Below are 115,343 nucleotides of genomic sequence, written 5' to 3'. Positions count from 1 at the left end.
TGTGTGCCTGCCGGTCGCGGCGAAGAATGGAATAACCCGGATCTTTCTGCGCTGCGGCAAGTTCTTCGGCAGTGGGCCGGATAAGAACGCTGTAAGCATAAGTAGCGTCTTTGGGAGCCAGACCATGCACAATGTACGCACTGGCAAATGTACCCTTCGTAGGAGATTTATCCGTATCTTTGGCACTCTGCTGCTCGGCTATCTGCACACGTACAAGGCCTTCCAAAACCAGATAATGATTGCCGTATCCGTCGCGCAACCAGCAGTTGGGATTACCCGCCAGCTTTGCGCCGAATGCAGGTTTGTCTATCTCCTTGCCCATCATGGAAATGGCAGCCTTGCCCGGACGATACTCGCTTTGGAAAATAGTAGTCTCCGTGGGGTACTGCGCATTGCTGTTGCTGATACCCGTTCCCAGACAGATTATACGGTTGTCGAAACAGAAAGCGGACTTGCGCGCTACAAAGTCGGGAGTGAAATTCTTGTAATCGGCCTCTTTCAGCTTCATGGCAAGCATACCGTTGCGGCCTTCCAGTGAGGAAGTTCCGGCAAAATTCTCGGTGGAACGCGCCATCAAAGTACCGGCACGCGGGTTGTCCAGCAGTTCCAAAGGCAGATGGATGGTGGTCGTGCCCGGCAGGCGGTTCCAGTCCCAGCCCTCTTCCACATATCCGCTCGCCTTGCGTGAGGGATAGCCCATTATCTGGACAGAGCCGTAGCTTTGGTAACGTCCGTAGCGGTTGTCCTTGGCATAAATCTCCGAACCCCATACATTGGTGTTGAATGTTTTGAGCGTCACCATCCAGTTGTCACGACGGTGAATGCCGGCAGCGCCATAATTGTAGACGAAGAAACCTTGCGGAGCCTCGGCAGGATGAACACCTTTCTCCTTAAAGAGACGGGCTTCGGGACTGTTCTTGCCGTTCATCAGGCGAAGATAGTCGGCAGCCAGCAAGCGGTCGAAGTCACCGCCCTGTCCGGACAAGTCGCCGGAGAGCGCCAGTTGTGCGAATGCTTTGATGTCCGCCCCACCCATTTTACCACCAAAGGGATGACGTCCGCCAAGTCCGGTGCTCCACTCTATGAGGTTGGAGTAATTGCGCATGGCAGTGAATGCACTTGCCAAAAGGCGACGGGCTTCGAGCGAAGGAACAAATTCCGTTCCGCTGGTCATAGCCACATAATCGCCCACCGTAGCGAGTGCGCCGGTGGTATAGGCGGGGTAGAAACCGCCATGATGGAAGGTTGTGCCGTCTACTTTGATACCGCCAATCGTACCCGGCGTACAGTTGACCGAACCGGATACCCAACGGGATAAGCCTTGCAATGCCTGCACACGCCCACATTCGTCGGGAATCATCATGGCAGCTATCAGCTTGGGTTGCAACAGGGTATTCCAAGAGTCGAGCATCTCATCGCGTATCTCTGCGCAAGGGCGTCTCGTTTCCTGCAAGGCAGACCAGAAGAGCAATGTCTTGAGGATGTCATCTCGACGTGAAGATTTCAGAATGGCTTTACGCATCAGCCAAGCCGTGGTATATATCTTACGTATCTGGTAGCCGTAGTGGTGGTTAGTACCCATGCCGCTGCCATAGGCAAAGCCTTGGTCTATGGCATAGTCCCATACGGCGAAGTAGTTGCCCTCGGCTTCATAGGATTTGTTGCAATAGGCGTCGTAGGCAAATCCGGTAAGCATGGCTTCGAGGTCGTTCCATGATAGCTCGCCTTTATCACGATGCAACTCGTCCGGAGCAAGCAGGGGCGCACCGGTAAAGCCCGAACCCGACGGATAGATGTCGGCTTTAGTGTAGGTTGCCGTAGCCTTCTTCACTGCGGCTGCCACGGTTGAAGCGGCAGGCGGTGTCAGGGCATCGCTCAAACGGTCTTCTATCATCTTGAGTTCCTGACGCTGTTTCTCCGTGAGTTTGGCAGGACGGGGAATGTCGTATTCATACTGTTCCCATTCCCACACACGGCACCAGTGCCAAAGGTCGCGCCCCACAGCAAGGCTGTTGTAGTCTATCTGCATATCGGGGGTGGTACGCAGATTCATCGCCTTTTCGGGGAACTTCCAACGGTCAAAGAATACACGGCCTTTACGGTCGGGAGCCACTACCCGGTAAGAGGCTATCGTCTTGTCTGCCTTATCACCGCGCATACTCTTGAAGCCAATCCAGCAGGCACGCCACCCGGGCGATTGCAACCGGTAGGTGAACCAATAGGACACCTTACCCTCTGCATTGAGAAACTCAAAACGCAACGAATCGGGCTGTGACTTTTCATTATATATCCACAGCGTGATGCCATGCGTGTTCTCTGTCTTGTTGTTCAACGCCAACGGGGCGTCTAACGCAACATTCATTACTGAACCGGGACGGAAATCCCATTCAAGACTCTTCTTGCCTTCTTTATAGTAACGGTTTGACAAGGACAGGGATTTCTTGTCGGGAGAAGTGAAGCCCGCCGGAACCTGCTCCTCAAAACCAATGACCTGCTGCGCACTCAAAGGGAGCGCGCAGAGGAAGGCGAGGGATAGTAGGAGATGTTTCATATGATAAATGGTTGATTGCGAGTAAAGATACAAAAATATGCGAATATTTAATTATAGCTTGACTAATTTGATGTCTTTGATATATAAGGTAGTACCCTTCTTATTATTGTAAAAATATATATTTATCCCTTGTACATCAGCATCAAGCGTTCCTTCAAACAGACCTTTGTCATCAGAAATATTAACTCCTGCCGTTCCATGAGTCTGAGTAAAGTCAAACTGAATAGATATTTCATTATATAGGTCCTTTGAAACATTAGAAGTAAGGATTGTTGCCTTTTTATCTGTATTCGCAACTTTAAATGCTCTTTTATCATCACATGTTCTAATCATAGCACCAATAGAACCGGCTACTGAAGCTTTTACATTAAACGTAAGTACATAAGTAGCTGTTTTATCAAATACTCCTGTTTTATGATAACCAAAGGCTGTAAGATTCCAACCTACATTTCCATCACCAATAATAGCCTTCACAGCCAAATCTGTAACATCCACTTCATAGGAAGAATATGCCCCTTCTACATCAAACCGGGTAAACCAGTAATCCCCTTCATCATTAGGTAAAAGATTTTTAGAATTATATTTACCTTTAGCTGTTAAAGATGTAGTTGCCGTCAACGGAACGACTAATTCTGTTAATATTCCCGGAACAGGTGTCGGTTCATCCCCTCCTCCCGTCTCTACCTCAATCAGATTCACCTGCATCTTGGCAAGCGTAGCGAAGGTTCCTTTGAAAGCAAGGATAGAAATATCTCTTGTATTATCAGCCACCGCACGAGTAACAACCTTTCCTTTCGGGGCAATCACCGTAAGTTCCGCTATATTCTGTGCATTAGGAGTCCCCAATGTTGCTTTCCATCCCATAGGAGCAGTAATGATTGTTTTGTCCGCACCTTTAATATATACCTCAAACTTCTTAGTCTCATCCGGATTGATTTTCTGTTCACCGGCAATATCCTTAAAATAACATTCAAAGTCAGGGACAACAGGAACTTCTACCACTTTATTACTACCATCAAAAGTTATTTTTAAAACTCCATTTTCTTCCGTAACCGATTGAAACAGGTTGACAGATGAAGAACTTGCATCATACACAGCTGCTACCGGATTACCATTCTCATCCTTTACTACAGTATAATTCGAATCGCCGGTAGTAGATACTTCCCAATTTCCTTCGGCATTAATCCGAAACTCCGGAGTATACCCGTCCTTACCAACTGCATTTATCGGAGTATCTCCATGCAAGATAGTTACATAAGTCTGCCCATTGTTATAGCTGACCTGCCAATAACCTTCACTGCTAATATTAACCAACGGTACATTTGCAAAGCTATCGGTTCTTTCCGCCAGCTTCAATTTGGTTCCATCACTGAGCGTAAGCGTATAAACACTTTGTTCTGCATCATGCTCCACTTTAGAGATAATCATGCCATCCTGGCACAGGATATTCAAAGCTTTTATATTGCCATTCAGCATCTCTACTTTACTTTCCAATGCAGCCACACGCTCCTTAAGAGAATTAATATCAGCTTCCAATTTATCTGTATCTTCACATCCTGCCATAAACAGAGCAAATAAGATAAATGTATAGTACCAAATCTTTTTCATAATCGTATATAGTTTTAAAGTTATTATTTTAATGCATTTAACCAAGAGGGCACTTCACCCAAACGTTTCTTCAACTGTGCCTCGTAAAGAGAATTGGGGGTAACAGCTGTGCCATTACTTTCCAAACGCTTCACTTGTTTTGAATTATCCGCAAATTGTACTTGTGCTCCATGGAAACCTACGATAACAGGCGGCAAATTCTTCCACCAAATATTATTCTCATCCCACCATACAAAAGGATTATTATCTGATGCTTTTGTCTTTGTGGCATTCATGTTCCAAATAACCAAATCATCCAAGTGATTAGGAAGTTGAGTCAAGTCTCCACCTTCGCGCCATTGCATGAATCCACCGGTACAACAATCTATCAGTGTGGCACGCGGTTGCGAAGCATGGGACTCGAAACATGAATCGTCTCCCCAATGTACATTCCAGATTACAGCACCTAAACTCTGCTTAGACACACCGCAAGCATGGTACTGTCCGGCATTTTTCATAAAGTTCCCCAATTCATGTCCACCGCTATCTTTCAATTCTTTACCATCACTTCTATCCCTAACCTTGCCTATAAACACACGAGAAGAGCCTTGTGAACGAACTGCTGAATGCCCCCGCTTGCCACTAATATCTATATCGTAAACAGATACATTCGCACTATTGACAACAGACAGAGCCTCACTGACACTTATAAAATTAACTCGGCGCATCCAAGAATTTGTGAGCCGTCCGAAGTCTATCAATTTAAAACCACTATCATCAGCTGCTGATGCGTGATGTTTAAAGTCTTCTTTGGCATCACCTTGAAAAGTTATGTCTTCTACTCCTACATTTTCGTAATGTGGATATTTTTGTATTTTCCACTCATATTTAGCTTCCACTGAGTGCATAAGCGGCTCGTAGAATGTAATGGTATTGCCGCTGACCGACTTCACTTGATGATAATCCAATACTTCCACCCCATTGGCGACAATGGACGGCACATCATTCTGGGTACTCAAATCAGTAGCCGCATATGGCGACAATTCCTTGCCTACCAATTCCGTGTTATTGTTTTTTAAATAAAGTCGCACCCAGCTTCCGGCAGTAATACCGGTGGCAGCCCCTACCTTTACAGAAAAAGTCCCCTTTGCGGCATCTTCCGTTACCGGTGTCATGTCTGATGCGTCTGTATAATGCTTTATTTCAATCAAGGTAGGAGTAGTCCACATTCCGGCACCAGCCGGTTCATTCTGCTTATTCATTCGGATAACCGTTTTATTTCTTCCCGCACCTTTAATTACAAAATTTCCCATAGTAAGATGTATACATTCATTCACCTTATCTTCTACACCCTGCAAAACGAACTCTCCTTCGGGGAAATAGATAATGGCATTTGCCTTATCTTTACTAACACGAATATTATTATCTTTAGTTATCGAACGAGTAACTCCGGTAGCCGCTTCCAATGTCTTGACAAATGCTTCACGATCTGATAGTCCATCATTGGGAACAGCCCCATAATCTACCACATTATATATCTTATAGCCTTGTGCTTGCAAGGTTTCCACACTTGGCGGTTCTTTTTCGCCATGTTCATATCCTGCATACGAGAAATCAAGCAACACATTATTACCTGTATTACCTTCAAAATCCAACCAAGTTTGGCTTGTACCGTAAGAATTCAGTAATTTAGCCTTAATCGTAACTACACGTATGAAGTTTTTAGGAGACGTAATGATTATATTTATCTCTTCCGTTTTCTCCACATCTGTTACTTTAGGAGAAGTGATAGATAATTTAGCCTCTTCAAGAATCACATCCCAACCTTCCGGTGCTTTAATCACTGCCTCTTCCACATCCCCCTGCTCCACGGTATAAACACGCTTCTCAGCTAAAGGAAAAATTTGTTCATCGGCTTCGGTTATTTCACTGCCGTCATCCGCCAACACTTTTAAATAAAAGGTACTGATTACCGGAAAAGTAAATTCCTTTCCGTCAGCTGCTAATCTGAGAGTGATTTCCGGTTTACCTTTTTCATCATAATGCACACGGTCGAAAATAGAATTCGAACTGGTAACTTCAACCAACGCTGATACCTTACGCCCATCACTTCCTACTAAGGTTTCATACGTTTCTCCACCGTCATAACTCACCTGCCAGTACCCGTCGGACGAAACCCGCATCTGAGGCGATACGATACGACCGCCATCCTCATTGACAGGATAAACGCTCAACGGCTTGCCACTTCCGTCAGTCATAGGGGTATAGTTGGTTCCGTCCACACTATACATCCAGTAACCTTCATCACTGATTTTAATTAATGGAAGTAATCCGTCCACATTCTCACCGGTTACAATATTAAACGACTGCCCGTCGGCAAGTTCCAGTTTATATCCTTTATCAATAGCCGTAACTCCCACTACCGATGTACCCGACAATAAATACTGTAAACCGTTTACGGATTCATTTATGTGCTCAACCGCCTTTTCAAGTGTGGCGACACGTTCTTTCAGAAGATTTGCCTGAGCCTGCAAATCATCTACATCATTACAAGAATGTAACGGAAATAACAAACAGCAAATACACCACAGAAACAGGTGTCTAATGTTCTTGTTCCTCATAAGATTATTATTTCAGGTTATTCATATTTTAATATGACAAAAGTAACCGAAATAGAAAAAAGGGGTTGGAAAGAATAGTTCATGAATAGGCAAAAATCATACATTTACATAAATCTGCAGCACGTTTGTCTAAATTATTTATGAGATTTTTGTTTTATCAAGTATTTTATAATATTTTTGCTACACATTCAAACAAATCATTATATCACAATAGTATGACATTGATTGTTTACATTCTTATCGCAATCCCGGTATGCCTGTTGGCTATCGCTTTATGGACTTATTTGGATTTTAGGAAATACAAGAAAAAGAATTCCTGTATTCTTCTGCTATTTCTTTTCTATCCGTTTCTGTCGTATGCGCAGTACACGGACAACGAGCACTGCAACATCTCATTTACTTCATACGAAAATCAGCCGGGAAAATTGGAACACACCAAAGACAATATGATTTTTCAATTCGTTCCGGCCGATGATGCGTGGCAAATAATCATCAAGAACAACGCAGATGAAGATATACGGGTAAATTGGGAAAAAGCCAGTTTCATCATCAACGGGAGAGCATCCGGCGTCAGTTTCCATCCTTTCACAACCGATGAGACTCCTACAGACATTATTAAAAATAATTCTGAAATAGCCCGAACCGTTACCGCATCCAATCTGATTGTAGAGAAGAAAGTCAATAAAATATATAATAAGCTGAATTTAAGAAAAGGCGGAAGGACCTCTGTCAATATCATTCTTCCGGTAGGCATAGGTAATAAGCCCCAATTCTTTCATATATTCAACTTTATAGTAACACACGTTGACTAACTATGACTTCACAATATATCATCGACCACTTGGATAAACCACATACCTGGTATGTCGTACTAACCGGACCGCATGGCGAACTGACTATCAAACAGAAGTTGGAACAACAAGGTCTTATCACCTACGTTCCATTGAATTCAGTGCGGCGGCATTGGGCCGGACGTATAAAAGAAATACACATCCCGGCAGTAGCGAGATGTGTATTTGTATATGCAACCGATAATGATATTCAAAAAGTACAAAGGGAATATACCGTCCTGCCGTTTCAAACCATCAAAGCTCTGTATCAGAAACAATAGCTACCGGATTGGAAGGCTATGGATTATTTCAGCACATCGGTAATTCTTTTTTTCAGATTCAGCCTTGCCAAATCTTCCGGCTTTAATTCCAACTCCACCAATATCTTAGCTGTAGCCACATTATATGCGGCTTCTTTCATATCACAATTTGTCTGCCCTTCACGTAAAGAGTATAGCATGGCAAAATCATAATTCAGTGCTCGCGAAACATTATACAAAGTATCAGTATCAATACTTTTCCGTGTCAACATATAATCGACACTTTGAGGCCTAACACCCAGTCTCCTTGCGAGTTCAGCCTTAGTAACCTGATTATCAGCCATGACATTCCTGATAATCTCGCCAATATATATATTACTCTTTTCCATTTCTATGAAGGTACGAATTAATTAGCCATACTAAAACTACTTGAATAATAATTTATCTGATTATTTGTTTGATTTAATTCATAATTTATTTGTTTTATCAATTAATTTATGATATTTTTGCCACGTATTCATATTAATAAAAAGATAATACATATAATGTTATGACATTAACAGGTTATATTCTCATTGCAATTCCTATCTGTATACTGACTATCCTTATATGGACTTACTTTGACTATAAAAAATATAAACGGGAACACCATCTCATCATTATATTTTCACTTTTGTTTCCTACCTTATCTCATGCACAATATATTGACAATGAAAACTGCCGCATTACATTCAGATCGCATGAAAATCATCAAGGAAAATTAGAACATATCAAAAATAATGTGCTTTACCGTTTTATACCGAGCAGTAGTGCATGGAAACTTATAGTCAGGAACAATAGCAATGAAGTAGTACAGTTGAACTGGGAAAAAGCCAACTTCATTATCAATGGAAGAGCATCAAGCGTCAGCCTCTCCCCCTTTACAACCGATAAAGTTCCGATGGAAATCATTAAAGACAATCATGAAATAAACCGGACCATTACTGCATCCAATTTGATTACAGAAAAAGGCATCAATAAAATATACAATAAAAGAAATATTAGAAAAGGAGAAAGAACTTACGTCAGCATCGTTCTTCCGATAACTATCGGAAACAAGCCGCAATTCTTCCACACTTTCAATTTCACAGTAACACAAGCTAACTAAATATGACTTTTCAATATATTATCAGTCAATTAGATAAACCGCATATGTGGTATATCGTACTGACCGGTCCGCACGCCGAGCTGAATACCAAAAAGAAACTGGAACGACAAGGGTTTATCACCTACGTTCCATCTGATTCAGTTCGGCGAAGTTGGGCGGGGCACATAAAAGAAATACACACCCCGATAATAGCGAGATGTGTATTTGTATATGCAACCAATGAAGAGATTCAGGGGATACGGAAAGAATATGCCATCCTGTCCCCTCAAACCATAACAGCTTTATATCAGAGCCAATAGATATAAGCCAACGTACTGAAACTGATAACCACCCACAGCAGTATACCTTGTACAAGCGGCTTGACTCCTACAGCTTTCAAAACGTCACGTGACAAGGAAGCTCCGATAAAGAACAGAGTTATTGTCAAGGTCTTACGAGCAATACTGTTGATTCCCGCACCAATCAAAGCACCGGTTTCTGAAAGGCTCAGCACGTAGGTGTTGACAATCATTGCCAAAACAAAAAAGAAGATGAACCAAGGAATACTAATCTTCTGCCCTTTGCTTTTGAAAATAAATGAAGTAGCAATTGCCAACGGAATAATCCAAAGGGCGCGTGTCAGTTTAATAGTAGTGGCAACTTTCAACGCTTCTTCACCATAGGCGGCTCCTGCACCCACTACCGAGCTGGTGTCGTGGATAGCAATGGCAGCCCACGTACCAAACTCATGCTGGCTCATGTTCAACGCATGGCCAATCATAGGAAATATAAACAAAGCTATCGCATTCAAAATGAAGATTGTACCCAATGCCACAGACATTTCACTATCTTTCGCCTTCAAAACAGGACCTACCGCCGCAATAGCACTGCCACCGCAAATAGCCGTACCGGAACTAATCAAATAAGAAGTGTCGCGGTCTACTTTAAGAAACTTACGACCGATAACCCAACCGATGAGCAATGTGCCCACCACGGAGATAATCGTAAACTCCATACCTTCTTTGCCGGAAGCAAGCGAGGCCTGCAAATTCATACCAAACCCCAGACCTACTACCGAGTATTGCAACAGGTATTTAGAAGTCTTTTTATTAAACTTAGGATGAGCCTGCCCACACAGCAACGCAAACGCCAATCCGAGGAATAAAGCTACCGGAGGAGTGACCCATGCAGAATAAACGTGCATTCCCGGAATATAATCGAGAAATAGGAAGAAAGAAAGAATAACAAGAAGGGAAACGTAAATAATTTTGTTGTTGTTCTGTAAGAAAGACATATTAATGCTTTTCGCAGATGCTTGAGTTGAAGCCATACCTTTTTATTTTTATTAATTTGTTTTCGGGCGCAAAGGTAGGCTTCTTTTCCCAATCACGCCAATCGTTTCTGCTTATGCACTATAACTTATTGTTATTATGTATGGCAAACTGCATGAATACTTGGGCCAAACCGCTTTCTTGCCCCTGAGGCTGTGCAAAACTGAAATCACGCAACATAGGCATTCCCTTTATTTCAACAACACGCAACTGTCCTGAATATAATTCACGCGTAATAGAACGAACGGAAACAATACCTAAACAATCCGTATGTTCCAAAAACAATTTGATGCTCTCCGTACTCCCCAAATACATCAGAACCTGCAAAGAGGATAACTTTATATTATGTTGCTGCAAGGCACGTTCAAAAACATCCAACGTACCCGAACCTCTTTCACGAAGCACCAAAGGCAGGTGCAACAGTTCTTCCGGGGTTATCTCCTCCCCTACGGCAAGTTTGCTGCCTGTACGAACCACCGCTACCAATTCATCTTCCAGAAAAGTGGTATATTTTATATTAGGTAAACGAAATACTCCTTCCACAAACCCCAAATCAATACGATGCTCTTGCAGAGCGGCTTCTATCTCTCTGGAATTACCATTCAACAACGACAAATTAACTTGTGGAAATTTGCCTATGAAACTGGCAAGCAAAGGCGGCAGTACATATTGGGCAATAGTGGTACTGGCACCCAACTTCAAACCACCGGTGTACTCATTGTGCAACAAGTGCATTTCGTACTCCAGTCGTTTATAATCTTCCAAAATCCGCTCGCAATGCTCCAAAAGCAATTTACCGGATTCCGTCAATGAAATCCTACTCCCCTGACGGTCGAACAGACGCGTCTGATAAGCGGCTTCCAACTCTTGTATATGCTTGGTAATGGCAGGCTGGCTGACAAACAACTCTTGCGAAGCCTTCGTAAAACTCAGGTTCTTCGCAACAGCCTGGAACACTTTTAAACGAAAATCACTCACGGCATAATGAATTAAAACGATTAATTATCCTGCAAATCTTCGCTCCTGATACCTAATGCCGACATCAACGGATAACCCAACATCTCCCAATGACAAACAGCAGGTACAGCCGGTTCTTCCATACGGAAATAAATAAATTCCTTTGCATCTCCCGGCTTGCCGGCATTTTCCGCAACAGACTCTTTCAGCACCTCTTCAACTTCCTCACCATATTCTTCGCTAAAAGGTACAACAATCAATTTCTTCACATCGGCTGAGTTCAGGACTATATGTAGCAAATCAAGATACAATTCTCCACGGGACACAAAGCCCTCCGAAGGTACAGCCATAAAACTAAACTCCCCCAAAGGCCCTTTAAAAGCCACCCCATCCAGTTCACTCTTCAAATCGGAAGGCAGGCAGTGTTCCAACTTTCCGGATTGTTCATCATACACCAAAAGTATCTGTACATTATTCTCTCCCTCTTTCATTCCGGCATCCATTGCCAAATACATAGTAAAAAGTCCCAAGTCTACTGTCTGTAAAGAACGTCCCAGCAACGGTTCAAAATACTTCTTTAAATCATTGATAACAAAATTCAAGTAGGCAACGTCTATCACCATTACCGTTTCGGAAAGTTTTATTTGGGTATTTTCCATAATTATATATTAATTGAGGGGGTAAAGGTACAAAAAGTTTTGCAGATAAAAACGATTTGTCGCAAATCAGCCATTTTGACATTCATTCTCTTCTATTAACTGAAATTTTGTCTCATTTCTGCCGCTGGCAAATCTTTTGCGCCCTTTGAAGTGTTATGAATCTGATAAAAATAGAAAGGAGAACAAGATATGAACTTTAACAATTTTACCATCAAAGCGCAGGAAGCCGTACAAGAAGCCGTGAACCTGACGCAAGCACGGGGGCAACAAGCCATTGAACCCGTACACTTGCTTCAAAGCGTGATGAAGGTGGGCGAAAACGTTACCAACTTCATTTTCCAAAAGCTGGGTATGAACGGGCAGCAAATCGCACTTGTGCTAGACAAGCAGATTGATTCATTGCCGAAAGTATCAGGCGGTGAGCCTTATCTGAGTCGTGAAACGAATGAAATTTTTCAGAAGGCCACCCAGTACTCCAAAGAAATGGGAGATGAATTCGTTTCATTGGAACCGATTCTGTTGGCTTTGTTAAACGTAAAAAGCACTGCCTCCACCATCTTGAAAGATGCCGGAATGACGGAGAAAGAATTGCGCAACGCTATCAATGAATTACGAAAAGGCGAAAAGGTAACCTCACAATCCAGTGAAGACACTTATCAGTCATTGGAAAAGTACGCTATCAACCTGAATGAAGCAGCCCGAAGCGGCAAATTGGACCCTGTCATCGGACGTGACGAAGAAATCCGCCGGGTACTGCAGATTCTGAGCCGCCGTACAAAAAACAACCCTATATTAATAGGTGAGCCGGGTACAGGTAAAACAGCCATCGTAGAAGGTCTTGCCCATCGTATATTGCGAGGTGACGTTCCTGAGAACCTGAAAAACAAACAGGTTTACTCCTTGGATATGGGTGCATTGGTTGCAGGAGCCAAATACAAGGGTGAATTTGAAGAACGTCTGAAAGCCGTTATCAACGAAGTGAAGAAGTCGGAAGGAGACATCATTTTGTTTATCGACGAGATTCACACGTTGGTAGGAGCCGGTAAGGGTGAAGGCGCCATGGATGCCGCCAACATCCTGAAACCCGCCTTGGCACGTGGTGAGCTGAGAAGTATCGGGGCTACCACCCTCGACGAGTATCAAAAGTACTTTGAAAAGGACAAAGCTCTGGAACGTCGTTTCCAGATAGTCATGGTGAATGAACCGGATACGTTAAGCACCATTTCCATTCTTCGCGGTTTGAAGGAACGTTACGAAAATCATCACCACGTACGGATTAAAGACGATGCCATCATTGCCGCCGTAGAGCTGAGCAACCGCTACATCACCGACCGTTTTCTGCCGGACAAGGCTATCGACTTGATGGACGAAGCCGCAGCCAAACTCCGTATGGAAGTGGACTCCGTACCGGAAGAGTTGGACGAGATTTCACGTAAAATCAAGCAGTTGGAGATTGAGCGTGAAGCCATAAAACGCGAAAACGACCGTCCCAAACTGGAACAAATCGGTAAAGAACTTGCCGAACTGAAAGAACAGGAAAAGTCGTATAAAGCAAAGTGGCAAAGCGAAAAAACGCTGGTGAACAAGATTCAGCAAAACAAGGTCGAAATAGAGAACTTGAAGTTTGAAGCCGATAAAGCGGAACGTGAAGGTGACTACGGAAAGGTTGCCGAAATACGCTATGGCAAACTCCAGGCGCTGAATCAGGAGATTGAAGAAACGCAGCAAAAACTGCACGAAATGCAAGGTGACAGCGCAATGATTAAAGAAGAAGTCGATGCCGAAGACATTGCTGATGTAGTTTCTCGCTGGACGGGTATACCGGTAAGCAAGATGCTGCAAAGCGAAAAGGATAAATTGCTGCATCTGGAAGACGAACTGCACCAACGCGTAATCGGTCAGGATGAAGCCATCGAAGCCGTTGCTGATGCCGTACGCCGGAGCCGTGCAGGATTGCAAGACCCGAAACGCCCTATCGGCTCGTTCCTCTTCCTCGGTACTACCGGTGTGGGTAAAACAGAACTTGCCAAAGCACTCGCCGAATATCTGTTTGATGACGAAACGATGATGACACGTATCGACATGAGCGAATACCAAGAGAAACACAGTGTTTCCCGCCTGGTCGGAGCGCCTCCGGGATACGTAGGCTATGATGAGGGTGGCCAGTTGACGGAAGCCGTACGCCGGAAGCCGTACTCAGTCGTACTGTTCGATGAAATAGAGAAGGCACATCCGGATGTATTCAACATCTTACTGCAGGTATTGGACGACGGACGTTTGACGGATAATAAAGGCCGTACCGTAAACTTCAAGAATACCATTATCATTATGACTTCCAATATGGGTAGCGGATACATTCAAAGCCAAATGGAAAAACTGAACAGTTCCAACAAGGAGGAGATTGTAGAAGAAACCAAGAAAGAAGTAATGAATATGCTGAAAAAAACAATCCGTCCGGAATTCCTGAACCGTATCGATGAAACAATCATGTTCTTGCCACTGACGGAAAAGGAAATCAAACAGATTGTTGTACTCCAAATCAAAAGCGTACAAAAGATGTTGTACGGAAATGGAGTGGAACTGGTATTGACCGATGCTGCCATAGACTTCCTTGCCAATGCAGGGTACGACCCTGAGTTTGGCGCCCGTCCTGTAAAGCGTGCCATCCAGCACTACTTACTGAACGATTTATCAAAGAAGCTATTAGCCCAAGAAGTAGACCGTAGCAAGCCAATCACAGTGGATGCCGATACAACGAAAGACGGATTGGTATTCAGAAACTAAAAACAAGACCTTTTCAGGAAGTTAATATCGTAACTGCAAGAAGTTAACTTTATAGACAACACGAAGTTAACTTTGTAAGAAATAATAAGTTAACTTCATAAGAAACAAGATATTAACTTAGTAAATGGGGTTGTGTCAAAATGTAAAAGTCCTATCATTCTGTCATTCTGAACGCAGTGAAGAATCTCTTCTCTGCATACATAAGAGAGGAGATTCTTCGTCGCAAGCTCCTCTGAATGACAGAATGATAGGACTTTTACATTTCGACACGCCTCTACCTTAAAAAGGGAGTATAATTACTCTGCAGTTTCTTCTTTCACTTCTTCGGCAACGGTTTCGGCCTCTTCTTCAAAGTCCGTCATGCCGCTTGCAACCAACAGGTTATACCAAGAAATCAGCTTCTTAATATCCGATACATATACGCGGTCACGGTCAAAGTTCGGTAACACTTCCGCCAAATAAGCCTGAAGTTCTTTTGCAGAAGCCTTTTTCACATCCAATGTCACAGCCGCGCCGTTCTCTTTTTTCTTCATTGAAAGAAGCACATCCTTCAAAGGTACTTCTTCTTCGTCCGTATACATGGCAATATCGCCTAAAGAAATAATCTTTTCATTACCGTAAGCGGGGAAACGCTTCTTATCAACCAGTGACTCTACAATCAGCATATTCTTTCCCTGAGAAATGAGTTTATACAATCCCGGCTTGCCGGAAATAGACAAAATAGTCTTCAACATAGTATATTCTGTTTTGTAATTAGTAGTTATTTTTTCGGTGGGCAAAGATAGGTATTATTTTGAGACAGGAAAGTGATTAAAGCTAAAACCTGTGGAATTAACGGTGTTTCACCATCATTCACTATTACAAAATCCGCCCGACCGCGCTTTTCCTCATCACTCATTTGGCTGCGGATGCGTTTTTCTATCAATTCGCGCGAGGAAACATCCCGCTTCATAGCGCGTTGTACCCGCACTTCTTCGGGAGCATAGACCATAACAATTACATCCACTTCGCCCGCAAAACCTGCCTCTATCAGAATAGCCGATTCGATGCCTGCTATCGGACAAACCGCATGATGCCGAAGCCATTGTCTGAAATCTTCTTTTACTCGCGGATGAATAATACCGTTCACCTGCAGAGCATGTTCGGGGTTGCCAAAAAGATAAGAAGCAAGCAAAGGCTTATTCAGCACTCCACCGGCATAGACTTCATCACCCAACAAAGCAACCAACTCCCTGCGAATGTCAGAGTCTGCCAGCATAAGCCGCTTGGTTTCCACATCAGAAATATAGACAGGAATCCCCATCGCTTCCAACAGTCGGGACACAACACTTTTTCCACTGCCAATACCTCCGGTTATGCCTATCCTGACGGTCATAATGAAGAAGGAATTTGTTCTATAAGGAAATCAACCTGTTCGGGATTAAAACGCACTTGAGTCACTCCTTCCGGAATATTCCTTAGCTTTACAGTGTACTTGTCCGAACCCAACCGCAGCAGTTCCTCATAGGAAACATTGATATGAAAATCATCCGCGGTTATTTGACGGAAACGGCTAAGTCCTACTTGAAAAGTCACTTGAACTTTAGACGGGAAAGCACGCAGTACTTTATTAGCCGGGAAGTTTACTCCATGTAATGGTACTTCTACTGTCTTTTCCGTATAAATATCCACAGGAAGCATCATTTCAATAGAAGCCGGTACGAACTTCACCCCTTTCTGAGTGACCAAAGCCACCTGCCGCCTCAATGTATCAGAAATATTCTCCAGCTTAATATGTTGCGTATAGGCAGCGGTTATTGTATCCAGTACCCCTTCCGGTGCATAGGCCAAAACTGAATCCGGACTAAAAACCGTATCCGACAAATAATATTGCCGTCCGGCACTGACCGTGCCCGATAGTTTTACAGGGACCAACTTAGACAATCCCGTCGCATAAATATATTCCAGTGTATCCGGCTTTATGGATAGCAGGCGCGTAGAAACGTTCAACTGACTAAGAACCTTCTTCTCGAATTGAGAAGCATACACACGTACATGATTGTTGACACCTCGATAATCAGAAAAGTCAAGTGTAATCGGATAGAAACTTTTTCCCAACATATAATTGAGCAAGACAGTTCCTTTATCCTTCACCTTGATGCGAAGTTCGGAAGCAGGCTCTGAAGTAATCATTGTATTATTGGGCACACCGCGCAGACGCACCGGAACAGAGAACTCCGCTTCATAATCGTTGTTCAACGTCTGTAACAGCCAGAAACCGCCGGCTATAAAGAAGAAAAACAAAAAAACAAAGAACTCCCTGCTCTTATCGCTAAGCAGAAAGTCCTTTGCTTTTCCGGTTATATTTAAATAAATACGTCTTATGTTCCTACGATTCAACATAGGCTCACATCTACTTATTTAGAAGCCTGGCTACTGTTTGCATCAGCAGCTGCGGCAAAAATAGAATTCTTATCAATATGGATTTTAACGTTAGAAGCAATTTCAAGTACTACATCATTATCGTTAATTTCCTTGATGATACCGTGAATACCACCGGCAGTGATAACCTTTTGGTTCACTTGAAGAGACTTACGAAAGTTCGCAATTTCTTTTTGTTTCTTGTTTTGAGGACGAATCATAAAAAAGTACATGATGGCAAACATAGCTATCAGCATAATCCACATCATGCTTCCGTCCGGGCCTGCGGCAGGAGCTTGCAGGAAGAATACAGTCATTAAATTCATAAATATTCCGTTTTAATTTTTATTATTCAACAAAGGTATCAGTTTTTCGACAACTTCCCTTCTTTTTTTAATTCCTTAACTATTCCATCTAATGTGCCATTTACAAAGCTACCGCTTTTAGCAGTGCTGTATACTTTGGCTATGTCTACATACTCATTTAACGAAACACTAACGGGAATATTCGGAAAGCTCAATATTTCCGCCAACGCACACTGCATAATAACCACATCCATGAATGCGACACGATCCAAATCCCAATTACGCGTATTTTCGCTGATAAGATGACGATAGTAATCGCAATTCAATATCGTGCGACGGAACAAACGGCGAGCAAACTCCTGATCCTCGTCATCCTTAAATTCGGGTAGCAAAGACTGATTGGCACCATTCTTCTCTTCAAAACGTTTAATTGTTTTCAGAACGAATGTGTCAACTATTTCTTTATCATCATTCCAATAGAGACTTTGATCCTCAAGCAATACATCAAGATCCTCATTGTTGAAAATAAATGTTTTATAAAGCTTTCGCCATAATTCGCGGTCTTCCTCATAAGTCTTTTCAGAAGAAGCCATATATTCTTTATATATATCGGAAGCGATAATCTTTTCAAACAATCCTTTGACAAAATCCTCGTCATTCGCCCAAGTGCGCTTCTGATTGGAGATAAAATCCATCAACTGCTTGTTTACTTCTAACTGGGAAATGAATTTGTTTTCTACGAATTTCATGTTCGGATACAACTCTTCGGCCGTGGGAGCCAATTTTGCTTTTGCCGCATCAAGGCGCTTTTGTGCGTAGTTCGTCAATGCTATCATCAGCATGAGCAGGTAGTTGTAGAGATCATATGCTTTGGAAAGGCTGAAGAACAATTCCTTCTCTGCAGCATCTAAATTTTTACTACCATTCTGATAATAAGCGTATACTATTTGTATAATCTTAAGACGAATAAGAACTCTGTTTATCATAACTAAAGTAAATACTGGTGTTTTAATGAGGGGCAAAAGTAGATATTTTTAATGAGTTTACATAAATAAATCACATTTTTTAATGCAGATAATCATTATCCGGGCTTTTTCTTTTGACAGTTTAAAAAAAATCGTCAATTTTGAGCCCGATTACAACAAGATAGCTAAAATATGGAAGACTTTAAAAAGAAAAGTGGACTGGACGTGAACGACAAAGAAATTGTATTCTCCCAATCCATTAAAGCAGGCAAGCGCATCTACTATTTAGACGTTAAGAAAAACAGAAAGGACGAAATGTTTTTGGCCATTACTGAAAGTAAGAAAGTAGTAATGGGCGAAGGGGATGACTCGCAAGTGAGTTTTGAGAAACACAAAATCTTCTTGTATAAAGAAGACTTTGAAAAGTTTATGAATGGCCTGCAACAAGCGATTGGCTTTATTCAAGAGCAACAAGGGGCTTATGTGCGTCACAACGACAACGAAGAATTACCCTGTAACGAACAGCCAACGGCAGAACAAGAAGAGAAAGAGTCTCCACTGGATGGGGAAATAAAAATAGATATTGATTTTTAAAGGACAACCTTTTGATAATTCAAAAAGAAGCTGTACTTTTGCACCGCTTTTTGCAACATCGTGTGGTGAACCACATCGTGTGATGGTGAATTAAGCAATAATCTACTTAATTTAGAGTAACACAAAATTAAAAAAAAATGAAATCAATTGAAGTAAAAGGAACTGCAAGAACTATTGCAGAACGTTCTTCGGAACAAGCAAGAGCTTTGAAAGCTATTCGTAAAGACAACGGTGTACCTTGCGTACTCTACGGAGCAGGTGAAAACGTTCATTTCACTGTACCGGCAGAAGGTCTGCGCAACTTGGTTTATACTCCGCACATCTACGTGGTTGACCTGATTATCGATGGCAAGAAAGTAAACGCTATCTTGAAAGATATTCAATTCCACCCGGTAAAGGACACTATCCTGCACGTTGACTTCTATCAAATTGACGAAGCTAAGCCTATCGTTATGGAAGTTCCCGTACAAATGGAAGGTTTGGCAGAAGGTGTGAAAGCCGGTGGTAAGCTGACTCTGCAAATGCGTAAACTGAAAGTTAGAGCTTTGTACAACGTTATTCCTGAAAAGCTGATTGTCAACGTATCTCACTTGGGATTGGGCAAGACAGTAAAAGTAGGTGAATTGAGCTACGAAGGTTTGGAACTGTTGAATGCAAAAGAAGCCGTTGTATGTGCTGTTAAGCTGACTCGTGCTGCAAGAGGTGCTGCGGCAGCTGCTGCAAACAACTAATCAGTGCTTTCTTAGTAAGAAAACAAGATATTCCGGAACGCGGATTAACGCAGACAACGCAGATTTCATATCCGCGGACAGCTGCGATAATCCGCGTTCCTCTTTTATCCGAATTATCATCATAGTAAGAATATAAACAATGAAATATCTAATTGTCGGTTTAGGCAATATCGGTCCCGAGTATCACGAAACGCGCCACAACATAGGTTTCATGGTAGTAGACGCCTTAGCAAAAGCTACCGGAGCGACCTTTAACGACGGACGTTACGGTTTCACCGCCACGTTGTCAATCAAAGGCAGGCAGATAATGTTACTGAAGCCGTCTACCTTTATGAACCTGAGCGGAAACGCCGTACGCTACTGGATGCAGAAAGAGAACATTCCATTGGAGAATGTATTAATAGTGGTAGATGACTTGGCGTTGCCTTTTGGCACTCTGCGGCTGAAAGGAAAAGGAAGTGATGCGGGACACAACGGTCTGAAACATATCGCAGCAACATTGGGTACTCAAAATTATGCCCGTCTGCGTTTTGGCATCGGCAATGATTTCCCCCGCGGCGGACAGATAGATTTTGTATTGGGACATTTTACAGACGAGGATTGGAAAACAATGGACGAGCGTCTGGAAACAGCCGGCGAAATCATCAAAAGTTTTTGCCTTGCCGGTATCAACATTACAATGAATCAGTTTAATAAGAAATGAGCGAAGCAAGAATAGACAAATGGATGTGGGCTGTACGTATATTCAAAACACGTACCATTGCAGCCGAAGCCTGCAAAAAAGGACGCATCAGTATTAACGGTGCACTGGCAAAGGCTGCCCGAACGGTAAAGCCGGGAGATGTCATACAAGTACGCAAGCCGCCCGTCACCTATTCTTTCAAAGTACTACAAACAATAGAAAAGCGCGTAGGGGCCAAGCTCGTTCCCGAAATGATGGAGAACGTAACCACTCCCGACCAATATGAGTTATTGGAAATGAGTAAGGTTAGCGGTTTTATCGACCGCGCCAAAGGGACCGGACGTCCCACCAAAAAAGACCGCCGTGAACTGGAAGACTTCACTGCTCCGGAATTCATGGATGACTTTGATTTTGATTTCGACTTTGAAGAATAATTATATATAAGTATGAGCGAGAAAATAATAAAATGGGGCTTCATTGGCTGCGGAGAAGTAACCAAATACAAAAGCGGACCTGCTTTCCAGAAGATTGACCACTCCGAAGTAGTGGCTGTAATGAGCCGGGATATTGCCAAAGCCAAAGCTTATGCTAAAGAAAGAGGCATTGCCAAATGGTACAACGATGCACAAGAATTGATTAACGATGAAGAGGTAAATGCCGTGTATATCGCTACCCCACCCTCCTCCCACGCCACGTATGCCATAATGTCCATGAAGGCCGGCAAGCCTGTCTATATAGAGAAACCAATGGCAGTGACCTATGAAGAGTGTTGCCGCATCAACCGTATCTCTCAGGAGACCGGCATTCCCTGTTTCGTTGCCTATTACCGCCGCTATCTTCCTTACTTTCTGAAAGTAAAATCATTAGTGGAAGAAGGAGCTATCGGAAACATAATCAATATACAAATCCGTTTTGCCCAACCTCCCCGCGACTTGGATTATAATAAGGAAAACTTGCCTTGGCGTGTACAGCCCGACATTGCAGGTGGCGGTTATTTTTACGACTTAGCCCCGCATCAGATAGACATATTGCAAGATATGTTCGGCTATATTCTTGAAGCTAACGGATATAAGAGCAACCGTGGCGGCCTATACCCGGCAGAAGATACCCTCAGCGCCTGTTTCCAGTTTGATAGCGGACTGGTAGGCAGTGGTTCGTGGTGTTTCGTTGCCCATGAATCCGCACGGGAAGACCGTATAGAAATCATCGGAGATAGAGGTATGATATGTTTCTCCGTATTTACCTATGACCCCATAGCCCTACATACCGAAAGAGGAAGGGAAGAAATTCCGGTTGAAAATCCAATCTATGTTCAGCAACCGCTCATCCAAGCTGTTGTAGACCATCTGCTTGGCAAATCTACCTGTAGCTGTGACGGCGAAAGCGCAACACTGACAAACTGGGTGATGGATAAGATACTAAATAAAATATAATTTATAAAAAATGAAGAATGAGGAATGAAGAATGAAGAATTACCTTGCGGCATAATAGCGCAGCTAATTCTTCATTCTTCATTCTTCATTGCTTTTAAAGGTTCTTTTTCACTGCCTCAATCAGCTCCTGGTATTCAGCATCTGTCAGGTACACTTTTCCCGGATTCATTTGGAAAGTACCGCCATAATCCGGACCATCTACATATTTCGGTGCTAAATGGAAGTGAAGATGAGACAATTTATCTGAGTATGCACCATAATTAATCTTTTCAGGGTTAAAGGCTTTCTGCATGGCGCGAGTCACACGGGCCACGTCTGCCATAAAAGCATTACGTTCTTCGTCAGTCAACTCGTTCAAGTCATTCACATGGTCTTTGTAAGCCACAAGGCAACGTCCACGATAAGTCTGCTCCTTAAAAAGGAAAACACGGGACACACTAAGCTGTGCAATCTCAATCATCAGATTATGCAACGTCTCATTATTCTGGCAATACAGACATTCTTTCGGATCACTTTTCATGATATTCTTTTTTTAGTTTATATTTACAAAGCAAAGATAATTGTTCTCTTAACATTATAGGTCGATATTTTCATCATTTTCGCCAACCAATTTATACACATCCACATTTTCACCGACAATCCACACCACATCCCCCTCGGCAAATGGTTCATGTACATCGGGAGCATGCAACGCTTCCTCCCCCCGTTCTACTCCGGCAATCAGACAATGATATTTCTCCCGGATACCCGCTTCCTTCAAAGTCTTGCCCAGAAAAGGAGAAGTGGCATCTATACGCAGTTGGCGCAGTATCATTTCACTCTTTTCCACCGCATCCGTGGCTATTGCAGAAAACTTGTCCATTTCTTCGCCAAACGCATTCAGTTCTTCATCGGTGGCAATGACCTGTATCTTATCCTGAGGGAAAAGACGTACCGAAGCGCCGGGAATATTTATCCGCTTGCGTCCACGAAGAATGGAAACGACATGTACCCCATAGCGCTTGCCAAAGTTTAACTCCGCCAATGTCTTTCCCGCCCATGCCGATTCACCGGGAATCTCATAATCCGTCAGATGCAAATCGCGGGAAAGCAAACGACCGGCATACTCAGGCTTCTTCTCACCCAAATATTCCGCCCTCATCTCCCGCGAACGTAGATTCTGAAAGAAAGTACGCTCAATCATTATAGACTGACGTTTCAGCTGCCGGGAGAGTATCATCACTATAACCAGCAAAACCGCAACGCCGAAAACCAGCCCGACCGACAACTTAAACAGCCCGGCAATGACAAACATCACGAAAGAAACCGCCAACAAAATCCGCAGTACGATAGTGGCCACCAACGGAGCACGATTGCCACGGCTATCACGCCACAACGTAACGAACTCTACCGAATGGTTCTTCTTAATCATAATAGCCCGCAAAAAAGGAGATATGAACAGGATAATGACCAACGCAGACAACAAAGCCCCCCAAATACCCGGTAGGCTTTCTTTAAAAAACGGTACAAGAAAACGGAATGCAATAGCTACCACCGCAGCACTCACAATGGAATAAACCACTGTAATACGCAGCAGGGCAAATATCAATTTCTTCCATAAACTTTCATGATTCACTGTTTGAGAACCGGAAGCGTAATGCAGCAAAAACTTCTGCCACCTCTCCGGCAGGTGCGTATCGACGAAGTTGGAGGCCGGTTCGGCAAAACGAATCATATAAGGAGTAAGGAAAGTGGTAATAACAGATACTGCCACCACTATAGGATACAGAAAATGACTTGTCACGTGCAGGGACACTCCCAAAGAAGCGATGATAAAGGCAAACTCACCAATCTGTGTCAAACTGAAACCACATTGCATGGCCGTTTTCAACGGTTGCCCCGCAAGCAATACTCCCAACGTACCGAACAAAGACTGTCCGATGATAACCGCCAGAGTGATTACAATAATAGGTCCGGCATATTCCACTATCATCAAAGGGTCTACCATCATACCTACGGAAACAAAAAATATGGCGCCAAACAAATCTTTCACCGGCTTAACCAGACGTTCAATACTCTCCGCTTCTACCGTCTCAGCAAGGATAGATCCCATGATAAACGCACCGAATGCAGCCGAGAAGCCGGTATGGGCGGCAAGGACAACCATGCCGAAACAAAGTCCGAGCGATACAATCAGCAAAGTCTCCTCACTCATCAATTTGCGGCATTTCTTCAGCAAAACAGGAATCAGATAAATACCGACAACAAACCATAATATGAGAAAGAAAAGCAACTTCGCTATACTGCCCAGCATTTCCGTTCCTTCAAAATTATGACTGACCGCCATAGTGGACAGCATAACCATCAGGACAATAGCTAGAATATCTTCCAGAATCAACACGCTAAGCACCAAGCCTGTAAATTGTTTCTTGCGCATCCCCAAATCATCAAAAGCCTTATATATAATAGTAGTGGAGGACATGGCAATCATACCGCCCAGAAAGATGCAGTCCATCCGCTTCCATCCGAAAGCCGTACCGACCGCTACACCTAATAATATCATACAAAATATAATAGTGCAAGCTGCAATAATAGCGGCGCCTCCCACCTTTACAATTTTCTTAAAACTAAACTCCAGCCCCAAGGCAAACAACAAGAAAATAACGCCAATATCCGCCCAAGTCTGTATATTTGCCGTATCCATTACCGAAGGTGTATAAGCCATATGAGGACTTGCCAGAAACCCTGCCACAACATATCCCAAGACCAACGGTTGCTTCAGTTTTTTAAATAATAGCGTCATTACTCCGGCGCAAATCAGTATCAATGCCAAATCGGCAATCAAAGGAGCTAAATGTGACATAATATTTGTCCGATTGTATTTCTACTGACAAAGATATAACAAAAATTACAGCGGTCAACAGCAATCATAAAATCATTTTAAGAAGAAATACCATTATAATTAATTGGCGAAAAATTTCTTTATTCAAGTAGAAATATCTTTCTTTGTACTGCTTATTTTAAAAATTAGGAATTGAATACCAACATTAATAAAAACTGTTATGAAGATTTCACACATTGAACATTTGGGTATTGCCGTAAAAAGCATAGAAGAAGCCCTTCCGTACTACGAAAATGTATTAGGTTTAAAATGCTACAACATTGAGACCGTAGAGGATCAAAAGGTAAGAACCGCTTTCTTGAAAGTCGGTGACGTGAAAATTGAATTGCTGGAACCGACTTCCCCCGAAAGTACCATCGCCAAATTCATCGAAAAGAATAACGGTAACGGCGGTATGCACCATTTAGCATTTGCTGTGGAAGACGGAGTAGCTAACGCACTCGCTGAAGTTGAAGAAAAAGGTATCCGCCTTATTGATAAAGCTCCCCGCAAAGGTGCTGAAGGTTTGAATATTGCATTCCTGCACCCGAAATCCACACTCGGTGTGCTGACAGAACTCTGCGAAAAAGGAGAATAAGCTTTGTGATTTAATAAATCATAAATAGGCAAACATAATTCTGAAATCATAAATCATAAATAAAGAATATGAGTAATCAACTTGAGAAAATTAAAGAGCTTATTGACCGCCGTGCAGCTGCACGCCTTGGCGGTGGTGAAAAGGCGATTGCAAAGCAACATGAGAAAGGTAAATATACAGCTCGCGAGCGTATAACTATGTTACTCGACGAAGGAAGTTTCGAAGAAATGGATATGTTCGTTGAGCACAGATGTACAAACTTCGGTATGGAAAAAAAACATTACCCCGGTGACGGTGTAGTTACAGGATGCGGTACTATCGGAGGTCGTCTGGTTTATATCTTTGCACAAGATTTCACTGTTTCTGCAGGTTCTTTGTCAGAAACCATGTCTCTGAAGATTTGCAAAATCATGGATCAGGCTATGAAAATGGGTGCTCCCTGTATCGGTATCAATGACTCCGGCGGTGCACGTATCCAAGAGGGTATCAACGCCCTGGCCGGTTATGCCGAGATTTTCCAACGTAATATTCTTGCTTCCGGCGTTATCCCGCAGATTTCCGGTATCTTTGGTCCTTGTGCCGGTGGCGCCGTATATTCTCCTGCTCTGACAGACTTTACGCTGATGATGGAAGGAACTTCCTATATGTTCCTTACCGGTCCGAAAGTTGTGAAAACTGTAACAGGTGAAGATGTCAGCCAAGAAAACCTGGGTGGCGCCAGTGTACACTCCACCAAATCAGGTGTAACTCATTTCACTGCACAAACCGAAGAAGAAGGTTTGGCCTTAATCCGCAAACTTTTGAGCTACATTCCGCAGAATAATCTGGAGGAAGCTCCGTATGTAGATTGTACAGACCCAATCGACCGCCTGGAAGATTCTTTGAACGACATTATCCCCGACAATCCGAACAAGCCTTACGATATGTATGAAGTAATCGGCGCTATTGTCGATAACGGTGAGTTCCTCGAAATCCAGAAAGATTATTCCAAAAATATCATTATCGGTTTTGCCCGCTTCAACGGACAATCGGTGGGTATCGTAGCCAACCAGCCTAAATACTTGGCGGGTGTACTCGACAGCAACGCTTCTCGCAAGGGTGCACGTTTCGTTCGTTTCTGCGACGCTTTCAATATTCCTATCGTATCTTTGGTAGACGTACCGGGCTTCCTTCCCGGAACAGGTCAGGAATACAACGGTGTCATCCTGCATGGCGCTAAACTGCTGTATGCTTACGGTGAGGCTACCGTTCCTAAGGTTACTATCACGTTGCGTAAGTCTTACGGCGGTTCACACATCGTGATGAGCTGTAAGCAGCTCCGCGGCGATATGAACTATGCATGGCCTACTGCAGAAATCGCCGTAATGGGTGGTGCAGGCGCTGTAGAAGTTCTGTATGCACGCGAAGCTAAAGAACAGGAAAACCCGGCTCAGTTCCTGGCAGAAAAAGAAGCAGAATACACCAAGTTATTTGCCAATCCTTACAATGCAGCCAAGTATGGTTATATCGATGATGTTATCGAACCGCGTAATACACGTTTCCGCATTATCCGTGCCCTGCAACAACTGCAAACCAAGAAATTGACCAACCCGGCCAAGAAGCATGGTAATATTCCTCTTTAAAAATTGAGAATTGAAAGTTGAGAATTAAAACATTAAAACTCAAATTTATGAATAAAACAAAAATCGGAATATTCCTTTCATTGATGCTGGTGCTGGGGTTCTGTTCTTCTTGCGGAGAGAAGAAGTCAAACTCTAAACTGCTGCTGAATGAAGTGCTTATCAACAACGAAAGCAATTTTCAGGATGACTACGGCGTACACAGCGCATGGATTGAAATATTCAACAAATCATACGGCAGTGCCGACCTTGCCGGTTGCTATCTGAAATTCAGCAGCCAGCCGGGCGATACCGCCACATATTTTATCCCGAAAGGTGATGTACTGACTTTGGTGAAACCTCGTCAGCACGCATTGTTCTGGGCAGACGGAGAACCTAATCGCGGAACGTTCCATACCAACTTCAAGCTGGACAGCGTGAATGCCAACTGGATAGGTTTGTATGACTCCGGAAAGAAATTGCTCGACCAGATTGTAGTACCTGCCGGCATATTAAAAGCCAACCAGTCCTACGCACGCGTCAGTGATGCCACTCCGGAATGGGAAGTAAAGGGTGGAAGCGATGACCAATACGTAACTCCAAGCACCAACAACAAGACCATTGACAGCAACGCTAAAATGGAAAAGTTCGAGGAACACGACAGCGTAGGTATCGGTATGGCCATTTCCGCCATGAGCGTAGTATTCTGCGGATTGATACTTCTCTATATTTCTTTCAAGATTGTAGGCAAGATTTCCGTCAACCTCAGCAAGCGCAATGCTATGCGGGTTAAGGGCATTACCGACAAAAAGGAAGCTAAAGAGAAGCAACTCGGAGAAGCTCCCGGTGAGATATTCGCCGCTATTTCTCTGGCCATGCACGAAATGCAAAGTGACGTACACGATGTGGAAGACACCGTACTTACTATTACTCGTGTAAAACGCAGCTACTCACCATGGAGTTCCAAGATTTATACACTGCGTGAAACTCCGAACAGAAAGTAAAGTTACCTTTTAATAAAGATAAAACGATGAAAGAATATAAATACAAAATCAACGGTAATGTATATAAAGTTACCATTGGAGATATCGAAGATAATATCGCTCATGTAGAAGTGAACGGCACTCCCTATAATGTTGAAATGGAGAAAGCTCCGAAAGTAGCGGTAAAACCGGTAGTGCGTCCTGTAAGCACAGCTCCGGCTGCTCCGGCTACTCCGGTAGTAAAACCGGCTGCCACCTCAACAGGCAAGTCAGGTGTAAAATCTCCGCTACCCGGTGTTATCCTTGACATCAAAGTCAACGTTGGTGATACAGTGAAGAAAGGCCAGGTTATCATCATCTTGGAAGCCATGAAGATGGAGAACAACATCAATGCCGACAAAGACGGTAAGATTACCGCTATTAATGTTAGTAAAGGAGAATCCGTACTCGAAGGTACTGACCTTGTAATTATTGAATAATATGGGAGAATTTATCACATTTTTAGGAAACAACCTTGCCGATTTCTGGACTTATACGGGTTTTGCCAATGCAACGGCAGGCCACGTGGTCATGATTCTGGTAGGTCTGTTCTTCATATACTTGGCTGTAGCCAAGGAATTTGAGCCGATGCTGCTGATTCCTATCGGTTTCGGTATGCTGATCGGTAATATTCCTTTCAACATGGAAGCCGGATTGAAAGTCGGTATCTATGAAGAAGGATCTGTACTTAACATTCTGTATCAAGGAGTGACTTCCGGTTGGTATCCGCCACTCATCTTCTTGGGCATCGGCGCTATGACGGACTTTTCCGCCCTAATCTCGAACCCCAAACTGATGTTGGTAGGTGCGGCCGCACAGTTCGGTATCTTCGGCGCATACATGACAGCTTTGGCTATCGGATTCGATCCGATGCAAGCCGGTGCTATCGGTATCATCGGTGGTGCTGACGGCCCGACAGCTATCTTCCTTTCGTCCAAACTGGCTCCTAACCTGATGGGTGCCATTGCGGTATCGGCTTATTCTTACATGGCATTGGTACCGGTAATCCAGCCGCCTATCATGCGTTTGTTGACCAACAAGCACGAACGTCTTATCCGTATGAAACCGCCGCGCGTTGTTTCACACACGGAAAAAGTAATGTTCCCTATTATCGGTCTGTTGCTTACTTGCTTCCTTGTTCCGTCCGGTCTGCCTTTGCTGGGTATGCTGTTTTTCGGTAACTTGCTAAAAGAAAGTGGAGTAACCCGTCGTTTGGCCAACACAGCCAGCGGTCCGCTGATTGATACTATCACTATCCTGCTCGGTCTGACTGTAGGTGCTTCCACACAAGCATCCGAATTCTTGACTACAGACTCATTATGGATTTTCGGTCTGGGTGCATTCTCATTTATCGTTGCAACAGCTTCCGGTGTAATCTTCGTGAAGATATTTAACATCTTCCTGAAGAAGGGCAATAAGATTAATCCGCTGATTGGTAATGCAGGTGTATCTGCAGTACCCGACTCTGCACGTATCTCACAGATAGTAGGTTTGGAATACGATCCGACAAACTATTTGCTGATGCATGCCATGGGTCCGAATGTAGCGGGCGTTATCGGTTCGGCAGTAGCTGCCGGTATATTGCTGGGATTCCTTATGTAAGCAGTGAAAACGTTTGCATAACCTGCATAAAGGATAATAGCGGAGAGGCGGCAGCCTTCTCCGCTATTTTTTTTAATTTAGCGCAGAAAATAACGAAAAACTAATATCATGAAAAAAGTATTCTTCATTTTGGGAACACTCCTACTATCCCTTAGCACGTATGCAGCCATGAACGTAAACAAAATCGATCCTCCGTTTTGGTATGCCGGAATGCAAAATCCCGAGCTTCAGCTAATGGTATATGGCGAAGGCATTGGCAATGCAGCGGTATCCGTCAATTATCCCGGTGTCTCACTGAGTAGCACAGTAAAGCTGGAAAGTAATAATTACTTGTTAGTCTATCTCAAACTGGATAAAGACGTGAAGCCCGGCAAAATGGCTCTGACCTTTACACAAGGCAAGAAAAAACTTATCAAGGAATATGAATTAAAGGCACGTGCCAAGAAAGGCTATGAACACAAAGGCTTCGATGCGTCCGATGCCCTTTACCTGCTGATGCCCGACCGCTTTGCCAACGGCAATCCGGAGAATGACCGGATTGCAGGTATGTCAGAGTACAAGGTAGACCGCAATGACCCGAACGCCCGTCATGGCGGCGACCTTGCCGGAATCGAACAAAACTTGGATTACTTTTCCGACTTGGGCGTAACCGCCCTCTGGTTCACTCCGGTATTGGAGAACAACATGGCAGGCGGTTCTTATCACGGCTATGCCACTACCGACTATTATAAGGTAGATCCTCGCTTCGGCACTAACGAAGAGTATAAGCAGCTCATTGAAAAGTCTCACGCGCGCGGCATAAAAATCGTAATGGACATGATTTTTAACCACTGCGGCGTAGAACATATATGGATAAAGGATATGCCCGGCAAAGACTGGTTCAACAATCCCGACCACGAAAACAACTTTGTACAGACCTCCTTCAAACTCACTCCCCACGTAGACCCGTACGCATCGAAATATGATTTCAGCCAAATGAACGACGGTTGGTTCGTGACCGCCATGCCCGACCTCAACCAGAAGAATCCGCATGTGTACCGTTATCTCGTCCAGAACAGTTTCTGGTGGATTGAGTATGCCAATATAGACGGTATCCGCATGGACACTTATCCGTATGCCGACTATGATGCCATGAGCAATTGGATGAAAGAGCTGAATGAAGAATACCCCAACTATAACACTGTAGGCGAGACATGGGTTACCGAACCTGCATATACCGCTTGGTGGCAGAAAGACTCCAAGTTATCCGCTCCCAGAAACAGTAACCTGAAAACTGTAATGGATTTCAGCTTCTTCGATAAAATCAATATCGCCAAAACGGAAGAGACGGAAACTTGGTTCAAAGGGCTGGATCGTGTGTATAACAGTTTCGTATACGACTTCCTATACCCGAATCCGGAATCGGTACTTGCTTTCATCGAGAATCACGACACCGACCGCTTCTTGGGTGAAGGCAATGACTTACCGATGCTGAAGCAAGCCTCTACCCTGCTGCTTACCACCCGCCGCATTCCACAATTATACTATGGAACGGAGATTATGATGAATGGTATAAAGAGCAAGAGTGACGGTTATGTTCGCAAAGACTTCCCCGGAGGCTGGGCCGATGATAAGGAAACCGCACTTACAGCCGCAGGCCGTAGTAAAGTTCAAAACGATTGCTACAACTTCTACAAAACAATACTGAACTGGCGCAAAGGAAACGACGTTATCGCCAAAGGCAGCATGACCCAGTTTATGGTACAGAACGGCGTATATGCCTATGCCCGCCAATACGAAGGCAAAACTGTTTTCGTGATGCTGAACGGTACAAATGCCGCAACGAGCGTGCCTTTGAAGTTCTATAAAGAGATACTGAAAGATGCCAAACAAGGAAAAGATATTCTAAGTGGCAGAACAATCGCCTTTGGAGAAGAGCTGAAGATGGAACCACGTGAATCGCTGGTTATCGAGTTGTAAGCACGGATAAATTGAAAGAAAGCCATAAACTTTCGTAAAGTTTGTGCAAAAAAAATAGGGAGTGCATATGAAGTGCACTCCCCTTTTTATAATCAGATAACTCTATTAGTCTAATTGAGCCAATTTGTTTTCTGAACCAAGCACGCTGATGATTTTGTGCTTGTAAAGTTTCTCCATGTTGTCGCGAGCCGGGCCCAGGTATTTACGCGGGTCAAATTCAGCCGGTTTTTCAGCGAACACCTTACGAACAGCTGCAGTCATAGCCAGACGAGAGTCTGAGTCGATGTTGATTTTGCAAACAGCAGACTTGGCAGCTTTACGCAATTGGTCTTCAGGAATACCGATAGCGGCTTCCAGCTTACCACCGAATTGATTGATAGTATCAACTTCTTCCTGAGGAACTGAAGAAGAACCGTGGAGTACGATAGGGAATCCCGGAAGTTTCTCCATTACAGCGTCCAATACGGCAAATTCCAAAGGAGGAGGAACCAGACGACCTGTAGCGGGATCTATGTGACATTGTTCGGGTTTGAACTTGTATGCACCGTGAGAAGTACCGATAGAGATAGCCAAAGAATCGCAACCTGTACGAGTAGCGAAATCAATAACTTCCTCAGGGTTAGTATATGTGTGGTGTTCGGCAGAAACTTCGTCTTCCACACCTGCCAATACGCCAAGTTCGCCTTCTACTGTAACATCGAATTGGTGAGCGTACTCAACAACTTTCTTTGTCAGAGCAACATTTTCTTCGTATGGAAGATGTGAACCGTCAATCATTACTGAGGAGAAACCGGAATCGATACAGCTCTTGCAAGTCTCGAAAGTATCTCCATGGTCAAGGTGAAGAACAATTTCAGGATGTTTACAGCCCAATTCCTTGGCATATTCTACAGCACCCTGAGCCATGTAACGCAACAAAGTAGCGTTAGCATACTGGCGGGCACCCTTAGAAACCTGAAGGATAACCGGAGACTTAGTCTCAACTGCAGCCTTGATGATAGCCTGCATCTGTTCCATGTTATTGAAGTTGAATGCAGGGATTGCATATCCACCCTTGATAGCGCGAGCAAACATTTCTTTTGTGTTTACAAGGCCTAAATCTTTGTAATTAACCATTTTGTTTAAAGTTTATTGTTAGTGAATCAAAATTCTACGCAAAAGTAAGCATTATCCTTTAAATAGAAGAACGAGAGAAGAATAAAATATCTCTATTTATCTGTCAAATCTATTCTATTTTAAAGCTATTGGCTTGAATTAACAGAAGATTGTAATCTCCATATTACAAAGTTTTTGCATCTGTCTGTTTATTCCTGCCTTTTGCGTTCTTACCTTCATAAACAAACGGGTCGGAAAGCAAGTTTGCTTTCCGACCCGTTATTTACACATTATTATATATTATTTCTTCAGATAGATAATCGTAGGCAGATGGTCGCTATAACCGTTCAGCCATGTACGCCCGCCATGAGTACGCAGGGGTGAACCTTTGTATTTGCCGTCTTGCCGGATTAAGTAGTCACGGATAAAGACTTCGTTATGATCGTAGCGTAATCCTTTTTTTGCCTTCACCAATGGCTTTGACAGTACAATCTGGTCGAATAAGTTCCATTTGCCGCGATAAAGCAACGTGCCCACTCCCTTATCTTCCAGTGTTTCCCACCACGGGTTATAGAACTGGTTGGACTTCATGCCCGATATGTACTTACGAGCCCCCAAAGTCCGCATACTCTCATCCATCGGGTCATCGTTCATATCTCCCATCACAAAGAGTTTCAGCTTCTTGTCCTCACGCAGCAAGGAGTCCGTCAAAGCCTTCACCTGCTTGGCGGCGTGCACACGTACCGGTGATTTCGCTCCGCGGGAAGGCCAGTGATTCACTATGAAACAGACGCGCTCACCCGCCATCCGGCCGTCTACAATCAGGAAGCCACGCGTCAGATGCACCGTATCCCCCTCGAAAGGAGTAGAAAGCACCAACTTGGAGTTGGTAACCGTAAACTGCTGCGGATCGTACAACAACGCACAATCGATGCCGCGTCTGTCGGGACCTTCATAATGAACAAACTTATAGTTGGATATGGCCGGCCGGCTGACGAGGTCCATCAGCGCCCTGCGGTTCTCAACTTCTGCCACACCAATTACCGCCGGACCTTCGGGAACCAGATTTCGCGACAACGAACTCAGTACTTTCGACAGATTATGCAACTTGGATTCGTATTTCTTGGCCGTCCACCGATAGCTGCCATCGGGCAAGAACTCACGGTCATTCTTACCTGCGTCATGGATAGTGTCAAACAGATTCTCAAGATTATAAAACGCTACACTGTACAGTTTGCGTTCTGTGTTCTGAGCTGCAAGTGTTGCAACGCAGAAGCAAAAAGAAAAGAATATAATCAGTTTTCTCATAGGTGATATGATATTAATCTCCTGCAAAAATCTAAAATAAAAAGCTATAAACCTATCAATTACCCGATTTTTTTTGCAAAAAACCTTTTTTCATTTCATAGAAAAGCATTATCTTTGCGCACTGAAAAAGACCATTACACTATTTATTACCAAAATAGTAACAGAATATAAATTAAAAAACAAATATTAAAATGAAAAAAGGTATTCATCCTGAAAATTACCGTCCGGTAGTATTTAAAGATATGTCAAACGGTGACGTGTTCTTGTCTCGTTCTACAGTAAATACCAAAGAGACTATCGAGTTCGAAGGCGAAACTTATCCGTTGGTAAAATTGGAAATCTCCAGCACTTCTCACCCGTTCTACACAGGTAAGTCTAAGTTGGTTGACACAGCCGGTCGCGTTGATAAGTTCATGAGCCGCTACGGTAACCGCAAGAAATAATCTGTTTTTTAAGAAACAGCAAAAAAGGGAGTCTGATACAGATTCCCTTTTTTATTATGCCGTTTAGTAAAACTCCGCCGACTATTTAGTAAATCATTGGCGGAGTTTTACTAAATCGTTGGTGGAGTTTTAGTAAATCGCCGGCAGAGTTTTACTAAAACGTCGGTAGGGTTTTAGTAATGCTATCAGACAAGGAGGATATATCAACTTCCTATACTTTTCCCCGGAACGGCGGACGTACCACCACCGCTTTCAGCTTGCGTCCGCGCATATCAATACAAATCTCCGTACCGACCTTGCTATATTCAGGCTTCACATACCCCATACCGATACCGATTTTACGGGTAGGCGACATTGTGCCCGAAGTAACCACGCCAATGGGAGCGCCTTCCGGGCTCTGCAACTCATAGCCATGACGGGGAATACCGCGGTCTACCATTTCAAAACCTACCAACTTGCGTACCGTACCCTCCGCTTTCTGTTTCTCCAGCACCGGACGATTAGTGAAATTCTTGCCTTCTACAAACTTGGTAATCCATCCCAGTCCGGCTTCGATAGGCGACGTGGTATCGTCCAAATCATTTCCATACAGGCAGAAGCCCATTTCAAGACGAAGCGTATCGCGGGCACCGAGTCCGATAGGCTTGATGCCAAATTCCGCGCCTGCCTCGAACACGGCATTCCATATCTTCATCGCCGCTTCCGGATAGAAGTAGAGTTCAAAACCACCTGCACCGGTATAGCCGGTATTGGAAATAATGACATCCGGTTCGCCTGCAAACTCACCGTGCGTAAAGGTATAATACGGGAGTTCGGAAAGGTTGACGGGAGTCAGTTTCTGCAATGCCTCGATAGCCTTCGGACCTTGTACGGCAAGCTGTGCCATGCGGTCGGAAGCATTCTCCAGTTCGGCGCCCTCCGTATTATGAGACACACACCAGTTCCAGTCCTTCTCTATATTGGAAGCATTGACAACCAACAGATACTTCTCCGGCTCATACTGATAGACGAGCAAGTCGTCCACAATACCGCCATCCTCATTGGGAAAGCAAGTGTACTGCACTTTACCGGGAGTAAGGGCTGCCACATTATTAGAAGTAACTTTCTGCAAAAAGTCCAAAGCGTGCGGACCCTTCACCCAAAATTCTCCCATATGGGAGACATCGAACACGCCTACACCTTGGCAAACGGTGAGATGCTCATCGATGATACCGGAATATTCGATAGGCATATTGTATCCCGCAAATTCGTGCATCTTAGCACCCAGCGAGATGTGTGTTTCTGTAAACGGAGTGGTTTTCATGGTAGGATTTATGATTTATAAATTATGATTGATGAGCAACGAGTTCGGCTATCTTGACGATAACCTTCATGGCTTTCTCCATATTCTGAACAGGCACGAACTCGTAGCGTCCGTGGAAATTCAGGCCACCGGCAAAGATATTGGGACAAGGCAGACCCTTGAACGAGAGTTGCGCACCGTCCGTACCGCCTCGAATGGCTTTTACACGAGGCTCTACGCCGACGGCTTCCATAGCTTTGAAAGCGGTGTCGATGATGTGCATTACCGGCTCAATCTTCTCGCGCATATTATAGTACTGGTCGTGCAGTTCGAGCACGGCTGTGCCTTCACCGTATTCGGCATTAATTTTGCGTACAAGATGTTCAAATTCCTTCTTGCGGCTCTCAAAACGGAGACGGTCGTGGTCGCGGATGATATAGGCTACAGTAGTCTGTTCCACTTCGCCCGTGATGCTGATGAGGTGGTAGAATCCCTCGTACCCCTCTGTATGCTCCGGCGTTTCGTGGCTGGGAAGCATGGAGATAAAACGGTTGGCAACACGAATAGAATTTATCATCTTATTCTTGGCATATCCCGGATGCACATTACGTCCCTTGAAAACAATCTTGGCAGAGGCGGCATTGAAGTTTTCAAACTCCAGCTCGCCCAGTTCACCGCCGTCCATGGTATAAGCCCATTCACAATCGAATTGCTCAACGTTGAACTTATGCGCTCCCAAACCGATTTCCTCATCGGGATTGAAACCTATGCGAATCTTACCATGCTTGATTTCAGGATGTTCTTTCAGGTAGGCCATTGCCGAAACAATCTCCGCAATACCGGCTTTATCATCGGCACCCAACAAAGTCTTTCCGTTGGTTACAATCAGGTCCTCTCCCTTATGGTCGAGCAACTCGGGGAAACGGGCAGTAGAAAGGACCACCTTCTCGTCCGCGCAAAGAACAATGTCCTTGCCATCGTAATTCTCTACAATACGCGGAGAAACATCCTTGCCACTCATATCGGGACTTGTATCCATGTGGGCTATGAAACCTACAACAGGCACAGCCTTATCTATATTGGCAGGAAGGGTGGCAAACAGATAACCGTTCTCATCCAGCGTAATCTCTTCCAGACCCAAAGTTTCCAATTCTTCTTTCAGGAACTTGGCAAATACCATTTGCCCCGGAGTACTTGGAGTTACCCCGCTCTCCTCATTCGATTGAGTATCGAAACTTACATACTTTAAAAAACGTTCTACTAAAGTCATATTAATAATGTGTTAAGGTGATGAGATGGCAGAGTGATAACGGGATATTACTTCATTATATAATGTAACTCACTTTATCGCCCTATCCCCTATCGTTTTTTTAATTGCCGTAAAGTTAAAAAAAGGGGCGTGAACTGCCAAGCAATTCACGCCCCTTTTTTATTCCTTAATAGCTGATTTGTCAATCAAAAGTGGCTGCTTCCGTCAAAACAATGGGTACAGAGTTTACATTTAGGCAGCCCGATAGCCTCAACCAACGTTTCCAGTGTATTGAACTTTAATGATGAAAGTCCGAAACGCTCGCGGATTACCTCCACCATTCTCTCATACTCCGGCGAACCGGTAGTGGCATATTTCTCAAGGTTTTTGTTTTCATCACCTTCCAACTCTTTGATGACACGACGGGTAATCAGTTCCAAATCTCCTTTGGATGCCGTGAAACCCACAAACGGACAACTATATATCAGCGGCGGACAGGCAATACGGATGTGAACTTCCTTAGCGCCATACTCGTAGAGCACCTTTACATTATCGCGCAACTGGGTTCCGCGCACTATGGAGTCGTCACAGAACAGAAGACGTTTGCCTTCCAGCATGGCACGGTTAGGAATAAGTTTCATCTTTGCCACCAACGAACGCATTTCTTGTCGGCTGGGAGTGAAGCTGCGCGGCCATGTCGGTGTATATTTTGAGATGGCACGATGATAGGGCACCCCTTTTCCTTCGGCATATCCCAACGCCATGCCCACACCAGAATCGGGAATACCGCAAGTGCAATCTACCTCCGAAGTATCGGTCTGTCCCATTTTCAACCCGGACGAGAAGCGTACATCTTCCACATTCTTTCCCTCATAACACGAAGTGGGGAAGCCGTAATAAACCCATAGGAAAGAACATATCTGCATCTCCTCATTGGGTTTGCGCATCTGCTCTATTCCATCGGCACGCAGGCGGACAATTTCGCCCGGTCCCAAATAGCGGTCTACCTCGTAACCCAAATTCGGGAAGCTGCTCGACTCACTGGTTGCAGCATAAGCCCCGTCTTTCTTGCCTATAACGACAGGAGTACGTCCCCAACGGTCGCGGGCAGCGATAATGCCGTCTTCCGTAAGAAGCAGCATGGAGCACGAACCTTTGATATGCTTGTATACATTTTCTATTCCTTCCACAAAGGTTTTTCCTTGTATCAGGAGCAGGGCTATAAGTTCTGTTTGATTGGTCTTGCCGGAGCTTAATTCGGCAAAGTGCATATTTTGTTCCAAGAGTTCGGCTTCCAATTCTTGCAGGTTCACAATCTTGGCAACCGTTACAATGGCAAAACGACCGAGATGGGAGTTCAATATAAGAGGCTGGGGATCTGTATCGCTGATGATTCCGATGCCAGAGTTCCCTTTGAATTTATCCAGCTCATCTTCAAATTTCGTACGGAAGTAGGTACTCTCCAAATTGTGGATAGAACGCTTAAACACCGCTTCTTCCTGATCGTAAGTAGCCATACCGCCACGCTTTGTCCCTAAGTGCGAATTATAATCTGTGCCGTAAAACAAATCTGCCACGCAACTTGCTTTGGCGACTGTTCCGAAAAAACCTCCCATAAGTTCCTTGTGTTATTAGTTATTTTATTAACGGGCGCAAAGGTACGAAGAAGTTTCCTTGTTAACGCCATTTTCTACCTCTAAAAATAATAAAAAGACTCCCCGCAGAACCAAAGTCCTGCGGGGAGCCAACCAATACCTAATCAGAAACTCTTTTTACCCTAACTATTTCCATTTCTTCACAACCTTTTTATCCGCTGGAGTAGCCTCAATCAGGCTCAGCGCAAAACCACCGCTGCGCGCTTCCTTAACGGACATTTTGGTTTTATTGGTCACAATACCTTTCTTTATCAGGTAAGAAGTAGGGTTTTCCTTGTAATCGGCATCCTTACCGTCAGCATACAGAATGGCCACATACTGCTTGCCCGGCGTCAAGAAATCGAGGGTAAAGTTTGCTGTACGGGCATTCTCATCTGTAATACCGCCTACAAACCAATTGTCAGTGCCTTTTGCCTTACGCGCTACGGTAATATAATCTCCCGGTTCCGCTTCAATATACTTGCTGTCATCCCAATCTACGGCTACATCCTTGATGAACTGGAATGCATCCATATGCTTCTCATAGTTCTCAACCAAGTCGGCAGCCATTTGCAACGGACTGTAAAGGGTGACATAAAGAGCCAGCTGCTTGGCAAGCGTTGTTTGTACTTGTCCATGAGGCAGGTCGCCCATAAAGTCCAACTTCGTATCGAAAATACCCGGAGTATAATCCATCGGGCCACCGATAAGGCGGTTGAACGGAAGTAATGTGGTGTGGAACGGTTTGCTGCCGCCAAAGGCTTCGTACTCAGTGCCGCGGGCAGATTCATTGCCAATCAGGTTTGGATAAGTACGGCACAAACCGGTAGGACGTACGGCTTCATGACCGTTGACGCAAATCTTATAGTCGGCAGCTTTCTTCACGGCGTAGAGATAGTGATTGTTCATCCACTGTCCGTAATGATGTTCGCCGCGCGGGATGATATCGCCTACATAACCGCTCTTCACAGCATTATAGCCATTGTCTACCATAAACTGGTACGCTTTGTCCATATGGCGTTCGTAGTTGCGAACGGAAGAAGAAGTTTCGTGGTGCATCATCAGCTTAACGCCTTTGCTTTTGGCATAAGCATTCAGCATCTTCACGTCAAAATCGGGATATGGAGTCACAAAGTCAAAAACATAATCTTTGGATTGTCCGAACCAGTCTTCCCAGCCTTCGTTCCAGCCTTCTACCAAAACCTGATCGAAACCGTTTGCGGCTGCAAAGTCTATGTATCTCTTCACATTCTCATTGTTGGCGCCATGACGTCCGTTGGGTTTTGTTTTGGAATAGTTCGTTTCGCCCAACTTAACGGAAGGAAGGTCGTCTGTATATGCCCAAGTGCTTTTACCGGCAATCATTTCCCACCATACACCTACATACTTCACCGGTTTAATCCAAGAAACATCTTCATAAGCGCAAGGCTCATTCAGGTTCAAAGTCAACTTGGAAGCAAGAATATCGCGCGCATCATCACTGACAATCACCGTACGCCACGGAGATTTACAGGGAGCTTGCATATAGCCCTTGTCACCTACTGCATCAGGAGTCAGCCAAGATTCAAAAATCAAGTTTTTATCATCCAGATTCAGATGCATACAAGAATAATCCACCAAGGCAGCTTCATGCAGGTTGATATACAGGCCGTCCTCAGTCTTCATTTGGAGGGAAGTCTGCACACCTGTCGGAGAAAACTGGGTTTGTGACGCATTGCCGGTAATCGCTTCCTTCATCAGTCCTCGAATCTCGGAAAGTTTGGACTCTGTAAAGTCATATTCCTGCGTATCATAATCACCCGGAATCCAGAATGCTTTATGGTCGCCCGCCATGGCAAACTGTGTCCGCTCTTCTTTAATCACAAAGTAATTCAGATTCTTCTGCAAAGGGAACTCATAACGGAAACCGAGGCCGTCATCAAACAAGCGGAAACGGATAATGATGTTACGGTTCTGCGCTTTCTGATTCAGTGTTACCGCCATTTCATTATAATGGTTGCGGATTTGTCTCACTTCACCCCACACAGGTTCCCATGTTTCATCGAAGGTAGACGTCCGGGTATCAGCCAAAGTGAATCCGTTCATCAGTCCCGGATCATTCTTCAGTTCCAAGCCCAATTTTGAAGGTTTAATAACGGCTTTTCCCTTATAAAAAAGCTCATAAACCGGTTCACCTTGAGGATTCACGGAAAAGTTCAATTGAAGTTGGCCGTTGGGAGAAGTGATGCCCTCGGCCATTGCTGCGCTACCCATGAAAAGGACTAGCAGGAAGCAGGTTAGTTTGATACAAATTGCTTTCATGTTTCTCATACTATGGTATTTTAATTAGTTATCGTACCGCAAATATAAGCAGGATAAGGATTTCTATCGGAAACAATCGGATAAAAATCGAATAATTCGCCAGAAAACGTTTGCATAAGAATGAAGGGTAATGCTACCCTTCATTCTTATTTCTATCCTTCTGTATCCTCAGAAAGTTGCCATGTTATCCCAAAGGATCTTCTTTCTCACCTTCATCGGGGATACCCGAATTGTCAGGTTCGCCGCTACCTCCATTGGTATAATCCGTATCGGGCACCGCCATTCTGGTAACGCTCATATTACCCAGCATCGTACTGAAAGCCTTTCCCGGAAAAAAGAGAATACGCTTACGAACGATATTACTTGCCGTAACACCCTCTTCCGTATCCGCGCTTTTTCCTGTAAAAGAAGGGCGGAAGAGTCCGAATTCGCCTAAGCGGACAGTCTTTCCATCGTCAATCTCTTCCGACATGATGTCTACAAGGCCGGTAGCCACCAAGTCCACCGTTTTTCTATGAATGCCGAGAATACGGCTCACTTTGGCACACAACTTACCAAAGTCCAACTCGCCCGACCCTACGGATTTGGCAACATACTTTACGTTTTTATCCTTGTCGAAACCGAATACACGTTTAGCTACTACATACTGAAGTCCCATAATTTTTAATATTTTAAAAGGTTTATATAATATAATAATGTAACAGGCCTGAGCCTTTATCTTTTTCAAGAAGCAGAAGTTTGCTGCGAGGCCTCAACAGTTCAGCATCTGTTTCTCAAATTCGATGTTGCAAAGTTAGGGCGAGAATGAAGGGAATACAAGAAAACGGCATCTACAACCGTTTTGGCTAAACACTTAAAACATAGAGAATTAAAAAGAAGGTATCTCTACAGGGCAAAAGAAACGTGAGTAAGGTTAAGGAAAGGGAAAGAAACGAATTCTACAATTTCAGCCTGAAAACTACTGATTATCAGCACAAGTTCTGAATGCAATCTCTACAATCGAGCATTGAAATTACTTAAAGGGGAATGCGTCAAAATGATGATTAACATATCATTCTATCATTCAGAAGGAAGCGAAGAAACCCTTCTCTTCATGCACACAAAAAAGGGAGTAGATTCTTCGCTACGCTCTGAATGACAGAATGGTATAAACTAATTATGCGTATTTACTTAATTGGTAAGTTTATATTTACAATACATTGAATTTATCGGGCACTTGAAACATCTGTTCTTACTACCCTGAAGCCGACATTGGCGTAGCCCTGCGTGCCCGTTCTTACAACATCCGATTTCTCGCTACGGCAATCATCACGGCTGGAGTCCCAACTGCCTCCTTTTATAATGTACGAACCGGCTGCATCTGTTGATGAAGTCCATTCCCAGCAATTGCCCCAAAAATCTATACCGCCACAAGCACCGGTTGTCTGATTGTAAGCATCCACTGCTGTCAGTCCGGATTCCACACGGTCAGCGTTCATAGTGACATCTTTAGGCATATGACCGGCGCCGAGTATCCACTCTTCATCGGTCGGAAGACGATATATATGGGCGTTGTCTTGAGTGGTAAGCCAGTCGCAATAAGCCGTGGCTTCGGCAATCGTAATGTTCACTACCGGATAGTTCTCCTCTCCTGCATTATAAACGAATCCGCCTTTGAAGGCTGCGTATTCGGCATTTGTCACAGGTGCATAACCTATGTAGGCATTCGGAGCCGATGCACCGCGCAGTACCATCCAAGCATCATTCGGGTCTTCGTCATTTCGAGGGTCGATGAGACGCAGAAACTGTTGCTCCAATCGAGTATCTCGATTTTCGACCATCTCATCCACAATACCCTGCATTTCTTCTACGAGGTCAGGAGTCTTAGCCTCCCTCTCCAATTCGCGAAGTTTGGCTTTCTTTCGCGCAACGACTTTATCATACCGTAATCCCATTTGATTCAAAAGAGCCTGCTTATTGTCCTCTGTCGGGCTCTGTTGGTACTGGCGGAGAAGTGCTGTGGTCGTGGCATCCAGTTCCGGACGTTCTTCTTCTACAAGCGGAGCATCCGGGTCGTCAAACTCCAACTCGCTTTCCAGCAAATCGTTCGGGGTTATATAAGCGGTTCGCTCTATCGTTTGATGCACACTGAAATAATGGGCCACCAAACCATCCTTGTAAATAGACAGCCTATAACCTCCATAAACGTCACAAGGCAAGGTCGATATATAATAATCCTTTCCGGGAGTAAAACCTGATTTATCCGAAGCACTGAAAGTTATGATGGAATTGGCGTTTTCTATCTTATCGGCTATCGGTTTTCCATGTTCATCCCATTTTATCCTGACCGTACCGGAAAGTGCATAACCATCAACGCTTTCAAGTTCAATGCCCGTTACACCCGACATTTGGAAGTTAAGCTTGATGCCACCGCAAACAGTCTGAAAATTCAGAGAGTTGGATGTGCTACGAGCCACTGCCACTACCGACTTTTCATCATATCCACTCTCATTTCCGGTTTGAGTGGCAGGTATGGTTACAGTTAAACTTTCATTATCCGAGGACACCTTGTTATCTGCCGGATATATACCAAACAAAGGATTATCATCAGTAAAAGTTCCTTCAATAGTACCTGACAGAATAGATGAACTACCGGCTTCCTGTGCCTGTACAGTAATAGTCTGTTCGTCATGAACCAGCATTATGGGGTCGCCTTCGTTCCAACTGCCATGAAGCCCGTCGGAAATAATGGCAGTAATACTCTCAGGATTTGAATCTTGTTCTTGTTCCTGTTCTTCTTCATCAGGAAATGCCGTATCATCATTCTGGCATGCATTCATTGCAGCCAAGAAGAGGAATGAAAGGCAATACAAATTAAAAGTTTTCAAAATCGTCTTCATAATTATTTATCGTTTTTGAGTTTTTGCCTTTTGAGAACGATGATACAGACGATCCATCATCTTTTTTTCCAATTCATATACACGCACAATCTGTTGTTGTGATAAGAACTTGCTATATTCCTCATAATACTTGTGCCGCAAGTCCAATATCTTTTGGCTATGGGCAAACCGCTCTTTAATGGCTTGTTCTGTTTCCGCATCCGTCCTGCCCGAGACCTCTCTCTTAGGCCGGGGGCCAAGTGCCCAAATCTCTTTTTGAAACCGGCAAAAGGTCTCAACAAACTTTTCTGAGGTAGTGCCGTCCATTGCCATTTCCTGTGCAATGTATTTAGCCTGTGTTTCGGCCAATTGTTCACGGGTCATACGTTGTCTGCTATCTTTTTGGGCGTAAGCACTTGCGCAAAAAGCGGTCATTGCCATAGCAAACAGAAGGATTCTAAAAATACTTTTCATGATTGATTTTTATTCGTTTATAAATAAGTCGTCCTGATAGACGGTAAACAGATAATTCTGGTCGGCTCTGCTCAATTGAGAGAATGCTTGTTCAAACGACTTAAAGTCAGTTGCCTTATGGCTATCCGGCAGAATATTGAAGACCAGTAACAACGCGATGCTTGCCGCCACAAGTCCGCCGGATATGGTGTACCACAGGCGATAGTTCCGTTGGGGCTTGGGTGGTGTCATTTCGTCTTTTATAGCCTCCCATACATTATTTTCAATATCGTCCAAGAAGTTTTCGGGCGCGGTATAGGGCATTCGTTTGCCTATGCGGTTGAAATCAAAATCTTTATTCATACGACTAACTGTTTAAATTCATATACTTGATAATCTTTTCTTTTGCAATATGGTAGTTTGATTTAGCACCATCTGCTGTTGAACCGATGATTCCGGCAATCTCATCATATCCCAAACCGTTATAGTATCGTAAGTTGAAAACCATTTGTTGTTTGGTTGGCAATGCCAGAATAGCCTGTTGCAACCTGACTGTTTCCAAATCACTGTAGTCTACATACTCATCAGCCAACAAACCATTAAGTTCAACCGGAGAATCATCCAATGACATCCGGTCATCACGTCGCCGGTCCAAAATACGCAGGGCCTCGTTGGTGGCAATTCTGTAAAGCCACGACCGAAAAGAGCATTCGCCTTTGAAACCGGACAGCGACCGGAATACCCGTACAAAATTTTCTTGTGTAGCATCCTGCGCATCTTCGTGAGCCACAACCAATCGCCGAATGTACCAATAGACCTCCTCCTTGTATTTCGCCATCAGACATCGGAATCCTGTTCCGGGGTCTTTGATTACCCTCGCGACCAATTCCCTATCATCCATTATTCCCATATACAACAAGCTCAAAGGTTACCGGATAATCAGCGGATGCACGGTTACGCATGATTGCAACAAGAACATGGCCGTAATACCTAAAGCTAAGAATCTCCAAATAGGTTTCATATACTATCCTTTTGTTATACATTATATATTGCACGTCCCCTTTTCGTGAAATCATCCGAATGGACGCTCTATATAAAAGACCTTGCAAAGAAATGAAAGTAAAATTGAATCAACGTTTTTTTGTATTTTTCTTGATGCCCTATAAGATTCTCCTGTTTTACTAAAACATCCCCGACGATTTACTAAATCTCCGGCAACGATTTACTAAATCTTCCCCATCGTTTTAGTAAATCTCTATTTGCTTCATAAAACCCGCCCGAAGATTGATTAAAATTCCCCTGCCTTCACTACCTTTGCAACCCGAAACATTCCTATAACAATCATTATGACTAAAATCCTGATAGCCATATTTCTTGGCGGCGGCACGGGCAGCGTATTGCGCTATTGCGTGCAAATGGCACTACACGAGCGGATAGTACCCTACTCCTTTCCTTGGGCTACGTTCGCCGTAAACATCATCGGAAGTTTTCTGATAGGATTGTTCTATGCCTTGTCCGCACGCTTCAACTTGTCTGCGGAAATGCGGATGTTGCTGACTACCGGTTTATGCGGCGGCTTCACCACCTTTTCCACATTCTCCAACGACGGATTGATTCTGATAAGACAAGGATTCTACGGACTGTTTGCCCTATATACCTTATTAAGTATTCTGTTGGGAATATTTGCGGCATTGGGCGGGAGTGTTTTAGGAAAAACCTTATAGAAAGACAGTTATGAGACCAAGTAAACCTTTCTGTATGCCGCCTGTACGGGTTGTTTCGCCCAGTCTCGAAAAACAGACCGAAAGTCCCAAATCACTCAAAGAGTGGTTTGGGACAGAAGAAACCGTCAGAGGATTATATTTTAACAAACAGGTAGAAGAATCAATCAATTGCTCTTATAAAAGTATCACCAATTGTACTTTCAGTCATGTACTATTCAACAATTGCCGGCTGAAAGCAACCCACTTTACAGATGTCCGTTTCGAGCATTGCGATTTATCCAATATATCATTTGCGGAAAGCTCCCTTTTTCGGGTAGAATTCATTTCTTGCAAACTGGTCGGAACGAATCTGCCCGAAACGATTCTGAATCATTGCAGGATGCAGGATTGCAATGCAAGATACCTCAATCTATCCATGAGTAAAATTAATCAGGCGGAATTTTCCACATGCGATTTGCGCAACAGCGACCTCAACGACTGCAAACTAACCTCCATCGCCTTTACCAACTGCGAGCTGGTGGAAGCTGAATTTTCACATACTCCGCTAAAGGGCATTGATTTGAGCGATTCGCATATCGAAGGCATACATCTCAATCTGCCGGACATACGGGGAGCCATCGTCAGTACCCACCAAGCCATGGACTTGACAAGTCTGTTGGGGCTTGTAATTAAAGACTGAGAACCTGAACAATTCTCTATTTTCACTTGTTATAGTTCGTAGAATTTATATTAAAAACAGAATAAGATGAAAATAGAAAAGATTATCGGACGTGAGATTCTCGATTCAAGAGGAAACCCTACAGTAGAAGTTGATGTCATATTGGAGTCAGGCTTTATCGGCCGCGCTTCAGTGCCTTCCGGTGCATCCACCGGCGAGCACGAAGCTTTGGAGCTGCGTGACGGTGACAAAAAACGCTACGGCGGCAAAGGTGTGCTGAAAGCCGTTGACAATATCAACAACATCATTGCTCCCAAATTAATCGGTATGTCGGCTTTGGAACAAATGAGTATCGACCATGCCATGCTGGCACTGGACGGCACGAAGACAAAATCCAATCTGGGCGCCAACGCCATTCTGGGCGTGTCACTTGCCGTAGCCAAAGCGGCGGCGGCCTACCTTGACGTTCCTCTTTATCGTTATATCGGCGGAACAAATACATATGTAATGCCTGTTCCGATGATGAATATCATCAACGGAGGTTCGCACAGCGACGCCCCTATTGCCTTCCAAGAGTTCATGATACGCCCGGTAGGAGCAACTTCCTTCCGCGAAGGTCTGCGCATGGGCGCCGAAGTATTCCATGCTTTGAAGAAAGTGTTGCACGACCGTGGTCTTAGCACCGCCGTCGGCGATGAAGGAGGTTTTGCTCCCGGCTTGGCAGGAACAGAAGATGCTTTGGACTCGATTATTGCCGCCATCAAGGCTGCCGGCTACGAACCGGGCAAGGATGTAATGATTGCCATGGACTGTGCTTCCTCCGAGTTCTACCACGACGGTATTTACGACTACAGCAAATTTGAAGGTGAGAAAGGTAAGAAACGTACTGCCAACGAACAGGTTGATTATCTGGAAGAGCTGATTAACAAATACCCCATCGACTCCATCGAGGACGGCATGAGCGAAAACGACTGGGAAGGCTGGAAAAAACTGACCGACCGTATCGGGAACCGTTGCCAGTTGGTAGGCGATGATTTATTTGTTACCAACGTAGATTTCCTTGCCATGGGCATCGAGAAGGGTTGCGCAAACTCCATACTGATTAAAGTAAATCAAATCGGTTCTTTGACGGAAACACTGAATGCCATCGAAATGGCACACCGCCATGGATACACCACCGTTACTTCCCATCGCTCAGGCGAAACCGAAGATTCCACAATTGCCGACATTGCCGTAGCCACCAACAGCGGACAAATCAAGACCGGTTCTTTAAGCCGTTCGGACCGTATGGCTAAATACAACCAGCTGTTGCGCATCGAAGAAGAATTAGGCAATAACGCTGTGTACGGATACAGAAGAATAAGATAAATGTAGTAAATATGCCATAAAAAAAGAGACATATCTTTGCGGATATGTCTCTTTTTTTGAGCCTCTTGTCGGATTCGAACCAACGACCCCGAGATTACAAATCACGTGCTCTGGCCAACTGAGCTAAAGAGGCAGGCGGGTAAGCTTTCTATATCGCGCCGCTACAACCAACTACCTTTGCTGCGATCAAGCCCTGGAGGATTCGAAGGGAGCTGGCCGTATAGGACTTACCCATGTTTGCGGGTGCAAAGGTAGATAAAAATTTTAAATCTGCAATACCTTACCCCAACTTTTTTCAACTTTAACAAGAATACAGGGTCTACAACCAATATTATTTATAACTTTGCGCCATATTTCTAAGAAAAATGGCAGAAAATAAAGGTTACATGCAATATGCAATGTTGTTCGGCACTTATCTGGGCGGGTATTGGATTTTAAAGTTCATCCTCTTCCCTCTGGGGCTGACAATCCCGTTTTTATCTTTCCTTTTCGTAGGGCTCACGCTATGCGTCCCTTTTATGGGATATTATTATGTGCGGATGTATCGAAATACAGTATGCGGCGGCAGCATCAGCTTCTTGCACGCATGGGTATTTACAGTCTTTATGTATATGTTCGCCGCGCTGCTGACGGCAGTGGCGCACTACATTTATTTCCGCTTCATAGACCACGGTTTTGTTATCAACGCCTATGAATCGCAAATCAATATTCTGAAACAAAGCGGCGTACCGGGCATAGAAGCCTATACAAATATATTTCAAGAAACACTGGACACTGTGAAATCGCTCACTTCCATAGACATCACCATGCAATTGGTGTCATGGAATGTGTTTTGCGGTTCGTTGCTTGCCCTTCCTACCGCCCTGTTTGCTATGAGGCGCAAAAAAGGATGACGGGAAACGGCAGATTCCAGATAAATTCAGGTATAAAGTAAACAGTAAAATCGTAAATAAGCAAATGGATATTTCAGTCGTTGTTCCTTTATATAATGAAGAGGAGTCTCTTCCAGAGTTGTTTGCATGGATTGAACGGGTAATGAAAACCCATAACTTTTCCTACGAGGTTATTTTCGTCAACGACGGAAGTACCGACCGTTCATGGCAAATAATAGAACAATTACAAGCAAAGTCGGACAAAGTGCGGGGGATAAAATTCCGCCGTAATTATGGCAAGTCTCCGGCACTCTATTGCGGGTTTGAACAGGCGCAGGGAGATGTCGTGATAACAATGGACGCCGACCTGCAGGACAGCCCGGATGAGATACCCGAACTGTACCGCATGATTACGGAAGAGGGTTACGACTTGGTATCCGGCTGGAAACAAAAAAGATATGACCCGCTGTCCAAAACCATACCGACAAAACTGTTCAACGCTACGGCACGCAAGGTTTCCGGCATAAAGAACCTGCATGACTTTAATTGCGGACTGAAAGCCTATCGCAAAGACGTCATCAAGAACATAGAGGTATATGGTGAAATGCACCGTTATATTCCTTACCTTGCAAAGAATGCCGGTTTCAAGAAGATTGGCGAGAAAGTGGTACATCATCAGGCACGGAAATTCGGCAAGACTAAGTTCGGCGGATGGAACCGCTTCTTCAACGGATATTTGGATTTGATATCCCTCTGGTTTCTGTCTACTTTCGGCATCAAACCCATGCACTTTTTCGGCATATTGGGTTCACTGATGTTCTTTATCGGATTCGTAGCGGTAGTAATTGTGGGTGCAAGCAAGTTGTATTACATGAATCAGGGTATGCCGTACCGCCTTGTGACAGATTCTCCCTACTTCTACCTGTCACTCACGTCTATGATTATCGGCACACAGCTGTTTGTGGCCGGTTTCCTCGGCGAACTGATATCCCGCAATGCACCGGAACGCAACAAGTATCAAATTGAAAAAATGATTTAACCATGAAAGCATTAGTCAAATTTATCATATTCGGGGCTGTTCTTCTCCCTGTCTTCAGTGTAGTAATGTCCTGTTCGGAAGAAGCCGACTGTTCGATGGCAACACGAGCCATGATGCAATGCTACCTCTATACGCTGGACCCCGAAACCAAGGTCGTGTCCAAAGATACGTTAGACTCGCTGACGGTCACTGCTTTCGGTACGGACTCCATTATCATCAACAACCAGAAGAAGGTGCACGACCTTTCGCTTCCGCTGAGATATACCGAAAATTCCACTGTACTCGTATTTCATTACAGCAAAACCCTGACAGACACTCTTGTAATCCATCAGACCAACACCCCCTACTTCCTGTCGATGGACTGCGGTTATCAAATGAAACAGGCTATAACAGGAGTGGATTACAGCCGTCACAGCCTCGATTCTATTCGCATTGCAAATAAAGAAGCCGGAATTTATGGAACAGAGAATCTTAAACTATTCTATTAGCCTGGCGCTTTGCTTACTGTTGTCCCTTCCGTTACAAGCGCAAAACAGTAACATTTCCGCTCCACCGGCAAACACTCCGCCCAAGACGGAGAAAAAAGAAGCCAAAGAGGAAGTGTACTATCCGCTGTACAACGGTATCTCCGTCAGTGTAGACCTGTGGGGTCCCGGAAGCAAGCTACTCGGAAGTGATTTCTTCAGTAGCGAAGTGGCGGTTGATGTAAATCTCAAGAACCGTTTCTTCCCAATCGTAGAATTAGGATATGGTAATACCGACACTTGGAGCGAGAAAGGCATACATTATAAAACCGGTGCGCCCTATTTCCGTATCGGCATGGACTACAACGCGCTATACAACAAGAAACACGGCCATATGATACTCGTCGGTCTGCGTTATGCGGCAACCGGCTTCAAATACGATGTAGAATCATTGCCAGTGAGCGACCCCGAATACGGAGGCAGCTTAGGCAACCCCAATCTGATAGACGGCATCTGGGGAAACAGCCTGCCCTTCAACTATAAAGGGATGAAGGGCTCGATGCAATGGGCGGAGTTTTGCGTCGGTATACGGGCGCATGTATGGAAAGACCTGTACATGGGCTGGGCATTACGCTTCAAGTTCCGTCTGAGCTCTTCCGTTGCCGAGAATGGCGACCCGTGGTATGTACCGGGCTACGGCAAGTATAACGGAAACACAACGGGTGTCACCTATACAATAACTTATAAACTTCCATTCTAAGACAATGACAGGATTAGAAATCTGGCTACTTGCTATAGGGCTTGCAATGGATTGTTTTGCTGTATCTATAGCCAGCGGCATCATATTGAAACGTGTCCGGCTGCGTCCGATGCTGATAATGGCGCTGGCTTTCGGCTTTTTCCAAGCGCTCATGCCATTGCTTGGCTGGATAGGCGCCAGTTTTTTCAGCCACCTCATCGAGAGTATAGACCATTGGATTGCCTTTGCCATTCTGGCATTTTTGGGCGGGCGCATGGTTAGGGAGTCTTTCAAAGACGAAGAATGCAGACACGAGTTCGACCCTACCAGTTTGAAAGTAGTCGCCGCATTGGCGGTAGCCACCAGTATCGACGCTTTGGCGGTAGGTGTTTCGTTTGCCTTTCTGGGCGTACGCAACTACTCTTCCCTTATGCCCTCCATCGGCATCATAGGATTCGTATCATTTGTCCTGTCGTTTGTAGGGCTGATGTTCGGCATCCGCTTTGGGTGCGGCATTGCCCGCAAGCTGCGTGCAGAGCTTTGGGGCGGCATTATCCTTATCATTATCGGCACGAAGATATTGATAGAACATCTTTGTTTTAGTTGAGAGTTGGAGAGAGGAAAGATTTAAACCGATTTTAATCATTTACTTAGCACTATAATACATTATGGATAAGAAAGCACAACGGAATTTTTTATGGATTGCCTTGCTTGTGTTAGGCACTATCGGAATACTGGCGCGCCACAATCGCACCGCCCCCTACCAAACTACCAGCGGACTGATTTTCGGAACAGTCTACAACATCACCTATCAGTACGACGGTGACTTGAAGGCAGAGATAGAGGCGGAACTCAAGCGGTTCGACGGTTCGTTGTCTCCGTTTAACGATACAGCCACCATTACACGCATCAACCGTAATGAGGACATCGTACCCGACACCTTCTTTACCAACGTATTCCGTCGCAGCATGGAGGTTTCCCAAGAAACCGGAGGCGCATTTGACATCACGGTAGCCCCCTTGGCTAATGCTTGGGGATTCGGCTTCAAGAAAGGAGCGTTTCCCGACTCTGCCATGATAGACAGTTTATTAGACATTACAGGCTATTCGAAAGTTTCATTATCCACCGAAGGAAAAGTTCTTAAACAAGACCCTCGCGTCATGCTTTCGTGCAGTGCAGTAGCCAAAGGATATGCGGTAGATGTCATTGCACAATTGCTGGAAAAGAAAGGAGTTGGCAACTTTATGGTAGATATAGGCGGAGAAGTAGTAGTCCGCGGAGAGAATCCGAAAAAAAGCCTGTGGAGAATCGGCATTAACAAGCCGATAGACGATTCACTTGCAGTAAATCAAGAATTACAGACTGTATTGCAAGTCACTAACGTAGGCATAGCCACCTCCGGTAACTATCGGAACTATTACTACAAAGACGGTAAGAAATATGCCCATACCATAGATCCGCGCACAGGATACCCGGTACAGCACAACATACTGTCGGCAACAGTAGTTGCCCCCGATTGTATGAGTGCCGACGCTTACGCCACTGCCTTCATGGTTATGGGATTGGAGGAAGCCGAACGTTTCGCTGATGCCCACCCCGACCTTGACGCATGTTTTATATATACTGACGAAAAAGGAAAGTTCCAGACGTTCTACACAAAAGGAATGGAAAAATATATGGCAGGAAAATAAAGAGATGAATGTCAAAATGTAAAAGCCCTATCACTCTGTCATTCTGAACATAGTGAAGAATCTCTTCTCTGCATACATAAGAGAGGAGATTCTTCGTCGCAAGCTCCTCTGAATGACAGACTATACCTTAGCGTAAAAATCAAAAGATGTTTTGAGCGAAGCTAATGATAGGGCTTTTACATTTTGACAACCCCCTTTATTTATAAAAGACGAAATACACAGCCAGCACCAAGCAAACAAATGCTGCAAAATGATTCCAGTGCAAACTCTCGCCTTTGAACAGTACCGTGGTAAATATCGTAAAGATAATAAGCGTCACCACCTCCTGAATAACCTTCAGCTGCATCAATGAGAACGGGCCGCCATTGCCGATGAATCCGATGCGGTTGGCGGGAATCTGGAAAGAATACTCCGCAAGCGCAATTCCCCACGAAAAGAGGATAACGGCATAAAGCGGCCAACTGGATATAACTTTCATTTCCTGCAACTTTAAATGCCCGTACCAAGCAAATGTCATAAAGACGTTGGACACAATCAATAGTAAAATGGTATAAAAAGCTTTCATATAGTGGTTAATGATTAGTTATTAGCGATTGGTGATTAAGGACGGTTAAATCTTTCGGGGCAACAACTCTTCCTGTACATTAGTCATGCTTCCCCACAGGCTATACCTCGCCTCCGGATTCATTTCCTCCAACTGATGCAAAACTCCTTTCATCGTGCTCCGGCTCGATTGTGATTCATAAGGGCAATTCTTCTTTTGCTTCCGATAAGCCCTTATCTCCGCCAGTTCCGTCAAGTCCGCTTCGTGCACAAGGCACATCGGCCGGATAATCGTCATGTCGAACTTCTTCATCACCAGTCGCGGCGGCATCGAACTGAATGCGCCCTGATAAGTAATGTTCATCAGCAATGTCTCCAGAATATCATCCATATGATGTCCCAAAGCTATCTTGTTGCATCCTTGTTCCTTGGCTACGGTAAACAGCGCCTTACGCCGATTCCAAGAACACAGGAAGCAAGGTGACTTACGCGTGTCCGTACTTGCGTCAAACTCCGTTTCGTACAGCACAAAAGGCACTCCCCACGATTCGGCATAGTCTCTAAGATAATCCGTATCGCTCTGATAGGGAATATTCCGCATCACCACATGGACAGCGACCACCGAAAATTTCGGTTTAAAAACCCGGGCGCGACGAGCCAATAACTCAACCAATGCCAAGGAATCCTTTCCGCCCGAAAGCCCAATAAGAATCTTGTCACCGTCTTCTATCAGCCCGTATTCCACCACCCCTTTACTGAACCGCTTGTCAATACGCCGCAATGTCTTCTCTTCCTCTGTAAATTGTGCCATAAAAATCAGTTAAAAGTCGGCTGCAAAAGTAACTGAAAAGAATCATTTAAAGAAGAATTAACATAATAGAATTACGGAAGACGGCTTTATTCCCGATAAATTTGTATTTTTGAACTCATTAAAAAGATTTTTAGTATGAAGAATAGATATATACTGTTTTTATTGTTCGGTTTCTTTGGCATACACGCTTCAGCGCAAACCCTTGCACAAGCGAAAGCACTCTATGAAAAAGGGCAATATGAACAAGCGAAGCCCGCTTTTAAGAAATTCGTAAAATCACAGCCTAATAATGGAAGTTATAATCTGTGGTATGGCGTGTGCTGCCTGAATACGGGAGAAGCGGAAGAAGCCATAAAATATTTGGAAACAGCCGTAAAGCGTCGCGCCACCGGCGGACAACTCTATTTGGGGCAGGCCTACAATGACACCTACCGTTTTGAAGAGGCCGTCAATACTTTTGAAGACTACATTGCCGAACTGGAAAAGCGGAAACGCTCCACCACCGAAGCGGAAAAACTTCTGGAAAAGAGCAAGGCAAATCTCCGTATGCTGAAAGGTGTGGAAGAAGTATGCTTCATCGACAGTTTCGTGGTGGACAAGAAAGACTTCCTCAAAGCATACAGAATCAGTCCCGAATCCGGCAAGTTGTTTATGTACGATGTTTACTTTGAAAATTCCAACAGCAAGGGCGGTACTGTGTACGAAACGGAATTAGGAAACAAGATTTATTACAGCGAACTGCAAAAAGACAGTACGTTCAACATCCTGTCGCGCAATAAAATGCTTGATGAATGGGGTAAAGGCAATATGCTGCCGGGCAGTATCAACGAATCCATGAACGCCGGTTATCCGTATGTATTGGCAGACGGCATCACTATCTACTACGCCGCCGACGGTCCGGCATCAATGGGAGGCTACGATATTTTCGTAACGCGCTACAACATGAATACTGACACCTACCTCACTCCGGAGAACGTAGGTATGCCTTTCAACTCTCCCTACAACGACTATATGTATGTCATAGACGAATTCAACAACCTCGGTTGGTTTGCCTCCGACCGTTATCAGCCGGAAGGCAAAGTTTGCATATATGTGTTCGTTCCGACCTCATCCAAACAGGTGTACAACTATGAAAACATGGATAAACCCAAACTGATAAAGCTTGCCCAACTTCATTCCATTAAAGACACTTGGACCGATGAAAACTTAGTAGCCGATGCCCAAAAACGTCTGCAAGAAGTGATGCAAGAAAAGCCGGAAACCAAGAAACGTCATGAGTTTGAATTTGTAATTGACGACAGGCATATTTATCATTATGCCGCCGACTTCCGTTCTCCACAGGCGAAAGCGCAATTCAAAAAGTATCTTCAATTGGAAGAAAGCTACAATCAGCAGCAAAGCAAACTGGAGAATATGCGCGCCCAATATTCGCGTGCCAATCAAAATGAAAAAAGCAAAATGGCTCCGGCCATACTTGATTTAGAGAAACGAGTGCAACAGTTAGCCACCGAAACAGACCGTGCAGCTATCCAAGTACGCAAATTAGAAAAGCAAACCATTAAATAAAATAGCTATGGACATCTTCATTATCGTAGTATTGGTCGTTGCGGCAGTCATACTGTTCCTCGTAGAATTATTCATAGTACCGGGTATCAGCATTGCAGGTTTTCTGGCAGGTGGTTGCATCATTTATGCCAATTACTATGCTTTCGCCAATTTAGGGACAACAGCCGGGGTCATCACACTTGCCATATCCGCCATAGCTTGTGTAGGCTCATTGGTATGGTTTATGCGTTCTAAAACCCTGGATAAGATAGCTTTGAAGAAAAATATCACTTCAAAAGTAGACCGCAGCGCCGAAGAGAGAGTGAAGATAGGTGATACCGGTATTACCACCACCCGTCTCGCCCTCATCGGATATGCCGAAATAAACGGAGACATCGTAGAAGTAAAATCCACAGACGGCTTTCTGAATGAGAAAACTCCTATCATAGTAAATCGCATTACGGACGGAGTAATCCTCGTAGAGAAAGCAGGCAAGTCATAATCATAAATTGATATTCAATAATAGTAACCATTAATAACTAAAAATCATGGATCCAAGCACAATGTATCTCACTGCCTTCATTATTGTAGGCGGTATCATTTTTCTGGTACTGTTTTTCCACTACGTACCATTTTTCCTATGGCTGTCCGCCAAAGTTTCAGGAGTAAACATATCACTGGTCCAGCTATTCCTGATGCGCATCCGTAACGTACCGCCTTACATCATTGTGCCGGGCTTGATTGAAGCGCATAAAGCCGGCCTGAGCAACATCACCCGCGATGAATTGGAAGCACACTACCTTGCCGGCGGACACGTCGAGAAAGTAGTACATGCGTTGGTATCCGCTTCCAAGGCCAATATAGAATTACCTTTCCAAATGGCAACCGCCATTGACCTTGCCGGACGTGATGTGTTCGAGGCAGTCCAGATGTCGGTAAACCCGAAGGTTATTGACACTCCTCCTGTCACTGCAGTGGCAAAAGACGGTATCCAGCTAATTGCCAAAGCCCGTGTCACTGTACGCGCCAATATCCGTCAACTGGTAGGTGGCGCAGGAGAAGACACAATCCTTGCCCGTGTAGGTGAAGGTATCGTATCATCCATCGGTTCTTCCGAGAATCATAAATCTGTTCTGGAAAATCCGGACTCTATCTCGAAACTGGTGCTCCGCAAAGGACTGGATGCCGGTACGGCTTTTGAAATCCTGTCCATTGATATTGCCGACATCGATATAGGTAAGAACATCGGTGCAGCTTTACAGATAGACCAAGCAAATGCCGACAAGAACATCGCTCAGGCAAAAGCGGAAGAACGCCGTGCCATGGCCGTTGCCAGCGAACAGGAAATGAAAGCCAAAGCACAGGAAGCACGTGCCAAAGTAATTGAAGCCGAGGCGGAAGTGCCTAAGGCTATGGCTGAAGCATTCCGTAGCGGCAACTTGGGCATAATGGATTATTATCGCATGAAGAACATCGAGGCCGATACTTCGATGCGCGAAAACATTGCCAAACCGACAACCGGCACATCCAGTCAGCCGTTGAGCAAGTAAACCGGTAAATTCATCAATATAAACGTCGGAACCGGTGAACAGAAACCGGTTACCGGCGTTTTCTCTTTATAAACGAACTTATAATATCCTGTAACATGAAAAAGTATTTTGCATCTTCCGAACTGATAATCAATGAAGACGGTTCCGTTTTCCATTTACATGTAAAGCCCGAATGGCTGGCAGATAAAGTAATCCTTGTGGGTGACCCCGGACGAGTGGCACTGGTTGCCTCCCATTTTGAGAGTAAAGAATGTGAAGTGGAGAGCCGCGAGTTCAAAACGATTACAGGTACATATAAAGGTAAGCGCATTACCGTCGTTTCTACCGGTATCGGTTGTGACAATATCGATATTGTAATGAACGAATTGGATGCCCTTGCCAATATCGACTTCCAAACCCGGGAAGAAAAGTCTCAGTTACGTCAGCTGGAATTGGTGCGTATCGGCACTTGCGGCGGTCTGCAACCTTATACTCCTGTGGGAACTTTTGTTTGCTCCGCCAAATCTATCGGTTTTGACGGCTTGCTGAACTTCTATGCCGGACGTAATTCTGTTTGCGACTTACCTTTCGAACGCGCTTTCCTCAACCACATGGGCTGGACGGGAAATATGTGCGCACCGGCTCCTTACGTGATTGATGCAGATACCGAATTGATAAACCGCATAGCCGGAGATGATATGGTGCGAGGTGTAACCATCGCCGCAGGTGGCTTTTTCGGCCCGCAAGGACGCGAACTTCGTGTACCTCTGGCAGATCCGCATCAAAATGAGAAGATTGAAAAATTCGAATATAACGGCTATAAGGTTACCAATTTTGAAATGGAAAGTTCCGCATTGGCCGGTCTTAGCCGCCTAATGGGACACAAGGCTATGACAGTTTGTATGGTAATAGCCAACCGCTTGATTAAGGAAGCCAATACAGGATATAAAAATACCATTGACCACCTTATCCTTAAAGTGCTCGAACGTATTTAAGCGTCTTGCAGTAAAATCCTGACCGTCTCTTTCAAGCGGTCTAATGAATAAGGTTTTACTACAACCTTATCACATCCCGCCTGATATGCCTGTTGTTTTGCTGTATAGCATGAGTGTTCCGCTATAGCAACAACGGGTATAGCAGCGGAAACTTGTTTCATCTTCTCTATCACTTGCACACCATCCAATTTGGCAAGTTTCAGATTGATTAATACAAAATCAGGCTTGTCATTAAGGAAGCACTCTATGGCCTTCTCCCCATCCCTTGCCCACAACATCTCATAACCTTTTTTAAACAAGCCATCTATCTCATTCCATTTCAACAACACACCCTAATACAATACGCCCCTCTGAGGTATTTTTAATGGCATTGGACATAAAGTTAGAAAGTACCTGGGTCAATCGGTTTCGGTCGGTATTGATAGTGATATCCTCCTTAGGCAGTATTACTTCCAATTGTATCGCATGGGGTATTTTAAGACGATGTACCTTTGCCACCTCCGTCAGTAAAGCCGACAAAGACACCGGACCGAAATGCATCTCAGACCGTCCTGATTCAATGCGGGATAAATCCAATATATCATTGATAAGTTGCAGTAACAAGCCGCTATTTTTCTGAATAATCTCCAAATACTCCTTCTTTTCATTCTCATCTTCAGTCAGAGACACAATTTCAGAGAAACCGACTATTGCATTCAACGGAGTACGGATTTCATGGCTCATATTAGCCAAAAAGAGTGTTTTCATACTATCAGCTTCTTCCGCCTTCCGCTTAGCCTCAATCAGCTCATTCGAACGGCGTACACGATCACTAATATCATGAATCAACGCCAAGACCTTATTGCCTTCAAAGGGTACAATGCGAGCCTGGAAGTAGTAACGTCTCCCGTCCACATCCAACGGATATTCAATCTCCCGCAGTTGATTATCCTCCAAACATTCATGAATATTCTTCAAGAAAAGTTCACTTACCTGTAGAGAATAGATAGAACGAACATCCGCTCCTTTCAGAACTTCCACCGGGTAAAGCAATACTGTACCCGGAGCCATCATCACGTCAATAAGAAAGAATTTGTCATCAAATATAAATATGAATTCGGGGAGCGCCTCTATTATTTTCCGGTTATGTTCGGCAAGACGGGCTATCTCCAACTCTTTTTCGCGTTTGGCAGTCACATTCACTGTATACACCACCAACTTCTGCGGATGTCCATAGTCATTCCGCTGATAAGACAGAAAATGGTCTTCCACCCAAACCACCTCTCCCCGGCTTCCGACAAAACGATATGGAATCTATGCGGTTTTTGTCTCCGACTTCAACATTTTTTCAAACTCCTCCTGATAGGACGGCAAATCATCCGGATGAATAAAATGATAGGATTCCATCATATCCTTAAAATGTATATTCAGTTTATCCAAACCTAATATCAGAAAATAATCATCCGAAAAACTACATCTTCCCGTAGGGATATCATATTCCCACAAAGCTATTTGATGTGCAGTCAGAACAGAAACAATCTTCTGAAAATCTTCCTGTATTGTTTCTCTTTCGTCACTTCTCCAATAGGAGTTATATTCGGCCTCCATAGATGTTTTGTTTGTAGTCATTAATTCATACGAAGTTACGATAAAAGCTAAGAACTTGCATCATTGTAGCTGTTTTTTTATGAAGAAAGCATTATCTTTGCCAAATAAAACAAGCTGGAAATCATGAACCAAGATACTATCTGCGCTATAGCTACCGCCCAGGGAGGGGCTATCGGATGTATTCGTGTCTCCGGACCGGAAGCTATCGAAATCACATCCCGTATTTTTATCCCTGCCGCTACCGATAAAAAGTTAGAGGACAACAAACCTTATACACTCACTTTCGGACGAATTTATGACGATTCTGAAGTTATAGATGAAGTGCTCGTCAGCTTGTTTCGTGCCCCTCATTCCTATACAGGTGAGAATAGTACGGAGATTACTTGTCATGGTTCCGCCTACATTCTGCAGAAAGTATTGCAACTACTAATCAAGAACGGCTGCCGCATGGCCGGTCCGGGTGAATATACCCAACGCGCATTCCTTAATGGCAAAATGGATTTAAGTCAGGCAGAGGCTGTTGCAGACCTAATCGCTTCCTCTTCTGCAGCTACTCACCGTCTCGCCATGAGCCAGATGCGAGGCGGTTTCAGTAAAGAACTTGCCACCCTACGCGATCAACTACTCTATTTCACCTCACTCATCGAACTGGAATTAGACTTTAGCGATCACGAGGAACTGGAATTTGCCGACCGCTCCGAACTTTGTCAGTTAGCGGATAACATCGAAAAAGTGATAACCCGCTTGGTGAACTCCTTCAGTGTAGGTAATGCCATAAAGAATGGGGTTCCGGTAGCCATCATCGGAGAAACAAACGCAGGAAAATCCACGTTACTCAATGTTTTGCTTAATGAAGAAAAAGCTATTGTCAGCGACATTCATGGTACTACGCGCGATGTGATAGAAGATACGGTCAATATCGGTGGCATCACTTTCCGCTTTATTGATACGGCAGGTATTCGGGAGACCAACGATACCATCGAAAATCTTGGTATAGAACGCACTTTTCAAAAGCTGAATCAGGCGGAAATTGTTCTTTGGATGATTGATGCTACGGATGCCCAAGCTCAAATTACACAGTTGTCCAATCAACTCCTTCCCCGCTGTGAAGGGAAACAACTTATCCTCGTTTACAATAAAGTGGATTTAGTGAATAATATGCAGAATACTATTCCTGCCTACTTTCCTGATAGTGTAAAATCAATCACCCTATCTGCAAAAAAAAGAGAACATATAGAAGAACTTCAACAGATGCTAATAACATCCGCCCATCTCCCTGCAATTACTCAAAATGATGTCATAGTAACAAATGTCCGTCACTATGAAGCATTAAACAATGCACTGGAAGCCATTCATCGAGTTCAAAAAGGTCTGGCAAATAATATTTCCGGAGATTTCGTATCACAAGATATTCGGGAGTGTATTTTTCATTTGAGTGATATTGCGGGAGAGGTAACGAATGATATGGTATTACAAAATATATTTCAGCATTTCTGCATTGGAAAATAACACATTACACCAACTACATTAGCAAACAGTCCATCAAACATAGAGGTTAGAAAAGCATATATATGCTTTTCTAACCTCTATGTTATCTCCGATATTTCACCGATAATGAAACTTTTACAATAGATTCAAGTAATTATAATTAAGTTACAGCTATTTTGTCTCATTCCGAACTCTTTCCATAAACAAAAAAACATGAGGAAGAACAACTGGTATCATTTCTCCATGCCCTTTATTTACCTCCATATACTCCACCTCATAGTTCTTTTCAGACATATATTTATAAATCAACCGGCTACTTTTACTTGCCGACTTAGAGCCTTCAGATATAAAGACCGGTATATTGCTAATACTATCCCAAGGATATCCATGCTCAAGCACAAAAGGACCAGACATCGGAGCTAATCCTTTCCAATAATTAGAGTATTTTGCACCTAAATACCAAGTACCTCCAGCTCCCATAGAGTGTCCTGTTAAAAACATATTTTTTTTATCTATTGGATATTCGGCAAGAATCAATTCCAACACATTAATAATATCTTTCTCACTTAATATTTGTTCTTCCTTAGAATACATTTTATTTCTCCCTGCAGCAATTATCTTAGAGCTTTCTTCTGTTTCACCAAATACAGCTGGTAACAACAGATTATTGCCATAAGCTGCATGACAACCCAATGGAGAAACCAATAAGTATCCATATTTTTCGGCTAACTTGATGAGTTGTCTATCATTAGCATCTACATATGAATTTTCATCATTCCACCCACCATGCAAAAACATTACTAACGGTAAATCACTTTTGCCATCCCAATTTTGAGGCACATATAACCTATATGGCATATTTTCATTGGCCTCTTTAAAAAAATAATTTCGATGTTGGTCTCCTTTTGCTCTCCAATATCTAACCTGTGGGTCTATTATGGACAGAGCATTTTTCCGAGCGGCTTCAATTTGAGACTTTGCATCCAGCGCTGTCCCAAAAGAAATTAAAGGAGTACACTCTTCTTGGGCTAAACAATAATTAGCTCCTATGATAGCAATTAGCAATTGTACAAATATCTTCTTCATTTTTTAATACCTTTATTTATTCATCTCATTTCCTTGCAAATTCTTATTATTATTTAGCTCTTGTTGTGGAAATGGATAGTACATAGCTTTTTCTGTCCAACCCAAATCTTTTATAGATTCCAGCCATTTCTCATCTGCCATTCCCCACCTCAACAGATCAAAATAACGTAAATACTCACCACAAAATTCAACATATCTTTCGTGCACAATCAAATTTTTGACATTATTCATTGGAACTCCATTTATTACACTTCCTGAAGCTAAAAGAGTTTCAACGTCCGGAATAGTTCCAGGAGAGTGTTGATACCACAAATGTGGCTGTTCAGAGGGTACTATATTATTTGCACGTGATCGTACAACTTGAATCCAATATTTAGGGCCATTTGGATCTGTTATCGCCAGATTATCATGCCCTGCCTCATGTAAGCATTCTGCATACATAAGCAATATATCTGCATAACGCATCAACCTTTCATTATGCTCATTTGCAATATTCCCAATTTGATAATCTAAACAATACTTACGTGTACCATAAAGTGAAACTTCCACCGGGTAATGTCCATACATATATTCCCAATCAGCTACATTACCATTTAGTTCTGTATAATAAGCACCTTCAGGGCACCATAGGGTCATAAATTTTCTCGGGTCACCTTCCTCAAATTCGTTGTAAGTACGCTGATTCGGAGCTAATTGCCACCAAGCACTCCCTGTTCCGCTAGGAACACCTATCATTTGCCACCGTAAGGAATAGGATTGTTCAAAAAAATCTGCTCCTAATAACATTTGCACTTCAAATATTGATTCTTTATTATTTTCATTATTTCCTACTGAATTATCCCGGAAATTGTCCACAAGCTCGTATTCATTACTATCAATTATTTCCTTCAACACTTTTTCTGCTTTACTAAATTCGGCAGTGGAGCCTTTCTCTAATAAAGGACGATACAGATATGCCCTAGCTAAGTATCCTTGTGCAGCTCCCTTAGTTGCCCTACCAATATATGACTCATTTTCATATAACTTACTACGAACCGGCAAAAGTTCAGCCGCTTTAGAGAAATTATCTATGATAAATGCATATATTTCACCCCGTTGGGCATTTCCTTTGTAATAGTCACTGGCATCAGTTACCGAATGATCATACAGGGGAACCGTTTCTCCAAACAACATACACAGATGCATATAATGTAATCCTCTCAGAAAATAGGCTTCACCCAACATTCTATCCCTAATACTCTCCTGAATATCACCAGTATAATTTTCTATTTTCTCTATTGCCAAATTTGCAGCATATACTCCTGAAAAGAAATCTTTCCATGAATTTAAAATAGTAGCATCATACGCAGGAGTAGTATATGTATCTTGAAAAATAGTATTAGATGGTGTTGCATCAAAATCATCACCCGGAGCCAACTGATTATTGAATGCGCCTACAGCATAGCCTCCCTGTGACACTCCGAACAAAGCCTGATAGGCAGGTATAATAGCTGCTTCTAATTGTTCTATTTTTGTATAATATGTCTCCGTCGATACTTCTTCAGGATTATTCAAATCCATATTTGGCACACATGCAGTTGCCCCAACCATTGTAGTTACTAACAAAGTATATATTTTAAGAAATTGTTTCATATCGAATAAGTTTTTTAATTAAAATACAAGTTCAAGTCCCATGTAATATTCTCTTATGTTAGGAAATGTAGAGCCCCATGTAGATGAAGCATCAATTCCCCTAGTAAGATTGTTCTCTGTATTTTGATCTCCTACTTCAGGGTCAAAGCCTGAATAACCTGTAAATATCAAAAGATTCTTACCGCCAATAAAGAATTTCATTTTCTCTATATTCAATTTCTTTATTAAATTAGTTGGTAAGGAGTACGATAATACCAAAGATTTCAAACGTAAATATTTTCCGTCTTCCACAAACCTATCAGATTTCCTAGAGTTTTGATTCGGATCTCCAAAAACAGCTCTTGGAATATCGGTGTCTGTATTCTTTGGATATATTGTAGTAATGCCTGATACCGGATTGGTAAATGACAACTCTTCTGCACGATACCGTTTTTTTGTACTGGCAAAGCAATTAGTATATCCAAACATTCCTTCACCATAATATCTGGTATTATTATATATATCATTACCATAAGTTCCCTGCCATATCATTGATAAATCAAAAACACCTACATTGGTACGGTAGCTCAAATTTGAACTTAGTCCAAAGTTCAGTTTCGGAATTGGATTTCCTATAAAATCCTGATCATCAGCATTTAGTTTACCATCATTATTCAAATCCTTGAAACGTACATCTCCTAATTGTGCATTAGGTGCAAATGCCTTATCTTCATTAAGTTGATCAACAGAGGTATAAAGTCCATCAGTAACATATCCCCAAAACATTCCTATTGGTTTGCCAACAACTGTTTTTGAAATTTCATTCGAAGCAAATATTTCATTTTTAGTTCCCAATTCTACAACCTTATTCTTTACAGAAGATAAATTTGCAGAAATTGAATAATCAAGTTTCTTATACCTATTTCTATATGTAATCATAAGTTCCATACCCTTATTCTGAATACTACCCGCATTTAAAACAGGAAAAACATCTCTAAAGCCAGCTGCAAATGAAATTGGCACTTCTACAAGCATATCTTTGGTCTTCTTATAAAAATAATCAAATGTAAAGGACAAATGGTTATTGAACATTGACAGATCCAGTCCTAAATCTGTAGAATATTGGCTTTCCCACTTTACATCAGGATTTGAAGGAGTGGTAGGAAATCCTCCAGCTACCCTTACATTGTTTAAATAATAGCATATTTTATCAAATGATACAGTACTTTGGTATTGATAAGCATTAATGTTAGAATTTCCTAATATCCCCCAGCTTCCTCTAATTTTAAGATCAGTAATGAAATCCAGATTTCTCATGAATTTTTCCTGACTAACTCTCCAAGCTGCAGAAAATGAAGGAAAATTACCATAGCGATTTTTTTTACTAAAGTTCGAAGAGCCATCTCGACGGAAGTTTATTGTCATCATATATTTACTATCGTAACTGTAGTTGATTCTTCCCAACAATGAATACATAGCAGATTCGAATTCTGAAGAGCCGACTGTCCTTGAATCATAATCTCTTGTTGTTCCCAAAGAAAGAACAGATTCACTCGCCAAGGCCCTTACCCCTGCATTCACTCCCAATCTTTTTGTTTGCTCCGATGTTACACCAATCAAAGCGCTGATATTATGCTTACCAAAATCTTTCTCATACGAAAGAGTATTTTCGTATAGTACTCTGTTTGACTTAATACTAGAAAGGTCGTACTGATCAGGAGAATGTGTACAATAAATAATAACATAATCACCATCATAATTTTGAGTCATAGTAGTATAGAAATCAACCCCCATATTGAATTTATATTTCAAACCAGGCAGTATATTCCACACTCCCCATGCATTTCCGTTTATTAGTGTTGTTTCCGTCTTATTCCAATTTAAATGTGCTTGAGCTAAAGGATTTCCACAAGTTGTTCCATTGCTTGCCCCCATGAATCCTGTCGGATTATTTTCATCATAAAACGGAACCGTAGGTGACCATTGCAAAGATTCCAAAACATTTTTGTTGCTCCAGTCACGGTTAAGCCTTTTTATCGTAAATGTTTCACCAAACTCAAAATTCCCAACTTTAAAATCTGAGATAAACTGTAATCCCAAACTCTTGCTATCTTCTTTTATGAATGTCGGTTGATCAGAAGAATAGACTCCATTAATTCTAAAATGAGCCGTTTCCGAACCACCATTAAGCGATAAGTTGTGTTTCTGATAAAATCCCGTACGTTTAAGGGCATTCAACATATTGTATCCCTCACCAATAGATTCAGGATTTGAAAGAGCTTTCATATAATCATTCCGCGTCGGGTCGGCATTGTATAATTCCTCATTAACCAATTCAGCCAGCTCCCGTCCATTCAACAGATCTATAGTATGTTGTAATTCCTTAAGCCCTGCATAACCATTATATTCCACCTTAACTTTACCTACTTGCCCCCGCTTTGTGTTAATAAGTATCACACCATTAGCCCCTCTTGCTCCATAAATAGCACAAGAAGCTGCATCTTTTAAAATCTGGATACTTTCAATATTATTTTCATCAGGTACAGCACCTCCAATCATTCCGTCCACGACATATAATGGATCTGTATCATTTATACTTCCCACACCACGAATGCGGATTCTCCCATTTGTTATCTGCACTCCGGGCACTGAACTCTGCAATCCCGTTTCCAACCCATTTGGCAATTGTCCTATATCCTTAGACGAGAGTGTGGCAATTGAAGAAGACAAATCCACCTTTTTTTGAGTTCCATAACCAATCACTATAACTTCATCCAATGCTTGTGTATTTTCTTCTAAAGTGATAGAAAATGAATTATTTGATTTAAGTGATAACTCTTGCTCAATATAGCCCATATATGAAACAACCATGACGCCTTCATAAGGTACTTCAAGTTCAAAATGACCGTTTATATCTGTAATAGCACCTATATTAGTCCCTTTTATCATAATATTTGCTCCTATAACAGCATCTCCTGATATATCCCTTACTATACCGGTAATATGTTTTGTTTTTTTATTTGCATTATTAATCTTTTCAGAAATAACAATCGATTTAGATGATATTATGCTGTAATATAAATTTCTATTCTTTAGTGCTTCATCTAATACTACATTAACAGTAGCATTTAATTTAGAAATAGAAATGTCTTTCTTATTATCAATAGTTGCGTTACGGTAAGAAAAACGATAGGTAGTTTGTTGTTCAATTGTTTTAAAAACTTCTTTGAGAGATGCGTTTCTCACATTAACAGACACTTTCTGTACTTGTGAGAAAACATTCTCACAACAGAAACATGACAATAACATAAAAACAATAAAACACCTCATTTTCAAATGATTGTTCATGACATTATAAATTAAAGTTAATAAATACCCTCTTCTTGAGAGGCTATAAGTAAAGACAATACATATTTAAAAAGGTACCATTAAAAATCTATGTTAAATAACATATTACGTATACCTCCTTAAACCAAAAATGAGTAATTTAAACTGTCCTATGATTATACTGTTATTTACAACTTACCAGATTGTGTTTATATCATTTTGTCCTATCGTGCCAAAACCGTAACATCTGCCTTTATAAAAACTATTTTACGACCTTCTACTACAGCCTTTACATTATATGATTTTTCAATAATTTCAAGAGCTTCATTCAAACTTGATGTAGGCAATGTTCCTGTAAAAAGGTCATTACCGGAAATTACTGTATCTAATTTTATTTGAACAGCAAATGCCTCTTCTACTTTTTTCAAGACATCTCCCAATGGCAGGTTTCTAAATACCAAATCGCCTCTTTTCCATGCGGTTGCAGTTGACACATTCTCTGCTGTGCTCACCGTAATAACGCCCGTACTATAATCCAAAACAGCTGTTTGACTTGGCTGTAAAACCACTTCTTTTCCTGTTTTTAAAGAGGTAAAGAGTACACTGCCTGTTTCCAATGTTAATTCAGCTGCAAAATTGTCCTCACGTGCAGACAAATTAAAAGAGGTTCCCAATACTTTTACTTTAAAATCTTTAGATAATATATAGAAAGGGGATTCTTTACGTTTACTCACCTCAAAATAAGCCTCTCCATTAAACTTTATCTCACGTTTATCTTTATTATAAGAATTCGGTTTATAACACAATCTAGAATTATAATTCATGGTTACTTTAGTCTTATCAGGAAGAGTAATACTAACTTTCTCACCCGGACCGGTAGTGACCAACATCTCTTCAGCTACATAATTAACGTTCTCAATATATAAATATATACTAATAGTAATAAAGACAGGTAACATGATGGCGGCGGCTATCTTCAGCACCTTTATCATATTGTTTCTAAACACATTAGGATTAGTAATTCTTGAATCTATTTTTTTCTTTATTTCATTTATGCGTGCATCATCAACATCAGCAATGGCTATCTCATCATTCATCCAATGTTCACGCATTACGTTCTCTATTTTTTCAATATTTCCTATATTGAAATCATTCCTCAATTTTGATAATTCTTCAATAGATAAATTATCATTTCTATATTTCTGATCTAAATCTTTCATACTTTCATTTTTTTTATGACAAATCGGAAGAGATAAAGTACTTTTTTTTCTGTCTAATTAACAAATAACAACAAAATGATTATAATCAAAGCTTTTTTTAGAATTTCCCGTAATTTTTTTAATCCAATAGAAAGCTGATTTTTAACCGTTTGTTCACTTAATAACAATTTCTCCGCAATTTCCTTGTTTCCTAATTGATGTAATAAAGAAAGTTCCAAAACTTTTCTCTGTGTAGCGGGCAACTCTTTTATTACTGACTTTAGCTGAGAAACAAACTCATCATACTCCATTTTTTTAGTAGGGTCACTACCAGATATTAAATATGGACAATTTACAAAATCTTCGTATATCGGGGAGTTTATCTTGGCATGATATGCATTAATCAGCCGATTTCTGGACATTATAAAAAGTAAAGACTTTAATGTTTCTTCTTGGCGAATTTCTTTTCTTATTTTCCATAAATGTACAAAAACATCCTGCACAATATCCTCAGCATCTTCTACATTCTTAGTGTATTGCAAACAATATGCATACAAGCGCTTAGCATACATGGCATATATTTCATCAAATGCCTTTCGAGAGCTTTTTTTCAAGTCCCGAATTAGTATTTGCTCAAATTGATAACTACAATCCATACGATATGATATCCATTGCAGAAGTTAGTAGAATTAATATTAGATACTTCCAATTAATTATGAAAGTAAGTCAACAAGCACATGATTTATATGCAATATTCGCAATTTATATCGATATCTGCAAACATTATTTATAGATACTGATTGAAAAATCAACTATCTTTGCTTTGCAAGTCAATGGACTTATATTTCTAAAAAATCATATTACCAATAAAACAAAGACTTATAAATATGCCCATCATCGAAATATCCTCCCTCTCCCACCCCGGAGTAGAAATCTTCAGTACCCTTACCGAAGCTCAGTTGCGCAACCGTATCGAGCCTTCCAAGGGCATATTCATTGCAGAAAGCCCCAAAGTCATTTCTGTTGCCATAAACACAGGTTACGAACCTTTAGCCCTCTTGTGCGAAGAAAAGCACATCACCGGTGATGCCGCCCCTATCATAGAGCGTTGCGGAGACGTTCCGGTCTATACAGGTAAAAGGGAATTACTTGCCACGCTTACCGGATACACTCTTACCCGCGGTGTCCTTTGTGCCATGCGTCGTCCCAAGCCACGCAGTGTCGAAGAGATTTGCCGGAAAGCCCGCCGGATTGTGGTAGTAGACGGGGTAGTAGACACCACCAACATCGGAGCGATTTTCCGTTCAGCAGCCGCTCTCGGCATAGATGCCGTATTGCTTACCCCAACTTCCTGCGATCCGCTCAACCGCCGCGCCGTAAGGGTTTCTATGGGTTCGGTATTTCTCGTGCCGTGGACTTGGCTGGACGCTCCCATCAGTAAACTTGGCAACTTAGGTTTCCGCACGGCAGCTATGGCGCTCACCGATGATTCAATCTCTATTGCCGACCCCGTCTTGACCACCGAACCCAAGCTGGCTATCGTAATGGGCACTGAAGGTGACGGGCTATCATGCGAGGCGATTGTCGAAGCCGACTATGTAGTGCGCATCCCTATGTCACACGGTGTCGATTCGCTCAATGTGGCAGCCGCTGCTGCCGTAGCTTTCTGGCAACTCCGTGCACCGGATTCTAATAAGTAATCGCAACCTTAATCACCCCTTCCAATCTGTTTTCAAAGACATGATAGGCCTCCTCAATTCGCTCCAAAGGAAAGCGGTGTGTGATAAGCGGTGTAGTATCTATCTTACCATCCTCAATCAGACGGAGTATTTCCGCGCAATCACATCCGTCTACCCCACCTGTTTTGAAAATCAGATTCTTACCGTACATATCGGGTAAAGGAAGAAGCTGCGGTTTATCATAAAGGGCAACGACAGTGACTACTGCATTGGGACGGGCACACTCCCACGCCATACGGAAGGTATCTTCAACGCCGGCCACTTCCAGCACGACATCGGCACCGCCATGCTCACTATTCCGAAGCACAAACTCCCTGCAATGCTCCGGTGTTGTCACCAGCACATCAGGATAATGCCGGCGAATAAACCGAGTCCTTTCGGCCGATTTTTCACAGACAATGACACGCTTCGGGTTCTTCAACATCACACAAAGCAAGGTGCATATCCCGGTAGGACCTGCCCCTATAATAAGCACGGTATCATCTTCGGAAATCTCCGAGATACGAGCCGCCCAAAAGCCCGTTGCAAGCACATCGCCCACAAAAAGCGCCTGTTCATCACTTACCGAATCAGGAATGCGGTTCAACCCCCGGTCGGCATAAGGAACTCTTACATACTCCGCCTGCCCGCCGTCAATACGGCATCCTAACGCCCAACCGCCATTCGCATCCGTACAATTATTCACATATCCGTGCCGGCAGAAAAAGCACTCGCCGCAAAAAGTCTCAACATTTATGGTGACCCTGTCACCCGGCTTTACCGAGGTCACGCCCTCCCCGACTTCTTCAACAATACCCACCATTTCGTGTCCGACCGTTATGCCGGGAACAGCACGCGGCACACTGCCGTGTTTGATGTGCAAATCACTGGTACAGATGCTGCCGAGCGTTACGCGCACAATAGCGTCGCGCGAATCCTTCAGTTCGGGTTTCGGCTTATCCGACAGTTCAAATCTTCCATGTTCGATGTATGTATATGCAAGCATAGTATCCTCCTCAATTATCAGTTCCTGTTTTTGGGGCGAATATAAACATTACATTCCTGATAAAAGAACGATAATAGAAAATATTTATAGGCATCTCACGCCCGTAAGAATAAGAATGGTTACATTTGCAGACAGATATCAGAATCCCCACATAACCACAATCCATAATGAACAAAAAAGAACTTACATTTTCAGATATTCCCAATAACTTCCTATGGTGCACCAACCGACAATGTCCCAAAGCCGGAACTTGCCTCAGACAATTGGCTGAAAGGCTTTCACCGGAAGAACGAATTTCTTGTACTACCATCAATCCCAAGCATTTAGATAAATTCAAAGAGGAGTGCCCTTACTTTCGCACCAATAAGCAAGTAAAGTACGCCAAAGGCTTCCTCGGGATTATGGAAAACCTCACCGCCAAGCAAACACGCTTCTTCATCAACCGGATTATCAGCAATTCCAGCCGCCGCACCTATTACCGTGTACGCAATGGCGAACGGGTATTATCTCCTGCCGAGCAACAAAGCATAATAAACATACTCAAAGAGTGCGGAGCAACTTTCTCCATTGAATTCGATTCTTACTTTGAGGATTATTATTGGGGCGATACATTATAATATGCCAACCATTGCCACCTCACTGGCACAACCTTGCCTGTTAGCTGGCACAGTTATGCCAACGAGTAGGCACAGTTGTGCCAGCTAAGTGGCACAACCGGTTCGGAATACAGTCTTATTATGTCCGTCTCCGATAGAGTTTTATGCATTAAGAGAACACAAAAGAGTGAAAGAGAACAGGCAACTTTCCATATATTTGCCTATCTTTGTACTATCAACTAAAGCTCAACGATATGAAGAGACAGATTGCAGTGTTAACCGCTTCGTTGCTCATCCTGTCCGGTTGCGGCACAAGCCGGATGGCATCGGACGATCCCGGCGCGATATTTGCGGGTGCCGCCATCGGTGGAAATGTCGGCAGCGCCATCGGTGGTTTGATAGGCGACAATCACGGCGGCTGGCGGGGCGGTTACCGAGGCTCGGCCATCGGCACAATCATCGGAACCATTGCAGGAGCTGCCATAGGCAATGCCGTCTCCGCCCCGAAACAAGAAGAATTCAGCTATCGGATAGAAAGAACTGAGCCCTACGAACCGCAACCCGAAACCTATCCCGCTCCCTCTGTCTTCGATAATCTGAGGATACGCAATATACGTTTTATCGACGATAACCGCGACCATATAATCACTTCCGGTGAAAACAGCAAAGTGATTTTTGAAATCATGAACGAAGGAAATCAAACGATATATAATGTAGTCCCCATAGTGACAGAAACTACGGGCATGAAGCGCATCTATATTTCTCCGCCCGTAATGGTGGAACAGATTGCCCCACACAACGGTGTGAAGTACACCGCCAACATCAGTGCCGGAGACCGGATAAAGACGGGTGACATCACCATACGCGTAGCCGTAGCCGACGGTAACGGACAACAATACGACTGGCAGGAATTTTCACTGCCCACCGAACGGTAAAAGAAATCATACAGAAAACATTCTATGCCTCCGTGTCTCTGTGTTCAGAGAAACAAGCATTGAACGACCTATAAACAACAAGAATTATGGCTGACAACTATCTGGAAAACCAATACGAACAATACCAGGCACGCAAGGCCGCTTGGGAAAGAGAACGTAAATACGGAAAGAAAAAGAAATCGGTACACCCGCGTCCTTTGCCACAACAAGCCGGAGACGATGTTGCGACCGACCCGGAAGAAGACAACAACAGCGCCCCTTACATCAATACAGACAACGACAACTTCATTGATGACTAATCCCATTATGCTGCACACTTTCCATACGCCCGTAACAGACATACCACTGCCGGAAAAGTTCACCTATCCCTTTTGCTACACCCCGCACCCGCTCTGCATAGCCGCAGCAAAAGAGGTGCAGAACTACCTCAACCGACAAGACCGATGGAAAGAAGAACTGGCACAAGGCAAAATGTTCGGTGTATTGGTTGTGGAGACGGAGGAGGGTGAAACAGGGTATCTCGCAGCCTTTTCGGGTATCTTGGCGGGCAAAAATGTGCACCCTTTCTTTGTGCCGCCCGTGTACGACTTATTACAGCCGCAGGGGTTCTTCAAAATAGAAGAGGAACAAATATCACAAATCAACGTACGTATCAGGCAGTTGGAAGAGGATGAAGACTACAAACGGCAGATTGAACAGCTGGCCGCCTTGCAACAAACTGCCCGAAAGTCTTTGGAAGAAGCCAAACTGCAAATGAAAGCTGCCAAGGAGCAGCGGGAAGAACGGAGACAAAAAGCTCTCTCATCTCCCGGTTTCCGACTCACTCCCGAAGAAGAAGCTGTCCTGATACGCGAAAGCCAGTTTCAGAAAGCCGAATACAAACGGATGGAACATACATGGAAAGAGCGGCTTGCTCCTTTGCAGCAAGCCGTCGCCGCCCGTGAAGCCGGCATACAATCTCTGAAAACCGAACGAAAGGTACGCTCCGCCGCCCTGCAGCAAAAATTGTTTGAACAGTTCAAAATGCTGAATTACCGGGGAGAAATCAAGACCCTTTGCGACATCTTTGAGCAAACCGTACACAAGACTCCCCCCGCAGGCGCCGGCGAGTGTGCCGCCCCCAAACTGTTGCAACAAGCCTATCTGCATGGTTGGAAGCCCATTGCGATGGCAGAATTTTGGTGGGGAGAATCTCCCAAAACAGAAATACGGCATCACGGGCATTACTATCCGGCCTGCAAAGGTAAGTGCGAACCGATTCTGAAGCATATGCTGCAAGGCCTTGAAGTGGACGGAAATCCAATGCTGAAAGAACTGCAAGCCACCGGGAAAGAACTGGAAACCGTCTACGAAGACGAATGGCTGGTGGCGGTTAGCAAACCGGCAGGTATGCTGTCCGTCCCCGGCAAGGAAGACGCGGTTTCCGTTTACAGTGTGCTACGTGAACGGTATCCGGATGCGGATGGTCCGCTGATTGTGCATCGCTTGGATATGGCTACATCGGGTCTGTTGGTGGTTGCAAAAACCAAGCAGGTTCACCAGCACCTGCAAGAGCAGTTTAAAAACCGCAGTGTTCAAAAACGCTACATAGCATTACTCCAAGGCACAGTCTCCCAAGATACGGGAACGGTTGAGTTGCCGCTATGCCTGAATCCGCTTGACCGCCCCCGGCAAATGGTGCATACCGGACATGGCAAACCCGCCATAACAGACTTTGAGGTTTTGGAACGCAAGGACAATTATACCCGCATCGCCTTTTATCCCCGCACCGGACGCACACACCAGCTTCGGGTGCACGCCGCCCACCCGCTTGGATTGCACTGTCCCATCATCGGTGACGAACTCTATGGAGCGAAAGCCGAACGGCTGTACCTGCACGCGGAAAAACTGGAGTTTATCCACCCGATAACCGGAGAGAAAATAAGTATTACCCGGAAAGCCGACTTTTAATTCATTGATTTATCACAATAATATATACCCAATGACAATCCTCCGCCCCACCCCGCAAGACTACGACGAACTTCTCACCGTATGGGAAGCCTCCGTACGCAGCACCCACCATTTTCTGACAGAAGAGAACATACAGTTCTACAAACCCTTAATACGGAACCAATACTTCCAAGCCGTAGAGCTTTACGTCATTCGCAACCGGGAAGGAAATATAGCAGCTTTTATGGGACTGAGCGATGAACTCATTGAAATGCTCTTTGTCCATCCCGATGAACAGGGAAAAGGATATGGAAAGCTGTTCATACAATACGCGCTCCACGAAAAACATATATATAAGGTAGACGTCAACGAACAAAACGAACAGGCGTACCAATTCTATCTGCATACAGGTTTCCAACCTATAGGAAGGGATGAAACCGACCCTACGGGAAACCCTTTTCCCATATTGCACCTGCAATGGGAAGCGTAAAAACGCTACATCATATAAACTAAAATAAAGAAAAAAATACAATGAAAAGCCATAAACAATATAAAAATGAAAATCAATGTTGGACTGAGGAAATTCAAGCGTTAAATGAAGCAGTACAACGTGATACGAAGAAATGGAAAATTATTGGATGCTTCTTTGCCTTGTTTGCAAGTCTATCATTTTGCGGCTCATTTTTTGCGGCTTGCTTTATCTGTGAGACAGCAACAATATGTCAATATAAACAGACTATGACAGAAAAAAAGTGACATGAAGAAACAGAAAAAAAAGAGCAACAAGCAATCGAGGCGTGAAATCATAGCCGATGTCAAGCGTAGAGAAGCCGAGTGGCGAAAGCAAAGGAGAAAAGAAAGGTGGCGTATATGCAAATTCCATATCTTGTTTTGGGGAGCATTTATATCTTTCTTCCCATTACTTATATTCGTCACGGAGTCAGATATACGTAACACCTTCACCAATATCATACTGGGATTGATAACCATTAACGGTTGGATTTACCTGTTCATGTACCTCCTATTTAAAGAAGCCCGGAATTTAACCGTCCGGATACCTTTGAAAAATGGCGGAAGTACGGGAAATGCGCAATGGTCACCAGATTCTTCAAGGATTCCGGTAGAGCCTGAATATTTAAGCTGGTGTGATGACAAACAGATTGTTATTGATAATGACGGCATCTCGGTGAGAATGGTGAGTTTCCTGATCTGGCTCTTTATATTTTTAGTTTCGGTTTGCGCTGGTTTAACTCCTTCAAACCTTACAACTGAAGATTATGGAAGTATATTACTGCTTCTTGAGCTGTACTTGATTATCCTGACAGCAGGAATAAGTGCCATTCTACAGCCGTGGCGGCGGATTGTTTTTGATCGTGTTTCCAAAACCGTAACGATACCAGGACGACTTCTGTTGCATAAAAAAGAAACGACACCTTATAGTCAAGCTGAACTCACGATTCGTTATTACAGGCGTGGTTCATGGCTTGCACCAGATATAATAATTTCCAATGCCGATTCATCCAGTCTGTTAAGTGGAGTCTCCTTGATGCCCGGTGATCTGGATAAGGCCAGGCGTTTTGCACGTTTCATACAACTATACATGGAAGAAGAGGAGTTGCCGGACATACCGGAATTTGAGAAATGCAGAAATAAGGTAAACGTTTAAATTAAAATAAAAATTGACTCATGAGAATACACCACATCGCCGTCTGGACCTTCCGATTAGAAGACATGAAAGAGTTTTATATCCGCTACTTTCAAGGCACAAGTAACGACAAGTACATCAACCCCAAAAAAGGATTTGAGTCCTACTTTATCCGCTTCGACAGCGGAACCGAGTTAGAATTGATGAGCCGTACCGATGTACAAAACACTGCCATTAAAGAAAACAGGCTGGGATTAACCCATTTCGCCTTTGCACTCAACAGCAAAGAGGAAGTTCTTGAACTGACGGAAAAACTGCGCAATGCCGGATATACCATTGCCGGAGAGCCTCGTACCTCAGGCGACGGCTATTTTGAAAGTGTAGTGCTCGACCCTGACGGCAACCGGGTGGAATGTGTATTCAAAGCAGTCTAAAAAGTCATTTTACATAGAATTTACATCAACACCTTTCACCCCACATTGTACTAAGTTTCTTATGTTTGCAGCATAATTCATAAGTTGATTTTAAATTTACCGGAAACCATGAAAATCATTGCATTTCTATTTACAGCGTTTATCAGTCTGCAAATGTTCGGACAAGAGAAATTCCCCGACGGCACACCAATTCCCGACTGGTTCAGACAAAACGAAATCGTAAACATTGAAACACTCGGAAAAAAATACACCATAACCGACTATGGTGTAGTGAACGACAGTACAATCCTGCAAACAGAAAAGATACAGGCAGTAATAGACCAAGCAGCCCAAAACGGCGGCGGTGTCATCATCATCCCCAAAGGAACGTTCCTCAGCGGTTCAATCTTCTTCAAGCCGCAGACACACTTATATATGGAAGAAGGCGCGGTATTGAAAGGAAGTGACGACATCAGTAACTTCGCCATTGTCAACACCCGTATAGAGGGGCAAAGCCTGAAATACTTCGCTGCCCTCGTAAATGCCGACAAAGTAAACGGTTTTACAATCTCCGGCAAGGGGACAATCAACGGCAACGGACACAGGTACTGGAAGTCATTCTGGCTGCGCCGTCAAGTTATCCCTAAATGTACCAATATGGACGAGTTGCGTCCCCGCTTGCTCTACATCTCCAATAGCAGCGATGTGCAAATCTCCGGAGTGCGCCTCATGAACTCACCGTTCTGGACTACACATATCTACCGCTGTAACAACATAAAATTGCTGAATCTCCATATCTTTGCCCCTGCCGCTCCGGTGAAAGCGCCAAGCAGTGACGCGATTGACATTGACGTATGCAACAACGTACTGGTTAAGAATTGCTATATGTCAGTCAACGACGATGCTGTAGCTCTGAAAGGCGGTAAAGGTCCATGGGCGGATAAAGATCCCAACAACGGCAGTAACACAAATATCATCATAGAAGATTGTACATACGGTTTTTGCCACAGCGGCCTAACGTGCGGCAGTGAGTCGATACACAACCGAAACATCATACTCCGCCGTTGCAAAATCAGTAATGCCACCCGTTTACTATGGCTGAAGATGCGTCCCGACACTCCGCAACATTACGAATATATCTTGGTGGAAGACATCACTGGCGACGCCAAGAGTATGCTGCTCATCAAGCCGTGGACACAGTTCTTCGACCTCAAAGGCCGTAAGGACATTCCTCTATCACGCGCCAACAACGTAACTCTGCGCAATATCAATCTGGACTGCGACATCTTCTTCAACGTAAGCAAGTCCGACCAATACGAATTGAAGGACTTCACTTTCGAGAATCTGAATATCAAAGCAAAAGATGCCAAATGTGATAAAGAGATTATCTCTAATTTTGAATGGAAAAACGTTAAGGTCAACCAATAACGTTTGTCTCAAAGCTGCGCAACATTCTGATTTCTTCCGCCCAAAGTGATTCATCGGGAGTCTCAAGCACAATCGGCATATCATTGAACCGTTCATCTTTCATGAAACGTTCAAAGAAACCCATACCGATTAGTCCTTTCCCGATGCTATCATGGCGGTCTACACGACTACCCAACGCCTTTTTGGAATCATTCAGATGGATAGCACGAAGGAAACCGAAGCCAACAGTCTTATCGAAATCCTCAAAGACCTTATCGTACTCGTTCACAATATCATACCCCGCCGTATACGTATGGCAGGTGTCGAGACAAACACCCACGCGCGATTTGTCTTCCACACGGTCGATGATATGCTTTAACTGCCAGAACTCATTGCCTACATTACTACCTTGCCCGGCTGTGTTTTCAATAACAGCCGTAACGCCCTGTGTCTCTCCCAATACCATATTGATAGACTCCGCTACCTTATCCAGACAAGCCTCAACGGAAATCTTGTTCAGATGACTGCCCGGATGGAAATTCAGCAATTTCAATCCCAGTTCTTCGCAACGCTGCATCTCATCCAGAAAAGCCGCACGGCTTTTCGCCAGTCCTTCCTCTTCGGGATGTCCCAAATTTATCAGATAGCTGTCATGCGGAAGAATATAACGTGCATCAAACCCATACTTCCCGCAGTTCTTCTTAAATAGAGCGATACTTTCCTGCGTCAGGGGTTTTGCCACCCACTGGCGCTGGTTCTTGGTAAACAAGGCAAAGGCATTCGCCCCTATTTCATGTGCATTGACGGGCGCCAGTTCCACACCGCCGCCGGCTGATACATGCGCACCTATAAATTTCATATTCCGAGTATTATTCATTAGTTTATTGTTCTATCATAAATTGCCACTGGGACTTTTTCATATCTACGAAGCCGTTTGCCTTGAACCGGACCCCTTCGTTTTCCAGCAACGTCCGTTGCTCCGTCCATCCCGGCACCAATCTACCCTGACTGTTCACAACCCGATGACAAGGCAGATTCAACTCCTCCGGTGCATGATGCATAGCCTGTCCCACCATACGCGAACACTGGGGCCTACCCGCCAGATAGGCTATCTGCCCATACGTCGTCACACGTCCCGCAGGGATAGCGGCAACAATACTGTAAATATCTTGCAGAAAAGCATCACGGTTCATAAAATAAAATCTTTCTTTCCGGCAAAGATAACGTAAACAGAAGGTATAAAAAACAAGTCCGGCTATTTTTTGTACGGTTTATAGGAAAGTGCCTGCCCCCAGCGTATTATCGTCATAGGTGATATTCTGCTGGCGGAGCATTTCGCCCTGAGGAGTAAACAACAGCTGATATTTTATCTGCACATTCGGTTTGCCCACTTGTATGGCCACGATGGATTGCCATTTGGGAAACTGCACCCAAATAACGTTCTGCACCACCCCGTCCGAAAACTGACTGGCAGCAAAGGCATTGAACACGGCGGCGGGCACTTCGTCCAACGTTTCCCAGTCTGTTTGCTTCATTACCCATTCCGCATCCGAATTGAACCAGACTTTGGTATCGAAGCCATTCATCATAAAATCCGCCACATAATATTCCTTATCCTGTGACCAAGCTATGCCGACGGCTGTGGGATAGATCTTTTTAAGAGCTATTTGCACGCTGTCGGGAGCATAACCGGCAGAAACGGATATAGATGCCAAAAGCATCAGAATCAATAAAGAAGTTTTCAATTTATTCATAATCGTTCAGGCATTAATGACTCACCGCAAATGATGCGGCAAGCATGGATTATACATATTACACGAATTATCACAGATTAATCAACAGTATCATTTCGTTTTTTGTTTGGTATTATACCTGCAAAGATTAATTTTGCAACGTAAATCCATGAAAGCGATATGATAAGCATATGTCCTGTTCTCCATAACAAGAAACAATACCTCGACCTCCTACTCCTCGCCGACGAGCAGGAACACATGATAGACCGTTATCTGGAACGTGGCGAAATGTTCGTCCTGACAGATGCAGGTGACATAAAAGCCGCTTGTGTCGTTACTCGTGAAGCGGAAGATGTTTTCGAGATAAAGAACATCGCCACCTACCCGCAATTCCAGCGACAGGGATATGGCAGGATGCTGATAGAATATCTTTTCGAACGGTATGCAGGCAGATGCCGAACCATGTTCGTAGGTACGGGCGACAGTCCTCTGACCGTTCCCTTTTATGAAAGCTGCGGATTCACATATTCGCACCGTATCCCCGACTTTTTTACGGACAACTATGACCATCCCATATACGAAGCGGGCAAGCAACTGAAAGATATGATTTACCTAAAACGCAGCATGAATGAGTAAAAATAATACCCGCCTATCACGCATCGCCCAAGAGCAACGCACCGTAGAACAGATGATCCGTCTCTACTGCCGCAAAAAAGAGGGCAACAAAGAACTCTGCCCGCAATGCCTCGAATTATTGGAGTATGCCCGCATACGCCTGTCCCGCTGCCCGTTTGGCGAAAAAAAGAGCACTTGCAGGCTCTGCCCCATTCATTGCTACAAGCCTGCCATGAAAGAACGGATGCGAGAAGTGATGCGGTATGCCGGACCACGAATGCTATTCTATCATCCTGCGGCGGCACTCCGGCATTTATGGAAGGAGTATATACATCAATATTTCAGCAAACGCCTCGGACTGCCATGCCAGGAACAGCATAAACAGTAGACCTCCGTCAAGTCATACCCTTCCAAAGAAGCGGCAAGGTCTTTGGGTACAATCTCTCCCTCGCGCGATACATATACAGGCAGGCGCTCCCCGTTACCGTTCAGCACAAAAAATGCCCCCACCTTGCATTGGGGGCATATCATTTTACGCATCATCAGTTAAAGTAATATAAGAAAATCGCGATTCCTTCGAGCGCTTTCTTCTTTTCACCCTCTATTTCGATGGCAAACTTGATTTCCGCCTTTGCCACACCACGCAGATTTGCCAACGAGTGCAGGGAAGCTACCAGACGGATGTTCTGTCCCGACAGTACAGCCTGACCGAACTTCATCTTGTCCATGCCATAGTTAATCATCATCTTCAGATTGTTTACCTCAATTATCTGGTTCCACAGATGGGGCAGCATGGAGAGAGTGAGATAGCCGTGAGCAATGGTACTCTTGAAAGGACTTTCGGTCTTGGCACGTTCGGTATCCACGTGAATCCACTGATGGTCCAGCGTTGCATCGGCAAAAAGGTCGATGCGCTCCTGCGTAAGCTCCACATACTCCGAAACGCCGATTTGCTGACCTACCAGTTTTTCAAAATCCTCATACGAGTTAATAATAACTTTTTCCATATATTCTTTGTTTTATTGGGTAAATAGCGTTGTAAACGGTAACAAAGATACCGCTTATCTCCGAATAAATTACAAGTGAATAGAGGGAATAAACATAAATTTGTACCTTTTTTATAAACAGATGCATATGGCTTTACATAACAACAAGAATTCAAAAATCAACGAGTACCATAACCTGTATCTGCTTTTTTTCATATCTCAATCCCAAAATCTTTTCATTTCAGCGAATTATCCCTATTTTTGTAATCATTATATATCAGGTATAATTAAAATATAAATTACCATAAATGTTTCTGTATGGACGCTAAAACGGATTATAACCTACTTTCAGAAATAATGCGCAATGCCGATATGGGTTGGTGGGAAGCCGACGTGCAAAATGCAAGTTATATCTGTTCCGAGTACATTGCCGACCTATTGGGCTTGAAGGAAGACGGATTCATCAGTTTTGAAGACTTCAACAAACGCATCCTGAAAGAGGAACAACCGCACACCACCGCCCATTCCTTCCAAAATATACAGCAGACGAATGAAGCTGTCTACCTACTGGACACCGTAAAAGGCCCCATATGGATACGAAGCAAAGCCTGTATGCAGAAAACCGATGAAAACGGGAACAATAAGATTTACGGCATAGCCGAAGTGCAGGACGGTCCTTATATGTCATCTGCCTCGCAAGTGCTGCAACAGCGCGAACGGTTATTGCACAACATCTACAAGAACCTCCCGGTAGGCATCGAACTCTACAACATAGCCGGCGTACTGATAGACCTCAACGACAAGGAACTGGAAATGTTCCATCTGCAACGGAAAGAAGACCTCTTGGGCATCAACATCTTCGACAACCCCGTATTCCCGCAAGAAATGAAGGAAAAACTGAGGAAATACGAAAATGCCGACTTCACTTTCCGTTACGACTTCTCACAGGTAGGCTCTTACTACAATCCGCAGATCAAGACGGGCACAATGGACCTCGTAACCAAAGTAACCACGTTGTACGACGAAAACCACGTCCCCATCAACTACCTGCTAATTAACGCCGACAAAACCGAAACCACCGTAGCCTACAACAAGATACAGGAGTTCCAGAGTTTCTTCGAGCTGATAGGCAACTATGCCAAAGTGGGATATGCCCAATACAACCTGCTTACCCGGCAAGGAGATGCCCAACACAGCTGGTACATCAATATCGGCGAACAGGAAGAAACACCCCTGTCCGAAATCATCGGAGTGTACAACCATATCCACCCCGACGACCGCCGGTATATGCTCAACTTCTTGGATAATGCCCTAAAAGGCACGGAAGACAAATTCAACAAGGAAATACGTGTACTCAGAGAAGACGGCAATTATTCGTGGACACACGTCAACCTGATAGTGCGAACTTATGCCCCCGAACGAAACTGCATAGAACTCATCTGCATCAACTACGACATCACCCGGCTCAAAGACACGGAAGCCATGCTGATACAGGCCAAAGAAAAAGCCGAAGAATCAGATCGCTTGAAATCGGCTTTCCTTGCCAATATGAGCCACGAAATACGTACACCACTGAATGCTATTATCGGTTTCTCCGGCCTCTTACCCTACATAGAAGATACCGAAGAACGGAACCGTTACATCGCCCTGATAAACCACAACAACGAATTGTTGCTGAATATCGTTAACGATGTGCTGGACTTGTCAAAGATAGAAGCCGGACACATAGAGCTGAATCCCACTTGGTTCAGCCTCTCAGAGCTGATTGACACAAGCTGCACCGAATACCAACGTAATGTTCCCGAAGGCGTAACTCTCAAAACCCGCTATCCGGCATCCCCTTGCTTGATAGAACAAGACCCGATGCGTATTAAGCAGGTATTGAACAACCTCATATCGAACGCATTGAAAAATACAACGCAGGGATATATCGAGGTTTCCTACGAGACAGACCAATCTGAAGCAAGAATAAGTATTACGGACACCGGACGGGGAATTCCCCAAGAAAAACTCGGTATAATATTCGAGCGGTTTGAGAAAGTGGACTCTTTCGTACAAGGAGCAGGATTAGGTTTGTCTGTCTGTAAGTCCATCATAGAGCACATGAACGGAAACATTGAAGTAGCATCCACCGTAGGCAAAGGCAGCACGTTCACCGTAACGTTCCCCTGTCAAGTGCAGTTAGTGGAATAAACGAAATACAGAGAAAGAGAAAAATATGATAACACAGAAAGAATTTACCCTCACCCCTCACCGACGCGGTTTTCATCTGGTTACGGAAGAAATAGCACGCAACCTGCCACCGTTGCCGCCAACCGGATTATTACACTTGTTTATCAAGCACACAAGCGCTGCACTCTCCATCAACGAGAATGCCGATCCGGATGTGCAGACAGATATGGAAGCCATCTTCAACCGCCTTGTAAAAGAACGTGAACCCTACTATGAGCATACCTGCGAGGGTGATGACGATATGCCGGCGCATGCCAAATCCACCATTGTCGGAGCCTCCCTTACCATCCCTATTACTAATGGACGGATGAATATGGGCATTTGGCAGGGTATCTATCTTTGCGAGTTCCGCAACCGAGGCGGTGGAAGAAAAATCGTAGCAACCGTCATTGGATAACCCCTGCCTATGAAAAGAGCCATCATCATAGGAGCCACCTCGGGTATCGGACAAGAAGTAGCGCACTTATTTGTGCAGCAAGGCTGGTATATAGGCATTGCCGGCAGGCGCGAAAACGCCCTGCAGAATATGCAGCAAGCCTATCCCGGACAAATAGAGATACAATGCCTCGACGTAACAAAAGAAGATGCCGTCCTACATCTCAATGAACTGATAAGCCGCTTGGGCGGTATGGACTTGTTTTTCCTCAGCTCCGGTGTGGGCTATCAGAATAGGAACTTGGAACCGGAAATTGAACTACATACCGCACGCACCAACGTCGAGGGTTTCACTCGAATGATAACCGCCGCTTTCGATTATTTCAAGAAAACGGATGGCGGATATATCGCTGTAATCAGTTCCATAGCCGGCACTAAGGGATTAGGAGTTGCACCCGCCTACTCCGCCACCAAGCGATTTCAAAATACATATATCGACGCTCTGGCGCAACTCTCACGGATGCAGCATCTTAATATCCGATTCACGGACATCCGTCCGGGTTTCGTAGCAACGGACTTGCTACGGAACGGCAAGTATCCAATGCTGATGAACGCTGATAAAGTGGCGCGGCACATCGTCCGGGCATTGAAACGGAGAAAACGGGTAGCAATCATTGACAGACGCTACCGCCTATTGGTATTCTTCTGGCGAATGATTCCACGTTGGTTGTGGGAACGGTTGCCTATAAAAAATTGATTTCGTATCTTCACGCCAATAAACCCAAAAACAACCAAGATGAAAAGAAATGCCAAATATATGATGCTTACAGCCACAGTTGCCTTATGTACAGGTGCTTCACTGCCCTTCCTCTTCGGAAGCAGTGTGCTGAATTCTGAGCAACAGTCGGTTAAATCGGAAGTACCCTATTGTGTCACTTCCCCTGCCGTACCTGCCAAAATTACCTTTGCCGGACAAGAAGTGGACTTGCTACGCTACGACCACCGCGAGCGTATGGACCGCGAACTGATGTCATTCACTTATATGCATTCCACCACAATGCTCACCGTAAAGCGTGCCAACCGCTACTTCCCCATCATAGAACCTATATTAAAAATAAACGGCATACCGGATGATTTCAAGTATCTTGCCGTAATAGAAAGCGCCCTTAACCCGCTTGCCAAATCACCCGCCGGTGCCGCCGGAATGTGGCAGTTCATGCCCGGCACAGGACGCGAGTTCGGCTTGGAAGTAAACAATAATATCGACGAACGCTATCACGTGGAGAAAGAGACGAAAGCCGCCTGCAAGTATCTGAAAGAAGCCTATGCCAAATACGGTAACTGGCTCTGCGTAGCCGCCGCCTACAATGCCGGACAAGGACGTATCTCCACGCAACTGGAAAAGCAAATGGTAAGTCAGGCTGTGGACCTTTGGCTGGTGGAAGAAACCTCACGCTATATGTTCCGCCTGTTGGCGGCAAAGTCTGTTATCGGCAACCCGCAGCAATACGGATTCTTACTGAAACGCGAGCATCTCTATCCGGTCATCCCTTACACAGAAGTGAAAGTCACTACCGGAATAGCCAACTTGGCACAATTCGCCAAAAGCAAAGGCATCACCTATGCACAGCTGAAAGACGCCAACCCCTGGCTGCGAGACACTTCACTGATGAACAAAAGCGGACGTACATATATCCTGAAAATACCGACACAAGCCGGAATGCACTACGACCCGCGCAAGACCATTCCCCATAACAGGGACTGGGTGATAAACTAAGGATTAAGTCTGTTTCTCCGTCAGATACTTCCAATAGCGCACAGGCATATCCTGCCTGTGCTTACGGGGATTCAGCCTTTCTTTGATGCAGATTGCCTTGAAATAGGTTTTCCAAAGTTGTTGAAAGAGTTTCTCGTCTTTGTCCATAAGGCTTTCGTCCAACATACCCGTCACAAGGTGCCCTTCTTGGCTGTCCTCGCCGAAGGTAACTTCGCGCACCTCTTTCAAGTCATAATAATAACCGTAGGCACGCTTGATGTCGTATATCAGCCAACGCTGGTCGGCAAATCGGTCTCTAAAATGCCCCGTTATCAGGGGGAGTGCGTTTTTCTCCGGTTCTACGGCAGCGAAATAAGTGCCGTCCGCCGCTTTTTGGAAACGAATGAATTGCAACATCCGTATGCGTTCCCAATCCACCCGCTTCCACATACGCGAAAATTCCAAAACATCGGGGTCTGCAAAATTAGTTTCAATGGAACGGGGAGCATCTATTGCCTTGCAGATATAGCGAAACAAGAGTGATGCCGTTTCCGGCTCCTCCGCCAGCCAGCATTGTGCAAGACAGGACAAAGCGGATGAAGATAGTTTTTTCTGTAAACCACGCCAAACCCTGCCCGATTTCTCTTCATCGGAAACCACAGTAAAAACCTCATCATAGAATAAAGGAAACGGCTCTCCCTCCGCCAACAAAACATCCGGAAAGCTGCGACGGGAATAAGCCTCAAAAACAGCAGTCAGCAATCCCTCAAAAGTATTATCGAATATAAACAGGTTCATTCTCCTTCTTCTCCAAAATTAAGTGTCAACTGCCTGTCATCGTATTTCTTTTTAGACTTCTGCACCAACAGGTTGCGCACCCCTTGCGGAGTCATTTCATTGACCGTACGCATAGGAAGTTCACTGCACGTTATGAAATACTGCGCTTTTTTCATCACCACGCCCATCTTCTTCAACTGATAAAATCCTAATTTGGAAAAACGACGGGAAGCGACTATCAACCGCGCCGATTTCACACCGATGCCCGGTATGCGAAGTATCATTTCATAATCCGCCTTATTGACGTCAACAGGAAACTGTTCGGGATGGCGTAATGCCCACGACAGTTTCGGATCTATCTCCAAGTCCAAATCCGGGTAAGCGTCATCTACAATCTCATCTACCTTGAACTGATAGAAACGCAGCAACCAGTCTGCCTGATAAAGCCGGTTCTCACGCACTAAAGGCGGCTGCTTCAGGGCCGGAAGGCGCTTGTCATACATATTCACCGAGATATATCCGGAATAATAGACACGCCGCATTGTAGGACGCTGATAAAGAGCCGATGAAAGGGAAAGAATATCTTTGTCCGTTTCGGCGGTAGCCCCCACAATCACTTGCGTACTCTGTCCTGCCGGGGCGAAACGGGGTGCGTGGCGATACTTCTTGCGTTCTTCCGCACTCTCCAAAACACCTTGCTGGATGTATCGCATCGGAGTAAACACACTTTTATGGTCTTTCTCCGGAGCAAGCATTTTAAGGTTTTCTTCTTTGGGAATTTCTACATTAACACTGAGACGATCGGCATAAAGTCCGGCTTCGTTCACCAACTCGCGACTGGCTCCGGGAATGCTTTTCAAATGGATATAGCCGTTGAAGCGATGAATGGTACGAAGGTCTTTGGCCACGCGCACCAACCGTTCCATTGTATAATCGGGATTGCGCACCACACCGCTACTCAAGAAAAGCCCTTCTATATAATTGCGGCGATAGAACTCCATTGTCAAGTCCACAAGCTCGCTGACGGAAAGTGTGGCACGGGGCAAGTCGTTACTGCGGCGGTTGATGCAATAGGCGCAATCGTATATGCAGTAATTCGTCAACATCACCTTCAGCAACGAAATACAGCGTCCATCTTCTGCAAAGCTGTGGCAGATGCCCCATCCGCCCACAGTATTGCCCACCATGCCCGCCTTATTGGAGCGCACAGTGCCGCTGGAAGAGCAAGATACATCATATTTTGCCGACTCCGCCAATATCTTCAACTTATTCAATACATTCTCGTCCATCTACGACTTATCTATACAAAAAGAGTTGTGTATAGAAAAAAAAAGACCGCCGGACGGCAGTCTTTCACAGCATTAAATCTGCGTTTTCTCTTACTTCTTAGAAGCTTCCAAAGATGCCTTACGGAATTCTTTCATTGTCTTTTCGATTTCCAAAGAAGCCTTACGTGCACGAGTACCGGCTGCCTTGTTACCGTTTTCCAACTGAGCTTTTGCATCTTTCTCGAATGCTGCATACAATTCTGCAACTTTTTCAACTAATTCTTTCATAATCCTTTTTAAATTACTTCGTTAATAATGTCCGACAAAAATACATTCTTTCTTGAAATAAATGCAGAAAAACGATATTTTTTTTGAAATAATACGCAAAATCGGCACAAAAAAGGGCTCATACGTGTTTTTTATCTACTTTTGCAGGTATGAAAACGCTTACTGATGCCCAATATATATATGCTCTCATAGCCGAAGGAGAGCACCAGCAACAGGATTTCAAGTTCGAAATATCCGATGCGCGAAAAATTGCCAAGACGCTCTCCGCCTTTTCAAATACAAACGGCGGGCGTCTCCTTATCGGTGTAAAAGACAACGGAAAAATAGCCGGAGTGCGCTCCGACGAGGAACATTATATGATAGAAGCGGCAGCCCGGTTGTACTGCCGGCCGGAAGTATATTACAGTATGCAGACCTATCAGGTAGAAGGCCGCAGCGTGCTACTCGTGCAGATTGATGAAAGCGAACGCAAGCCTGTCTATGCCAAAGACGAAGACGGAAAGTACCTCGCCTACCTGCGCATTAAAGATGAAAACATACTCGCCACCCCGGTACACCTGCGCATCTGGCAACAAAGTGAAAGTCCCAAAGGAGAATTGATGGAATATACCGAAAGGGAACAGCTATTACTTGATTTATTGGAACAAAACGACCGGCTGTCACTGAATCGTTATTGTCGTCTGGCACATCTGTCACGCCGTTCCGCAGAGCATTTACTGGCAAAATTCATTCGCTACGACATTGTAGAGCCCGTATTCGAAGGACATAAGTTTCACTTCAGGCTGAAATGAAGTAGAAAAAGAGTTGGAGTGCTGGTAAAAAGCAAGTTATTTACTACCTTTGCATCCGTAAATTAGAAAAATTATCATCATGGGTATATTTGCCAAACTATTTAACAAGAATTCGGAAGAGGTTTCTTCCAAAAATGTGGAAGACTTCGTCTCATTGACGCGCGTCTACTTCCAGTCTGTGATAGCCGCAAACTTGGGTATCACCAACATCCGCTTTGTACCGGATGTAGCTAATTTCAAACGTTTATTCAAAATCCCCACACAGGGCGGCCGTCTGGGACAAGCGGAAAAAGCTGCTTCCCGCAAGATGCTGATGCAGGACTACGGAATCAGCGAGAACTTCTTTAAAGAAATTGACGCTTCCGTCAAAAAACACTGCCGCACGCAGAATGACGTACAAGGCTATCTTTTCATGTATCAGGGTTTTTCCAACGACCTGATGATGTTAATGGGCAACTTGATGCAATGGAAATTCCGTATGCCCTCTATCTTTAAAGGCGCACTACGCAGTATGACCGAAAAAACAGTACACGAAGTTTGCACCAAGACCGTTTGGAAAAAAGACGATGTACACAAAACGGCCATGACTGTCCGCCAGTATAAAGAACGTCTGGGATATTCGGAACAGTGGATGACCGAGTATGTGTACAATGTAGTTATGCTGGCAAAGAAAGAGCCAAAAAAGAAGGGTGACGAACAAGAAAAAGCATAAGCTAAAGTTTTGACAAACAAGTGCAAACGCTTTTTCTATGGAAATAGAGCAGCATCCCTTAAAACCTTTTCTCCCCGGCAATGCCCGTTTGCTGATGTTGGGGAGTTTTCCGCCGCAAAAGAAGCGATGGTCAATGGAATTTTATTATCCGAACTGGAATAATGATATGTGGCGCATTGTGGGGCTCTTATTCTTCAATGACAAAGATTATTTTGTAGACAAATCCCGAAAAGCCTTTTGCAAAGAATGTATCATCAACTTTTTGAACGAAAAAGGAATAGCACTGTTCGATACAGCCACTGCCGTACGACGGTTGCAGGACAATGCATCCGATAAGTTCCTTGAAGTAGTACAGGCTACCGATGTAACCGCATTGTTGCAACAACTGCCACAATGCAAGGCCATTGTTACTACGGGGCAAAAAGCCACAGATACGCTTTGTGCACTGTTTTCACTGAAAGAACCCAAAGTCGGAGACTTTACAGAATTCATTTTTGAAAATCGCCCCATGCGGCTCTATCGTATGCCTTCTTCGTCAAGAGCCTATCCGCTGGCTTTAGAAAAAAAAGCGGCAGCCTATCGCATTATGTATCAGGACCTACAAATGCTATAAGCAAATTCTCCTTTAAAATAAAGTGACAAAGGACTTGCAGATTTGAAAGTTTCCATTACCTTTGCAGCCGCAAACACGGGAGTAGCTCAGTTGGTAGAGCACCGGTCTCCAAAACCGGGTGTCGGGAGTTCGAGCCTCTCCTCCCGTGCAAAGATAAGGTCATGTAAATTAGCATTTACATGACCTTATCTTATTTATCTCCCGGTGTTCACATCCGATACAACCGTTATTCCGCAAAAATTATCATTCAGGAAATACCTATCAGTTTATGTGTCTGCAAACTCAACCTCCACTTAGGATGCTGCATTACGCACGCCACAGTTTCCGCGGTATTGCTACAAGAACAAGGTTGCAGAAAAAAGTGTCCGGCAGGAAGCGACTCATATACGGCAATATCCTGTCCCTCGTACACCACCTTCACTTCATCCATACGAGAGATTTCCACCTTTGCCCCTTGCTTGGGCGAGCAAGTCACCCAGTCTATATTATCCGGCAACGGATGCGTCCCGTTAGTCTCGATACAAACATACTTTCCTATCCGATGCAGACGGTCTACAAACTCACGATCAATCCAGAGCGAGGGTTCCCCACCCGTCAGTATCACCGTCCTCGCAGGATATTTCCCCACTTCCGCCAAAATCTCTTTATCAGACATCAACACTCCCTCTTCATGTTGCGTATCGCAAAAAGAGCATTTCAGATTACAACCGGAGAAACGGACAAAAACGGCCGGAGTGCCCGTATGAAATCCCTCTCCCTGCAAGCTATAAAATATCTCGTTAATTTTTCTCATAAGCGGTCTTGTCACTCCTCCTCATAAACGGCTATATTCGACTCAGACTCCTGTACTTCTACCTTGAAGCAAGTCGGTATCCGGTCGCATATCCAACGCGCAATATTCTCGGCTGTGGGATTAAACGGAAGAACTTCATTGATATTCCGGTGGTCCAGTTTTTCTTTCACCACCTGTTTGATATGGCTGAAATCGACTACCATCCCATCGGCATTCAGCTCTTTGGAACGGCAATAAACTGTGATTATCCAATTGTGACCGTGCAGATTTTCACATTTACTCTGGTAAGAAAGCTTCAGGCTGTGAGCTGCCGAAACTTCCATTCGTTTAATGACTGTGTACATACTGTTAATACGCTAATTAAAATATCATTTATAGAATTGTGCATCTAATGTCACCTCGATGCAGCAGCAAAAGTACAAAAAACGCTGGAATTGACAGTTATTTATTCTATTTTTGCAGCATGAAAGCCCTTTATATTTTATTCGGTACACTTTCTTTAATACTCGGCATCATCGGCATTTTCCTTCCGTTGCTGCCCACAACCCCATTTCTGCTGCTCACGGCCGCCCTCTATGTGCGCAGTTCTCCCCGCCTCTACAACTGGCTGTTACATCAGAAATACTTGGGAAACTATATCCGTAATTTCCGTGAGAATAAAGCCATTCCGTTAAGAGCCAAAATAATTTCCGTATCACTGATATGGATAACAATCCTCAACTGCATCTTTTTCATAGTCCCCTACTGGTGGCTGAGAATACTATTGCTGCTGATTGCAGTAGGAACAAGTTATCACATCCTCTCTTTCAAAACACTTCGCCAATAGACAGGTAAGAAGTATCACATTTTTACTTTATCGCAATGCGCTTCAAAAAATGCTCCCAATCCCTTACGGGCATCTGCAAGTTTATCTTCCCAATGTTTCACCGAATTCTGCCCGATAATATCGGTCACATACTTCACGGCGATGAACGGCGTATTTTTGGCACGGCACACCAATGCCTGGGCATAAGCCTCCATATCCACGACATCCCCTGTCACATCCGACAGTTCCGTCAGGAAAGTATCGCCCGTATTGCATATTCCTTCGCCCTGCCAATGCAGGCAATAGCCTTTCCGGGCCAACAGTTCCGCCGAATCTATCTCGCATTCCATATCAAATCCTGTCAGATTCTGCATATCACGGTCTACGAAATGACGGCATACAAAAACATCCCCTACCTGATGGCGAACAGTGCCTGCCGTACCCATATTGACAACCAAATCGGGCTGCGCACGATTAATCGCTTCCGTAAGATAAAAAGCCGATTTCACCTTTCCTATTCCGGTACGCAAATAACCTACCTGCACCTCTTCTTCCCCTATCAAACCGGGAAACTTCAATTCTGTAAATTCACCCTGAACGGCGTAAGTAACTAAAATTCTCATATTCTCTGGTTCTTGTTTCAATTCCTATTTCATAATATACGATTTCAGCGCTTCCACATATTCCTCAAAAGCGTCGATACCCTGCGGAGTAATCTTACAAAGCGTACAAGGCATTTTCCCCTTAAAAGTCTTTGTCACCTCTACGTACCCCGCCTTACCAAGTTTATCCAGCTGCACACTGAGATTGCCTGCCGTTGCACCGGTTTGCTGACGGATATATACAAAATCCGCTTCTTCAACACTGATGAGCAACGACATTATGGCAAGCCGCAGTTCGCTGTGGAGCAAAGGGTTCAATTCCTTAAACATATTACTTCCTTTTATTTTCCTTTTTTGCTTTATAATTCAAGATATGTCCCGGTATAATCATTGCAAATATAATCACCAAAATAAATTCCGGCAACACCTGCAAAGAAGAAGACTTGTCCAAGACATCAAACAACATCTTCACCCCCAACGCAATACCAAAACCGGGAAATCCCGAAAATATCGTATAACGAATGATGCTGCCCGTAAAAAGACTGCCCAGCGAAATCAATATGGCACACAGAGGCAAGATTATCTCAAAACGATGAAAGTACGTGGCCCACAACACAACCCCCATGCAGACTATTCCCAATACTTGCCAAACTTCATTCAGCACCTTATCTATATATAATTTCACCGGCTTTTCCTTTCTGCGCATAAGAATATAGCTCAGCAGATACCCTATGACGGGAATTCCCCAAAAGCCCCACATCCATACAGGATTTTGCGTCAGGCTAACCCCAATCCAAACAACCAAAGTCAGCAATGCGCACACATACCCCCACAACAAAAACATATTACCGCTACCCGTATCCAGATTACGACGGGTATTCTGTATCATTTGAGTGATGAGCTCCAAGCTCTCTTTCTCGCTTAACTTTTTATCTTCCATAGTCTTATTTTATTTATCCGTTACTCACTTTATTTTTTCACTTCTTTCCGGACATCCACCATGTTATATTGCCCTTTATCAGTGGCAATCATCACTTTCCCCCTATCCGAACGAACATTCACCACCTTAACCGTCAAACCAGCCTGTGCAGATGCCATATATGCAAAAGCAACAAACACAAATAGCATAACCCACTTAATTGTTTTCATACCATCACTTTTATTTAATGCAACTTAAATCAATCACTCTTTGGGTTCGAACTCCGATACAAATATAAGTAGTTTATTTTATAAACCAAATTATTTTATGAGAAATCCAACATCCATACGGATAAATCAACCGAAAGTGATTAAAGAAACTATTCCCTACACAATTACGGACTAATATCAACCATACTAAAATTTAATCGTCCGACATCCGTTACACTTTCGTCCGACAGCTGTTTAATTATCGTCCGACAACTGTGGGACGATAATTAAACAGCTGTCGGACGATTAATTTTCAGCATTAAAGAAAATTGGTGCATAGCAACAGAGAATTTCGTACTATATAGTCCCATTTTTCCTTTATTTCAGTGCATACGGAACATTTTTCCCTGAAAAGCTTTTGTAATCTCCAAGTTAATTGTATTTTTGTGTACAATTTTGGTGTAGTAATGACAGACGAAGAAAAGAAGCTATTAAGTACTTTTGAAGCCAGACTGCGGCATTTAATCTATCTGCATGATGAATTAAAGCGCGAAAATGCTGAACTTAAGCAACTTCTCGAATCAAAAGAGGAAGAATGCGAGAAGGTACGAGCCGATTACAAAGAGCTGGAGACTAACTACACAAACCTAAAAACAGCTACGGCAATCAGCCTTAACGGCAGTGACGTAAAAGAGACGAAACTGCGATTGTCCAAATTAGTGCGTGAAGTCGATAAATGCATCGCTTTGTTAAATGAATAAAAGAAAGAGGATGTATGAACGATAAGATAAAGATAAACCTGCAAATGGCAGGAGCCACCTACCCCCTCACCATCAACCGCGAAGATGAGGAAATAGTAAGGGAAGCTGCCAAACAGGTAAATATCCGGGTCAATGCGTATCGGGAACATTATCAGAATATCCCTTCAGAGAGGATTATAGCCATGGTGGCTTATCAATTTGCTTTGGAGACACTTCAGTTGAAAGACCGTAATGATACTGAACCCTATACAGACAAGATAAAAGAACTGACAGAAGTATTGGAAACCTATTTCAAAGAAGAATAAGGAGACGATTTTCTGTTCTGTTTTTACGAGAGAGACAATATCGCGCACTGTACAAAAGCCCCGTCCGGTAACAGACAGGCTTTTATGCAGTGCTTTTTATTTATATACTTAAAAACAAATTAATAAAATGACAGTAGTTACAATAGTAGTATCCATTGCCTGTTTCATCGTTGGCGGATTTGCTTCGTACATGTTCTTCAAGCATGGATTGAAGTCCAAATACGACAGCATCCTCAAAGAAGCCGAGACTGAAGCGGAAGTAATTAAAAAGAACAAGTTGCTGGAAGTAAAGGAAAAGTTCCTGAACAAGAAAGCCGATTTGGAGAAAGAAGTATCGCTCCGTAACCAAAAGATACAGCAGGCAGAGAATAAGTTGAAGCAACGTGAACTGGTATTGAACCAGCGTCAGGAAGAAATTCAACGCAAGAAGTTGGAAGCCGAAGCGGTGAAAGAGAATCTGGAAGCCCAATTGGTAATCGTTGACAAGAAGAAAGAGGAACTGGAGCATATGCAGCGTCAGGAAATCGAAAAACTGGAAGCCATTTCCGGACTTTCTGCCGAAGAAGCCAAAGAACGCATGGTAGAGTCTTTGAAGGAAGAAGCCAAGACACAGGCGCAATCCTACATCAACGACATTATGGACGATGCCAAACTGACGGCAAGCAAAGAAGCCAAACGTATCGTAATACAGTCCATCCAACGTGTGGCAACAGAGACCGCCATCGAAAACTCCGTTACCGTATTCCACATCGAATCGGATGAAATCAAAGGACGCATCATCGGTCGCGAAGGACGTAACATCCGCGCGCTGGAAGCTGCCACCGGTGTGGAAATCGTTGTGGACGATACTCCGGAAGCTATCGTTTTATCAGCTTTCGACCCGGTTCGCCGCGAAATTGCCCGTCTGGCATTGCATCAGCTGGTAACGGACGGACGCATCCACCCCGCACGCATCGAGGAAGTAGTGGCCAAAGTACGCAAGCAGGTGGAAGAGGAAATCATCGAAACCGGTAAACGTACCACCATAGACTTGGGTATTCATGGTCTGCATCCCGAACTTATCCGTATCATCGGTAAGATGAAATACCGTTCATCTTACGGTCAGAACTTGTTGCAACATGCCCGTGAAACAGCCAATCTGTGTGCTGTAATGGCATCAGAACTCGGTTTGAACCCGAAGAAAGCAAAACGTGCCGGATTGTTGCACGATATCGGTAAAGTGCCCGATGAAGAACCGGAATTGCCGCACGCACTCTACGGTATGAAACTGGCAGAGAAATTCAAGGAAAAACCGGACATCTGCAACGCCATCGGCGCCCACCACGACGAAGTGGAAATGACCAGCTTGCTGGCTCCCATCGTACAAGTATGCGATGCTATCTCAGGCGCACGTCCGGGAGCACGCCGCGAAATTGTAGAAGCCTACATCAAGCGTCTCAACGACCTCGAACAACTGGCAATGTCTTATCCGGGCGTAACGAAGACCTACGCCATCCAGGCAGGACGTGAATTGCGCGTAATCGTCGGTGCGGACAAGATTGACGATAAGGCTACAGAAAACCTTTCCGGTGAAATAGCCAAAAAGATACAAGATGAAATGACCTATCCGGGACAGGTGAAGATTACCGTTATCCGTGAAACGCGTGCGGTAAGCTATGCCAAGTAAGTAAAAGAATACAAGACTTAAAACCATAAAAGGAGCGTTGGTATCAAACCATCCGCTCCTTTTTTATTTTATCCGCTTCCGGAGTTCGCGGAGTTTCCGTATATTTGGCGGTACAAAGCAAAGATAAAAGCTATGAAGGAATATTTATTTGAAGTCTGTGCAAACTCCGTAGAGAGTTGTATGGCCGCCCAAGCCGGCGGAGCCGATCGGGTAGAACTATGCGCCGGAATACCCGAAGGGGGAACTACCCCTTCTTACGGTGATATTGTCATTGCAAGAGAGGCTTTGCAAAACACCAGGTTACACGTCATTATCCGTCCTCGCGGCGGCGATTTCCTATACTCTCCCACAGAGCAGCGCATCATGCTGAAGGACATAGACAATGCCCGCCGCTTAGAAGCGGACGGCGTTGTTTTAGGCTGCCTGACGGCAGACGGCGAAGTTGATATTCCGCTAATGAAGCAATTTATGGAAGCTGCCCAAGATATATCGGTGACTTTTCATCGTGCCTTTGATGTCTGCCGCAATCCGCAAAAAGCGCTGGAAGATATTATCAGCCTCGGATGCGACCGCATCCTGACTTCCGGGCAGCAACCCTCTGCCGAAATAGGCATTCCTCTGTTGAAAGAACTGCAACAACAGGCAGCAGGGCGCATCACCCTGCTTGCCGGCTGTGGAGTAAATGAAACTAATATTGCACGCATAGCCCGCGAAACAGGTATTCACGAGTTCCACTTCTCGGCAAGAGAAACAGTAACAAGCCGTATGCAATATCGCAAAGACAAAGTTCCTATGGGCGCAACCGTACAAATCAATGAATTTGAACGGAACGTAACTACTAAGGAACGGGTAAGGAAAACAATTGAAAAGTTGAAAACAGATATATCAGAATGATAGAGTTACAGTCTTCCTCTTTTTCAATTATCAAAGGCCTTTTATTGTTTTCATCAACTGTTCGCCCAATCCTATTGTATAGCCTTGCGACACAAAGACCACCCTATTGAATGTATCTGCAATGATAAATACAGGCAAGGTTCCTTTATGTCTTAACTTCATGGACTCTGCAATTTGGGACTGGATACCCTCCGTATCTATACCATAGATAATAGTAGAAGGCAAGTCGGGGAAAGACTCTTGAACGAATTTCTCGGACTGTGTCTCATTCGGGAAAAGCAATACCATTTTCCGTCCCCACTTTTCCAAATCAGCCTTGAAAGCTGCAATATCACGCAACGCATGATTGGTAGGCTCTTGGTTGACTCCCAAAATGCCGACAATATAGTACCCGCGTCCGCATGCCGACAACAAGCTTTGTTTGGAATCGCCCTCTTGAAGCGGAATAAAGAGAGACTCCGAATTGAAGTTACCTATCACCTGCACCTCATCCCTGCTCTCGCGCATCACCAACTCAATACGAGTGGTCTGTCCCGGTTTAATGCTGAAGCCCGCAAGACGTGAAAGCACACCACCGCTTGCCAGGCGGGTTCCGGTCACTAAAAAATAATCTCCGGCATCCAATGCCGTACCGTTCTTCAGCAGGCTGCTCCAAGTAGTGCCGTCCCCCGTATCGGGATTACCTTCACTGTAAGACAGTAGTTGCAACTTGCCCTGCGGAGTCACTTTAGAGAGAGTAAAATGAGAATAATATTTAGGATCGTCCACCGACTTGACCGGCGAATAGTTAGCGATAAGTTTACCCTTTAGAGGTATTAACTCCTCCATAAACACAACTTCTTTCGGATTGCAATCCAAATCTACATCCACTGCACCATCTTCCTTTATCAGTTGCACTTTGCCCGTTACCTCGTCTATGCGTGCAGGTATTCCCATGCTGCGTGCCATGGAAACAAAAAAGATGTCCCGGCTGTGTGCATCCGCCAGCCGTGCCCTCCACACGCCTTCGGGAGAGACAGGATCACCGCCTAAGTTGCAATCTTTCTCCACACGGATGTTCTCTACCACCCACTCCACCAGCTTCATCGGCTGCGCCGCATAGGCTTCCATATCTTCTTTTGAAACTTCCTTCTTGAAAAAAGCTTTGTATGGAGTCAGCATTTCGTTGCTCACACGCGGATTACGCACGTATTTACGGAAATACTCCGCACCGGTACGCACTTTGGACAGCATATGGTCTATCAACACTTCCAAACTTACATCCCGAAGATCTTTTGCCGAAATCCGCTGCAACAGGTCGATGCCCCCTTTCTTTGACTTTTCAGAACGCAGACGGGTCATGAAGTCGCAGATTACCTTATGGTTGCCACGGGAGGCAACCAGTATTTTGACAACCGCATCCTCATCCAACTTGTATTTACGGGCAAAGGTGCGCGCTGCATCCTCGGTCATAAACGTTGCAGTATAAGCACCACGGATAGAATCTTCCTGCGCCAGTCTAAAGTCATTCAAAGCACGTTGCTCAGGTGTTACTTCGGGCAGATTGGCAGTTTCCAACGGCGGCACGACATCCATATCTACGGTAAATGTATCACCGTCCTTTTTATCAAGCTTCACCGTCAATTCCTGCTGCTTGCCGAAAGATATTTTGGCAAAACCGAAACATCCGTCCTTTGACGCCCATACCAGCATATCCCCCTTCCCGGCTGTCAGGTCGCAAACACCGCCGGCAGAAGTATATTTGGTAGCAACTGTATAGAATTCCGCATAATTGTAAAGTTTGAATTCCACGCAGGCGCTATCCACAGGCGCACCACCAGCATCCACTACGGTTACGGCTGCTTTTGTCGCAGGGGCATAGTTACCAATCACATTGATTTCTGTATAGGTGGGGGTAACGGACATTATCTCTTCCACCCCCTCATAACGTCCGAAGACCTTTGTGTGCATCAGCATCCCCCGACTGGCAGGCGCATTGAACCAGCCAAGATTGAGAACAGGTTCGGGTTCGCAAGCTCCCAAAAAATACCATTTACCATCTGCCCATGCCTCTACCCACGCATGATTATCATCGGTATGGGCCCAACGGGGTGTATATACCTGACGTGCCGGAATCCCCACTGAACGGAGCGCGGCAACCAAAAACGTAGACTCTTCACCGCAACGGCCGTAAGCGGTGCGCACCGTTGCCAAAGGAGAACTGGTACGAGCATCGGAAGGCATATAAACAGCTTTCTCATGACACCAGTGGTTCACTTCCAAAATGGCGTCCTGCAAAGGAAGAGATTTTACCCGGTCTTTCAGCTCTTTATAGAATACTACACGGGCGCTGTCCAAATGCTCATTATTCACCCGTACCGGAAGAACAAAATGCCGGAATATATCTTCTGGAATAATCTTTCCCCAAGGCATTTCATCGGCAGCCTGCCGGGAAGCACGTACATTCATCAAATGAAATTCCCCTGAGTAATCCGCAATATCAGCCAAAGGCATATAAGCATAGAGAAACTCCAATGCTTCACGCTCATAAGTAGTGAGAGAAGCATCGAATATGGAAAACAAATCTCCATGCGGCATCAAAGTCCTTTTCTGTTGAAAATCTTGCTCCACACGCGAACGATAGGCAGCATCTGTCATAAAATGGGAATGACCGCAAGCAGCCAGCAGGCACGACAGGCTGATTATCCCGAAAAATAAGGTGATGTGTCTCATAATGTACAATCATTGAAGTTGGAGTACAAAAATAACATAAATCGTGTGCAAAAGAAAAGATAGGTAATATATTTGTAATACACGGATAGCAAAACAACGTATTTTTTAAGAAAACAAAGACTATAATGCAATTTTCTATGTTATAAAACATATTTTTCACGAACATTTTGTATCTTTGCAGCGTTAATAAGAGAGAAAACAATAAAAGATGTTTAATCGCTTTCCGAAACGCGGAAAGCAAAAAAGAAGATGATTATGAAAAAGAATGCAAATGAAATTTTTATGTTACAGTACCGTATCAAACGCTATCAAGCAATGGGTAACGGAACAATGTGCCAAACCTTAAATGGCAAACTACAAAAACTGCTTGCAGAGCAAGCTGCTATAACCATGTAAATTACACCTTTAAATAAAATGAACGAGGGCAGGAAATTTTTCAGTTTCCTGCCCTCTTCTTTTATCATTTTCTTGCCCATGTAAGATAATATGTTTACACCTCCACAATATCCTTGCCAAAAGGAGCCAACGCCAAAGCTGCAAGTTTGAAATGCTGCATACCGAAAGGAATGCCAATAATAGTGATACACAACAATATGCCAAACCCCAAATGTGAAAGGCAAATCCATATTCCACCCAGAAAAATCCACAGCACATTCATCAGTATATACAGACAGCCGCCTGAACGCTCTCCACTGCGCACATCCTTACCAAACGGCCATAAAGCAAGACCCGCCATTTTCATTGTCTGCATACCAAAAGGGATACCGACGATTGTAATCATCATTAAAAGACTGGCTATCATGTATTCCACGGCAGTAAAAATACCACCGAATATCAGCCATAAAACATTCATTAGACAACCCATTGTATTACGTTTTTATGTTCGACATTACAAAGATAATATACTTTCTTACCTATTCACTAAATTCCCAGTCACTAAATTCAAAACTTAGCTGTTCCCAAACACCTTTTTCATCACTTTCTTCACGAGGATTGGACACCGAAAGACCTATCAGTCGGATAGGATGATGCACATAGTCGACTTCTTTCAGAAGCTGTTTTGCCAATGGCAGGATTACATCAAGAGTAGTCAACTCTTTAGATTGTGTAATGCTGCGGGTAATCTGGCTGAAATCATGGAATTTGATTTTCAGCGTCAACGTATTCCCCCGAAAGTTCTTATGCTCCAAACGCCCCACCAACTCCACCGCCGTATGATATAATTCAATAATCACCGATGCCTGCCGGTTAATATCTTTTTCCAAAGTATGTTCGCATCCGATAGACTTGCGAATGCGTACCGCCTCTACCGGACGGAGATCTATCCCACGGGCGAAATCATAATAAAGACTTCCCACCTTACCGAACTCGCGCAACAGCATTGCGTGCGAACAGGCACGCAATTGTTCTCCGTTGTGTATCCCCAAAGCGTGCATCTTCTTTGCTGTCACCGGACCTACTCCCCAAAAACTTTCTATCGGCAAATGTGCTATAAACTCCAAAGCCTGATTGGGATGAATGGTGCACAAACCGTCCGGCTTGCGATAATCGGATGCTATTTTGGCAAGAAATTTATTGTAGGAAACTCCCGCAGAAGCCACTAAATTCAACCTTTCACGTACTTTCCGTTTTATTTCTTTAGCTATGTCCACAGCCAAGAGAATGCCCGGTTTGTTTTCCGTCACATCCAAAAAAGCCTCATCCAAAGAGATAGGTTCTATGATATCCGTATATTCATGGAAAATCTCATGTATCCGGCAAGATACCGATTTATACGTATCCATACGTCCCGGAATAAAAATAAGCTGCGGACATAACCGTTTCGCTTTCTGTGATGACATAGCCGAACGCACCCCGAACCGGCGGGCTTCATAGCTGGCAGCAGCTACCACACCCCGCTCCTCAGCATGACCTACCGCCACGGGTTTGCCACGCAGTTCAGGATTATCACGCTGTTCTACAGATGCGTAGAAAGCGTCCATATCAATATGTATAATCTTCCGTTCGGTCACCATCATACCAACTACCGATACAAAGATACACTAAATTTTCTTCATTCGGAGTATGCGCTGATAGACATAAATAAAAGCGGGAATAAGGAATAAATCTGCAAAAATCCAGGCAGTCGGGTCACCAAAGCAAACGGCAATGTAGCCAAATGCCGGAACTGCCAACAAACTGACCAAGATACGGGCTATCATTTCGGAAACACCCGAAAGCATAGCCAGATTGGTGTAACCTACCCCTTGAATAGTGTAGCGCAGAATACAGAGTAAACCCAGTATCGGGAAAAAGGAGACAGATATATGCAGGAAAAGTTCCGTATCTTTTAAGATTTCCATTTCCGAAGCCTCTACGAACAATAAAGCGAACGTTCCGGCGCCGAACATCAGCGCCACAAAAGTAAATGCCCAGTAGATAATCATCATAAGCGCACTTGCCTTGACACCCTGCCATATGCGTTCAGGCTTGCCTGCACCGTAGTTTTGTCCACTATAAGTTGCCATTGCCATACCCAAACTCTCGAAGGGGCACATAAAGAACATCTTGATACGCATGGCAGCCGTAAAAGCCGCTACACACGCCGTACCCAACGCATTATTGGCACTCTGCAACATAATACTGCCTATGGCGGTTATAGAGAACTGTAATCCCATAGGCACTCCGATATACATCAGTGTCCGTGCCAATGCACCATCGAATTTACGTTCGGCAGGAGTCGTCTTCAGAATTTCAAAACGTTTCATCATATAGATGTAACACAACACTGCCGAACCCCCTTGAGAAAAGACCGTAGCGATTGCCGCTCCCGCCACACCCCAATTCAAAACGAGGATACAAAACAGGTCAAGCAGAATATTCAAGACAGTGGAAAAGAGCAGAAACCAGAACGGTGTCTTGCTATCGCCCAAAGCACGTATAATGCTGGATAACAAGTTATAGAAGAATGTACAGGGAACACCTATAAAAGTAACGAGCAGATAGTAATAAGCTCCGGTAAAAATATTTTCCGGTGTACGCATCATGCGCAGGATGTCTGCACAATAAATGCTTGTAACTACGGCAAGCACCACCGACATTACCGCAGCCAGTTGCAAACTGACTGCCACATAACGGCGCATCGTAACATAATCCCGTGCCCCGAACTTCTGCGCCACCGGAATGCCGAATCCGCCGCAACATCCGTTGCAAAAGCCAAGTATCAGGAATATGACCGATGTGCTTGCCCCGACAGAAGCCAGCGCATTTATTCCCAAGAATTTACCGACTATTGCAGCATCCACCAAAGAATAGGTCTGTTGCAGCAAATTACCCAGCAATAAAGGCAAAGTGAAATTGAATATCAGCGGAAGCGCCCGTCCTTCCGTCATTTCTCTTGATGTTGCCATACAATCTAATCCCTCCGAAAACCGGTGCAAAATTAGTAAAAGAAAAGTTTACGGGAATTGATACATATCAAAAGATTCGGGCTACTTACAAACGGTCCGTCTCTTTCAATACAGAACTATGAGCCAAATAGTCGGGAGCCTCGGCATAGATATACATCACACTGCCCCCTTTGATGGCGTCGATGATAGGACGGGTAAGTTTTTGCGGAACAGCCGGACAGCCGAAACTGCGTCCCAAACGTCCTCCCTCGCTTACAACCGAAGGATTGGCATAGGCAGCCCCGTGCATCACTATGGCACGCTCACGGGCGCGGTCATTGATGCCCTTTTCCAACCCGTTCAGGATAAGGGAATAACCGTTCTTACCCTGATAGGTTGTCTCAGTCAAATAGAATCCCAAGGAACTTTTATAAGAACCGTATTCGTTGGAGAACGAAGTGGCATACTTGTCACCACTATTTTTCCCATGCGAAACAACCGATGAAAAAAGCAGCTTCCGCTGTTTCATATCGAATACAAACAGACGCTTCTCGGTAGAGGGGCGGGAGAAATCTATCAGAGTCAGCACATCCCGTTTACGGTCTGCTATTTTATGATACCCCGTTACCGCCTGACGGAAAGCTTTCCAGCTTACTACTCCTTCCAGTTGCATGGAACGGTACAAACCGGCATATGCAGCCGACTCTACCGCCAGCGTAACATCCGGCTTATCCGGCACATCGGCAGAAGGCTTGCTCCCCAAGAAAAGGAAACAAGGAAAAAACAGTAATAAAAAAGACAAGCAAAATCGCAACATAAACATCTGACCTGAGAAAATATCGGCGGCAAAGTTAATACTTTTCGCCCATACACCTATCACACAGATAGTTAAAAAAGACAGGTGTTATTCGATAACAACTACTAAAGAACGTTCCGTCGGCGCCCAGTCAAACACAAACTTTGCGTGTGAAGTAGCATTACGCACGCACATATGCGAACGCGGTGTGGTGCCAAGCGACCAACTATATTCAATCATTGCCGTACGCGGAACATTCACCGGCACTCCATGAATATAGGCTCCGTTGGTGAAGCGGCTGGCATAGGGCGCATACCCGCCCGTTGCCGTAGAGCCATCTTTAAGAAAGACCATGCGCGATTTCTTTTGTTGAAGCAAATACATACCCAGCGGTGTCTCCTGCGCATAGGGCGGTGCATGCCGTCCCGTAGTGGCAGGATTCATGCTGCGTATTTTCCATTCACCTTTGTCCACACGCTCCAACGTGGCGATATTCTGGTCCAGACGGTCTACGAAAATGGCATGGTTAAAGACGGTACTGTCCGCCAGCTGTTTCAAATAACGGCGGGGAGCCAACCATTCATCTTCTAACGTAATAGGAAGAATACGGTCGAAGCTGCCTTCCGCACCCAGCAAATAAGCCAGTGTCCCGTCTCTGCCATAACGCTCGGGAACCAGCGTATCTCCCGGCAGGTACAAAGGAACGGACTGATAACGCTCCACTCCGAGAGTGTCCGCCACACGACGATAGGTGTTACGCACAAACTTGCGAACCAAAGGAGCTTCCCGGTTCAAATTCTTATAATTCTGCAAAACCACCCACTTCACACTGTCTCGTTGCATATTCTCAATATAAGCCAGACAATTGCGGATTACATCCCATTTGAACGAACGCACGGTATCCTTGTACGGATAGGTATCTTCCAACGTATATGTATCGTAAAGCAACTCTTTGGTTAGCGTTATATCGGCTGCCGTCAACAACTTCTCCTTGAAAGGCGTTTCCACCACAGACACAACGGTATCGACAGGTTCCGATACCTGCGCAACAGGAGATGAAACCCGGTCTTGACGCCCGTTACATCCTGCAAGCACCATGTATGTAGCCACAGCGGCAAAGAGGAAGAATCGTTTCATAAAGATAAATTTAAGTTCGTAATCGGATTCAGAATCTTCATGAATACCTGACTCTACGAACAAAGATATAATTTTTTCTTACGTTTACAACGATTTTTCCCCGATAATTGTTGTGCTCCACAGTACTTTTCAAGCAGGGGGGGGTATCTAAGTATACGACTGAGACTATCTGAGTATACGCCCGAAAAATGTTACCCGGATAAATCACAAAGGTAACTTTGCAACTTGGTTGCATTTACCATTGCCTATCTTTGCATCAAAAATAGAAGATAATATGGGACATCATAATTGTACATGTTGCTGTGCGCATGACAATGCACAGCCAAAGAATGCACCGGGCAATATCGGTTTCTTAAAGGAATATTGGAAAATCCTGCTTTCAGCCCTTCTGCTTTTTGGCGGAATAGCCATGAAAGCGATGAATTTAAGTTTCTTCTCAGACGATGCCGTCGTACTTGTCTGGTATCTGCTGGCATATCTGCCCGTAGGTTTACCCGTACTGAAAGAGGCATGGGAAAGTATTCTGCAGAAAGATATTTTCAGCGAATTTACGCTCATGTCCATCGCTACATTAGGGGCTTTCTATATTAAGGAATACCCGGAAGGCGTAGCAGTAATGCTGTTCTATTCATTGGGAGAATTATTTCAGGACAAAGCGGTAAGCAAAGCCAAGCAAAACATCAGCGCATTGCTTGATGTACGCCCGGAAACAGCAACTGTTATCAGAGGTAATGAAGCCTTCATTGAATCTCCCCGCAATGTACAAGTAGGCGACATTATAGAGGTAAAAACCGGAGAACGTGTTCCGCTGGACGGAACAATGTTAGGGGAGACCGCTGCGTTCAATACTTCCGCCCTTACCGGCGAAAGTGTGCCCCGCACAATTCGTAAAGGCGAGGAAGTACTTGCCGGAATGATTGCCACAGATAAGGTTGTCAGAGTGAAAGTAACTAAACCTTTTGAAAAGAGCGCCTTGTCACGCATACTGGAGCTGGTGCAGAATGCGTCCGAACGCAAAGCCCCCGCCGAGTTGTTTATACGTAAATTCGCCCGTATCTACACGCCGATTGTAACCGGACTGGCGGTATTGATAGTGTTGCTGCCTTTTCTCTATTCATTGGCAAATACCCAATTCATATTCACTTTTGACGACTGGTTGTATCGGGCACTTGTATTCCTGGTTATATCATGTCCTTGCGCTTTGGTGGTAAGCATTCCTTTGGGATATTTCGGCGGTATCGGCGCTGCATCCCGTTTGGGGGTATTGTTCAAAGGCGGTAATTATCTGGATGCCATTACCAAAGTCAATACGGTAGTCTTCGACAAGACGGGCACACTGACAAAAGGAACGTTTGAAGTACAGGCCTGCCATACACAACACGGCACATCCGAAAAAAAGCTGATACAAATCATCGCCTCCGCAGAGCGCAACAGCACGCACCCCATAGCCAAAGCTATTACCGGCTACGCGGAACAAAGGCAGATACCCTTTGCTCCCGCTGCAGAAGTCACGGAAATTGCAGGTCATGGTCTTGAAACAAAGATAAACGGACAGCACATACTGGTAGGTAACACCCGCCTATTATCCAAATATAACGTGGAATATCCGCAGAAATTATCCACGATTGCCGATACGGTGGTAGTCTGTGCCATCGATTCTGCCTATGCGGGTTACCTGCTGCTATCCGATACGCTGAAAGAAGACGCCCGCAAAGCTATAAAGGATTTGAAAGCTTTAAATATCAATAATATTCAGATATTATCGGGAGACAAACAGGCGATTGTCACTAACTTTGCAGAGAAACTGGGAATAACACAAGCTTACGGAGACCTGCTACCTGACGGAAAAGTGGAACACATAGAGAAACTGAGGCAAGATGCAGATAACCGGATAGCTTTTGTAGGCGACGGCATCAACGATGCTCCCGTCCTTGCCCTCAGCCATGTGGGAATTGCAATGGGCGGATTGGGCAGCGATGCCGCTATAGAAACCGCTGATGTTGTAATCCAAACCGACCAGCCTTCGAAAGTAGCTACCGCCATTCGTGTCGGAAAACAGACACACAGAATTGTCTGGCAGAACATTTCGCTGGCTTTCGGAGTTAAATTATCGGTACTAATATTAGGTGCCGGAGGATTGGCGACATTGTGGGAAGCCGTCTTTGCAGATGTAGGCGTGGCCCTCATTGCCATAGTAAATGCTATACGCATACAGAAACTGATAAAATAGAAAGGCTGAATCTTATGACAGAAAAGGATTATTTAGACCTGTTGGCAAAAAGAGAAATACAACCTACCGCCATACGTATCTTGGTATTACAAGCTATGCTAAAGGCAGGCCGTTCCGTCTCTTTGCTCGATTTGGAAAATATGCTGGATACGGTTGATAAATCTTCTATCTTCCGCACCATCACCCTTTTCCTCTCCCATCACCTGATACACAGCATTGATGACGGAACAGGCTCTTTTAAATATGCGGTATGCAGTGCAAGTTGCTCTTGCGAAGTCAACGACCTTCATACTCATTTTCATTGTGAGGAATGCAACAAGACATTTTGTTTCAAGAATATTCCTACCCCGGTAGTACAAGTTCCGGAAGGATTTACCCTTAACAGCATCAACTATGTACTGAAAGGGCTTTGCCCGGAATGTGCGGCAAAAAACAAAAAGTAGATTAATCGCATTACTCTTTTATACTACTTTCCCTGATTTGCAAATGGGTAGGAATAACTACTTGTTTGATAGTTTTATCCCCTTTTATTTGTTCTATCAACAAACGGCAGGCTGTTTCCCCCATCAAGTATGTCTGATGAGATATAGCCGACAGTTTGGGCTCTACATAATTGGCATGCCGTTCATCCGTATATCCTATAAGGGCTACATCCTGCGGAATACGGAGCCCGTGCCCTTTGATAACTTCCATTGCAGCGAATGCCAGCGTATCATTCATGGCAAGAATGGCATCGGGAGGCTCAGGGAGGGACAGTAATGTTTCCGTTGCTATTTTGCCTTCCTCATAATCAATCTTACGGCATACGACCAATTCTCTTTCTATAGGAATCCTATTCTCACGCAACGCTTCCAAATAACCATGCTTCCTCCGTTTCACTATATCCAGATGATTGGCCCCCCCAATAAAAGCAACCCGTTTGCTTCCATTGTCCAGTAAATGTTGCGTAGCCTTCTGAGCCGAACAAGCTCCGTCCGCAACTACGGTAGAAAACAGTTCCGGCAGACAAACACGGTCGAACAGTACAACAGGCATATTGATATCGGACAGGCTTGTGAAATGGTGATAATCGGTTGTTTCCTGAGAAAGGCAGGCTATAATACCCTCTACACGCATATTTACAAGATTTTCAATACTTCTTTTTTCGTGTTCGTAAGATTCATGTGAAGTAGTGATAATCACAAAATATCCATTGGCTACCGCCGTATCTTCGATGCCGCTCAGAATAGAAGAAAAGAAATGAGTTACAATATCAGGAACAATCACCCCGATGATGCGCGGAGCATTCCTGCGGAGACTCATGGCAAAAGGATTGGGACGATAGTTCATCTCCTTTGCTAATTTTTTAGCTTTCGCACAAAGTTCACGGCTAATCTCCGGACTGTCTTTCAGGGCTCTTGATACAGTTGGAATGGAAACTCCAAGAATTCCGGCAATATCTTTCAGTGAAGTATGTTTTTTGTGTTCCATTCAAAGATTGTCATTAGGTTTGCTCTACAAAGAAAACACATTTCCCGCAAATAAATGTATTCTAAAAAACATTTCTTACGTAAACCGTTACGTGCTTTTTCAGAATCATGTAAGAGTTACCCGACCCATTTGCTGCATACATTTGTCGCATAATCTTAAAACACAAAGTTATGCAATACCATGAAATTGGAAAAACAGGGATGAAGGTTTCTTCCCTTAGTTTCGGAGCTTCTTCTTTGGGAGGGGTTTTCCACAACATCAAAGAAAAAGAAGGTATCACATCCGTATTCACCGCTATCGAATCAGGAATCAACTTTATTGACGTATCGCCCTACTACGGGCACTACAAAGCCGAAACCGTTTTGGGGAAAGCACTGAAAGACATCCCGCGCGACCGTTACTATCTCTCAACCAAAGTAGGGCGCTACGGAAAAGACGGAGTCAATACCTGGGACTATTCTGCCAAACGTGCAACGGAAAGCGTATACGAAAGCATGGAACGGCTGAACATAGATTTCATTGATTTGATAAATGTGCACGACATAGAATTTGCCGATCTGAACCAAGTTGTCAACGAAACTCTGCCGGCACTGGTGGAACTGCGCGAAAAAGGTGTTGTAGGGCATGTCGGTATCACGGACTTGCAGTTGGAAAATCTGAAATGGGTTATCGACCACTCACCTGCAGGAACGGTGGAATCCATACTCAACTTCTGCCATTATTGCCTTTGCGATGATAAACTGGCAGACTTTCTGGATTATTTTGAAGAAAAAGGAATCGGTATAATCAACGCTTCTCCACTATCCATGGGCTTGCTGACAGAACGCGGAGCCCCCGCCTGGCATCCGGCTCCCGAATCGTTGGCCGCCGCCTGCCGGAAAGCCATGCTGCATTGCAAGACCAAGAACTATCCGATAGAAAAGCTTGCCATGCAATTCTCCGTCAGCAACCCACGCATTGCCACTACCTTATTCAGTACCGCCAACCCTCAAAATGTAAAGAACAATATCGAATTTATCGAGGCTCCGATGGACGAAGAACTGGCACGTGAAGTCAAAACGATTATCGGAGATCAACAACGCGTCAGCTGGGCAAATTCTTAATACCGGTTTCTTATGGACTACACAATTATTGATGCACATGCCCACCTGTGGCTGCGTCAGGACACGACAGTAGACGGCCTTCCTATACGGACACTGGAGAACGGACGTTCTTTATTCATGGGCGAAATACGCCAGATGGTTCCGCCTTTCATGGTGGACGGAGTGAACAGTGCCGAGGTTTTCCTATCGAATATGGACTATGCACAAGTATCCGCCGCAGTAATCACGCAAGAGTTCATCGACGGCATACAGAATGAATACCTGAAAGAAGTCACTACCCGTTATCCCGACCGTTTCTTTGTTTGCGGAATGTGTGAATTCCGCAAGCCCGGATACTTAAAGCAAGCCGAACAGCTGATAGACAGCGGGTTCAAAGCCATTAAGATTCCCGCACATCGTCTGTTGCTGAAGGAAGGACGCGTGATGCTGAATTGTGAAGAGATGATGCAAATGTTCCGGTTAATGGAAGAACGGAATATTATCTTGTCCATAGACTTGGCGGAAGGAAGTACCCAGATTGCCGAGATGGAAGAGATTATCGACCGGTATCCCCGCTTGAAGATTGCGATAGGACATTTCGGTATGGTGACCCTGCCCGAATGGAAACAGCAGATTCTATTGGCGCGCCATCCCAATGTAATGATTGAATCGGGCGGTATCACCTGGCTCTTCAACGAAGAATTCTACCCTTTTAAAGGAGCGGTAAAAGCTATCCGTGAAGCCGCAGATTTGGTAGGAATGGAGAAACTGATGTGGGGGTCGGATTATCCGCGCACGATTACCGCCATCACCTACAAGATGTCTTATGACTTCATAACGAAGTCCTCTGAGCTGACAGAAGCGGAAAAAGCCCTTTTCTTAGGGGAAAATGCCCGTAACTTTTACGGGTTCAGCCAACTCCCCGTTCTGCCTTATATCAAGAATATGTCCGAATAAACAAGAAAAATACCATGAAAAAAAATAAATACATTGTTCCCCTTACACTGGTTTTCAGCCTTTTCTTTTTATGGGCCATCAGCAGTAACCTATTGCCTACCATGATTCGGCAACTGATGAAAACCTGCGAACTGAACACGTTTGAAGCATCATTCACCGAAACTGCCTATTGGCTGGCCTATTTCATATTCCCTATACCGATAGCCATGTTTATGAAAAAATACAGCTACAAGGCCGGCATCATATTCGGATTACTTCTGGCAGCAAGCGGCGGATTGCTGTTCTTTCCGGCAGCCATGTTGAAAGAATACTGGGCCTATCTGTGTATCTTCTTTATCATCGCTACCGGTATGTGCTTCCTCGAAACAGCCGCCAACCCGTATGTAACTGCACTGGGAGACCCCCAAACAGCACCTCGCCGTCTGAATCTGGCACAATCATTCAACGGTCTCGGAGCGTTCATTTCTGCAATGTTCCTAAGTAAACTGATTCTCAGCGGCACGCATTATACACGAGAAACCCTTCCAACGGACTATCCGGGTGGTTGGCAGGCATACATACAGGTGGAAACGGATGCCATGAAATTCCCCTATCTGGTACTCGCCTTATTATTAGTTGCCATAGCCGTAGTATTTGTATTCTCCAAATTACCTAAGATAGGTGACGAAGAAACGCAACCCGATGCCGCTGTACCCAAGGAAAAGCTGATAGACTTCGGAGTACTGAAACACTCGCATCTACGCTGGGGAGTTATAGCACAGTTCTTCTATAATGGCGGGCAGACAGCCATCAACAGTCTTTTCCTTGTCTATTGCTGTTCATATGCCGGTTTGGCAGAAGATACGGCCACTACATTTTTCGGCCTTTATATGCTCGCCTTCTTGCTGGGACGTTGGATAGGAACGGGACTCATGGTGAAATTCCGTCCGCAGGATATGTTGGCGGTATACGCTATAATCAATATTGTGTTATGTGGAGTGGTAGTCATTTTCGGAGGTACGGTAGGGCTGTATGCCATGTTGCTCATCTCTTTCTTTATGTCCATCATGTACCCCACACAGTTCTCGCTGGCACTGACCGGACTGGGCAGCCAAACCAAAAGCGGTTCCGCTTTTTTAGTAATGTCTATCGTCGGCAACGCCTGTCTTCCCCAATTGACAGCCTACTTTATGCACGTAAACGAAGATATATATCACATAGCCTATATCATCCCTATGCTTTGCTTCCTCTTCTGTGCATACTACGGTTGGAAGAAATACAAAGTCATTGATTAAATGTCTAATTATTACTATACAATAAAAATGAAAGCAGTCCAGATTACAGCCCCTTCCAAGATGAGGGTGGTTGATGTAGAAAAGCCGGTGGCAGGTGCCGGAGAAGTATTAGTGAAAATAAAATATGTAGGTTTTTGCGGTTCCGATTTGAATACATTCGCCGGACGCAATCCAATGGTGAAACTTCCCGTTATTCCGGGACATGAGGTGGGTGCAGTCATCGAAGAAACAGGTCCGGACGTACCCGCGGAATTGAAAGAAGGCATGAACGTAACCCTGAATCCTTATACCAATTGCGGTAAATGCGCATCCTGCCGTTCGGGACGCGTCAACGCCTGTGAGCATAACGAGACTTTAGGGGTACAACGCAACGGGGTAATGTGTGAATATGCCGTGTTGCCTTGGACCAAAATTATTCCGGCAGGTGATATCACACCCCGCGATTGCGCTTTGATAGAACCGATGAGCGTAGGTTTCCATGCAGTGTCCAGAGGACAAATCAATGACAATGAATATGTCATGGTCATCGGTTGCGGTATGATTGGTATCGGCGCTATTGTCCGCGCAGCACTGAGAGGGGCAAAAGTTATCGCAGTCGATTTGGACGACGAGAAACTGGAATTGGCAAAAAAGGTAGGAGCGGCTTATGTCATTAATTCCAAAACGGAGAATGTGCACGAACGTATGTTGGAAATAACGGACGGATTTGGTGCGGATGCTGTCATAGAGGCTGTCGGCAGCCCGGTTACGTACGTAATGGCTGTGAATGAGGTCGGGTTCACCGGACGGGTTGTCTGTATAGGCTATGCCAAAAGCGAAGTGTCTTTCCAGACTAAATATTTTGTTCAGAAAGAGATTGATATACGCGGTTCGCGCAATGCATTGCCGGCAGACTTCCGTGCGGTAATCAACTACATGAAATCGGGAAACTGCCCGATAGAAGAACTTATTTCCAGGATTGCAACTCCGGAAACAGCTTTGAACGCTATGGAAGAATGGGCTGCAAATCCGGGAAAGGTATTCCGAATTTTAGTAGAATTTTAGTTCTTGTGTTTATCCCCTGATTTGCCATTCCTTCATAAAGATAGATGTAAATCAGGGGATTTTTTTAGTTCAATACTATATAATTAATTTGATACTATGAAATACAATATTACAGCAAAGGAACAAGGTTATCGCGTACGTTCCTATGATATGCCCGTAAAACGTTATTGTCAAACTTTAGACTTAAAAGATAATCCGGAAATGATAGCCGAATACCGCAAACGCCACAGCGAAACAGAACATTGGGCGGAAATTCGGGAGGGCATCCGGAAAGTCGGCATCTTGGAAATGGAGATATACATCCTCGGCAACCGGCTATTCATGATTGTAGAAACTCCGTTGGATTTTGATTGGGACACCGCCATGCAACACTTGGCAACACTTCCGCGCCAAGCTGAATGGGAAGAATATATGGCTGTTTTCCAAGTGTGTAATCCCGGTGCAAGTTCCGCTGAAAAGTGGAAACTTATGGAACGGATGTTTTATTTATACTGATATCTTAGAAAGAGACCTTTAATTAAGATACTTACCATGAAAAAAAATACTATTAATAATGCGAATCAAAAAACAACTACGGATTCACATATAACTAATATTAAATAAACAATTCGTTAAATAATTAATTAAAAAACATATATACAATGAGTTATATTAACAGTAGCTAGCATAATAAAGCCTATCAAAAATGCTAAACTTGTCAAAGAATTATGTAATTTAGCAGCATGCGCTGCATGAATCAACCAATATGTTAATTAAATTTTTAATATTATATTGATTATAATAAAAAATAATATTTATATCTATGAAAACCAAAGTCTTCTTAGTAGCTTTCTTAGTATTTTCGATAGGGACATTGTCCGCTCAAGACTATCAAGTACCGGTATCGGAGAAAAATGAGCCCATGATGAAAGGTAAATTTCAACCTACATGGAACTCACTACAGAATTATCAAGTCCCCGAATGGTTTAGAAATGCAAAATTCGGAATTTGGGCACATTGGGGGCCACAGTGTGTGGAAGGTTCGGGCGACTGGATGGCACGTTCTATGTATCTGGAAGGAACAGCGGAGTATAAATATCATGTAGAGCATTACGGACATCCCTCGGAGGTTGGCTTTAAAGATATCATACCTTTATTTAAGGCAGAGAAATGGAATCCGGATAAATTGGTAGAATTCTATAAAAAGATAGGTGCACAGTATTTCTTTGCTTTGGGTAACCATCACGATAATTTTGATTTGTGGGATAGTAAATACCAACCATGGAATTCAAAAAATATGGGCCCGAAACGTGATATTTTAGCGGAATGGGAGAAAGCTGCGCGCAAGTACGAGTTACCGTTTGGAATCAGTTTTCACGCTGATCATGCTTGGACTTGGTATGAGCCCTCTCAACGCTATGACAGAAACGGCCCTAAAGCGGGCATTCCTTATGATGGTACATTGACTAAGGCAGACGGTAAAGGCAAGTGGTGGGAAGGATATGATCCTCAGGATTTATATGCACAAAACCATCCGATGAGTAAAGGCAGTTGGGCGAATGGCATGATTCATAGCCAGTGGGCTTGGGGAAACGGGGCTTGTTTGCCAACACAAGAATACTGCACTAATTTTTATGATCGCACAGTAGATGCTATCAACCGCTATAATCCTGATCTCATTTATTTTGATGTGACGGTAGCTCCGTTTTATCCCATCAGTGATGCAGGATTAAAGATTGCCGCTCATTTTTATAATCATAATATTGCTACTCACAAAGGGAAATTGGAGGCAGTCATGTTAAGCAAAATATTGGATGAGAATCAGCGTAAAGCCATGGTTTGGGATGTAGAGCGTGGAGCTCCCAATAAGATTATGGAGCAACCATGGCAGTCTTGCTCATGTATTGGAGGGTGGCATTACAATACATCCATTTATGAGAATAGCCGATATAAATCAGCAGCTGATATTGTGAAACTGTTAGTTGACATTGTAAGTAAGAATGGTAACTTGTTGCTCAGCGTTCCGTTGAGAGCAGATGGAACCTTTGATGAAAAGGAAGAAAAGATATTAACCTTAATTCCGCAACACTATTATAAAATATTTTTTTTAAGTACCTGAGCAACAAAAAGTTGCTCAGGATTTTGCCATGTCAGAGGATTCACTTAACTTAGTGTTGCAAAAAAATAATCA

At 44.0% G+C, this 115,343-nt stretch carries 117 protein-coding genes, 2 tRNA genes and 2 pseudogenes (1 of these 121 running past the window's edge); 65 read left to right on the top strand and 56 right to left on the bottom strand.

Going from position 1 to position 115,343, the window contains the following annotated elements:
- The 3 genes in view from KG118_RS12870 to KG118_RS12860 are tightly spaced (at most 51 nt apart) and all read right to left on the bottom strand, a layout consistent with a single transcriptional unit that may run on beyond the window.
- Positions 1-2,551, bottom strand: partial view of a chondroitinase family polysaccharide lyase gene (locus KG118_RS12870; protein ID WP_117710620.1) — the 5' portion only. The gene continues 350 nt to the left of window position 1, outside the view; the window shows 2,551 of its 2,901 coding nt (coding positions 1-2,551); its start codon is at positions 2,549-2,551; its stop codon lies beyond the left edge, outside the window.
- A gap of 51 nt (positions 2,552-2,602) precedes the next feature.
- On the bottom strand, positions 2,603-4,159 hold the full coding sequence (locus KG118_RS12865) for a PL29 family lyase N-terminal domain-containing protein (protein ID WP_117710621.1): 1,557 nt from the start codon (positions 4,157-4,159) through the stop codon (positions 2,603-2,605).
- Positions 4,160-4,182: 23 nt separating this feature from the next.
- Entirely contained in the window at positions 4,183-6,759 is a 2,577-nt protein-coding gene (locus tag KG118_RS12860) for a DUF4955 domain-containing protein (protein WP_117710622.1), read from the bottom strand.
- 215 nt (positions 6,760-6,974) lie between these two features.
- Between KG118_RS12860 and KG118_RS12855 the strand changes: the two genes are divergently transcribed.
- Together KG118_RS12855 and KG118_RS12850 are read left to right on the top strand one after the other, a co-directional pair.
- Positions 6,975-7,571, top strand: a complete 597-nt coding sequence (locus KG118_RS12855) for a hypothetical protein (RefSeq protein WP_117710623.1) — start codon at positions 6,975-6,977, stop codon at positions 7,569-7,571.
- Between the two features lie 2 nt (positions 7,572-7,573).
- Positions 7,574-7,870, top strand: a complete 297-nt coding sequence (locus KG118_RS12850) for a UpxY family transcription antiterminator (protein ID WP_117710624.1) — start codon at positions 7,574-7,576, stop codon at positions 7,868-7,870.
- Positions 7,871-7,893: 23 nt separating this feature from the next.
- Here the strand turns inward: KG118_RS12850 and KG118_RS12845 are convergent, their stop codons facing one another.
- The gene (locus KG118_RS12845) at positions 7,894-8,238 is read right to left on the bottom strand and encodes a helix-turn-helix domain-containing protein (RefSeq protein ID WP_117710625.1); all 345 of its coding nucleotides are present in this window, start codon (positions 8,236-8,238) and stop codon (positions 7,894-7,896) included.
- A gap of 161 nt (positions 8,239-8,399) precedes the next feature.
- Between KG118_RS12845 and KG118_RS12840 the strand changes: the two genes are divergently transcribed.
- Complete coding sequence (locus KG118_RS12840; protein ID WP_117710626.1) at positions 8,400-8,996, top strand: hypothetical protein; 597 nt, start codon at positions 8,400-8,402, stop codon at positions 8,994-8,996.
- Positions 8,997-8,998: 2 nt separating this feature from the next.
- The gene (locus KG118_RS12835) at positions 8,999-9,295 is read left to right on the top strand and encodes a transcription termination/antitermination NusG family protein (protein ID WP_117710627.1); all 297 of its coding nucleotides are present in this window, start codon (positions 8,999-9,001) and stop codon (positions 9,293-9,295) included.
- Here KG118_RS12835 and KG118_RS12830 read toward each other — a convergent pair.
- From KG118_RS12830 to KG118_RS12820, 3 genes are all read right to left on the bottom strand, one after another.
- Positions 9,283-10,305, bottom strand: coding sequence for a YeiH family protein (locus KG118_RS12830; RefSeq protein WP_117710628.1), 1,023 nt, complete (start codon positions 10,303-10,305; stop codon positions 9,283-9,285). The two genes, KG118_RS12835 and KG118_RS12830, sit on opposite strands and share 13 nt — an antisense overlap.
- 82 nt (positions 10,306-10,387) lie before the next feature.
- Positions 10,388-11,284, bottom strand: a complete 897-nt coding sequence (locus KG118_RS12825; RefSeq protein WP_117710629.1) for a LysR family transcriptional regulator — start codon at positions 11,282-11,284, stop codon at positions 10,388-10,390.
- 20 nt (positions 11,285-11,304) lie between these two features.
- Complete coding sequence (locus KG118_RS12820; protein ID WP_117710630.1) at positions 11,305-11,925, bottom strand: DUF6621 family protein; 621 nt, start codon at positions 11,923-11,925, stop codon at positions 11,305-11,307.
- 186 nt (positions 11,926-12,111) lie between these two features.
- Here KG118_RS12820 and clpB point away from each other — a divergent pair, with 186 nt between their 5' ends.
- A complete protein-coding gene (gene clpB, locus KG118_RS12815; protein ID WP_117710631.1) occupies positions 12,112-14,706 on the top strand; it encodes an ATP-dependent chaperone ClpB in 2,595 nt (864 codons plus the stop codon).
- A gap of 296 nt (positions 14,707-15,002) precedes the next feature.
- Here clpB and KG118_RS12810 read toward each other — a convergent pair whose 3' ends face one another.
- Genes KG118_RS12810 through nusB form a run of 5 tightly spaced genes read right to left on the bottom strand, consistent with a single transcriptional unit; the run spans position 15,003 to position 18,397 of the window.
- Positions 15,003-15,440, bottom strand: a complete 438-nt coding sequence (locus KG118_RS12810; protein ID WP_117710947.1) for a DUF5606 family protein — start codon at positions 15,438-15,440, stop codon at positions 15,003-15,005.
- Between the two features lie 26 nt (positions 15,441-15,466).
- Positions 15,467-16,081: a dephospho-CoA kinase gene (gene coaE / locus KG118_RS12805; protein ID WP_117710632.1), complete on the bottom strand. Its 615-nt coding sequence runs from the start codon at positions 16,079-16,081 to the stop codon at positions 15,467-15,469.
- The gene (locus KG118_RS12800; protein ID WP_117710633.1) at positions 16,078-17,088 is read right to left on the bottom strand and encodes a CdaR family protein; all 1,011 of its coding nucleotides are present in this window, start codon (positions 17,086-17,088) and stop codon (positions 16,078-16,080) included. Before KG118_RS12800 ends, coaE begins: the two co-directional genes overlap by 4 nt.
- 14 nt (positions 17,089-17,102) lie before the next feature.
- Positions 17,103-17,432, bottom strand: a complete 330-nt coding sequence (gene yajC, locus KG118_RS12795; RefSeq protein ID WP_005652032.1) for a preprotein translocase subunit YajC — start codon at positions 17,430-17,432, stop codon at positions 17,103-17,105.
- Positions 17,433-17,470: 38 nt separating this feature from the next.
- On the bottom strand, positions 17,471-18,397 hold the full coding sequence (gene nusB / locus KG118_RS12790) for a transcription antitermination factor NusB (protein ID WP_117710634.1): 927 nt from the start codon (positions 18,395-18,397) through the stop codon (positions 17,471-17,473).
- 171 nt (positions 18,398-18,568) lie between these two features.
- Between nusB and KG118_RS12785 the strand changes: the two genes are divergently transcribed.
- The 5 genes from KG118_RS12785 to KG118_RS12765 all read left to right on the top strand — a co-directional run bounded on the left by KG118_RS12785 (position 18,569) and on the right by KG118_RS12765 (position 21,816).
- Positions 18,569-18,970, top strand: coding sequence for a PUR family DNA/RNA-binding protein (locus tag KG118_RS12785; RefSeq protein ID WP_117710635.1), 402 nt, complete (start codon positions 18,569-18,571; stop codon positions 18,968-18,970).
- Positions 18,971-19,107: 137 nt separating this feature from the next.
- A complete protein-coding gene (locus tag KG118_RS12780; protein WP_117710636.1) occupies positions 19,108-19,701 on the top strand; it encodes a 50S ribosomal protein L25/general stress protein Ctc in 594 nt (197 codons plus the stop codon).
- A 139-nt stretch (positions 19,702-19,840) separates the two neighbouring features.
- A complete protein-coding gene (pth, locus tag KG118_RS12775) occupies positions 19,841-20,404 on the top strand; it encodes an aminoacyl-tRNA hydrolase (RefSeq protein WP_117710637.1) in 564 nt (187 codons plus the stop codon).
- The gene (locus tag KG118_RS12770) at positions 20,401-20,817 is read left to right on the top strand and encodes an RNA-binding S4 domain-containing protein (protein WP_117710638.1); all 417 of its coding nucleotides are present in this window, start codon (positions 20,401-20,403) and stop codon (positions 20,815-20,817) included. The genes pth and KG118_RS12770 overlap by 4 nt, the downstream gene beginning before the upstream one ends.
- A 12-nt stretch (positions 20,818-20,829) precedes the next feature.
- Entirely contained in the window at positions 20,830-21,816 is a 987-nt protein-coding gene (locus KG118_RS12765; protein ID WP_117710639.1) for a Gfo/Idh/MocA family protein, read from the top strand.
- A gap of 94 nt (positions 21,817-21,910) precedes the next feature.
- Here the strand turns inward: KG118_RS12765 and KG118_RS12760 are convergent, their stop codons facing one another.
- Both KG118_RS12760 and KG118_RS12755 read right to left on the bottom strand, forming a co-directional pair.
- Positions 21,911-22,336: an HIT family protein gene (locus KG118_RS12760; protein WP_117710640.1), complete on the bottom strand. Its 426-nt coding sequence runs from the start codon at positions 22,334-22,336 to the stop codon at positions 21,911-21,913.
- Positions 22,337-22,390: 54 nt separating this feature from the next.
- Entirely contained in the window at positions 22,391-24,658 is a 2,268-nt protein-coding gene (locus KG118_RS12755; RefSeq protein ID WP_117710641.1) for a cation:proton antiporter, read from the bottom strand.
- A gap of 199 nt (positions 24,659-24,857) precedes the next feature.
- Between KG118_RS12755 and mce the strand changes: the two genes are divergently transcribed.
- From mce to KG118_RS12725, 6 genes are all read left to right on the top strand, one after another.
- Positions 24,858-25,274, top strand: coding sequence for a methylmalonyl-CoA epimerase (mce, locus tag KG118_RS12750; protein WP_117710642.1), 417 nt, complete (start codon positions 24,858-24,860; stop codon positions 25,272-25,274).
- 68 nt (positions 25,275-25,342) lie between these two features.
- The gene (locus KG118_RS12745; protein ID WP_117710643.1) at positions 25,343-26,896 is read left to right on the top strand and encodes an acyl-CoA carboxylase subunit beta; all 1,554 of its coding nucleotides are present in this window, start codon (positions 25,343-25,345) and stop codon (positions 26,894-26,896) included.
- A 47-nt stretch (positions 26,897-26,943) separates the two neighbouring features.
- On the top strand, positions 26,944-27,876 hold the full coding sequence (locus tag KG118_RS12740) for an OadG family transporter subunit (RefSeq protein ID WP_117710644.1): 933 nt from the start codon (positions 26,944-26,946) through the stop codon (positions 27,874-27,876).
- Between the two features lie 26 nt (positions 27,877-27,902).
- Entirely contained in the window at positions 27,903-28,334 is a 432-nt protein-coding gene (locus tag KG118_RS12735) for an acetyl-CoA carboxylase biotin carboxyl carrier protein (protein WP_117710645.1), read from the top strand.
- Position 28,335: 1 nt separating this feature from the next.
- A complete protein-coding gene (locus tag KG118_RS12730; protein WP_117710646.1) occupies positions 28,336-29,496 on the top strand; it encodes a sodium ion-translocating decarboxylase subunit beta in 1,161 nt (386 codons plus the stop codon).
- A gap of 108 nt (positions 29,497-29,604) precedes the next feature.
- Positions 29,605-31,455 (top strand): glycoside hydrolase family 13 protein, encoded by a 1,851-nt coding sequence (locus KG118_RS12725; RefSeq protein ID WP_117710647.1) that lies wholly within the window; start codon positions 29,605-29,607, stop codon positions 31,453-31,455.
- Between the two features lie 105 nt (positions 31,456-31,560).
- Here the strand turns inward: KG118_RS12725 and KG118_RS12720 are convergent, their stop codons facing one another.
- A complete protein-coding gene (locus KG118_RS12720; RefSeq protein WP_117710648.1) occupies positions 31,561-32,571 on the bottom strand; it encodes a class II fructose-bisphosphate aldolase in 1,011 nt (336 codons plus the stop codon).
- A 279-nt stretch (positions 32,572-32,850) separates the two neighbouring features.
- Complete coding sequence (locus tag KG118_RS12715; RefSeq protein ID WP_117710649.1) at positions 32,851-33,858, bottom strand: endonuclease/exonuclease/phosphatase family protein; 1,008 nt, start codon at positions 33,856-33,858, stop codon at positions 32,851-32,853.
- 191 nt (positions 33,859-34,049) lie between these two features.
- Between KG118_RS12715 and KG118_RS12710 the strand changes: the two genes are divergently transcribed.
- Positions 34,050-34,301 (top strand): type B 50S ribosomal protein L31, encoded by a 252-nt coding sequence (locus KG118_RS12710; RefSeq protein ID WP_004289781.1) that lies wholly within the window; start codon positions 34,050-34,052, stop codon positions 34,299-34,301.
- Positions 34,302-34,512: 211 nt separating this feature from the next.
- On the opposite strand, the gene gcvT is transcribed toward KG118_RS12710, so the two are convergent.
- From gcvT to KG118_RS12665, 9 genes are all read right to left on the bottom strand, one after another.
- Complete coding sequence (gene gcvT, locus KG118_RS12705) at positions 34,513-35,604, bottom strand: glycine cleavage system aminomethyltransferase GcvT (protein ID WP_117710650.1); 1,092 nt, start codon at positions 35,602-35,604, stop codon at positions 34,513-34,515.
- A gap of 22 nt (positions 35,605-35,626) precedes the next feature.
- Positions 35,627-36,853, bottom strand: a complete 1,227-nt coding sequence (gene pepT, locus KG118_RS12700) for a peptidase T (RefSeq protein ID WP_117710651.1) — start codon at positions 36,851-36,853, stop codon at positions 35,627-35,629.
- A gap of 185 nt (positions 36,854-37,038) precedes the next feature.
- Positions 37,039-38,448 (bottom strand): amidophosphoribosyltransferase, encoded by a 1,410-nt coding sequence (locus KG118_RS12695; RefSeq protein WP_117710652.1) that lies wholly within the window; start codon positions 38,446-38,448, stop codon positions 37,039-37,041.
- Positions 38,449-38,613: 165 nt separating this feature from the next.
- Positions 38,614-40,776, bottom strand: a complete 2,163-nt coding sequence (locus tag KG118_RS12690) for a glycoside hydrolase family 97 protein (protein ID WP_117710653.1) — start codon at positions 40,774-40,776, stop codon at positions 38,614-38,616.
- A 175-nt stretch (positions 40,777-40,951) separates the two neighbouring features.
- A complete protein-coding gene (locus KG118_RS12685) occupies positions 40,952-41,425 on the bottom strand; it encodes an HU family DNA-binding protein (protein WP_117710654.1) in 474 nt (157 codons plus the stop codon).
- Between the two features lie 547 nt (positions 41,426-41,972).
- Positions 41,973-43,646: a formylglycine-generating enzyme family protein gene (locus tag KG118_RS12680; RefSeq protein ID WP_117710655.1), complete on the bottom strand. Its 1,674-nt coding sequence runs from the start codon at positions 43,644-43,646 to the stop codon at positions 41,973-41,975.
- 6 nt (positions 43,647-43,652) lie between these two features.
- Complete coding sequence (locus KG118_RS12675; protein WP_117710656.1) at positions 43,653-44,099, bottom strand: hypothetical protein; 447 nt, start codon at positions 44,097-44,099, stop codon at positions 43,653-43,655.
- 9 nt (positions 44,100-44,108) lie between these two features.
- Entirely contained in the window at positions 44,109-44,441 is a 333-nt protein-coding gene (locus tag KG118_RS12670) for a hypothetical protein (RefSeq protein ID WP_117710657.1), read from the bottom strand.
- Positions 44,442-44,445: 4 nt separating this feature from the next.
- Complete coding sequence (locus KG118_RS12665) at positions 44,446-44,988, bottom strand: RNA polymerase sigma factor (protein WP_117710658.1); 543 nt, start codon at positions 44,986-44,988, stop codon at positions 44,446-44,448.
- Between the two features lie 436 nt (positions 44,989-45,424).
- Here KG118_RS12665 and crcB point away from each other — a divergent pair, with 436 nt between their 5' ends.
- The 3 genes from crcB to eno all read left to right on the top strand — a co-directional run bounded on the left by crcB (position 45,425) and on the right by eno (position 47,828).
- Entirely contained in the window at positions 45,425-45,802 is a 378-nt protein-coding gene (crcB, locus tag KG118_RS12660; RefSeq protein ID WP_117710660.1) for a fluoride efflux transporter CrcB, read from the top strand.
- 10 nt (positions 45,803-45,812) lie between these two features.
- Positions 45,813-46,481 (top strand): pentapeptide repeat-containing protein, encoded by a 669-nt coding sequence (locus KG118_RS12655; protein ID WP_117710661.1) that lies wholly within the window; start codon positions 45,813-45,815, stop codon positions 46,479-46,481.
- 66 nt (positions 46,482-46,547) lie between these two features.
- On the top strand, positions 46,548-47,828 hold the full coding sequence (gene eno / locus KG118_RS12650; protein ID WP_117710662.1) for a phosphopyruvate hydratase: 1,281 nt from the start codon (positions 46,548-46,550) through the stop codon (positions 47,826-47,828).
- Between the two features lie 59 nt (positions 47,829-47,887).
- Here eno and KG118_RS12645 read toward each other — a convergent pair.
- Positions 47,888-47,961 (bottom strand) — tRNA-Thr (locus tag KG118_RS12645).
- Positions 47,962-48,193: 232 nt separating this feature from the next.
- Between KG118_RS12645 and KG118_RS12640 the strand changes: the two genes are divergently transcribed.
- From KG118_RS12640 to KG118_RS12615, 6 genes are all read left to right on the top strand, one after another.
- A complete protein-coding gene (locus KG118_RS12640) occupies positions 48,194-48,721 on the top strand; it encodes a DUF4199 domain-containing protein (RefSeq protein ID WP_117710663.1) in 528 nt (175 codons plus the stop codon).
- Positions 48,722-48,785: 64 nt separating this feature from the next.
- Complete coding sequence (locus KG118_RS12635) at positions 48,786-49,739, top strand: glycosyltransferase family 2 protein (RefSeq protein ID WP_117710664.1); 954 nt, start codon at positions 48,786-48,788, stop codon at positions 49,737-49,739.
- Between the two features lie 2 nt (positions 49,740-49,741).
- Entirely contained in the window at positions 49,742-50,227 is a 486-nt protein-coding gene (locus KG118_RS12630) for a DUF6452 family protein (protein ID WP_117710665.1), read from the top strand.
- Complete coding sequence (locus KG118_RS12625; protein WP_117710666.1) at positions 50,196-50,963, top strand: DUF6048 family protein; 768 nt, start codon at positions 50,196-50,198, stop codon at positions 50,961-50,963. The genes KG118_RS12630 and KG118_RS12625 overlap by 32 nt, the downstream gene beginning before the upstream one ends.
- A 4-nt stretch (positions 50,964-50,967) precedes the next feature.
- Entirely contained in the window at positions 50,968-51,549 is a 582-nt protein-coding gene (locus KG118_RS12620) for a manganese efflux pump MntP (protein WP_117710667.1), read from the top strand.
- 61 nt (positions 51,550-51,610) lie between these two features.
- Positions 51,611-52,633: an FAD:protein FMN transferase gene (locus KG118_RS12615; protein ID WP_117710668.1), complete on the top strand. Its 1,023-nt coding sequence runs from the start codon at positions 51,611-51,613 to the stop codon at positions 52,631-52,633.
- Between the two features lie 196 nt (positions 52,634-52,829).
- Here KG118_RS12615 and KG118_RS12610 read toward each other — a convergent pair whose 3' ends face one another.
- Together KG118_RS12610 and KG118_RS12605 are read right to left on the bottom strand one after the other, a co-directional pair.
- The gene (locus tag KG118_RS12610; protein WP_117710669.1) at positions 52,830-53,198 is read right to left on the bottom strand and encodes a DMT family protein; all 369 of its coding nucleotides are present in this window, start codon (positions 53,196-53,198) and stop codon (positions 52,830-52,832) included.
- 45 nt (positions 53,199-53,243) lie between these two features.
- Entirely contained in the window at positions 53,244-53,987 is a 744-nt protein-coding gene (locus tag KG118_RS12605; protein ID WP_117710670.1) for an ATP-binding protein, read from the bottom strand.
- Positions 53,988-54,122: 135 nt separating this feature from the next.
- On the opposite strand from KG118_RS12605, the gene KG118_RS12600 reads away from it, so the two are divergent.
- The 4 genes from KG118_RS12600 to KG118_RS12585 all read left to right on the top strand — a co-directional run bounded on the left by KG118_RS12600 (position 54,123) and on the right by KG118_RS12585 (position 58,056).
- The gene (locus KG118_RS12600; protein ID WP_117710671.1) at positions 54,123-55,553 is read left to right on the top strand and encodes a tetratricopeptide repeat protein; all 1,431 of its coding nucleotides are present in this window, start codon (positions 54,123-54,125) and stop codon (positions 55,551-55,553) included.
- A gap of 7 nt (positions 55,554-55,560) precedes the next feature.
- Positions 55,561-56,034: an NfeD family protein gene (locus tag KG118_RS12595; protein ID WP_117710672.1), complete on the top strand. Its 474-nt coding sequence runs from the start codon at positions 55,561-55,563 to the stop codon at positions 56,032-56,034.
- A gap of 46 nt (positions 56,035-56,080) precedes the next feature.
- The gene (gene floA, locus KG118_RS12590; protein WP_117710673.1) at positions 56,081-57,082 is read left to right on the top strand and encodes a flotillin-like protein FloA; all 1,002 of its coding nucleotides are present in this window, start codon (positions 56,081-56,083) and stop codon (positions 57,080-57,082) included.
- Between the two features lie 95 nt (positions 57,083-57,177).
- Positions 57,178-58,056 carry a nucleoside phosphorylase gene (locus KG118_RS12585; RefSeq protein WP_117710674.1) on the top strand — a complete coding sequence of 293 codons (879 nt, stop codon included), beginning with the start codon at positions 57,178-57,180 and terminating at the stop codon, positions 58,054-58,056.
- Here the strand turns inward: KG118_RS12585 and KG118_RS12580 are convergent.
- A pseudogene (locus tag KG118_RS12580) lies at positions 58,053-59,643 on the bottom strand (histidine kinase dimerization/phospho-acceptor domain-containing protein). The gene KG118_RS12585 and the pseudogene KG118_RS12580 sit on opposite strands and share 4 nt — an antisense overlap.
- A gap of 123 nt (positions 59,644-59,766) precedes the next feature.
- On the opposite strand from KG118_RS12580, the gene mnmE reads away from it, so the two are divergent.
- Positions 59,767-61,152 carry a tRNA uridine-5-carboxymethylaminomethyl(34) synthesis GTPase MnmE gene (mnmE, locus tag KG118_RS12575; RefSeq protein ID WP_117710675.1) on the top strand — a complete coding sequence of 462 codons (1,386 nt, stop codon included), beginning with the start codon at positions 59,767-59,769 and terminating at the stop codon, positions 61,150-61,152.
- A 150-nt stretch (positions 61,153-61,302) separates the two neighbouring features.
- Here the strand turns inward: mnmE and KG118_RS12570 are convergent, their stop codons facing one another.
- The 5 genes from KG118_RS12570 to KG118_RS12550 all read right to left on the bottom strand — a co-directional run bounded on the left by KG118_RS12570 (position 61,303) and on the right by KG118_RS12550 (position 69,010).
- Entirely contained in the window at positions 61,303-62,217 is a 915-nt protein-coding gene (locus KG118_RS12570) for a carboxylesterase family protein (RefSeq protein WP_117710693.1), read from the bottom strand.
- 12 nt (positions 62,218-62,229) lie between these two features.
- Entirely contained in the window at positions 62,230-63,849 is a 1,620-nt protein-coding gene (locus tag KG118_RS12565) for a RagB/SusD family nutrient uptake outer membrane protein (protein ID WP_233514850.1), read from the bottom strand.
- 18 nt (positions 63,850-63,867) lie between these two features.
- Positions 63,868-67,176, bottom strand: a complete 3,309-nt coding sequence (locus KG118_RS12560) for a SusC/RagA family TonB-linked outer membrane protein (RefSeq protein WP_233514851.1) — start codon at positions 67,174-67,176, stop codon at positions 63,868-63,870.
- A 203-nt stretch (positions 67,177-67,379) separates the two neighbouring features.
- Positions 67,380-68,375 carry a FecR family protein gene (locus tag KG118_RS12555; RefSeq protein WP_117710694.1) on the bottom strand — a complete coding sequence of 332 codons (996 nt, stop codon included), beginning with the start codon at positions 68,373-68,375 and terminating at the stop codon, positions 67,380-67,382.
- A 53-nt stretch (positions 68,376-68,428) separates the two neighbouring features.
- Positions 68,429-69,010 carry an RNA polymerase sigma factor gene (locus KG118_RS12550; RefSeq protein WP_117710695.1) on the bottom strand — a complete coding sequence of 194 codons (582 nt, stop codon included), beginning with the start codon at positions 69,008-69,010 and terminating at the stop codon, positions 68,429-68,431.
- A 231-nt stretch (positions 69,011-69,241) separates the two neighbouring features.
- Between KG118_RS12550 and KG118_RS12545 the strand changes: the two genes are divergently transcribed.
- The gene (locus KG118_RS12545; RefSeq protein WP_117710696.1) at positions 69,242-70,054 is read left to right on the top strand and encodes a TrmH family RNA methyltransferase; all 813 of its coding nucleotides are present in this window, start codon (positions 69,242-69,244) and stop codon (positions 70,052-70,054) included.
- Here KG118_RS12545 and KG118_RS12540 read toward each other — a convergent pair.
- On the bottom strand, positions 70,044-71,078 hold the full coding sequence (locus KG118_RS12540) for an alcohol dehydrogenase (RefSeq protein ID WP_117710697.1): 1,035 nt from the start codon (positions 71,076-71,078) through the stop codon (positions 70,044-70,046). The genes KG118_RS12545 and KG118_RS12540 overlap by 11 nt on opposite strands.
- Before the next feature lie 167 nt (positions 71,079-71,245).
- Here KG118_RS12540 and KG118_RS12535 point away from each other — a divergent pair, with 167 nt between their 5' ends.
- The 9 genes from KG118_RS12535 to KG118_RS12495 all read left to right on the top strand — a co-directional run bounded on the left by KG118_RS12535 (position 71,246) and on the right by KG118_RS12495 (position 78,024).
- Positions 71,246-71,695 carry a DUF6078 family protein gene (locus KG118_RS12535; protein ID WP_117710698.1) on the top strand — a complete coding sequence of 150 codons (450 nt, stop codon included), beginning with the start codon at positions 71,246-71,248 and terminating at the stop codon, positions 71,693-71,695.
- 233 nt (positions 71,696-71,928) lie between these two features.
- Positions 71,929-72,609 carry a glycine zipper family protein gene (locus KG118_RS12530; RefSeq protein ID WP_117710699.1) on the top strand — a complete coding sequence of 227 codons (681 nt, stop codon included), beginning with the start codon at positions 71,929-71,931 and terminating at the stop codon, positions 72,607-72,609.
- Positions 72,610-72,695: 86 nt separating this feature from the next.
- Positions 72,696-72,908, top strand: coding sequence for a hypothetical protein (locus tag KG118_RS12525; RefSeq protein ID WP_117710700.1), 213 nt, complete (start codon positions 72,696-72,698; stop codon positions 72,906-72,908).
- A 7-nt stretch (positions 72,909-72,915) separates the two neighbouring features.
- Positions 72,916-74,559 (top strand): RluA family pseudouridine synthase, encoded by a 1,644-nt coding sequence (locus KG118_RS12520; RefSeq protein WP_117710951.1) that lies wholly within the window; start codon positions 72,916-72,918, stop codon positions 74,557-74,559.
- A 31-nt stretch (positions 74,560-74,590) separates the two neighbouring features.
- Positions 74,591-75,028 carry a GNAT family N-acetyltransferase gene (locus tag KG118_RS12515; protein WP_117710701.1) on the top strand — a complete coding sequence of 146 codons (438 nt, stop codon included), beginning with the start codon at positions 74,591-74,593 and terminating at the stop codon, positions 75,026-75,028.
- Between the two features lie 41 nt (positions 75,029-75,069).
- On the top strand, positions 75,070-75,294 hold the full coding sequence (locus KG118_RS12510; RefSeq protein WP_233514852.1) for a hypothetical protein: 225 nt from the start codon (positions 75,070-75,072) through the stop codon (positions 75,292-75,294).
- 1 nt (position 75,295) lies between these two features.
- A complete protein-coding gene (locus KG118_RS12505) occupies positions 75,296-76,204 on the top strand; it encodes a hypothetical protein (RefSeq protein WP_117710702.1) in 909 nt (302 codons plus the stop codon).
- A gap of 20 nt (positions 76,205-76,224) precedes the next feature.
- Entirely contained in the window at positions 76,225-76,617 is a 393-nt protein-coding gene (locus KG118_RS12500) for a VOC family protein (RefSeq protein ID WP_117710703.1), read from the top strand.
- Between the two features lie 108 nt (positions 76,618-76,725).
- Positions 76,726-78,024 carry a rhamnogalacturonidase gene (locus KG118_RS12495; RefSeq protein WP_117710704.1) on the top strand — a complete coding sequence of 433 codons (1,299 nt, stop codon included), beginning with the start codon at positions 76,726-76,728 and terminating at the stop codon, positions 78,022-78,024.
- Here the strand turns inward: KG118_RS12495 and nfo are convergent.
- The 3 genes from nfo to KG118_RS12480 form a co-directional block, all read right to left on the bottom strand.
- Complete coding sequence (nfo, locus tag KG118_RS12490) at positions 78,014-78,862, bottom strand: deoxyribonuclease IV (RefSeq protein ID WP_117710952.1); 849 nt, start codon at positions 78,860-78,862, stop codon at positions 78,014-78,016. The genes KG118_RS12495 and nfo overlap by 11 nt on opposite strands.
- A 22-nt stretch (positions 78,863-78,884) precedes the next feature.
- Positions 78,885-79,196: an MGMT family protein gene (locus tag KG118_RS12485; protein ID WP_117710705.1), complete on the bottom strand. Its 312-nt coding sequence runs from the start codon at positions 79,194-79,196 to the stop codon at positions 78,885-78,887.
- Positions 79,197-79,274: 78 nt separating this feature from the next.
- Positions 79,275-79,757, bottom strand: a complete 483-nt coding sequence (locus tag KG118_RS12480) for a PepSY-like domain-containing protein (protein ID WP_117710706.1) — start codon at positions 79,755-79,757, stop codon at positions 79,275-79,277.
- A 159-nt stretch (positions 79,758-79,916) separates the two neighbouring features.
- Between KG118_RS12480 and KG118_RS12475 the strand changes: the two genes are divergently transcribed.
- Entirely contained in the window at positions 79,917-80,372 is a 456-nt protein-coding gene (locus KG118_RS12475) for a GNAT family N-acetyltransferase (RefSeq protein ID WP_117710707.1), read from the top strand.
- On the top strand, positions 80,365-80,739 hold the full coding sequence (locus KG118_RS12470) for a nitrous oxide-stimulated promoter family protein (protein ID WP_117710708.1): 375 nt from the start codon (positions 80,365-80,367) through the stop codon (positions 80,737-80,739). The genes KG118_RS12475 and KG118_RS12470 overlap by 8 nt, the downstream gene beginning before the upstream one ends.
- On the opposite strand, the gene KG118_RS12465 is transcribed toward KG118_RS12470, so the two are convergent.
- Entirely contained in the window at positions 80,685-80,891 is a 207-nt protein-coding gene (locus tag KG118_RS12465; protein WP_117710953.1) for a hypothetical protein, read from the bottom strand. The two genes, KG118_RS12470 and KG118_RS12465, sit on opposite strands and share 55 nt — an antisense overlap.
- A gap of 2 nt (positions 80,892-80,893) precedes the next feature.
- Complete coding sequence (locus tag KG118_RS12460; protein ID WP_117710709.1) at positions 80,894-81,358, bottom strand: MaoC family dehydratase; 465 nt, start codon at positions 81,356-81,358, stop codon at positions 80,894-80,896.
- A gap of 297 nt (positions 81,359-81,655) precedes the next feature.
- On the opposite strand from KG118_RS12460, the gene KG118_RS12455 reads away from it, so the two are divergent.
- The 4 genes from KG118_RS12455 to KG118_RS12440 are packed head-to-tail and all read left to right on the top strand — an operon-like array spanning position 81,656 to position 85,721.
- Positions 81,656-83,530: a PAS domain-containing sensor histidine kinase gene (locus tag KG118_RS12455; RefSeq protein ID WP_117710710.1), complete on the top strand. Its 1,875-nt coding sequence runs from the start codon at positions 81,656-81,658 to the stop codon at positions 83,528-83,530.
- A gap of 25 nt (positions 83,531-83,555) precedes the next feature.
- Entirely contained in the window at positions 83,556-83,966 is a 411-nt protein-coding gene (locus KG118_RS12450; protein WP_117710711.1) for a secondary thiamine-phosphate synthase enzyme YjbQ, read from the top strand.
- A 9-nt stretch (positions 83,967-83,975) separates the two neighbouring features.
- A complete protein-coding gene (locus tag KG118_RS12445; RefSeq protein WP_117710712.1) occupies positions 83,976-84,701 on the top strand; it encodes an SDR family NAD(P)-dependent oxidoreductase in 726 nt (241 codons plus the stop codon).
- A 39-nt stretch (positions 84,702-84,740) separates the two neighbouring features.
- Positions 84,741-85,721 (top strand): lytic transglycosylase domain-containing protein, encoded by a 981-nt coding sequence (locus KG118_RS12440; RefSeq protein ID WP_117710713.1) that lies wholly within the window; start codon positions 84,741-84,743, stop codon positions 85,719-85,721.
- Between the two features lie 3 nt (positions 85,722-85,724).
- On the opposite strand, the gene KG118_RS12435 is transcribed toward KG118_RS12440, so the two are convergent.
- From KG118_RS12435 to KG118_RS12425, 3 genes are all read right to left on the bottom strand, one after another.
- Entirely contained in the window at positions 85,725-86,498 is a 774-nt protein-coding gene (locus KG118_RS12435; RefSeq protein WP_213388538.1) for a TIGR03915 family putative DNA repair protein, read from the bottom strand.
- The gene (locus KG118_RS12430; protein ID WP_117710715.1) at positions 86,495-87,766 is read right to left on the bottom strand and encodes a putative DNA modification/repair radical SAM protein; all 1,272 of its coding nucleotides are present in this window, start codon (positions 87,764-87,766) and stop codon (positions 86,495-86,497) included. Before KG118_RS12430 ends, KG118_RS12435 begins: the two co-directional genes overlap by 4 nt.
- A gap of 90 nt (positions 87,767-87,856) precedes the next feature.
- Complete coding sequence (locus tag KG118_RS12425) at positions 87,857-88,033, bottom strand: histone H1 (protein WP_009121302.1); 177 nt, start codon at positions 88,031-88,033, stop codon at positions 87,857-87,859.
- Between the two features lie 149 nt (positions 88,034-88,182).
- Here KG118_RS12425 and KG118_RS12420 point away from each other — a divergent pair, with 149 nt between their 5' ends.
- The 4 genes from KG118_RS12420 (at position 88,183) to KG118_RS12405 (ending at position 90,297) form a co-directional block, all read left to right on the top strand.
- Positions 88,183-88,824, top strand: a complete 642-nt coding sequence (locus tag KG118_RS12420; protein ID WP_117710716.1) for an AlbA family DNA-binding domain-containing protein — start codon at positions 88,183-88,185, stop codon at positions 88,822-88,824.
- A gap of 79 nt (positions 88,825-88,903) precedes the next feature.
- Positions 88,904-89,536 carry a hypothetical protein gene (locus KG118_RS12415; protein WP_117710717.1) on the top strand — a complete coding sequence of 211 codons (633 nt, stop codon included), beginning with the start codon at positions 88,904-88,906 and terminating at the stop codon, positions 89,534-89,536.
- A 37-nt stretch (positions 89,537-89,573) separates the two neighbouring features.
- Positions 89,574-90,149, top strand: a complete 576-nt coding sequence (locus KG118_RS12410; protein WP_117710718.1) for a uracil-DNA glycosylase family protein — start codon at positions 89,574-89,576, stop codon at positions 90,147-90,149.
- Between the two features lie 75 nt (positions 90,150-90,224).
- A tRNA-Trp gene (locus KG118_RS12405) sits at positions 90,225-90,297 on the top strand.
- 99 nt (positions 90,298-90,396) lie between these two features.
- Here the strand turns inward: KG118_RS12405 and KG118_RS12400 are convergent.
- A complete protein-coding gene (locus tag KG118_RS12400; protein WP_117710719.1) occupies positions 90,397-90,942 on the bottom strand; it encodes a 7-carboxy-7-deazaguanine synthase QueE in 546 nt (181 codons plus the stop codon).
- Between the two features lie 11 nt (positions 90,943-90,953).
- The gene (gene queD, locus KG118_RS12395; RefSeq protein WP_117710720.1) at positions 90,954-91,286 is read right to left on the bottom strand and encodes a 6-carboxytetrahydropterin synthase QueD; all 333 of its coding nucleotides are present in this window, start codon (positions 91,284-91,286) and stop codon (positions 90,954-90,956) included.
- A gap of 119 nt (positions 91,287-91,405) precedes the next feature.
- On the opposite strand from queD, the gene KG118_RS12390 reads away from it, so the two are divergent.
- On the top strand, positions 91,406-91,768 hold the full coding sequence (locus KG118_RS12390) for a YbaN family protein (RefSeq protein ID WP_117710721.1): 363 nt from the start codon (positions 91,406-91,408) through the stop codon (positions 91,766-91,768).
- A gap of 14 nt (positions 91,769-91,782) precedes the next feature.
- Here KG118_RS12390 and KG118_RS12385 read toward each other — a convergent pair whose 3' ends face one another.
- Genes KG118_RS12385 through KG118_RS12370 form a run of 4 tightly spaced genes read right to left on the bottom strand, consistent with a single transcriptional unit; the run spans position 91,783 to position 93,498 of the window.
- Positions 91,783-92,370 (bottom strand): 5'-methylthioadenosine/S-adenosylhomocysteine nucleosidase family protein, encoded by a 588-nt coding sequence (locus KG118_RS12385; protein ID WP_117710722.1) that lies wholly within the window; start codon positions 92,368-92,370, stop codon positions 91,783-91,785.
- A gap of 24 nt (positions 92,371-92,394) precedes the next feature.
- Positions 92,395-92,679 carry a winged helix-turn-helix domain-containing protein gene (locus KG118_RS12380; protein ID WP_117710723.1) on the bottom strand — a complete coding sequence of 95 codons (285 nt, stop codon included), beginning with the start codon at positions 92,677-92,679 and terminating at the stop codon, positions 92,395-92,397.
- Position 92,680: 1 nt separating this feature from the next.
- Complete coding sequence (locus tag KG118_RS12375) at positions 92,681-93,289, bottom strand: hypothetical protein (protein WP_117710724.1); 609 nt, start codon at positions 93,287-93,289, stop codon at positions 92,681-92,683.
- Positions 93,290-93,318: 29 nt separating this feature from the next.
- The gene (locus tag KG118_RS12370) at positions 93,319-93,498 is read right to left on the bottom strand and encodes a hypothetical protein (protein ID WP_117710725.1); all 180 of its coding nucleotides are present in this window, start codon (positions 93,496-93,498) and stop codon (positions 93,319-93,321) included.
- A gap of 446 nt (positions 93,499-93,944) precedes the next feature.
- On the opposite strand from KG118_RS12370, the gene KG118_RS12365 reads away from it, so the two are divergent.
- From KG118_RS12365 to KG118_RS12350, 4 genes are all read left to right on the top strand, one after another.
- The gene (locus KG118_RS12365; protein WP_117710726.1) at positions 93,945-94,238 is read left to right on the top strand and encodes a hypothetical protein; all 294 of its coding nucleotides are present in this window, start codon (positions 93,945-93,947) and stop codon (positions 94,236-94,238) included.
- Between the two features lie 14 nt (positions 94,239-94,252).
- On the top strand, positions 94,253-94,543 hold the full coding sequence (locus KG118_RS12360) for a cell division protein ZapA (RefSeq protein ID WP_117710727.1): 291 nt from the start codon (positions 94,253-94,255) through the stop codon (positions 94,541-94,543).
- Positions 94,544-94,670: 127 nt separating this feature from the next.
- Positions 94,671-96,209: a ribonuclease Y gene (rny, locus tag KG118_RS12355; RefSeq protein ID WP_117710728.1), complete on the top strand. Its 1,539-nt coding sequence runs from the start codon at positions 94,671-94,673 to the stop codon at positions 96,207-96,209.
- A 132-nt stretch (positions 96,210-96,341) separates the two neighbouring features.
- Positions 96,342-97,103: a copper homeostasis protein CutC gene (locus tag KG118_RS12350; RefSeq protein WP_117710729.1), complete on the top strand. Its 762-nt coding sequence runs from the start codon at positions 96,342-96,344 to the stop codon at positions 97,101-97,103.
- A gap of 30 nt (positions 97,104-97,133) precedes the next feature.
- Here KG118_RS12350 and KG118_RS12345 read toward each other — a convergent pair whose 3' ends face one another.
- Positions 97,134-99,815 carry a transglutaminase domain-containing protein gene (locus tag KG118_RS12345; protein WP_117710730.1) on the bottom strand — a complete coding sequence of 894 codons (2,682 nt, stop codon included), beginning with the start codon at positions 99,813-99,815 and terminating at the stop codon, positions 97,134-97,136.
- 255 nt (positions 99,816-100,070) lie between these two features.
- Between KG118_RS12345 and KG118_RS12340 the strand changes: the two genes are divergently transcribed.
- Entirely contained in the window at positions 100,071-100,211 is a 141-nt protein-coding gene (locus tag KG118_RS12340) for a hypothetical protein (protein ID WP_199598730.1), read from the top strand.
- 94 nt (positions 100,212-100,305) lie between these two features.
- On the opposite strand, the gene KG118_RS12335 is transcribed toward KG118_RS12340, so the two are convergent.
- The 5 genes from KG118_RS12335 to KG118_RS12315 form a co-directional block, all read right to left on the bottom strand.
- Entirely contained in the window at positions 100,306-100,680 is a 375-nt protein-coding gene (locus KG118_RS12335; protein ID WP_117710731.1) for a YccF domain-containing protein, read from the bottom strand.
- A 49-nt stretch (positions 100,681-100,729) separates the two neighbouring features.
- The gene (gene dinB, locus KG118_RS12330; protein WP_117710954.1) at positions 100,730-101,827 is read right to left on the bottom strand and encodes a DNA polymerase IV; all 1,098 of its coding nucleotides are present in this window, start codon (positions 101,825-101,827) and stop codon (positions 100,730-100,732) included.
- 30 nt (positions 101,828-101,857) lie between these two features.
- The gene (locus tag KG118_RS12325; RefSeq protein ID WP_117710732.1) at positions 101,858-103,204 is read right to left on the bottom strand and encodes an MATE family efflux transporter; all 1,347 of its coding nucleotides are present in this window, start codon (positions 103,202-103,204) and stop codon (positions 101,858-101,860) included.
- 85 nt (positions 103,205-103,289) lie between these two features.
- Positions 103,290-104,000: a murein L,D-transpeptidase catalytic domain family protein gene (locus KG118_RS12320; protein WP_117710955.1), complete on the bottom strand. Its 711-nt coding sequence runs from the start codon at positions 103,998-104,000 to the stop codon at positions 103,290-103,292.
- 87 nt (positions 104,001-104,087) lie between these two features.
- Positions 104,088-105,116 carry a L,D-transpeptidase gene (locus KG118_RS12315; RefSeq protein WP_117710956.1) on the bottom strand — a complete coding sequence of 343 codons (1,029 nt, stop codon included), beginning with the start codon at positions 105,114-105,116 and terminating at the stop codon, positions 104,088-104,090.
- Between the two features lie 274 nt (positions 105,117-105,390).
- Here KG118_RS12315 and KG118_RS12310 point away from each other — a divergent pair, with 274 nt between their 5' ends.
- Both KG118_RS12310 and KG118_RS12305 read left to right on the top strand, forming a co-directional pair.
- Positions 105,391-107,346, top strand: a complete 1,956-nt coding sequence (locus tag KG118_RS12310; protein WP_117710733.1) for a heavy metal translocating P-type ATPase — start codon at positions 105,391-105,393, stop codon at positions 107,344-107,346.
- Between the two features lie 14 nt (positions 107,347-107,360).
- The gene (locus KG118_RS12305; RefSeq protein ID WP_117710734.1) at positions 107,361-107,789 is read left to right on the top strand and encodes a Fur family transcriptional regulator; all 429 of its coding nucleotides are present in this window, start codon (positions 107,361-107,363) and stop codon (positions 107,787-107,789) included.
- Between the two features lie 10 nt (positions 107,790-107,799).
- On the opposite strand, the gene KG118_RS12300 is transcribed toward KG118_RS12305, so the two are convergent.
- Complete coding sequence (locus KG118_RS12300; RefSeq protein WP_117710735.1) at positions 107,800-108,816, bottom strand: LacI family DNA-binding transcriptional regulator; 1,017 nt, start codon at positions 108,814-108,816, stop codon at positions 107,800-107,802.
- Positions 108,817-108,986: 170 nt separating this feature from the next.
- On the opposite strand from KG118_RS12300, the gene KG118_RS12295 reads away from it, so the two are divergent.
- The 6 genes and pseudogenes from KG118_RS12295 to KG118_RS12270 all read left to right on the top strand — a co-directional run.
- A complete protein-coding gene (locus tag KG118_RS12295; protein WP_117710736.1) occupies positions 108,987-109,919 on the top strand; it encodes an aldo/keto reductase in 933 nt (310 codons plus the stop codon).
- Between the two features lie 12 nt (positions 109,920-109,931).
- Positions 109,932-110,855, top strand: a complete 924-nt coding sequence (locus KG118_RS12290) for an amidohydrolase family protein (RefSeq protein WP_117710737.1) — start codon at positions 109,932-109,934, stop codon at positions 110,853-110,855.
- A 14-nt stretch (positions 110,856-110,869) separates the two neighbouring features.
- Positions 110,870-112,129, top strand: a complete 1,260-nt coding sequence (gene fucP, locus KG118_RS12285) for an L-fucose:H+ symporter permease (RefSeq protein ID WP_117710738.1) — start codon at positions 110,870-110,872, stop codon at positions 112,127-112,129.
- A 27-nt stretch (positions 112,130-112,156) separates the two neighbouring features.
- Positions 112,157-113,173, top strand: a complete 1,017-nt coding sequence (locus KG118_RS12280; RefSeq protein ID WP_117710957.1) for a zinc-binding alcohol dehydrogenase family protein — start codon at positions 112,157-112,159, stop codon at positions 113,171-113,173.
- Positions 113,174-113,269: 96 nt separating this feature from the next.
- On the top strand, positions 113,270-113,668 hold the full coding sequence (locus tag KG118_RS12275; RefSeq protein ID WP_117710739.1) for an L-rhamnose mutarotase: 399 nt from the start codon (positions 113,270-113,272) through the stop codon (positions 113,666-113,668).
- 307 nt (positions 113,669-113,975) lie between these two features.
- A pseudogene (locus tag KG118_RS12270) lies at positions 113,976-115,223 on the top strand (alpha-L-fucosidase); the annotation flags it as partial.
- Positions 115,224-115,343 lie beyond the last annotated feature (120 nt).

Origin of the sequence: Bacteroides propionicigenes, from assembly GCF_018390535.1 — a bacterium.
In the GTDB taxonomy this organism is placed as follows: Bacteria; Bacteroidota; Bacteroidia; order Bacteroidales; family Bacteroidaceae; genus Bacteroides; species Bacteroides propionicigenes.
This window is presented reverse-complemented; position numbering and strand designations above follow the sequence as displayed.

Bases quoted from the DNA above. Each gene is read 5' to 3' on its own strand.
- KG118_RS12500 (WP_117710703.1), top strand. From the start codon at position 76,225: ATGAGAATACACCACATCGCCGTCTGGACCTTCCGATTAGAAGACATG.
- KG118_RS12610 (WP_117710669.1), bottom strand. From the start codon at position 53,198: ATGAAAGCTTTTTATACCATTTTACTATTGATTGTGTCCAACGTCTTT.
- KG118_RS12570 (WP_117710693.1), bottom strand. From the start codon at position 62,217: ATGAAGAAGATATTTGTACAATTGCTAATTGCTATCATAGGAGCTAAT.
- KG118_RS12785 (WP_117710635.1), top strand. From the start codon at position 18,569: ATGGAAGACTTTAAAAAGAAAAGTGGACTGGACGTGAACGACAAAGAA.
- KG118_RS12850 (WP_117710624.1), top strand. From the start codon at position 7,574: ATGACTTCACAATATATCATCGACCACTTGGATAAACCACATACCTGG.
- KG118_RS12280 (WP_117710957.1), top strand. From the start codon at position 112,157: ATGAAAGCAGTCCAGATTACAGCCCCTTCCAAGATGAGGGTGGTTGAT.
- KG118_RS12555 (WP_117710694.1), bottom strand. From the start codon at position 68,375: ATGAAAGATTTAGATCAGAAATATAGAAATGATAATTTATCTATTGAA.
- KG118_RS12730 (WP_117710646.1), top strand. From the start codon at position 28,336: ATGGGAGAATTTATCACATTTTTAGGAAACAACCTTGCCGATTTCTGG.
- KG118_RS12865 (WP_117710621.1), bottom strand. From the start codon at position 4,159: ATGAAAAAGATTTGGTACTATACATTTATCTTATTTGCTCTGTTTATG.
- KG118_RS12420 (WP_117710716.1), top strand. From the start codon at position 88,183: ATGAAAACGCTTACTGATGCCCAATATATATATGCTCTCATAGCCGAA.
- KG118_RS12780 (WP_117710636.1), top strand. From the start codon at position 19,108: ATGAAATCAATTGAAGTAAAAGGAACTGCAAGAACTATTGCAGAACGT.
- KG118_RS12545 (WP_117710696.1), top strand. From the start codon at position 69,242: ATGCCCATCATCGAAATATCCTCCCTCTCCCACCCCGGAGTAGAAATC.
- KG118_RS12720 (WP_117710648.1), bottom strand. From the start codon at position 32,571: ATGGTTAATTACAAAGATTTAGGCCTTGTAAACACAAAAGAAATGTTT.
- KG118_RS12370 (WP_117710725.1), bottom strand. From the start codon at position 93,498: ATGAAAACAATTAAGTGGGTTATGCTATTTGTGTTTGTTGCTTTTGCA.
- KG118_RS12675 (WP_117710656.1), bottom strand. From the start codon at position 44,099: ATGAAAAGTATTTTTAGAATCCTTCTGTTTGCTATGGCAATGACCGCT.
- KG118_RS12845 (WP_117710625.1), bottom strand. From the start codon at position 8,238: ATGGAAAAGAGTAATATATATATTGGCGAGATTATCAGGAATGTCATG.
- KG118_RS12860 (WP_117710622.1), bottom strand. From the start codon at position 6,759: ATGAGGAACAAGAACATTAGACACCTGTTTCTGTGGTGTATTTGCTGT.
- KG118_RS12465 (WP_117710953.1), bottom strand. From the start codon at position 80,891: ATGCGTAAAATGATATGCCCCCAATGCAAGGTGGGGGCATTTTTTGTG.
- KG118_RS12760 (WP_117710640.1), bottom strand. From the start codon at position 22,336: ATGAAAAGTGATCCGAAAGAATGTCTGTATTGCCAGAATAATGAGACG.
- KG118_RS12810 (WP_117710947.1), bottom strand. From the start codon at position 15,440: ATGTTGAAGACTATTTTGTCTATTTCCGGCAAGCCGGGATTGTATAAA.
- KG118_RS12630 (WP_117710665.1), top strand. From the start codon at position 49,742: ATGAAAGCATTAGTCAAATTTATCATATTCGGGGCTGTTCTTCTCCCT.
- KG118_RS12600 (WP_117710671.1), top strand. From the start codon at position 54,123: ATGAAGAATAGATATATACTGTTTTTATTGTTCGGTTTCTTTGGCATA.
- KG118_RS12635 (WP_117710664.1), top strand. From the start codon at position 48,786: ATGGATATTTCAGTCGTTGTTCCTTTATATAATGAAGAGGAGTCTCTT.
- KG118_RS12325 (WP_117710732.1), bottom strand. From the start codon at position 103,204: ATGGCAACATCAAGAGAAATGACGGAAGGACGGGCGCTTCCGCTGATA.
- KG118_RS12410 (WP_117710718.1), top strand. From the start codon at position 89,574: ATGGAAATAGAGCAGCATCCCTTAAAACCTTTTCTCCCCGGCAATGCC.
- pepT (WP_117710651.1), bottom strand. From the start codon at position 36,853: ATGACTTTAGTAGAACGTTTTTTAAAGTATGTAAGTTTCGATACTCAA.
- KG118_RS12475 (WP_117710707.1), top strand. From the start codon at position 79,917: ATGATAAGCATATGTCCTGTTCTCCATAACAAGAAACAATACCTCGAC.
- KG118_RS12595 (WP_117710672.1), top strand. From the start codon at position 55,561: ATGGACATCTTCATTATCGTAGTATTGGTCGTTGCGGCAGTCATACTG.
- KG118_RS12740 (WP_117710644.1), top strand. From the start codon at position 26,944: ATGAATAAAACAAAAATCGGAATATTCCTTTCATTGATGCTGGTGCTG.
- KG118_RS12390 (WP_117710721.1), top strand. From the start codon at position 91,406: ATGAAAGCCCTTTATATTTTATTCGGTACACTTTCTTTAATACTCGGC.
- floA (WP_117710673.1), top strand. From the start codon at position 56,081: ATGGATCCAAGCACAATGTATCTCACTGCCTTCATTATTGTAGGCGGT.
- KG118_RS12300 (WP_117710735.1), bottom strand. From the start codon at position 108,816: ATGGAACACAAAAAACATACTTCACTGAAAGATATTGCCGGAATTCTT.
- KG118_RS12735 (WP_117710645.1), top strand. From the start codon at position 27,903: ATGAAAGAATATAAATACAAAATCAACGGTAATGTATATAAAGTTACC.
- mnmE (WP_117710675.1), top strand. From the start codon at position 59,767: ATGAACCAAGATACTATCTGCGCTATAGCTACCGCCCAGGGAGGGGCT.
- KG118_RS12415 (WP_117710717.1), top strand. From the start codon at position 88,904: ATGGGTATATTTGCCAAACTATTTAACAAGAATTCGGAAGAGGTTTCT.
- KG118_RS12725 (WP_117710647.1), top strand. From the start codon at position 29,605: ATGAAAAAAGTATTCTTCATTTTGGGAACACTCCTACTATCCCTTAGC.
- KG118_RS12520 (WP_117710951.1), top strand. From the start codon at position 72,916: ATGCTGCACACTTTCCATACGCCCGTAACAGACATACCACTGCCGGAA.
- KG118_RS12440 (WP_117710713.1), top strand. From the start codon at position 84,741: ATGAAAAGAAATGCCAAATATATGATGCTTACAGCCACAGTTGCCTTA.
- KG118_RS12450 (WP_117710711.1), top strand. From the start codon at position 83,556: ATGATAACACAGAAAGAATTTACCCTCACCCCTCACCGACGCGGTTTT.
- KG118_RS12625 (WP_117710666.1), top strand. From the start codon at position 50,196: ATGGAACAGAGAATCTTAAACTATTCTATTAGCCTGGCGCTTTGCTTA.
- KG118_RS12680 (WP_117710655.1), bottom strand. From the start codon at position 43,646: ATGAAGACGATTTTGAAAACTTTTAATTTGTATTGCCTTTCATTCCTC.
- crcB (WP_117710660.1), top strand. From the start codon at position 45,425: ATGACTAAAATCCTGATAGCCATATTTCTTGGCGGCGGCACGGGCAGC.
- KG118_RS12640 (WP_117710663.1), top strand. From the start codon at position 48,194: ATGGCAGAAAATAAAGGTTACATGCAATATGCAATGTTGTTCGGCACT.
- KG118_RS12400 (WP_117710719.1), bottom strand. From the start codon at position 90,942: ATGAGAAAAATTAACGAGATATTTTATAGCTTGCAGGGAGAGGGATTT.
- KG118_RS12695 (WP_117710652.1), bottom strand. From the start codon at position 38,448: ATGGGAGGTTTTTTCGGAACAGTCGCCAAAGCAAGTTGCGTGGCAGAT.
- KG118_RS12365 (WP_117710726.1), top strand. From the start codon at position 93,945: ATGACAGACGAAGAAAAGAAGCTATTAAGTACTTTTGAAGCCAGACTG.
- KG118_RS12345 (WP_117710730.1), bottom strand. From the start codon at position 99,815: ATGAGACACATCACCTTATTTTTCGGGATAATCAGCCTGTCGTGCCTG.
- KG118_RS12430 (WP_117710715.1), bottom strand. From the start codon at position 87,766: ATGGACGAGAATGTATTGAATAAGTTGAAGATATTGGCGGAGTCGGCA.
- KG118_RS12540 (WP_117710697.1), bottom strand. From the start codon at position 71,078: ATGCTTGCATATACATACATCGAACATGGAAGATTTGAACTGTCGGAT.
- clpB (WP_117710631.1), top strand. From the start codon at position 12,112: ATGAACTTTAACAATTTTACCATCAAAGCGCAGGAAGCCGTACAAGAA.
- KG118_RS12565 (WP_233514850.1), bottom strand. From the start codon at position 63,849: ATGAAACAATTTCTTAAAATATATACTTTGTTAGTAACTACAATGGTT.
- KG118_RS12480 (WP_117710706.1), bottom strand. From the start codon at position 79,757: ATGAATAAATTGAAAACTTCTTTATTGATTCTGATGCTTTTGGCATCT.
- KG118_RS12745 (WP_117710643.1), top strand. From the start codon at position 25,343: ATGAGTAATCAACTTGAGAAAATTAAAGAGCTTATTGACCGCCGTGCA.
- KG118_RS12765 (WP_117710639.1), top strand. From the start codon at position 20,830: ATGAGCGAGAAAATAATAAAATGGGGCTTCATTGGCTGCGGAGAAGTA.
- coaE (WP_117710632.1), bottom strand. From the start codon at position 16,081: ATGACCGTCAGGATAGGCATAACCGGAGGTATTGGCAGTGGAAAAAGT.
- KG118_RS12375 (WP_117710724.1), bottom strand. From the start codon at position 93,289: ATGGAAGATAAAAAGTTAAGCGAGAAAGAGAGCTTGGAGCTCATCACT.
- queD (WP_117710720.1), bottom strand. From the start codon at position 91,286: ATGTACACAGTCATTAAACGAATGGAAGTTTCGGCAGCTCACAGCCTG.
- KG118_RS12535 (WP_117710698.1), top strand. From the start codon at position 71,246: ATGAACAAAAAAGAACTTACATTTTCAGATATTCCCAATAACTTCCTA.
- KG118_RS12485 (WP_117710705.1), bottom strand. From the start codon at position 79,196: ATGAACCGTGATGCTTTTCTGCAAGATATTTACAGTATTGTTGCCGCT.
- KG118_RS12275 (WP_117710739.1), top strand. From the start codon at position 113,270: ATGAAATACAATATTACAGCAAAGGAACAAGGTTATCGCGTACGTTCC.
- gcvT (WP_117710650.1), bottom strand. From the start codon at position 35,604: ATGAAAACCACTCCGTTTACAGAAACACACATCTCGCTGGGTGCTAAG.
- KG118_RS12455 (WP_117710710.1), top strand. From the start codon at position 81,656: ATGGACGCTAAAACGGATTATAACCTACTTTCAGAAATAATGCGCAAT.
- rny (WP_117710728.1), top strand. From the start codon at position 94,671: ATGACAGTAGTTACAATAGTAGTATCCATTGCCTGTTTCATCGTTGGC.
- KG118_RS12360 (WP_117710727.1), top strand. From the start codon at position 94,253: ATGAACGATAAGATAAAGATAAACCTGCAAATGGCAGGAGCCACCTAC.
- KG118_RS12340 (WP_199598730.1), top strand. From the start codon at position 100,071: ATGAAAAAGAATGCAAATGAAATTTTTATGTTACAGTACCGTATCAAA.
- KG118_RS12515 (WP_117710701.1), top strand. From the start codon at position 74,591: ATGACAATCCTCCGCCCCACCCCGCAAGACTACGACGAACTTCTCACC.
- KG118_RS12525 (WP_117710700.1), top strand. From the start codon at position 72,696: ATGGCTGACAACTATCTGGAAAACCAATACGAACAATACCAGGCACGC.
- KG118_RS12385 (WP_117710722.1), bottom strand. From the start codon at position 92,370: ATGAGAATTTTAGTTACTTACGCCGTTCAGGGTGAATTTACAGAATTG.
- KG118_RS12615 (WP_117710668.1), top strand. From the start codon at position 51,611: ATGGATAAGAAAGCACAACGGAATTTTTTATGGATTGCCTTGCTTGTG.
- KG118_RS12530 (WP_117710699.1), top strand. From the start codon at position 71,929: ATGAAGAGACAGATTGCAGTGTTAACCGCTTCGTTGCTCATCCTGTCC.
- KG118_RS12350 (WP_117710729.1), top strand. From the start codon at position 96,342: ATGAAGGAATATTTATTTGAAGTCTGTGCAAACTCCGTAGAGAGTTGT.
- KG118_RS12835 (WP_117710627.1), top strand. From the start codon at position 8,999: ATGACTTTTCAATATATTATCAGTCAATTAGATAAACCGCATATGTGG.
- mce (WP_117710642.1), top strand. From the start codon at position 24,858: ATGAAGATTTCACACATTGAACATTTGGGTATTGCCGTAAAAAGCATA.
- KG118_RS12315 (WP_117710956.1), bottom strand. From the start codon at position 105,116: ATGAAACGATTCTTCCTCTTTGCCGCTGTGGCTACATACATGGTGCTT.
- KG118_RS12655 (WP_117710661.1), top strand. From the start codon at position 45,813: ATGAGACCAAGTAAACCTTTCTGTATGCCGCCTGTACGGGTTGTTTCG.
- KG118_RS12460 (WP_117710709.1), bottom strand. From the start codon at position 81,358: ATGGAAAAAGTTATTATTAACTCGTATGAGGATTTTGAAAAACTGGTA.
- KG118_RS12770 (WP_117710638.1), top strand. From the start codon at position 20,401: ATGAGCGAAGCAAGAATAGACAAATGGATGTGGGCTGTACGTATATTC.
- KG118_RS12670 (WP_117710657.1), bottom strand. From the start codon at position 44,441: ATGAATAAAGATTTTGATTTCAACCGCATAGGCAAACGAATGCCCTAT.
- KG118_RS12510 (WP_233514852.1), top strand. From the start codon at position 75,070: ATGAAAAGCCATAAACAATATAAAAATGAAAATCAATGTTGGACTGAG.
- yajC (WP_005652032.1), bottom strand. From the start codon at position 17,432: ATGAATTTAATGACTGTATTCTTCCTGCAAGCTCCTGCCGCAGGCCCG.
- nfo (WP_117710952.1), bottom strand. From the start codon at position 78,862: ATGAAATTTATAGGTGCGCATGTATCAGCCGGCGGCGGTGTGGAACTG.
- KG118_RS12560 (WP_233514851.1), bottom strand. From the start codon at position 67,176: ATGAACAATCATTTGAAAATGAGGTGTTTTATTGTTTTTATGTTATTG.
- KG118_RS12800 (WP_117710633.1), bottom strand. From the start codon at position 17,088: ATGTTGAATCGTAGGAACATAAGACGTATTTATTTAAATATAACCGGA.
- pth (WP_117710637.1), top strand. From the start codon at position 19,841: ATGAAATATCTAATTGTCGGTTTAGGCAATATCGGTCCCGAGTATCAC.
- KG118_RS12435 (WP_213388538.1), bottom strand. From the start codon at position 86,498: ATGAACCTGTTTATATTCGATAATACTTTTGAGGGATTGCTGACTGCT.
- KG118_RS12310 (WP_117710733.1), top strand. From the start codon at position 105,391: ATGGGACATCATAATTGTACATGTTGCTGTGCGCATGACAATGCACAG.
- KG118_RS12840 (WP_117710626.1), top strand. From the start codon at position 8,400: ATGACATTAACAGGTTATATTCTCATTGCAATTCCTATCTGTATACTG.
- KG118_RS12335 (WP_117710731.1), bottom strand. From the start codon at position 100,680: ATGGGTTGTCTAATGAATGTTTTATGGCTGATATTCGGTGGTATTTTT.
- KG118_RS12830 (WP_117710628.1), bottom strand. From the start codon at position 10,305: ATGGCTTCAACTCAAGCATCTGCGAAAAGCATTAATATGTCTTTCTTA.
- KG118_RS12295 (WP_117710736.1), top strand. From the start codon at position 108,987: ATGCAATACCATGAAATTGGAAAAACAGGGATGAAGGTTTCTTCCCTT.
- KG118_RS12320 (WP_117710955.1), bottom strand. From the start codon at position 104,000: ATGTTGCGATTTTGCTTGTCTTTTTTATTACTGTTTTTTCCTTGTTTC.
- nusB (WP_117710634.1), bottom strand. From the start codon at position 18,397: ATGATAAACAGAGTTCTTATTCGTCTTAAGATTATACAAATAGTATAC.
- KG118_RS12605 (WP_117710670.1), bottom strand. From the start codon at position 53,987: ATGGCACAATTTACAGAGGAAGAGAAGACATTGCGGCGTATTGACAAG.
- KG118_RS12505 (WP_117710702.1), top strand. From the start codon at position 75,296: ATGAAGAAACAGAAAAAAAAGAGCAACAAGCAATCGAGGCGTGAAATC.
- KG118_RS12290 (WP_117710737.1), top strand. From the start codon at position 109,932: ATGGACTACACAATTATTGATGCACATGCCCACCTGTGGCTGCGTCAG.
- eno (WP_117710662.1), top strand. From the start codon at position 46,548: ATGAAAATAGAAAAGATTATCGGACGTGAGATTCTCGATTCAAGAGGA.
- KG118_RS12710 (WP_004289781.1), top strand. From the start codon at position 34,050: ATGAAAAAAGGTATTCATCCTGAAAATTACCGTCCGGTAGTATTTAAA.
- KG118_RS12620 (WP_117710667.1), top strand. From the start codon at position 50,968: ATGACAGGATTAGAAATCTGGCTACTTGCTATAGGGCTTGCAATGGAT.
- KG118_RS12550 (WP_117710695.1), bottom strand. From the start codon at position 69,010: ATGGATTGTAGTTATCAATTTGAGCAAATACTAATTCGGGACTTGAAA.
- KG118_RS12715 (WP_117710649.1), bottom strand. From the start codon at position 33,858: ATGAGAAAACTGATTATATTCTTTTCTTTTTGCTTCTGCGTTGCAACA.
- KG118_RS12690 (WP_117710653.1), bottom strand. From the start codon at position 40,776: ATGAGAAACATGAAAGCAATTTGTATCAAACTAACCTGCTTCCTGCTA.
- KG118_RS12445 (WP_117710712.1), top strand. From the start codon at position 83,976: ATGAAAAGAGCCATCATCATAGGAGCCACCTCGGGTATCGGACAAGAA.
- KG118_RS12425 (WP_009121302.1), bottom strand. From the start codon at position 88,033: ATGAAAGAATTAGTTGAAAAAGTTGCAGAATTGTATGCAGCATTCGAG.
- KG118_RS12585 (WP_117710674.1), top strand. From the start codon at position 57,178: ATGAAAAAGTATTTTGCATCTTCCGAACTGATAATCAATGAAGACGGT.
- KG118_RS12755 (WP_117710641.1), bottom strand. From the start codon at position 24,658: ATGTCACATTTAGCTCCTTTGATTGCCGATTTGGCATTGATACTGATT.
- KG118_RS12305 (WP_117710734.1), top strand. From the start codon at position 107,361: ATGACAGAAAAGGATTATTTAGACCTGTTGGCAAAAAGAGAAATACAA.
- KG118_RS12855 (WP_117710623.1), top strand. From the start codon at position 6,975: ATGACATTGATTGTTTACATTCTTATCGCAATCCCGGTATGCCTGTTG.
- KG118_RS12380 (WP_117710723.1), bottom strand. From the start codon at position 92,679: ATGTTTAAGGAATTGAACCCTTTGCTCCACAGCGAACTGCGGCTTGCC.
- KG118_RS12470 (WP_117710708.1), top strand. From the start codon at position 80,365: ATGAGTAAAAATAATACCCGCCTATCACGCATCGCCCAAGAGCAACGC.
- KG118_RS12665 (WP_117710658.1), bottom strand. From the start codon at position 44,988: ATGGGAATAATGGATGATAGGGAATTGGTCGCGAGGGTAATCAAAGAC.
- KG118_RS12495 (WP_117710704.1), top strand. From the start codon at position 76,726: ATGAAAATCATTGCATTTCTATTTACAGCGTTTATCAGTCTGCAAATG.
- fucP (WP_117710738.1), top strand. From the start codon at position 110,870: ATGAAAAAAAATAAATACATTGTTCCCCTTACACTGGTTTTCAGCCTT.
- KG118_RS12685 (WP_117710654.1), bottom strand. From the start codon at position 41,425: ATGGGACTTCAGTATGTAGTAGCTAAACGTGTATTCGGTTTCGACAAG.